We start from the raw sequence: 111949 nt of genomic DNA, 5'->3' as shown, positions 1-111949 counted from the left end.
ACACGCGGCTATAGTCCCACCAGGGCCACCCATCGCGGTGGCCTTGTCATTTTCCGGACATATCTGTGTATTAAAATCGCGCGACGATCAATTACACTGCGCGAGAAAGATTCACGATGGCGATGGAAACTGCCGGTTTTACCTACGGCTCGGATACCTCGGGCCTGGTCTGGGGCTTCCTGTTTGGCCGCGGGGCGCAGCCGCTGGCGCTCGACTCGACGGCCGCACTGGCCTGGCTGGCCGATGGCGCAGCCAGGCCGGCGCAGGAATTTGTCTGGCTGCATTTCAATTTATCGCATGCGGCCAGCGAAAAATGGCTGATGACGCATACGCAACTGGCCGGTGAATTCTATGAGACCCTGCACCAGGGTTCCCGTTCGACGCGCATCGAACAGGCGGAAAACACCCTGATCGCCGTGGTCAACGATGTGGTGCACAATTTCTCGTTCGAAGCATCCGACATTTCCACCATGTGGGCCAGCGTGGCGCAAAACCTCGTCATCACGGCGCGCCGCGCGCCGCTGCAATCGATCGAGCGCCTGCGCCAGGCCGTCATCAAGAACCACGAGCCGATCCGCTCGTCGGTGGAACTGCTGGTCCATTTGCTGCGCGACCAGGCCGACGTGCTGGTCAACATCGTGCGCGATGCCGTGGCGCGGGTCGACGATATCGAAGACCACTTGCTGGCGGGGCGCCTGGTGCCCAAGCGCGAAGACCTGGGCGCCATGCGGCGCGTGCTGGTGCGGCTGCAGCGCCTGCTGGCGCCGGAACCGGCAGCCCTGTTCCGCCTGCTGCAACGCCCGCCTGCGTGGGTATCGGAACTGGACAGCCTGGAATTGCGCCAATCAACGGAGGAATTTTCCGTGGTGCTCAGCGATATGTCGTCCTTGCAGGAACGTATCAAGCTGCTGCAGGAAGAGATTGCCGCCAGGGTCAACGAGGAAAACAGCCGCAGCCTGTTCGTGCTGACCATCGTCACCGTGCTGGCCTTGCCGATCAATATCATCGCCGGCATGCTGGGCATGAATGTAGGGGGGATTCCGCTGGCCCAGCACCCGCAGGGCTTCTGGATCATCGTTGCCATCATCGTCACGTTTACCGTCGTGGCAGGATGGCTGGTGGTGCGCGTGCAACGCAATAGTTGATTACTGGAAACACGGCCAGGCAGGCGAACGGCAGGCGCCGTCCGCCATCACAACTTAACGGTGGTATTCGCCGGCCCGTTCAGGCTGATAAACGATTTCCTCGATCTTCACCTTCACCACGCCGCCGGGCATGGGCCAGGCGATGCTGTCGCCGACGGACAGGCCCAGCAGTGCACTGCCGACGGGCGCCAGCACGGAAATGCGGTCGGCCTGGCCCTCCACATCCTTTGGATACACGAGCGTCAGGCAAAATTCCTCCTTGTTTTCCACCGTGAAGCGCACGGTGGAATTCATGGTCACGACGGTCGGGGGTATTTCTTGCGGCTCGAGCACCTCGGCACGGCCCAGCTCATCGAGCAAGGCGGCCTTGTCCGGCGACAAGTTATTTCCCAAGGCATACAACAACGCTTCCAGTCGTTCCAGGTCTTGTGACGACAAAATAATTTTTGGCTTTTTTTCCAAGATATCCTCACTATTGATCATTAGGGCGACGTCCGGTTTTGCTGGCGGCTGTTTACTTGGCCGCGGCAGACAAAACAAACAGCATCAGAACGTCCATCATCAGCGGATTATGGACGAACTCGCGGAGCAAGGCCATAGCGTTCTCGCATTCTTCATTAAAATTTATTAAAATCAATGACTTGCAATGGCCCATACAGACAAAAAGTTAATCCGTACCGGGATGGCTGGAGGCAATCAAGTTATTCTTCATGACATTTTGTTTACCGTCAGCATGTTTTCAGGGGAAAAAACCCGCCGGCAAAAAAAGGATTAAAATTCAGTTTACATTATTATTAGAAAGACACGCCCCGCCTTTTCCGCCTGACTTGTCGCCTTGCCTGCCGCCACCGGCCCGTGGCATGCACACAAAATTGCCGCGCGCCCTGTACTTTCACGCTGCGAAATGACAATATGTCGGCCTTAACAACACGTTGAGAGTTCCGGCTCACTTCGGTTTTCATCAGACTGGAACGTAAAGTATGGCAGGGCGAGGCGGGATCACAAGGGGCGGCGGCAAGCGGGGCCGGCAGGAGAATGCGTCATGATGGCGCCATTGATGCTGCCCTCGGTGCAGTTGCGCGGTGACCGGATAGCCAGGCTGAACCTGCTGGCCGCAGCGGCCATGCTGGCCACGGCCAGCCTGCTGCTGATCCTCTTCCAGTTGTTTTCCCTCCAGGCATCTTTCCAGCGCAACCTGCGCATCCAGGCCGACATGCTGGCGCCAGCCGCTGCCCAGGCCATGCGCCAGGACAATCGCCTTGCGGCGCAACAGGTCCTCGCTACCCTCGCCGCCGCGCCGCATGTCCAGCAAGCACTGCTCTACAGCCCCTATGGCACGCCGTTTGCCCGCTACGGGCGCAGCAGCGCCGATGTCGCGCCCACGGCACCGCGCAACGGCCAGCAAATCGTTTACCTGGACGGCAGCGCCGCCATCCTGAAGACCTTGCCCGGCGGCGGCGCGCTGTACCTGCGCGCCAGCCTGGCGCCGCTGTATGCCAGCCTGGCGCAATTTGCCGCCTTCACCCTGCTGGTCTGCCTGTGCGCGTTCGGCCTGACGGTCCTGATGGTGCGCCGCACGCGCACCGCCGCCCAGCATGCGGAAAGCCATTTGCACTACCTGGCCCACGTCGACCCCGTCACGCAACTGCCGAACCGCCATGAATTCAACGGTGCCCTGGCCTACGCGCTGGCGCGCGCCGACCGCCAGGACAGCAGCGTGGGACTGCTGCTGCTGGACCTGGACAACTTCAAGGTGGTCAACGATACGCTGGGCCACCACTGCGGCGACCAGTTGCTGAAACTTGTTGCCGAGCGCCTGGTGGCGATCCTGCGCGGCACCGACATCATCTGCCGCATCGGCGGCGACGAATTCGTCGTCATCGTCGAACCGGCCGACGACGCCTCGGAAATGGCCAGCGTGGCGCGCAAAATCCTTGCCGTGCTGGCCGCGCCGTTCGCGCTGGAAGGCCACCAGCTGTATGTCAGCGCCAGCATCGGCGTGAGCCTGTATCCGTTCGATGCGCAGGACGTGGCGACCCTGACGCGCAATGCCGATACGGCCATGTACCACGCCAAGCACCAGGGCAAGAACCGCTACGCCGTGTTCAAGGCCGAAATGGAATTGCGCGCCCAGCGCCGCCTGCGCATGGAAGCGAACCTGCGCAAGGCCCTGCAAAACGAGGAACTGTATCTGCACTACCAGCCGCAAATCGACTTGCGCAGCGGGCGTATCGTCGGCGTGGAAGCGCTGATACGCTGGCATTGCCGCGAGCTGGGGCAGCTCAGCCCCAGCGAATTCATTCCCGTGGCCGAGGAAAGCGGCATCATCGTCGACCTGGGACGCTGGGTGCTGCAAAGCGCCTGCCGCCAGGCGGCCCTCTGGTGCAAGGCCGGCCTGCTCGATTCGCTGGAACACGTGGCCGTCAACCTATCGGCCTGCCAGGCGCGCGACCCGGGATTGATGGACGATATCCGCGCCATCCTGCACGAGACGCAGCTGCCGCATGGCTTGCTGGAGCTGGAAATCACGGAAGGCGTATTGATGGACAACGTCCACGCCAACGTGGAACTGATGCGGCGCCTGCAGGAAACGGGCATCCACCTGTCGATCGACGATTTCGGCACCGGCTATTCCTCGATGTCCTACCTGAAGCGCCTGCCCATCGACCAGCTGAAAATCGACCGCAGCTTCGTGCACGACCTGCCCGGAGAAGGCGAAGCCATCGTCACGGCCATCATCGCCATGGCGCACAGCCTGCATCTGAAAGTCGTGGCCGAAGGCGTGGAAACAGTGCAGCAGGTGGAGTTTTTGAGAAAAGCCGGCTGCGACAACGTGCAGGGCTACTTCTTTGCGCGCCCGATGACGGCGGCGCAGCTGACGGCGCTGCTGCTGGAGCGGCGCGACTGGAGTACGCGCACCATCCTGCCGGCGTAAAAAAGGCAGAACCGCTGGCTCTGCCTCTAACACTTACTCCAGATGCATCAAGCCAGCTTGGCCGAATGCTCGCGCGTCGCGTGGAACGTCAGCTTCGGCCAGCGCTCTTCCGTCAAACGCAGGTTCACGCCCGACGTGGCCAGGTAAGCCATGTTGCCGGCCGCATCGTAGGCCACGTTGTGGCCCAGCGCGTTTTCGAAATCCTGCAGGACGCGCTTGTCGTCACAGCTGACCCAGCGCGCGCTGCTGATGCTGGTGCCCTCGAACACGGCGTCGACGCCATACTCGTTGAGCAGGCGGCTGGCGACCACTTCAAACTGCAGCACGCCGACGGCGCCCAGTACCAGTTCGCCACCCTGCACCGGCTTGAAGACCTGTACCGCGCCCTCTTCGCCCAGCTGTTGCAAGCCCTTGTGCAACTGCTTGATTTTCAAGGGATTACGGATGCGCACGGAGCGGAAGAAGTCTGGCGCGAAGTACGGAATACCCGTAAAGGTCAGCATCTCGCCTTCGGAAAAACTGTCGCCAATCTGCATGTTACCGTGGTTCGGCAAGCCGATGATGTCGCCCGCGTACGCCTCTTCCACCTGTTCGCGCGACGATGCCATGAAGGTCACCACGTTCGACACCTTGATTTCGCGCCCCAGGCGCAAGTGCTTGACCTTCATGCCGCGCTCGAAACGTCCCGAGCACACGCGCAAGAAGGCGATGCGGTCGCGGTGCGCCGGATCCATATTCGCCTGGATCTTGAAGACGAAGCCCGTGAACGGTTGCTCGGACGGCGCCACCGACCGCACGGTCGCGTCGCGCTCGCGCGGTGCTGGCGCCCAGTCGACCAGCGCGGAGAGAATCTCGCGCACGCCGAAGTTGTTGATGGCCGAACCGAAGAACACGGGCGTCTGCACGCCGGAGAGGAATTCCTCCAGGTTGAACGGGTTCGATGCGCCGTGCACCAGTTCCACTTCCATGCGCAACTGGTCCATCTCCAGCGGGAACATCTCTTGCAGGCGCGGGTTGTCGATGCCCTTGATGATTTCGAAGGCGCCGTCAGCTTTTTCTTCGCCGGCCTTGAACAGCATGATCTCGTCGTTCAGCAGGTGATACACGCCGCGGAAGTTCTTGCCCATGCCGATAGGCCAGGTGACGGGCGCGCACTGGATCTTCAGCACCGATTCGAGTTCGTCGAGCAGGTCCAGCGGATCGCGCGTCTCGCGGTCCATCTTGTTCATGAACGTGACGATGGGCGTATTGCGCATGCGGCAGACTGCCAGCAGCTTGATCGTCTGCGCTTCCACGCCCTTGGCCGCATCGATCACCATCAGCGCCGAGTCGACCGCCGTCAGCACGCGGTAGGTATCTTCCGAGAAGTCCTGGTGGCCCGGGGTGTCGAGCAGGTTGACGACGTGGCCGCGGAATTCGAACTGCATCACCGAGGACGCGACGGAAATACCGCGCTGCTTCTCGATCTCCATCCAGTCCGACGTCGCGTGGCGCCCCGATTTACGCGCCTTGACGGTACCGGCCATCTGGATCGCGCCCGAGAACAGCAGCAGTTTTTCCGTCAGCGTGGTTTTACCCGCATCCGGGTGGGAAATGATGCCGAAGGTGCGGCGGCGCTGCACTTCGCGCGCGATCACGGCAGGCGCCTTGCTGCTGGCTGACGCTGCGGCATTGTCCGCATTGTCGCTGGAATCGGGGGTGTTGATGTCGTTCTCGTTGGCCATATTGGTGACCATAATATGGCCCTCGCAAAAAACCCTCGATTTTACAGAAGGATCGGCCTTCCGTGTGAACTGCTTCACTCTGGCGAACGGCAAAATTGACGCCGCCGCCGCGCGCTTCATCAAGGGGTCACAATCCGCAGGCAACATTGCACTGCAGAAATGTTGTCACCCTACCCTGGAAACCCGATGAAAATGCTCCTCACCCCCGCCATCCGACTCATGCAGCGCTTGCGCCTGCTGCCCAAATTCATGCTTGTCTGCCTGGTCTTCCTGCTGCCGCTGGCGCTGGCGACCACCCTGCTGATCTCGGAGCTGGGCAAATCGCTGGCCCAGGCGCAGGATGCGCAGCGGGGCGTGGCGTATGTGCGCCAGCTGCACGAAGGCACGCGGCTGCTGCAGCAGCGGCGCGGCCTGGAGCACCTGCGCCTGAGCGGCAAGGCGGGCATGGACAACACGGCCCTGAATGCGCGCATCACGGCCACGCTGGCGGCCCTGGCGCGCTTACCGGCAGGCGCGGGCCTGCCCCAGGCGGCCGAGCTGGCGAAGCAGTGGCAAGCCCTGCTGGGCCGGCAGGCGGGCCTCGCGGCGCGCGACAGCTACGCGGCGCACACGGCGCTGCTGCGCCAGGCGGCCAAACTGGGCCAGCTGGTGGCCGACCGCTCGCACCTGAGCCTGGACCCGGACGCGGGCGCCAACCACCTGAGCGCCGTCTTCACGGCCACCCTGCCCGACCTGGCCGAGAGCCTGTCCGACATCGCCGGGCGCGGCGCCGCCTACATCGACACGGGCCTGTTCGAAGCAAACGAAGACCAACTCGTCAACGCCAACGCCCTGATCGCGCGCCACGAACTGGAACGCCTGCCGGCCCGCTTCGACGAAATCATCGCCGCCAAGCCGGCATTGCGCGCCAGCCTGCAAGCAGCCCTGAAAGCCGTGCCGGCCGCGCTGGCCTTCCTCGAACGCAGCAAAAATGAGGTGACGAATTCCTACGACCAGACCTCGGGCGCGCAATTCCACGCGGCCGGCATGCAAGCCATCGACACCTTGCACGCGCTCTCGATCGCCTCGGCCACCGCCCTGGACAGCCTGCTGGCGCAGCGCATTGCCCGCGACGAGGCGCGCCGTGGCCTGATCCTGGCCGCCATGCTGCTGGTGCTGCTGGCCGCCGCCTACCTGTGCGCTGGCTTCTATGCCGCCTTCGCGCGCGACGTGACGCAATTGCGCGTGGCCGTCGGCGCGGCGGCGGCGGGCGACCTGTCGCAGCGCATCACCTCGCAGGCGCACGACGAAATCGGCGACCTGGTACGCGACTTCGGTGCCATGACGCACGGCCTGGCCACCCTGGTGCAGGAAATCCGTGGCGGCGCAGCCGTCATCGCCGCCGCCGGCGCCGACATCGCCCAGGGCAACGCCGCCCTGTCCGGCCACACGGCCACGCAAGCGGGCGCGCTGGGCGCCACCGTCGACTCGATGCGCGAGCTGACGGCTACCGTGGGCCGCAATGAAGCCCATGTAGGACAGGGGCGCACCCTGGTGGCCACAGCGGCCGACGTGGCCCTGCGCGGCGGCCAGACGGTGGGCGCCGTGGTCGAGACCATGGCCTCGATCAAGGCCAGCTCGCACAAGATCGTCGACATCATCGGCGTCATCAACGGCATCGCCTTCCAGACGAATATCCTGGCCTTGAACGCGGCCGTGGAAGCGGCACGCGCGGGCGAGCAAGGACGGGGCTTTGCCGTCGTCGCGTCCGAAGTGCGCAGCCTGGCGCAGCGCTCGAACGAGGCGGCGCTGGAAATCAAGCGCCTGATCGGCGATTCCGTGGCCACCGTGGATGCGGGTGGCGACCTGGTCAATGCCGCCGGCAACACCATGCGGCAAGTCGTCGATGCGGTGCAGCAAGTGGCCGTGGTGATCGGACGCATCAGCAGCGCCGGCGCCGAGCAGAATGGCGAGATCGCCCGCATCAACCAGGCGCTGGCGCAAATCGACGACATGACACGCCAGAACGCGGGCCTGGTCGACGAGGCGCGCGCCGGTTCGCAGCGCCTGCACCAGGAAGGCGAGGCGCTGACGCAGGCCGTCAGCCGCTTCCGCCTGGGCGAGCACGATGCGCCTGGCGCGCGCCAGCCGAGCACCACGAGCGTGCGCGACGGCTTGCCCAGCGTGCGTCCGGCCGGCCTGTGGAGCGCCAATAAACCGCGCGTCATATCACAAAATCGCGCAGAACGGCGCAAGGCTAGCTAGTCAAAAGTGTGCACGTAGGACAAGGACTACAATTCCGCCTCAAAAGAGACTACAAAGTGGCGACTGCTAATCTTATGTTCGCCACTTACATAAGCTTTTAAAGTAGCTACATCGCGATCTGCACCGCGCGGTCGATAAAAATGCTGTTACCACGTGGCTATGGCAAATTTTTTGACCGGCAACGCGGCAGTCGCACTTCGATGTAAAAAGCCTGTGAGGAATACTATGAACCATACTCAACTTATCACCCCGGTCCAGAAGAACCAGTTGCTGCCGCGCGCCATGCCGGCAGCCGGACGGGAAATCAAGCTTGCGTCGCGGGTTAGCCTCAGCAGTGCCCAACAGAATGAATTGCTGGCCGCCCTGCCGCGCGCCGCGCTCGAATCGCTGTTCGAAGACCTGGAATTGGTGGAACTGCCGTTCGGCAAGGAACTGTATGCCTACGGCAATAACATGGAATACAGCTATTTCCCCACCACCGCCATCATTTCCCTGCTGTATGTGATGGAAGATGGCGCCACGACGGAAATCGCCGTGGTCGGCCATGAAGGCGTGGCCGGTGCTTCGCTGCTGGCAGGCGAGCGCGCCATGTGCACGGCCGTCGTGCAAAGCGCCGGTTACGGCTACCGCCTCAAAACCCAAAGCTTGCGCAATGCGTTCAACCAGGGCGGCGCCCTGCCCCAGTTGCTGATGCGCTATACCAACGCCCTGTTTGCGCAAATGGCGCAAAACGCCGTCGGCGGCCGCCACAGCTCGATCGAGCAAAAGCTGTGCCGCTGGCTGCTGGACCGCCTGGACCGTTCGCCATCGAACGAACTCAAAGTGACGCAAGAGCTCATTTCCATCATGCTGGGTGTGCGCCGCGAAAGCATCACGGCCGCCGCCGGCAAGCTGCAGGATGAAGGCTTGATCCACTATCGCCGCGGCAATATCACGGTGCTGGACCGCGCCGGCCTGGAATGCTATGCGGGCGAGTGCTACAAGGTGGCCAAGACGGAATACGACCGTTTGCTGCGCGACGTATCGCGCTGCTGATCCGCTGCTGATCGACGGTGAGCATGATCAAAAAAATGGCCGGGCTGCATGCCCGGCCATTTTTTCATCCCGGCACACTCAAACGCTGGCGTCTTCGTCGATCTCTTCCGGTTCCGGCGTCAGCGGCAACGGAATCACGGCTTCCACGCACGTGCCCTTGCCTTCCGGCCCCTGGCGCACGGTGAGGGTGCCGCCCAGCAGCAAGGCCCGCTCGCGCATGCCCAGCAAGCCGTGCGACATGGGTTTTTGCAGCGCATCTTCGCTAATGCCGATGCCGTCATCGATGACGCGCAGTACCAGACCGTGTTCATTGCGTTTCAAGGTCACGCTGACCATGCCGGCGCGCGCATATTTGAGAATATTCGTCAGCGATTCCTGCACGATGCGGAACAGGGCGATCGTCAGGGTGGCTTCGCGGTTGTCGATATTGATGGCCACATCCGTTTCGCAGCGAACCGAGCTCATGCGCGTAAAATCTTCGCAATAGCTTTCGATGGCGGCGCACAGGCCCAGGTTGTCCAGCAGGCTGGGGCGCAAATCCTCGACGATGCGGCGCTTCAGTTCCACCGTTTCCAGCAGGGTGGCCTTGGCACGCCGCAATTGTGCGGCCAGTGCCGGCTGCGTGTGCGCCAGTTGCTGCGTGACGGCGCCCAGGTCCATGCTGATCGACGTCAAATTGGCGCCCAGCTCATCGTGCAGCTCACGCGCCAGGCGCGCCTTCTCCACTTCATTGACACTGATCAAATGGCGCGACAGCACGGATAACTGCTCCGTGCGCTTGCTGACCGTCGATTCCAGGGTGTCGTTGGCATTTTGCAGCGCATACTCGACGGCCGCACGATTCTGGAAGCTGCGCCGCACCAGCTGGTAAAACATGATCAGCACGAGGATGGCCAGGGCATTGATGCCAATGCCGAGCAGCACGGCTTTTTGGTACTCATGATAAAAGGCGGCGCTGCCGGACGACAGCGCTTCATTCTGTTCGCGCGTCATGATCACCACCTGCAGGCGGATTTCATCCATGGTGGCTCGGTCGTCGGTCACGCGCGAGATATTGACGATTTCGGCCAGCCCGCCCTGCTTGTAGACTTCGATCGACTCTTGTAGCATCGACATCTTGCGACGGATCAAGCTTTTTAATTGACCCAGGTTTTTCAACTGCGTAGGACTGCCCGCGAGCAAGGTTTGCAGCTCGTTGAATTCGTTGTCGATCTCGGTGGAAGCCGTCTTCGACGGCCCCAGATACGTTTCCGAGCCGGAAATGAAATAGCCGCGCAAGCTGCTTTCCGCGTCCAGCACGAGCACGTTCAAATACTGCAGCCGGTCCGCCACGCGGGCGCTCTGGCTGAGCAAGGCGTTCGTGCCCTTCAACGATTGCAGATTATGAAAGAGACTGAAACCATTGAGTACAAGCAACAAGGCGCAAGCCACGCAAAGGATCGTCTTGTAGAGGGGCAGGCGGTGATGCGGGGCCGGTTCAACGGTGAAATACATCCTGATGTGCATCCTTAGCAAGGTTCGGCGCGGGAGAGAGCGCCGGCGCCGGCCAATTATAGCCCTCGCCACAGACTGCTGCACTGCACAAATCGTGCTGCGTAGCTGGCTGAGCGATCATGTTTCCATGATCGCACCGCTGCGCTAGTCAAGCAAATTGTTTTTCATTGCGTAATAGGTCAAGTCGCTGTTCGATTGCAAGCCCATTTTTTCCATGATGCGCGTACGGTAGGTACTCACCGTCTTGATGCTCAACGACAAGGCCACGCCGATATCGGACACGGTGGCGCCACGCGCCAGGCGCAGGAAGACCTGGAATTCGCGGTCCGACAATTCCGTATGCAGGGCGGCATTCGTATCGCGGTCGAACGACTGCGCCAGCAATTCGCCCACGGTGGAACTGACGTAGCGGCGTCCCTGGAACACGGTGCGCACGGCCGTCATCAACTCGTCGGCTTCGCATTCCTTGTTCAGATAGCCATTCGCGCCCATCTTGAACAGGTTCAGCGCATATTGCTGCGCCGGATAGCCGCTGAGGATCAACACGGGCAATTCCGGCTGGCCCTGGCGGATCGTGCGCAAGGTATCGATGCCGCTCTGGTCGGGCATGGCGATGTCGAGCAACAGCACATCGCAAATTTCGCGGCGGGCGATATCGAGCGCTTCACGCCCGGTACCGGCTTCCGCCACCACACTGAAATCGCTTGACGACGAAAAAATCTGTTTGAATCCAGCTCGTACTATTTGGTGATCATCACAAATGGCAACGCGTATCATTGTTTCCCCTTAAATTTTCCTGGCCTGGGAAAGACTACCGGAACCTGAACGCTGCTCCGGCTTAGCGTCACTAACAAAAACGCAACATTAACATTATATTCAAAATATGGCGTGCCGTACGATACCTGCAGCGCCAAGGCTTGTACCATGCAGTATAGTCAAGCGGTATCGGACAACCCCACCTATATTGGTACAAATCTTATTTTAGCAAGTTTAAAATCGCAATTAATTCATTGCGTATCCACACGCGGTCCAGCGGTGCTTCCTGCGGCACGACAGGCACGGCCGGCAGCACAGGCAGCTCATCGAGGACGGCATGCGATGCGCCACGGCTATCGAGCTTGTTGCGCGCGCCGCTGATGGTAAAGCCTTGCTCATACAACAATTCGCGGATGCGGCGTATCAGCAGCACCTCATGGTGCTGATAATAACGGCGGTTGCCACGTCGTTTGACCGGTTTGAGCTGGGAAAACTCCTGCTCCCAGTAGCGCAGTACGTGCGGTTTGACGCCGCACAATTCGCTCACCTCGCCGATCGTGAAATAGCGTTTCGCCGGAATGGGCGGCAAGGCGATCAACTCGGTTTTACTGATGCGCTCGTTCATCGCCACTCACTCAGGCAGCACGTGCCAGCGGACTGGTCTCTTCGACCATGCTTTTCAGCTTCTGGCTCGCATGAAAGGTCACGACACGGCGCGCCGTGATGGGGATCTCTTCGCCCGTCTTCGGATTGCGGCCCGGCCGCTGCGGCTTGTCGCGCAACTGGAAATTGCCGAAACCGGACAACTTGACGGCCTCGCCCCGCTCGAGCGCATTGCGGATCTCGTCGAAAAAGGTCTCGACCATATCCTTCGCCTCGCGCTTGTTCAGGCCCACTTGCTCGAACAACAGTTCAGCCAGCTCAGCCTTGGTCAAGGTGGGTAAATCTTTTTCCGCCTCCTGGCGCACTTTGGCAACCAGCATGGCCCGATGCAGATCGGCGGCCAGTGCGGATTGCAGTACGGCGGAATCAACGTCGCTGTTATTAATTTTCCTGCCCTGCCTTTTCTGTGCGCCAGAGCCTGCCACATGGCAAGCTCGTCTACGGTTGACGACGGAAAGGCCGTCACGCTAGGCGACGACCAGTCCGGTAATTACGAACGCAGTTTCGCGTCGTGTCCCTGCTTGGCTGCGTCGATCAGGACAGCCATCAGGCCATCGACGACATCGTCTTGCAGAGTGTTTTGAGTATCTTGCAAGCTAATCCGGAAAGCAAGGCTTTTTTCATCCGTTTCCAGCCCTTTTCCACGATATTCATCAAATAAAACAATGGCTTGCACGACACGCGCTGCAGGGCTTGCCTTGGCGGCAGCATCGAAACTGTCGAGCAGATCCTGCACCGCCACCGATTGCTTGACGACCACGGCCAGATCGCGGCTGGCGCCAGGGAATTTCGAGATTTCCTGGTACACGGGCACGACTCTTTGCGTCAGGGCAGCGGCGTCGACTTCGAACAGCACGGGCGCCAGCGGCAAGTCATACTTTTGCATCCAGCGCGGGTGCAATTCGCCGATGAAACCGATGACCTTGCCATCGAGTTCCACGTTGGCCGAGCGACCCGGATGCAGGGCTGGGTGTTCCGCCTTGCTAAAACGCAAGACCAGCGGCGCGAACAGCGCTTCCAGGTCCGCCTTCACGTCAAAGAAGTTGACCGTGCGTGTAACCTGGCCCCACTGCTCGTCCGCCACCGCGCCGTAGGCCATGGCCGCCACGCGTTTTGGCTGGGCGTAGCCGGCCACTGACAAGGGACCGTTTTCCACGCTGTCGTCGCGCTGGTAAATGGCGCCCACTTCGAAGATGCGCACGCGGTTCGTCTTGCGGTTCAGGTTATAGCGCACATTGGCGATCAGGCTGCCGATCAGCGAGGAACGCATCACGCTCATCTGGCTGGCGATCGGGTTCTGCAATTTGATCGGATGCGTGTTGCCCGAGAAATCGCGCTCCCATGCCGTATCGACAAAGCTCATATTAACCACTTCCTGGAAGCCCAGGTCGGCCAGCTCATGACGTACCGCAAACAGGGAGCGGGTATTTTCTGGTGCAATCTGCATCACGTTCGCAGCCACGGGCGGCAAGGTCGGGATGTTTTCAAAGCCGTACACGCGCGCCACTTCCTCGATCAAGTCTTCCTCGATCTCGATGTCGAAACGGTAGCTGGGCGAGGTCACGGAAAACACGCCGTCCGCCAGGGTGAATGGCAGGGCCAGACGCGTGAAGATATCGGCGATCAACGCATCATTGAGCGGCACGCCGATGACCTTTTGCGCGCGCGCCGTGCGCATCGTCACGGGCTGACGCTGCGGCAAGTTCACCACGTGGTCGTCGACGGGGCCGATGGTCGTCGTCGGCGTGCCGCAGATTTCCACGATCAGGGCCGTGATGCGCTCGATGTGCTCGACGGTGGTGGCGAAATCGACGCCGCGTTCGAAGCGGTGCGCCGCATCGGTGGAGAAATTCAAACGGCGCGCGCGGCCTTGGATGGCATTTGGCCACCAGAATGCCGCTTCCAGGTAGATGCTGTCCGTATCGTCCGATACCGAACTGGCGTCGCCGCCCATGATGCCGGCCAGCGATTCGATTTGCTGCTCATCGGCAATGACACCGATCCACTCGTCGACGGCAATGGTGTTGCCATTCAACAACTTGACGGATTCACCCGCCTTGCCCCAACGCACGTCGAGGCTGCCGTGGATCTTTGCCAGGTCAAACACGTGGCTAGGACGACCCAGTTCCAGCATGACATAGTTGGAAATGTCGACCAGGGCCGACAGCGGACGCTGGCCGCTGCGCTCGAGGCGCTGCTTCATCCAGTCCGGGGTGGCCGCACGGGCGTTCAAGCCGCGGATGACACGCCCCGTGAAACGGCCGCACAGGTCCGGCGCGCTGACTTTCACGGGCAAGACTTCGTCGCTGGAAACAGGCACGGTGCGGAACTGCGGCACATTCAGGGGCACGCCCGTGAGAGCCGACACTTCGCGCGCCACGCCCAGCACCGACAGACAGTCCGCCTTGTTTGGCGTCAACTTGATGGTGAATTTCAAGTCATTCAGCGCAAAGTAGTCGCGGAAATTCTGGCCGATCGGTGCGTCGTCCGGCAATTCCATCAAGCCGGCGTTTTCTTCCGACAATTTCAATTCGCGCGCGGAGCACAGCATGCCTTGCGACTCGACGCCGCGCAGCTGGCCCACCTTGATTTCAAACGGCTTGCCATCGGCGCCGGGAGGCAGCACGGCGCCCGCCATCGCGCAGACGACTTTCAAGCCCGGGCGCACGTTCGGTGCGCCGCAGACGATATTGAGCATGGTGCCCGTGCCGACGTCGACCTGGCACACATTCAGGCGGTCCGCGTTCGGATGTTTTTCCATCTCCAGGACCAGGCCTACCACCACGTTCGAGAACGGCGGGGCGACAGGATCGACGTCCTCGACTTCGAGACCGGACATGGTCAGCAGATGGGCCAGTTCGTCCGAAGTCATCTTCGGATCGACCATGGTACGGAGCCAGTTTTCGGAAAATTGCATAATCAAGCCTTCAAATGTTCAATACGCGAGCATGCAAGGGCACGCTCCAGCGCATCGAGTGACATGGAATAATGAAACGCCTTAGTTAAACTGCTTGAGGAAGCGCAAGTCGCCCTCGTAAAACAGACGCAGGTCGTTGATGCCGTAACGCAGCATCGTCAAGCGTTCCAGGCCGGAGCCGAAAGCAAAACCGATGAATTTCTCGGGATCGAGGCCGAAGTTCTTCACCACGGTCGGATGCACCTGGCCGGCGCCCGACACTTCCAGCCAGCGGCCCTTCAAAGGACCCGAACCGAAGGCGATATCGATCTCGGCCGACGGTTCCGTGAACGGGAAGTACGATGGGCGGAAGCGCACTTGCAAGTCGTCCGTCTCGAAAAAGGCCTTGACGAAGTTCAGGTACACGCCCTTCAAGTCGGCAAAGCTGATGTCTTCGGCGATCCACAGGCCTTCGACTTGGTGGAACATCGGCGAATGGGTGGCATCGCTGTCGACGCGGTAGGTGCGGCCCGGCGCGATGACCTTGATCGGCGGCGTATGCGTGCGCGCATAGCGCACCTGCATGGGGCTCGTATGCGTGCGCAGCAGCAAGGGCTTGCCATCGGTGTCGTTGCCATCGATGTAGAAAGTATCTTGCATGGAACGGGCTGGATGGTTTTCCGGGCTGTTGAGCGCCGTGAAGTTGGTCCAGTCATTCTCGATTTCGGGGCCGTCGGCCACGTCGAAGCCGATCGAGCGGAAGATTTCCTCGACCCGCTCCCACGTGCGCATCACGGGATGGATGCCGCCGGGCATGCGGCCACGGCCTGGCAGGGTCACGTCGATCGCTTCGGCGTTCAGACGGCCTTGCATTTGGGCATCGGCCAGCGCATCACGGCGCGCCGTCAGCGCGTCCTCAATCTGCACTTTGACGGCATTGATCAGGGCGCCTTGCGCTTTGCGCGCGTCCGGGTCCAGCTTGCCCAGGCCCTTCATCATTTCGGTAATCTGGCCAGTCTTGCCCAGGTAGCGGGCTTTGGCGTTTTCAAGTGCGGCAGCGTCTGCGGCGGCGATAAAGTCAGCCTGGGCCGAGACGACGAGTTCTTCTAGGGAGTTCATGCGGCATTTCCTGTTTTGGACATCAATTCTGGACTCGATTATCAAAAGTCCAACAATCAAAAACGGAAACGGGGCATAAGGTTCACACCCCTGCCCCGCTCTTTATGACGTCACCCTACGGATGACGTTGTGCAATGACCGATGCTTACGCAGCGATTTTTGCTTTAACTGCGTTGACAATCGCAGCGAATGCTGGTTTGTCCATCACAGCCATATCGGCCAGGACTTTACGGTCCAGTTCGATATTTGCTTTTTTCAAGCCGTTCATGAATACGCTGTACGTTACGCCATGCTCACGGGAAGCGGCGTTGATACGGGCGATCCACAGGCGGCGGAAAACGCGTTTCTTGTTGCGGCGATCGCGGTAAGCGTATTGGCCAGCGCGCATGACTGCTTGCTTGGCAACACGGTATACGCGGCTGCGGCGACCACGGTAGCCTTTAGCTTGAACAAGAATCTTTTTATGACGGGCACGAGCTGTAACCCCACGTTTTACTCTAGGCATAGTAACTCCTTATATTGAGTGTGAGATTAAGCAGTCGGCATCATGCGGTAGACGGATTTCACGTCAGACGCAGCGACATTGGTGGTACCGCGCAGAGCGCGTTTCAGCTTGGTGGTTTTCTTGGTCAAGATGTGGCGTTTGAACGCATGACCACATTTAACAGTACCACCCGGACGCACGCGAAAACGTTTTTTCGCAGAGCTTTTGGTCTTCATTTTAGGCATAGCAATCTGTCCTCTTACGGACAGCTCCATTTATCACAGGATTGCAGGTGGCAACACGACGCTGCGCTTAGATGCCTGCTTTCACATGCGGTGCAGCGGATGCAAGTCCGCTACAGTTCGCGCGGCCCGGACATTGCTGAACGGGCCGCGCAAATTCTGCCTGGAATCGTGTGTCGCACCAATGCTGGCACAAACCACGTCGATCCACAGTAAAACGCTATTGTAGCTTACTTCTTCTTCTTAGGCGAAAGAACCATGATCATTTGGCGGCCTTCCATCTTCGGGAACTGCTCGACCTGGCCGTACGGTTCCAGATCGGCCTTCAGACGTTCCAGCATACGGAAGCCAATATCCTGATGCGCCATCTCACGACCGCGGAAACGCAGCGTGATTTTGGTTTTATCGCCTTCATCGAGGAACTTGATGAGATTGCGCAACTTGATATTGTAGTCACCATCATCAGTTCCCGGACGGAATTTGACTTCCTTCACGAGGATGATCTTTTGCTTCAATTTGGCTTCGTGAGCTTTCTTTTGCTCCGAATACTTAAATTTGCCGTAGTCCATCAAACGGCACACCGGAGGCTGCGCGGTAGGCGCAATTTCCACCAGGTCGACGTTTGCCTCTTCCGCCAGGCGGAAGGCTTCAGCCAAACTTACGATACCGAGTGGCTCGTTATCGACCCCGCTTAAACGCATTTCAGGGGCAGTGATTTCGCCATTGATGCGATGTGACTTGTCAGTAGCTATTGTAATTTCCTTTAAAAATCTTGTAAGACGGTCGTGCAGCGAGTTTCCTCGTCAGGCCTTGGTGTCGACTTCATGTTTGAGTCGCTCAATCAGGGCATCGACGGACATGACACCCAGATCGATATTGCCCCGCGCCCGCACGGCCACTGTATTCGCATCCCGTTCTTTGTCACCAATTACTAAGATGTAAGGCAATTTTTGTACGGAATGTTCACGTATTTTATAGGTAATCTTCTCGTTACGCAAATCAGCCTGTACGCGCAGCCCCGCTTTGCGCAGTTTTGTTGTAACTTCCTGTACATATTCGGCTTGAGCGTCGGAAATATTCAACACCGACACTTGCACTGGCGCCAACCACAACGGCATGGCGCCCGCATAGTGTTCGATCAGGATGCCGATGAAACGTTCCAGCGAACCCACGATCGCGCGGTGCAGCATGATCGGTACCTGGCGCGTATTGTCTACTGCCACATATTCGGCGCCCAAACGGCCCGGCATCGACGGGTCGATTTGCACGGTGCCCACCTGCCATGCGCGGCCCAGACTGTCTTTCAAGTGGTATTCGATCTTCGGACCGTAGAATGCACCCTCGCCCGGCAATTCCGTCCACTCTACGCCGCAGGCGCGCAGGGCCGAACGCAGCGATTCCTCGGCAAAATCCCACGACTCTTCGGTGCCGATGCGGTTATCCGGGCGCAAGGCCAGTTTCACATCGATATTCGTAAAGCCGAAGGCCGTGTACACATCCATCGCCTGCTGGTGGAAAGCCGTCACTTCGCCGGCGATCTGCTCTTCCAGGCAGAAAATGTGACCATCATCCTGCGTAAAGCCGCGCACGCGCATCATGCCGTGCAAGGCACCCGATGGCTCATTGCGGTGGCATTGGCCAAATTCGCCGTAGCGCAATGGCAAGTCGCGGTAGCTGCGCATGCCGTTGTTGAAAATCTGGATATGGCCAGGGCAATTCATCGGTTTCAGCGCATAGGCGCGGTTTTCCGATTCCGTGATGAACATGTTTTCACGGTAATTGTCCCAGTGACCGGTTTTTTCCCACAGGCCACGGTCGAGAATTTGCGGCGCCTTGACTTCCTGGTAGCCGTTGACCTGGTACACATTGCGCATGTATTGCTCGACTTGCTGCCAGATCGACCAGCCCTTCGGATGCCAGAAGATCAGGCCTGGTGCTTCTTCCTGGAAATGGAAGAAATCGAGCTGCTTGCCCAACTTGCGGTGATCGCGCTTTTCCGCCTCTTCCAGGTTATGCAGGTACAGTTCCTGGTCTTCCTTCTTGGCCCAGGCCGTGCCATAGATACGCTGCAGCATCTCGTTTTTCGAGTCGCCGCGCCAGTAGGCGCCGGCCAGCTTCATCAGCTTGAATACTTTCAGCTTGCCCGTCGATGGCACGTGGGGGCCGCGGCACAAGTCCGTGAACTTGCCTTCAGAATACAGCGACACTTCCTGGTCGGCCGGAATCGAGCCGATCAGCTCAGCCTTGTAGGCTTCGCCGATACCCTTGAAGTAGGCTATGGCTTCGTCACGCGCCACCACCTTGCGCGTGACCTGCTCATCCTTCTTGGCCAGTTCCATCATTTTCTTTTCGATCGCCGTCAAATCTTCCGGCGTGAACGGGCGCTTGTAGGCGAAGTCATAGTAAAAGCCGTTGTCGATCACGGGACCGATGGTCACTTGCGCGTCCGGGAACAGTTCCTTGACGGCATATGCCAGCAAGTGGGCCGTCGAGTGGCGAATCACTTCCAGGCCATCGGCATCCTTGTCCGTGACAATCGCCAGTTCGGCATCTTGCTCGATCAGATAGGAGGTGTCGACCAGCTTGCCATCGACCTTGCCAGCCAGGGCAGCCTTGGCCAGGCCGGTACCAATATTGGCCGCAACCTGGGCCACGGTGACCGGGCCGTCAAATTGACGGGCGGAACCATCGGGAAGTCGGATTGTAAGCATATTGATCTCCATATCGGCGCTGGCGCCAGGTAAAACTGCGGTGTAATGGGTAAAATAACTGAAAGGAAAACGCAGACGCAAAAAAACGCGGACTAGCCGCGTTTTTCACTTTCTTGAGACAAAGGAAACCCGTTCGACTAGCGTCACTCCCAAAGCTTGGTAGTAGTTCGCGGTGTCATAACCGGTTTTACCTTTCTCTCTCACTGCATTCTGGTGGGCGGTGAGGAATTCGAATCCCCGACCCCTTGGATGTCGACCAAGTATTCTAACCAGCTGAACTAACCGCCCGTAAAACTTTTGTTGATCATTTTATTTCAAATGACCGCTTGCGGCTTGCGCCAGCTTAAAAAACCATCTACTGCCAAATTCTGGTGGGCGGTGAGGAATTCGAATCCCCGACCCCTTGGATGTCGACCAAGTATTCTAACCAGCTGAACTAACCGCCCCGAAGACCAGCATTATAGAGAGGCTTTCCCAGAATGACAAGGGCTGTTTTACAGGAAACTTTAATCTGTTTTTCATCCGCTTCCCGGGCGTCAGCCTCTTTATACAGAGTCGGCCCGGCACGCGCGGAATGCCGCTAGAATCGCGGCATGAACTCCACCATATTCAGCTGGCTGAAAACCCTGAGCCGCGTCTGCGGTTTCGAAACGGCCGATTCCTTCCCGCCCGGCCACCCGTATGCGCGCACGCGCTGGAATGCCGCGTACTTCGATATCGCTTCCGACGTGAAGCCGGACGAGATGGAGCGGCGCCTGTGCGCGGCCATCGCCAACACGCCGAGCGTCTTCGCCTACATCAGCAATCCCACGCCGCGCATGCAGCGCGCGCTACTGAACGTGATCCACGACCGGCTACGGCGCCAGCCCGGCGCGGGCGCCACGGACCTGGTCTTGTTATTGATCAATGCCTACGCCAGCCCCCACATCACGGAAGCCGTGCCCGGCCTGCGCACCGTGATCTTCAACACGGAACACGAAGACACGAATCTGCGCGTGCATGCCATCCTGGAATTGCTGGTAGGCACGCCGCGGGGGCTGGACGTCATCGATATGTAGTGAACGAGATGTAAATCAGGCGTGATTGGCGGGAACATAGCGCGCCCGCAAGCGCATGAACGGCGTTTCCACCAATCTATACAGGAGCCAGCCCGTGGCAATGCTGAGCAGTATCATCACCAGCATGGCCGGCAGGCTGTCCGGCCCATAACCCATATCCTGCAAGAGCGGGCGCAGCAAAATGCACAACTGCTTGTGCAGCAGGTAAATTGCATACGACCACAGGGCCAGGCTGGCCGCGCCCGGCACGCGCACCTTGTACAGGATGCTGGCGGGACTCAGCGCGGCAATCAGCAATAAAGTAAAACTGGCCGCCAGGGCCGGATAGCCGAACACCGTCACGCTATAGCCATAGTGATCGGTGAGAAACACATAAAACATCAGCGCCGTGCCAGCGATTCCTGCCAGCAAGGTACGGTTGCCGTACGAGGTCAGGCGCAGCCACGCGCCCGGATGGTAATTTCTCAGCAGCGCGAGCGCCACGCCCGCCACCAGCTCGTCGAAGCGGCACCACGACGCGTAATAAATGTATTTGTAATAGCCAAGGCCGCCGCGCGGCACTTGCACGTATTCATCCCACAGATACGCGCGCAGCAGCATGCCGACGATAAAGCTGGCGGCCACGGCCAGCCATGCCCACAGCAGCGACTTGCGGCAGGCGGCGATCAACAGCGCCACGGCCGGCAACAGCACGTAGAACTGCTCCTCCACGCACAGCGTCCACGCGTGCGAAAACGCCGTGCCCGGCGTCAAATTGATGTTCTGCGTAAACGTCAGGAATTTCCACAGCGGCAGCAGCGCGCTATCGCCGCGAAACGCGGGCCATAAATAATACAGGGCCAGCACGGCATAGAAACTGGGCAAGGTACGCAGGAAGCGCCGCGCATAGAAGCGGGACAAGGAAAAGCCGTGTTCGCTGCGCAAGGACGCAAAGATCTGGTTGCCGATCAGGTAGCCGCTGAGGGCAAAGAACAGGTCCACGCCCGTCCAGCCGATTTCTCCCCAGAAACCAAACGCCCCGCCGTCGCTGACGAACAGCAAATAATGGTTCATGAACACCAGCACGATGGCCAGCGCGCGCAAGGTATCGAGACCAGCCAGGCGGGAGGAAGACGAAGACGACATGGATATCAGCAATGGAAAACAACGGTGGCGCCGATCATGCCATGCCGCACACTGCCATGGCCAACTTTTTACAGGCGGCCACGGCGAATCCCGCTAAAATATGCCGACCCCGCTTTCCCTTCCCGCAACAGCATAGGATATGTCCAGCATGAGCAGCGCACTCCATTTCAAATCCATCAACTACACGGGCCAGGGCAGCGGCCCGCGCCTGATCGTCACGGGCGCCGTGCACGGCAATGAAACCTGCGGCACCAAGGGCATCCACCGCGTGATGGCTGAACTCGACAGCGGCGCCCTCTCCATCGTGGCCGGCAGCGTCACCTTCGTGCCCATCACCAATCCACTCGCTTACGCCAAGGGCGTGCGCAGCGGCGACCGCAACCTGAACCGCAACCTGTTCCCGAACGACAATCCGCAGGATTTCGAAGACCGCATCGCCAACTGGCTGTGCCCGCTGCTGGGCCAGCACGACGTGCTGCTGGACTTGCACTCGTTTAATGCCGACAGCCAGCCCTTCGTCATGGTAGGGCCGCGCAACAATGATGGCCCGCTGCAGCCGTTTCAACATGAAGACAAGGAACGCGCGCTGGCGCGCCGCCTGGGCGTGCGCCGCTTCGTCGATGGCTGGCTGCATGCGTATGGCCAGGGCGTGCAACGCCGCCTGGGCAATAGCGACCAGGTGGGCCTGGTCTTGCGCTACGGCGTGGGCACGACCGAATACATGCGCTCGACGGGCGGCTACGCGCTGACCCTGGAATGCGGCCAGCACGCAGACCCGGCCGCGCCGGATGTCGCCTACCGCGCCATCATGAACACGCTCGCCTTCCTCGGCTTCATCAATGCAGCGCAACCGCAGCCGATCGCAGACGCCGACATGGAAGCGCTGAACATGGTCGTCGTGCACGACAAACTGCACGCGAACGACCGCTTCATCAAGACCTGGTCCAGCTTTGACAAGGTCAAACAGGGCGAGCAAATCGGTGTGCGCGCGGACGGCACGCCCGTGACGGCCGAATTCGACGCCTACATCCTCTTCCCGGACGTCAATGCGGCGGCGAATGCGGAGTGGTATTACCTGGCGCGGGTGGCCAGCAGCTTTTGATTAATGTCCGACGGACTTCGAAAACAAATTGATCACCAGCACGCCGGCAATGATCAGCCCCAGGCCGATCAAGGCCGGCGTATCCAGGCTCTGCTTGAACCAGAACCAGCCGACGGCGGAAATGAGCACGATGCCCACGCCCGACCAGATCGCATACACGATGCCGGTAGGAATCACCTTCAAGGTCAGGGACAAGCACCAGAAGGCGATGCTGTAGCCGACCACGGTGATGACACTGGGCCACAAGCGGCTGAAACCGTCGGACGCCTTCAAGGCGCTGGTGGCGATGACTTCGGCGATGATGGCGATGGCCAGGTAGAAATACGTCATGGCGAGGCTCATGCGACAGTCCTTTCAAGGTAAATCAAAACAACAACGCCCTGCCCGCCCGCCGCCTGGTCGATCAGGGCGGCACGACGGCGCAGGGCGCGTCAGGGAAATTATTGTGGGCTAAGCAGCTTCAAGCCCAGGATACCCGATACGATCAAGGCGATGCAGGCAATGCGCGCGGCGCTCGCCGGTTCACCCAGCACCATGATGCCGAAGATGGCCGTCCCAACGGTGCCGATGCCGGTCCAGATGGCATACGCCGTGCCTAGCGGCAAGGTGCGTAGCGCCAGGCCCAGCATCACCACGCTGCCCAGCATGGAAATGGCCGTCAGTACGGATGGCACGAGGCGGGTAAAGCCGGCGCTATATTTGAGGCCGATGGCCCAGCCAATTTCCAGCAAGCCAGCCAATACCAGGATGATCCACGCCATCATTTCTCCCGAGGTGGCAGGGCCGTCCCCGCCATGCAGCCCCGTCATCGAGCGGGGTCGTCCCCACAGGAGCAAAAGGAAAAGTATACCATTGGGTGAAAACGCTTGCAGCAAGCACATTTTTTCCAGCGCGACCGCTCCAGTCAAATGGAGCCAAAACACATGCTGGTGGCAACATAATGACTGCATCTCAACCATTCAGGAGCGACGATGCACATTCTGGCCCAGGTTCTTACCGCCCTCATCCTGCTGCTGCACGTCTACATCGTGTTGCTGGAAACCGTGCTGTTCGATACGCGCGGACGCAAGGTATTTGGCCTGTCCAAGGAAAAAGCGAAGCTCGTGCGTCCTGCCATGTCGAATCAGGGCTGCTATAACGGCTTTCTCGTCGCGGCGCTGGCGCTGGGCTTTTTTCACCCGGACGCGGCCATCGCCCATGCATTCACCGTCTTCGGCCTGGCGTGCATCGCCGTGGCCGGCGTGTGGGGCGCGGCGACCATCATGACACGCATCCTCTACCTGCAAACGGCGCCCGCCGTCATCGCCCTGCTGCTGTTCCACTTCGACTGATGCCTGCCGGGCGGCCTGCCATGCGGCCGCCCAACGCCTGCCCTCCTTGAAAAATCCACGCCGCCAGCAGGTTTTTTATTTATATCGCAATATACCGATATTGAAATTTACAAAAGACGATACATATATCGCCCACAGACGAACATCGACCAGGAGAAACAGCATGGACATCGACGCCATCCACAAGGCGCTGGCCAACCCCGTGCGGCGACAGATCCTGCAATGGCTGAAGGAGCCGGAGCAGCATTTCGCCCAGCAAGACCATCCGCTCGACTTCGGCGTCTGTGCCGGACTGATCGACCGCAACCTGGGCCTGTCGCAATCGACGGTCTCGGCCCACCTGGCCACCTTGCAAAAGGCCGGTTTGATTTCCGCCAGAAAAGTCGGGCAGTGGAGTTTCTTCAAGCGCAATGAAGCCACCATCCAGGCTTTTCTGGAACATATGCAGCAAGGTTTGTAAGCGTAGCCCCAACCATATCGCCGTCCGCGGCACTCTCGACAGGAAAGATAGCAATCATGGCAACCTTATTCAACCCCATCACCATGGGCAGTCTGCAACTGAAAAACCGCATCATCATGGCGCCGCTGACGCGTTCGCGCGCTGGCAATCCGGGCCGCGTGCCCAACGCCTTGATGGCCGAGTACTATGCGCAGCGCGCTTCGGCCGGCATGATCATCTCGGAAGCGACGGCCGTCACGCCGCAGGGTGTGGGCTATGCCGACACGCCGGGCATCTGGTCCGAAGAACAGGTGGAAGGCTGGAAACACATCACCCGGGCCGTGCATGAGGCAGGCGGCCTGATCGTGCTGCAACTGTGGCATGTGGGCCGCATTTCTGCGCCCGTCTTCCTCGATGGCGACTTGCCCGTGGCGCCCAGCGCCGTCAAGCCGGCCGGCCATGTCAGCCTGCTGCGCCCGAAACAGGAATTCGTCACGCCGCGCGCGCTCGATACGGAAGAGATTCCCGGCATCGTGGCGGCTTACCGCCTGGGCGCCGAGAATGCGAAAAAAGCCGGTTTCGACGGCGTGGAAATCCACGGCGCGAATGGTTATTTGCTCGACCAGTTCCTGCAAGACAGCACCAACTTGCGCACCGACAACTACGGCGGCTCGATTGAAAACCGCGCCCGCCTGATGCTGGAAGTGACGGATGCGTGCATCGAGGTATGGGGCGCTGACAAGGTGGGCATGCATTTGGCGCCGCGCCGCGACGCGCACGACATGGGCGACTCGAACCCGCGCGCCACCTTCGGCTATGTGGCGCGCGAGCTGGGCAAGCGCGGCATCGCCTTCATCTGCGCGCGCGAAGCGCTCGGTGAAGACCGCCTGGGCCCGTACCTGAAACAGGAATTTGGCGGCGTGTATATTGCCAACGAGAAAATGGACAAGGCGGCGGCCGAAGCCTTGCTGGCCAAGGGCGAAGCCGATGCCGTGGCCTTCGGCCTGTGGTTCATCGCCAATCCCGACCTGCCCATCCGGCTGCACAGCGACGCGCCATTGAATCCGCTGAATGCGGACACCCTGTACGCACCGGACGCTGCCGGCTACACGGATTACCCGGCACTGGCGGCACTGGCTTAAACAGCGCCCTCAGCGCAACACCCTCAGCGGCCCTTCGCCGCTCCGCCGCCTTACTTTCGCCGCAGTTCCCCCCACCTTCAGCGCCATCGGCGCCGTGCCGGCCGGGCCGGGCGGCGCGCATGCACGCTGCTGAACACACGGCGTATCACCTCGGCCGGCACCGCGTGCTCGCGCAAATAGGCTGTCGCCACCGTCCGGCCCAGGGTGTGATGAAACGCCACGCCACGCTCAACGAGCTCGGCCATCACTTTGTCCGTTCGGACATGCTCCCCAGGTACATCATCGATACTGTTTTTCATGCCATGGCTCCCTGTCGGGTGGATCAACGCTACATCAAGTTTTGACCACATTGTGCGCATTTAGTGCCCGCCAGAGTCGCAAAGCATCGTTAAAATAGCAGCGACAACGGCCCCGGCGCCGCATGAATTGCGGCCTCGGCTGCTTGTCGCCACCGCCAGCCCCGTATAGAATGCCTGCGCAGAATTTTTGCTTCAAGGAAAATGGCCAGCAGCGCCATCCCATTAAGAATAGTGTCACTGAAGGGTATCAATGGACGATTTATTTGTACAAGCGGGCGACTTGCCGACTTGGCACCAGCGCTGCGCGTTGCGCGTGCTGCAGCTGTTTGGCTGGCGCATGCGCTTCCGTCCCCTGCCGGGGCCGCGCGGCATCGTCGTCGTCTACCCGCACACGTCGAACTGGGATTTCATGGTGGGCCTGTTCGGCAAATGGGCGCTGTCCCTGCCGTTCCGCTGGCTGGCCAAGGATTCCCTGTTCCGCGGCCCGATGGGCAAGGTGCTGCGCTACCTAGGCGGCGAACCCGTCGACCGCAGCACCACCAGCGGCACCATCGGCCGCCAGGCCGAGCGCATGCTGGCCGCCGACTGGTACTGGCTGGCCATCACGCCGGAAGCGACGCGCAGCTACCGTCCGAACTGGAAAAGCGGCTTTTATCACCTGGCCCTGGCCGCCAAGGTGCCGCTGTTGCTGGTGTATATCGACTACCCGAACAAGGTGCTGGGCGTCGTCGACCATATCTATCTGACGGGCGACAAGGAAGCCGACATGGCCGCCATCGCCGCCGTGTATGCGGGCCACCAGGGCTTGCACCCGGAAAAGGCGGCGCCCATCGTGCTGTCCGAGAAGCGCCCCGGCGCCTAATTCATTCCCATCAGCACCACGCCGGCGGCCGTCAAGGCCACGCCGGCCACGCGCAGCACGCGCTCGGCCATCACCTGGCCGGCGAAACGTCCCGCACACAGCAGAATGGCCGAAGCCAGCATGAAGCCGCACGCGGCCGAGGCAGCCGGCAATTCCTGGCCATGCGCATTACCATGCGCCAGCGCAAACATGCCCACCAATCCCATACCGAGCCAGTTCGGCAGAGCCAGCGCCAGCGCGATGACCAGCCCGACCAGCGCCACCGTGGCGGCGATGCCCGTTTCCAGACCGGGCACCGTCAAGCCCGCCATGCCGGCCAGCGCACCGAGCAGCATCATGCCCAGGAAAGCGGCCGGCTGGGCCAGGCCGCGGCGCTGCTGGCCGCCCCAGAGGCCCACGCCCAGCATGGCCAGCAAATGGTCGATGCCCGTGAACGGATGGGCGAAACCGGCCAGGAAGCCCACGCTCTCGCCATGACCGGGGTGGGCCACGGCGGGCAGCGCCAGCAGGCACAGGGCCGCCACCGCGGCTGTTTTCTTCATCAGTCTTGCGCTCATTGCAGCTCCTTGCCTGGTTGGTCGAGCAAACCTTGCTCGCGGATAAAATCGATGACGACCTGCACACCGTCGCCGCTGCGCAGATTGGTAAACACGAAGGGGCGTTCGCCGCGCATGCGCTTGGCATCCTGCGCCATCACGTCCAGATTGGCGCCCACATACGGTGCCAGGTCCGTCTTGTTGATAATGAGCAAATCGGAGCGCGTGATGCCGGGCCCGCCCTTGCGCGGGATTTTTTCGCCGCCGGCCACGTCGATCACGTAAATCGTCAGGTCCGACAGTTCCGGGCTGAAGGTGGCGGCCAGGTTATCGCCGCCCGATTCGACCAGGATCAAGTCCAGCTTGGGAAAATCTGCTTGCATGCGCGCGATGGCTTCCAGGTTGATGGAGGCGTCTTCGCGGATGGCCGTGTGCGGGCAGCCGCCCGTCTCCACGCCCATCAAACGCTCGGCCGGCAAGGCATCCGCGCGCAGCAGGATTTCCATGTCTTCTTTGGTATAGATGTCATTCGTGATGACGGCCATGTCGTAGCGCTCGCGCATGCCCTTGCACAGCATTTCGCACAGGGCCGTCTTGCCCGATCCGACTGGCCCGCCGATGCCCACGCGCAGCGGATTGGAGGTAATCGATGTCATGTTTGCTCTCTCATTGAATAGTTCAGGAACGGTACAGGCGGCTGTACTGCACTTCGTGCCGCATCGACAGCAGCGACAGGCCGGGTGTCCAGTTGCCCATTTCGTCGTCTTGTAACGTTTGCGCCGTCAGCGCCGCCGCTTCCAGTTCCGGCCGCAGCGACAGCAGCAGACGCTGGCCCGCCACCTGCCCCAGCGGCACGGATTTCACGCAGACGAGCACCTGGTTTTCCGCCCAGGCGAACAGCATGGCCAGCAGCGCCTCTTCACGCGGAATGGCCAGCGCCGCCACGGCGCAGGCATAGGCCGTGGGCAGTGCCACTTCCGGCAGCCCCTGCAGCATGTCGATCAGCACGCCGTCGGCCACGCCCAGCTCGGCCAGCAGCTTGGTCAATGAGTATCCCATCTGGATGGTTTCGGCGCGAAACTCCGCCGTGTCGCGCGAAGCGATGAAACGCTCGCTCCAGCACTGCACGGCGCCCACGTCCTGCGCCTCGAACGCCTGCATCAAACGCCAGCACAGCGGCGCTTCCCAGCGCGCCACCACCAGCGCCAGATGCTGCGCGATCCACTCGCGCGCCGTGGCCGCGTCGTGCACCAGGCCCGATTCGAGCGCCGCTTCCAGTCCCTGCGAATAGCTGTAGGCGCCAATCGGCAAGGCCGGGCTGGCGAACTGCAGCAAATGCAGCAGGGCCGAGGCCTGCATCATGCAGTGTCACCGGGACGGTGGATTTTCTGCCGCAGCGGCACGGGCGCCAGCAAATGCTGGCCGTGGCCGTCATGGTGGCCATGGCCGCCGCCATACGCGCCCGCCTCCGGTTCGAACGGCGCGCTTTCTTCCGTCACAGTCGCCTGCAAGCCTTGCAGCATCTCCTTCAACACCACGTCCTTGCGGATGCGCAAAAAGCCGTCGCCCACCTGCGCCTGCGTGTGGCGATTCCCCAAATGAAAAGCACAGCGCAGCAGGGTATGCGCATCCGCGCAGCGCACCAGGTAGGTCGGTTCGCGCGCGGCGACGATTTGCACCACCTGGCCATCCGGTCCCGTCATGCGCTCGCCGTCGCGCAGCACCGTGCCGCGCACGGTGAACACGGCCACCTCGTCGCCATTCGACAGCACGGCGCGCAGCCGGCATTTTTCGCGCTGGTCGTAGGGCAGCACAAGTTGGGCAACGGCGGCACGATGATCGTCAACCGCCAGTTTGGTATGCAAAGTGAGCATGATTGTCTCCTGCTTAAAATAGAAAATAGCGCTGCGCCATCGGCAGTACGGCGGCCGCCTCGCACACGAGCAACTGGCCGTCGGCGCGCACGGCATAGGTTTCCGGGTCCACTTCCATGTGCGGCGTGGCGCTGTTGTGTAGCATGTCGTGCTTGCGCAAGCCGCGCATGTTTTTCACGGCGATGACGGATTTATTCAGTTTCAACTGGTGGCCGATATCGAGGTCGTAGGCCGCCTGCGAGACAAAGGTGAACGACTTTTTCAGGCCGCCGCCAAAGGCGCCGAACATCATGCGGTAGTGCACGGGTTGCGGCGTGGGGATCGAGGCGTTCGGGTCGCCCATCTGCGCGGCGGCGATCATGCCACCCTTTAGTATCATCGACGGCTTGACGCCGAAGAAGGCCGGCTTCCACAGCACGAGGTCGGCGATCTTGCCCGCCTCGATGGAGCCGACCACGTGGGATATCCCATGCGTGATGGCCGGGTTGATCGTGTACTTGGCGATGTAGCGCTTGGCGCGAAAATTGTCGCTGCGCGCCGTGTCGGGCGCCAGCGGCCCCCGCTGCACCTTCATCTTGTGCGCCGTCTGCCAGGTGCGCATGATCACCTCGCCCACCCGGCCCATGGCTTGCGAGTCGGACGACATCATCGAGATGGCGCCGATATCGTGCAAAATATCTTCGGCGGCGATGGTTTCGCGGCGGATGCGCGACTCGGCAAACGCCACGTCTTCGGCAATCGCCGGATCCAGGTGGTGGCACACCATCAGCATGTCCAGGTGCTCGTCGAGCGTGTTGACGGTAAACGGGCGCGTCGGATTGGTCGACGAGGGCAGCACGTTGGATTGCCCTACGGCGGCGATGATGTCGGGTGCATGACCGCCGCCCGCCCCTTCCGTGTGAAAGGTGTGGATGGTGCGGTCCTTAAAGGCGGCCAGCGTGTGCTCGAGAAATCCGCCCTCGTTGAGGGTATCGCTGTGCAGCGCCACCTGCACGTCCATGCGGTCGGCGACAGACAGGCAATTGTCGATGGCGGCCGGGGTGCTGCCCCAGTCTTCATGCAATTTGAGGCCGATGGCGCCCGCGCGCACCTGCTCCTCCAGCGGCAGCGGCAAACTCACATTGCCCTTGCCCATGAAGCCCAGGTTCATCGGGAAGGCGTCGGCGGCCGCCAGCATGGCGTGCAAATGCCATGGCCCCGGCGTGCAGGTGGTGGCGGCCGTGCCCACGGCTGGTCCCGTGCCGCCGCCCAGCATGGTGGTCACGCCGCTCATCAGGGCTTCCTCGATCTGCTGCGGGCAGATGAAGTGAATATGCGTGTCGACGCCGCCGGCCGTGACGATCAGGCCTTCGCCGGCGATGATTTCCGTGGCGCCGCCGATGGGCAAGGTCACACCGGGCTGGATGTCCGGGTTGCCCGCCTTGCCGATGCCGAAGATCAAGCCATTTTTCAAGCCGATATCGGCTTTCACGATGCCCCAGTGGTCGAGGATGACGGCATTCGTGATGACGGTATCCATCACCTCGGCCGCGCAGCGCTGCGACTGGCCCATGCCGTCGCGGATCACCTTGCCGCCGCCGAATTTCACTTCTTCGCCGTAGATGGCGTAGTCATGCTCGATCTCGATGAACAGTTCCGTGTCGGCCAGGCGGATGCGGTCGCCCTTGGTGGGACCGAACATCTCGGCATACGCGCTGCGGGGAATGCTGGCCATCTCAATCCTTTCCTGGTGGAGTGTCTTGCAGTGCGCCCATCACTTCGCCATTGAAGCCGTAAACCTTGCGTTCGCCCGCCAGCGCCACCAGCTCCACCGTGCGCTGCTGGCCCGGCTCGAAGCGCACGGCGGTGCCGGCCGTGATATTCAAACGCATGCCGTAGGCGCGCCAGCGCTCGAAAGCCAGCGCCGGATTGACTTCAAAAAAGTGGAAGTGCGAGCCGACCTGTATCGGCCGGTCGCCCCGGTTGGCCACCACCACGGTGGCCGTGGCGCGTCCCGCATTGAGGCTGATTTCGCCTTCTTCCAATTTGTATTCGCCTGGGGTCATGAGGAGCTCCTGTAAATGTCGCTTACATGGTTACGGTATCGGGTGGTGCACGGTCACCAGCTTGCTGCCATCAGGGAAAGTCGCTTCCACCTGGATGTCGGGGATCATCTCGGCGATGCCGTCCATGACGTCGGCACGCGCGAGTATTTTCGTCCCGTCCGACATCAGCTGCGCCACCGACTTGCCATCGCGCGCGCCTTCCATGATGGCGGCGCTGATCAAGGCCACCGCTTCCGGATAATTCAATTTCAAGCCGCGCGCCAGGCGCCGTTCGGCCAGCAGCGCGGCCGTAAAAATGAGCAGCTTGTCTTTTTCGCGGGGAGTCAGGTCCATGTCTTTCCTTGTTCAAGTGTTCCAGCTGCGGGGCACGACGGCGTCGCGCCCCAGCATGGCGGGGCGCAGCAGCTGCCAGGCGGCCAGCATGATCGTGCGCGCCGCCTCGCTATCGCCGCACAGCAGGCGCACCACCATCAGCGATTTCATCTGCGTGGCGCCAAACACGGCACCGGCAGGCACAGTGATCTCGCGCAAGGCGGCCAGCACGGCGGGAGAAATAGGCGTGCCGACGGCGATCAGGGTGGCGCATACCGTGTGGCCGGCCAGGCCCAGGGGACTGGCCATCAGCGCGCCGCCGGCGGCCAGCACGCCCTGCTCCCACCACAGCAGCTTGCCGCCGCGGCGGATCTGCACCTGCTGGGCGATGCTGCCCTTATTAAAAATTTCGCCAGAGGCGCTGCGGCCCAGGCAGACGATGTCGCAGCCGATGTAGCTGGCGTCCGCCGCCAGTTCCACTTCATGGCGCAGGCGCACGCAAGCCTGATTGAAAAAGATACTCTCCTGTGGCAGCCACTCGATGGCAGCGCCGCTGCCCGCTCGCAGCACGATATGCTGGCCCGAGACGTGGCCATTCGCGCGGTACCACTTGGCCGCGCCCGGCGACGTGAGAAACGCATGCGCGCCTTCGCCCACCGTGACATCGACGGCCAGCTGATCGCCGCCCACCACGCCGCCGGGCGGATGGATGATGATGGCGTGGCAGACGGTATCGCCTTCCGGATACAGGGGCTTTTGCACGCGCAAAGGGCCGCTATGCATGCGCTCGACGAGGCGGCTGACGCCATCGTGCCAGGCAAAGCCCAGGCGCAAATGCGCCTGCCAGGCGCTGTGCGCGCTGGCGTCATTCGATGTAGCTGGACGGGTGCTGTCTGGCATGCGGGGCAATCGCGTAAATAAGCGACTACCTAAGCAGGATATGTGCCAGCGTCAGGGGAAGGAATAGTGAGCATTGCGCACCACGCTGCAGCGAACGCACCGGCATGGTGCATCGGCCGCACCGCAGCGCTTAGAACCAGCCCCTTAAAGGGCTGGCTCTTACGCCACGACCAAGGTGCGCCGTTCGCGCAGCAAGGCCGTGAATGGTGCGGCGGCCAGGGGTCGGCTGAAATAATAGCCCTGCATTTCATCGCAGCCGTGCTCCGTCAGGAAGTCGACCTGTTCACGCGTTTCCACGCCTTCGGCGATGACGCGCATGTCGAGGTTGTGCGCCAGCGAGATGACGGAACGGGCGATGGCCGCGTCGCTGCTGCTGGTGGTGACGTCGTCGACAAAGGATTTGTCAATTTTCAGCACGTCGATGGGAAAGCGCTTCAGGTAACCCAGGCTGGAATAGCCGGTGCCAAAGTCGTCGAGGGAAATGCCAACGCCGATATCCTTCAGGCGCGTCAGGGCCGCCACCGCCTTGTCCGGGTCGCCCATCACCGTGCTTTCCGTGATCTCGATACCCAGGCAGGCGGGCGCGATGCCGTATTTGCGCAAGGTCGCCTCGACGAAAGGCACCGTGCGGTCCTGCGCGAACTGTTTACCGGACAGGTTGACGGCCACCTTGATGCTGCCCAGGCCCGCGTCGTGCCAGGCGCGGATCTGCGCGCAGACGCTTTCGAGCACCCATTCGCCGATGGCCGTGATCGAGCCGTATTCCTCGGCCAGCGCGATGAAGAGGCCGGGCGGCACCTTGCCCAGCACCGGGTTATCCCAGCGCAGCAAGGCTTCCGCGCCCAGCAAGGCGCCCGTGCGCAAACACATCTGCGGCTGGTAATGCACGGCGAATTCATCGCGGCCGATGGCGCCGCGCAACTGCTGCTGCATGGCCAGGCGGGCGCGGATATCGCTGCCCATGCGCTCCGTGAAGAAGGCGTAATGGTCGCGCCCCATTTCCTTGGCGCGCACCAGGGCCGTGTCGGCGTGGCGCAGCACGTCGTCGAGGCTATCGCCGTCGGCCGGGCACATGGCGATGCCGATGCTGGTGGTCAGCGCCAGGCGCTCGCCATCGACGCTGAGCTCTTCGCGCAAGCCGGCAAGGATGGTTTGCGCCAGCGCAAGCGTGCGCCCCAACAGGGCATCGTCCTGCAGCAGGATCTGGAATTCGTCGCCGCCCTGGCGCACCACGGTGTCGCCCTCGCGCACGCAGCCGGAGAGGAAACGCGCCACCACTTGCAGCGCCTTGTCGCCCACGGCCTGGCCGTGCGAATCGTTGATATTCTTGAAGCGGTCCAGGTCCAGGCACATCAGCACCACTTGCTGGCTGTCGCGCAGGGCGTTCGCGCGCGCCTGTTCAAAGCGCTCGCGCAGCAGCACACGGTTCGGCAAACCCGTCAGCGCGTCGTGGTAGGAGAGGAAGTCGATCAGATGCTGCTCGGCCTTGCGCTCGCTGATATCGAGGAAGACGCCCACGTAGTTGACGACGGCGCCGTCCGGACCATGCACGGTGGAGACACTGAGCAAACAGGGATAGGTGTCGCCGCTCTTGCGCCGCGTTTGCACCTCGCCCGACCAGCAGCCGCTGCTGCGCAAGCCCTGGCGCATGGCCAGCAGCACCGCTTCGCCCGTGTATTCGGCGTGCAGGCGCATGATATCGGTGCCCACCACTTCCTGCGCCGCATAGCCTGTGATGCGTGTAAAAGCGGGATTGGCGGTGACGATGACGCCGGCCGGATCCGTGATCAAAATGGCGTCCTGGGTGGCTTCGAAGACCTGGCCGGACAGGCGCAGCAATTCTTCATTGGCGCGGCGGATCTGCACTTCGCGCGCCAGGGTGCTGGCCACCTGCTCCAGTTCGGCCGTGCGTTCGGCCACGCGCCGTTCCAGGTTGGCGCGCTCCTGCGCCAGCTGCAGCTGTGCCCGCGCCAGGCGCACGTGCGCATCGGTGCGGGCCAGGATTTCCTCGGCCTGGAAGGGCTTGGCGATGAAATCGACGGCGCCCAGCGCAAAGCCGCGCACCTTGTCGTCCGTATCGTACTGGGCCGACAGGAAGATCACCGGCACCTGGCGCAAGGACGGTATCTCCTTCAGGCGGCGGCAGACTTCAAAGCCGTCGAGGCCCGGCATGCGCACGTCGAGCAGGATCAGCTCCGGCGGGCGCGCCTGGGCCGTCCACAAGGCAAGCTCACCGTTCGGCGCCTGGCGCACCGCATAGCCGGCGCCGCTCAGCAAATCGCTCAACAACTTCAGCGAAGCCGGCGTATCTTCAACGATCAGTACTTCGCCCTTCGAATTTACTTCCGAAAAATCGCGGTGCATGTAGCAGTTCTCTCAGCTTTGGATGAGGCGCGGCGGTCCGTTGCCGCGCTGGACAAGACATTTCTTTGCGATGAACTACGTACTATCATCATAATCTTTATTGCAATTTAGCACCATCCATGCGCGGCACTTAGTCCGTCTTTTCAGCGAATTCGATGTTGTCAGCCCACACTTTCAAGTATGCGCCAGCGCACCCTCGCTCTCCAGCAAGACGCACAGCTGACGGTACTGGTGCTGGTCGAGCATGGCCTGCAGCGGCGCCAGCAACGGTGCCGCCGCCGCCGGCAGGGTTGCCAGCAGCTGTGCCACCCTGGCCAGATTCAATTCACGCAGCGCCACCAGCAAGGCGGCGCGCTCTTCCCCGGCCAGCAGCAGCAAGTCTTGCGCCTGCAGTGCCGGCAGCACTGTCGCCTGCGCCGGCACGGCCGGCGGCGCGGGAGCCTGCACTGGCGCCTGCGCCGCCTGCGCGGGTATGCTGAAACGGAAGGTGGCACCCTGCCCCGGCATGGACTCCAGCGTCAGTTCGCCTTTCATCAACTGCACGAATTCGCGCGAGATGGCCAGCCCCAGGCCCGTGCCATCCTTCGGTCCCGCGCTGTCGGCCTGCACGAAGGGCTCAAAAATGCGCTGCTGGTCCTCCGGAGCGATGCCGATGCCCGTGTCGCTGACGGCGAACGACAGGCGCCACGTGGCGTCATCGCGCCGCTCGCCGCGCACGCGCAAGGTGACCTCGCCGCTGCCGGCGAACTTGACGGCGTTCGACATCAGGTTCAACAGCACCTGGCGCAAGCGCGTCGCGTCGAGCAGCACGGCCGCCGGCAAGTCCGCGCAATCGAGGCGCAACGCCAGTCCCTGCTGCTCGGCGCGCATGCCCAGCATGTCCATCACCTCCTGCAACAGGGGCGCCAGCGCCACTACGGCCGTCTGCGCCTGCAAGCGTCCCGCTTCGCCCTTCGACAGTTCGAGGATTTCATTGATCAGGGTGAGCAAATGGTTGCCGGAGCGGTGGATGATGGCCAGGTTGCGCTTTTCATCGTCCTGCATGTTGGGCGAGGCGGCCATCAGGCGCGAAAAGCCGATCACGGAATTCAAGGGCGTGCGCAGTTCATGGCTCATGTTCGCCAGAAAGGTGCTCTTGGCGCGGTTCGCCGCCTGCGCCTGGCTGACGGCCACCGACAAGGCGCTCGTGCGCTCGGCCACCAGTTCTTCCAGGTGATGGCGGTGGCGCAGCAGTTCCAGTTCGGCCTCGCGGTGCGCCGTGATGTCGTAGTTGGAGCCCACCAGGCGCATGGGCTGGCCCCGCCCGTCGCGGAAGATCACGGCATCGGCCTTGATGTAGCGGATGGCGCCATCGGGCCACAAGATGCGGTACTCGTGCGTGAATGCCAGGCCGGCCCCCAGCGCGGCGCGCAGGGCCGCCTTGGCGGCCGGCACGTCGGCCGGCACCAGCGCCGCGCGCCAGATGGCCGCCGGCGCCATGCTGCTGGCCGCATCGGCCTTGAACTGCGCGTACATCTGCTCATCCCACTGCAATGCGTCGCTGCTGACGTTCCAGTCCCAGATGCCGATGCTGGCCGCGCCGGTCGCCATCTGCACGCGCTCCTCGCTGCGCTGCAGGGCGCGGTAGCGGCTGTCGAGCAGCGCCACCATGTCGCGAATGGAACGGTACAGGGTGCGCAGCTCGCCCAGGAACCACGCTTTCGGCGGCGTACCGAACGCTTCGCCCTGCCCCGCCTTGACGCCTGCGGCGTACTGGCCAATCGCCTTCAGGGGCTTGAGCATCAGACACCACATGAGCAGCCAGATGCTGGCCACCAGGATCACGTCGAGCGCCACGATCATGGCACCGATGCCCAGCGCGCGCTGCCGCAGCTGCGCGTGCAGCAGGGCCGGCGTCGCATACACGGCAACGCTGCCGATGACTTGTCCACCCATCGTCACGGGACGCCGCTGCACCAGCCAGCCCGGTTCGGCCGACAGCGCGGAGAGGCTGTCGATGGCGCCGTCCGCATTGCGGCGCAGGACCAGCGCCTCCTTGCCGATGCCCGGCGTGAGGGAACTGGCCACCAGATCGCGCTTGCCCAGCATGCTGCGCATGATGGCCTGCATCTGCTTTTCATCGAGATTCCACAAGGGCAGTTCGATGGCCACGGCCAGCTGGTCCGCGCTGACGGCCAGGCTGCGATGCAACTGCTGCAAGCGCTGCTCGCGTTCGGACTGGTAAAACAGCACGGCAAACACCAGCAGCAGCGCAGTGACGACACAGGTCAGCGCCACGCTGACGGCCAGCACGATGGATACGCTGCCCAGACGGGCGCCTTTGGGTGCGTGAAAAGTCATGCGCCTTCACCCTGCGGTTCGCTGACCAGCTGCGCCAGCAAGGCGCACAGCGCCTGGTACTGGTGCTGTTCCAGCATGGCGGCGATGTGCGCGGACAACTGCGGCAGGCTGGTGGAGACCCCGGCCAGCACGATGGCGCTGCGCCGCAAATCGAGGGCTTGCACGGATTCGAGCAGCGCCTGCCGTTCGGCTGCGCTCAGCTGGCCCAGCGCCTGCTGCAAGTCAAAGGCCGCCGCCGGCACACGCGGCGGCGCGGCGACGGTGCGTTGGAAACGCACGCCCAGTTGCTGCTCCAGCATGGCGAACAGATGTTCCTGCTCGATCGGTTTGCGCAGGAAGCCGTCGGCGCCGGCCGCCAGCGCCTCCTGCTTTTCTTCCTCGAAGGCGGAGGCGGTCATGATCACCAGGCGCGGCTGCACCAGCGCCGTTTGCGCGCGCAGCCAGCGCGTCAGCGCCAGGCCATCCATGTCCGGCATGCGCCAGTCGCTCAGCACCATATCATAGCGCTGCGCCGCCAGCATGGCTTGCGCCTGCGCGCCGCCCGCCGCTTCCTGCAGCTGGAAACCCAGCGGCTCCAGCAAGCCCGCCAGCAGCTTGCGGCAGTTGTCGTCATCATCGACCAGCAGCACCATGCGCCCGCGCTGGCCCGGCGGCAGGCGCGCCACGCGGCCCGGCGCCAGGGCCGCGATGACCGGCTGCTGCAGCACTGGCGCGCGCAGGTCGAAACGGAATACGGAGCCTGCTCCCAGCGTGGAATCGACGCGCAGCTCGCCGCCCATCAGGCGCACGAATTCGCGCGAAATGGTCAACCCCAGTCCCGTGCCGGCCTGCGCCACCGCGCTGTCGGCCTGCACGAACGGTTCAAAGATGCGCTCCAGGTCCGCTTCCGCGATGCCGCTGCCCGTATCGCGCACGGCAAACGCCAGCGCCATTTGCCCATCTTCGTCCGCCTGGCATGCCAGCGACAAGGTCACGCTGCCCTGCTCGATGAACTTGAGCGCGTTCGACAGCAGATTCAGGAGCACCTGGCGCAGCTTGGCGCCATCAAGGCGCACCAGCGGCGGCACGCCGGAACGTTCGAGCTGCAGCGCGATGCCCTGGTCGCTTGAGCGCATGCGCACCATCTCGAGCACCTCGTCGAGCAAGCCATTCAAGTCGACGGGTCCCGTTTGCAACTGCATGCGGCCCGCCTCGATTTTCGACAATTCGAGGATGTCGTTGATCAAGGTCAGCAAATGATGACCGGCGCGGTTGATGATGGCCAGGTTATGCTTTTCTTCCTCGAACATGCTGCTCGAATCGGCCATCATCTGCGAAAAACCGATCACGGAATTGAGGGGCGTGCGCAATTCGTGGCTCATGTTGGCCAGGAAGACGCTTTTCGCGCGATTCGCCGATTCGGCCTCGGTGACGGCCACCGACAGGGCGGCCGTGCGCTGCTGCACCAGTTCTTCCAGGTGGTCGCGGTAGCCGAGCAATTCCTGCTCGCTGTGCTTGCGCTCGGAAATGTCGACGATGCCGCTACGCACCAGGCGCCGCCCTTCCATGGGCAATTTGACCAACCGTACTTCGCAGGGGAAAATGCTGCCGTCGGCACGCCGTACATTGCGCTCCACCAGGACAGGCTCGCCCAGCATGGCGCGGCGCAGATGCTCTTCCATCATCAGCCCCAGCGGCAAGCCATCGGGCTGCTTGCCGGTATACAGGTCGAACGGCCCGCGTGCCAGCAGCGCTTCGCGCGACAGGCCCAGCATGCGCTGCGCGCTGCTGTTGGCGTCGACGAAGCGGTCCAGGTCCAGGTCGTACACCAGGATGGCTTCCGGCGCATGCTCGACCAGGATGCGGAAGCGCTGCTCGCTCTCGCGCGCCTCGCTCTCGGCGCGGCGCAAGCGCCGCCGCTGCAGCAGCAAGGCGCTCAGCAAGCCAGCCATCACGATGAAGACGCCGCCCACCAGCAGCACGGCGACGCGGTGTTCATGCCACAGTTGCGGCGGCCGGTTGAAAAACAGCGTGTGCGGCGGCAGCCGGCTGATGTCGGCATCCCAGCGCTGCAGCTGTTCCCAGTCATACATGGGCACCGGGCGGGCCGGCGGCAGCAAGGCGCCCGGCGCGGCAGGCGCCTTGCCCGCCAGCACGGCCAGCGACATCTGCGCCACCTGCTGCGCGGCCTGTTCGATGTGCAGGATGGAGCCGCCCAGGATACCCTTGCCGACCGTCGCGTTGTACATGCCAAAGGTGGGCACATTGGCCAGCCGCGCCAGCTGCACGGAAAACTGCACGGGCGTGGCGATGTTGCCGTCCACGTCGCGGTTGACATTGCCCGCCACCAGCACGCTATCAGGGGGCAAGTGCGCCACCGCAGAGCGCATCTGCTCCAGGGTCAGGTTATCGAGGTAGCGCATGGCCACCTTGCCCTGCCACGCCAGCGCTGCCTGCTGCATGCTGCGCTTCAAGACCTGGTCGGCCTCGCTGACGCCGACAGCCAGGACGATGGTTTTGGTCTCCGGAAACAGCGCCATGGCTTGCGCCAGGGTACCGGGAAAATCGACATTCGCCTTTTGCTGCCAGATGGCAGCCGGGCTGCCGGCCGGCAAGGCCATGCCCGAGGTGTTAATCGCCAGCACGGGCACGCCGCGCGCCAGCGGCGCCAGGTCCGACAGCAAAAAATCGAGCGCCGGCTGCTGCATGGCGATGATCAGGTCGGCCTTGCGTCCCATCATCTGAGTGTATCTTAAAAGCAACAAATCACGCATTTCGTTGCGCAGCGCCGGGTCGCCCTGGGTATTCAGGTTGAGGTGCTCAACCATGATGTCTTCGCTGGCCAGACCCGCGGCGGCCATGGCGGCCACATAGGTGCGCGTGTACGATTCCACGCCGGCGCGGCCATAATCGTAGGCGTTAAGGAACAGCACGCGCTGGCTCTGGTGCGGCGGCGCAGCGGCGGGCGCCGAAGCCGGCAAAGCGGCAGGGGCCGCGGCGACACAGAACGCCAGCAGCAATGCGCGGCAGCAGCGGCGCACCGCTGCCCTGCCCATCCAGCCGCCAGGCCGCAAGCCGCCCGGCACATCACGCATCATTCGCCATGCCCATGCTCACTCCCGCCTGTCACCATGTTTCAACTATGCACTGACGGATCAGCCACCGACACTTACAAAAACATGATAACGTCAACTGCAGGGGCAAGTCTATTCCTTAGGACAATCTTTTCACAATGCACCCGCTCGCAAGGCCAAGCAGCGTTACGCGGCGGTGCCGCTGATACCGAACAATTCCAGCTTCAGCCCTTTTATGCCAGACGGCACATAAATCGCAATCGCCTGGGCCTTGATCATGCTGTCATAAATACTGCCCTTGTTATCGATCGAAAAGTAATACGTATTGGGCCGCACCGGCACTTCAGCAGGAACCTGGGCCATATGGCGCAACTCGGCACCCGGAAGTGCCCGGCCCAGTAATAGTTCGATATTGTCCGGCGATGAAATCTTGAACTGCAACGGCACCGTGGCGACCAGTTCCAGCGCCGGCATATCGGCGTTTACCGCAAGACAGAGTTCGGTCTGACGGTCAATCCGCTTGGCATCGAGCAAGCCGTGGTAGTGGGTGTTTTGTTGCGTGTCGTTGGACAGCGCAATCGGGAAGTAACGCGACAGGAGAACAGTATCGATCAAGTCGCGAATGATGCCATCGAGCTTGCCGAAACCGGGAGCCGCGTCATCGTGACAATAAGCCGGCAAGTCGCTCAGTGTGTATTTTTTCGAAAACGTCATCAAGCCACCGGCCAATGTCATCAATTTTTCAAACAAATACACGGGATGGTGGCGCCGGTAACTGGCGCAATGACTGAGCGTGGCGCTGGCCGTGCTCAATGTATTGAGCATCCAGAACGAGGAAACATCGCCGCCATGAAATTCCACCGTGTTATTACCGGGCTGACGGTGGCGGCTGTACAGCGCCTCAATTTTCGCGCCCATGCGGTCGATCAGCGAATCGAGCATTTTCTGCAGCGAGGACTCGGCGCTGATGGTCAGGCCAGGCGCAATGAAGGAGGCATCGATCTCAAAGCTGCCATTGCCAGCCCGGTACAAACGGATCACCGGGATGGCAAGGTAATCATTCAAGGGGTCCAGTTGCGACAGCAGATATACGCGTTTCTTCAGATAAGCCACGTCTATGCTGACTGCCTCGCTGTACAAATCCGGGGTTTCGATATCCGCCTGGACATAGCGCGCGCCTGCAGAGCTCAAATTGCCGCCATGTGCCTGCAACATGGGCAGCGCGGCATAAAAAGTAAAACTATGTTCGCTGGAAGGCAGCTTGGACAGGTCAACCGCACTGGGCAACACATCGCCAAGCGGCGCTTCAAACAGTTCTCCATCCTGAAAGACGAGCGACATGGCGTCCGCCCGCAGGCTATTGTTGGCCAGTGCATCCGCATTCCAGCTGACACCGTGCACGCCCCATAAATGGGGATTAATCAACGAGGCCAGACGTTGCAAACGCGCTTCATGGTAGCGGTCCAGCTGCTGGAATTGCTGGGGACCGATGGCCAGGCCCTCGGACCACAGTAATTTGGATGGCAATGTCATTGCGTTCTCCATGTTGACTGTTGGAATCTTGCTGCCTTGCCAGTCTGATGTTGTCAGCGAGGAAGTCCTTGATGTTGCGCAGCAACCCTGGCCAATTATTTGCGCAAACGCAACTTACCTTTGAGCAAACGCTCGGATACTGGCCATTCCGCCGCAAAGAAACCAGGGAGAGAAAATAGAGATGGAGGACTTGCTGCCGTATTTCGAACGCGAATTGGTGATGCTGCGGCGACATTGCCGTGAGTTTGCCGAACGCTATCCGAGAATCGCCGGCAAATTACATATGTCCGGCGAGTCTTGCGAAGATCCGCACGTCGAACACTTGATCGAATCGGTGGCCATGCTGGCGGCACGCATCTCAAAACGGCTCGATGACGACTATCCGCAATTTACCGAAGCCTTGTTCGAAGCCCTGTTCCCACATTATCTGCGCCCCTTTCCATCGTGCACGATCGTGCACCAGTTCGCCCCGGCGGCTGGAGCGGGCGTATTGCACCTGCCGGCCTGCAGTGAAATGGATGCAACGCCTGTGCGCGGCGTGCGCTGCCGTTTCAAGACGATCTACGCTATGTCGACAGGAGCAACGGTGCTGGAAAGTGCGGTTTTCGATGCCATGATCAAGGCGCCGCCAGGCGTGCGCCTGCCTGCATCAGCCACTTCCTCGCTGAACATCGGCATCCGGCATCTCGATGCGGCGCCCGCATCGCTGCGCGTTTTCATCGATGGCGAAGCTTCTTTTTCCGCCGCATTGCGCGATGCCTTGTTCATGCATACAGTCTGCGCTTTTGTGTCTATCGACGCGGTGCAATGGACGGCATTGCCCGCCGTGCCCTTGACACCTGTCGGCTTCGCCGACACGGATGCCTTGATACCTTTCGGTGCTCGTTCGCAGCCGGCCTACCGCATCCTGAGCGAGTATTTTGCATATCCGGAAAAATTCAATTTCTTTGACCTCGATATCGCGGCGCTGAGTGCGGCCCTGCCGCCCGGTAGCCAGCACTTTGCCCTGCATCTGTGCATGGCCGGTTTGCGGCCCGATTCCGCTGCGGCGCACATGTTGTCCAGCATTTCCAGCGAAAACTTAAGGCTGGGCTGCAGTCCGGCGGTCAATCTCTTCCGCCAGGAAGGCGTACCGATCGCCATCACCCGGCAGAAAACCGACTATTCCGTGCTGGCCCATGCTACCCACGCGCATGGTTACGAAGTCGTCTCCGTCGACGCGGTGCGTTTGCTGCGCCAACGCGGCAGCGAAAGCACGCTGACCGAATTTCGCCCGCTGTACAGCCTGCGCCATGGCGAAGGTGCGGCGCAACAAGGCCATTACTGGATCGTACGCCACGATACGAATTTGGCCATTAAAAGTCCCGGTCACGAAAAGAAAATCACGCTGGTCGATAGCGACTTCCATCCCTTGATCCATGAAAAGGCCAGCTTATCGCTGTCGCTGACATGCAGTAACCGCGATCTTCCCCTTGCGCTCAAATACGGCCAGCCGCAAGGAGACTTGCAACCGTGCGGCGGCGGACCTGCACTGCACATGCTGCGACGCCCCAGCCAGCCGCGACGCTTTTCACCGGGCGCGGGCCTGCACTGGCGCCTGATTTCGCATCTGGCGCTGAATCATCACGCGCTGGTGCAGGAAGGCCTGCCGGCGCTGCGCGAAATGCTGACGCTCTACGACTTGTCCCAATCGGCCACCTCGCAACGCCAGATCAGCGGCATCGTCGCGCTGGCGCACTCGCCGACCACGACATGGCTGCGACACAAGCGCGGCACCTCGCTGGCGCATGGCGTGGAGGTGCGCATCACGCTGGACGAGGAAGCGTTCGTCGGCAGCGGCATGCACCTGTTTGTGCAGGTGATCGATCACTTCCTTGGGCTGTATGTACAAATCAACAGTTTCATCGAACTGGTGGTGCTGTCACTGCAAAGCGGAGAGGAGCTGATCCGATGCAACCCAAGAAGCGGACTGCAGAATCTGGTGTAATGCTACACTTGCTGGCCGAGCCGTACCGCTACCAGTTCGTGCAGGCGGTGCGTATTCTGCTGTGCTGGCTACGTAGCCAGAATGTGTCCCATGCGCAAGCCTTCAGCCAGGTGTTGCGCTTCAAGAACAGCCTGTCGTTGAGTTTCCCCGCCAGTGAAATTGAACAGATCTCGCTCGACGACAATGAACAACTGATTTTGATACCGACGTTCATGCGTTTTCTGGGCGTCGGCGGCACCTTGCCCCTGCACCACTCGGAACGCATTGCCGCCTACCGCTTGTCGAGCAAAGACGCTGGCGTCTCGGCCTTCCTCGATATCTTTTCACACCGCATGGTCGTGCTGTATTACCAGGCGTGGGAAAAGTATCGACTGGAATCGACGCTCCAGACCCAGGCAAAAGAAGCACAATCGCCTTTGCTGCTGGCACTGGCCGGCGTGCAGCGCACTGCGCTGCCGTCGAGCGCCGAACCTGATGCCGTGACGCAGGACGTGGCGGCCTGGTACGCGGGTCAGCTGCGCTGCCGTCCCGTCTCCGCGCAAGCGATTGGCCCCGTGCTGGCCGAGTACTGCGGCGTACCAGTCGCCCTGCAACAATTTGTCGGTGGCTGGGACTATCTGGAAAAAAATCGGCGCAGCCTGCTAGGCAGTGTCAACTTTACCCTGGCGCGCGGCGCAACCGTTGGCCTGCGGCTTTGGCGCCAGGACATGCGCGTCTGCCTGCATATCGGGCCGCTGGATCCCGCCGGACTGCAACGCTTTCTGCCGCGCAGCACAGGCGCGGCGGCACTGGCAAAAATGCTGACGCTGTTTGGCGTACCAGACTTGCAGTATGAAGTGCGGCTGATATTGAGTCCGCCATGCATTACCCCCCTGCTTCTGAGTTCCAATCCGTCAGAAAGACGGCGCCTTGGCTGGACGACGTTTCTGCAGACAGCACAAGGCAAGGCAGGCGGCGCCGAAGTGCGCTATCTACTGCAGCTGGCTTGAGCAATGCATACCTGGAAAGCGAGGCAAGCATGAAACATGCGGGACGCGGCGTCATCCGGCTCGGAGACGCAACCGATCACGGCGGCAAGGTCACCAGCGCATCGTCCGGCAGCACCGTGATGGGGAAAACGGCGGCGCTGGCCGATGACACAACCTTCTGCCCCAAGTGCAAGGGCAGCTTTCCGATCACGCCCGATGGTGCCGGCGCAAAACACATGGGCAAGCCGTACGCCTATGACGGCGATGCCACCGCCTGTGGCGCGCACCTGATCACATCGCTATAGCGGAGGCAGGCCATGCATGCAAGCATCCAGGCGGCACTTTCGGCCTTCGATCTCGCCGCGCAAGAACGGCGCCTGCTGAAGATCGATTTCCCCCATGAAGATGGACCGGCCGGCGCCATCCTGCTGGTCAATTCGCTGAGCGCCAGGGAAGAAGTGTCGCGCGACTTCCGTTTCGAGGCCGAACTGCTGTCCGATGACGCACATATTGCGCTGAAGGCCATGATGGGCCGCATGGTGACCATTTCAATGGTGCGCGACGATGGCACGCTGCGCCACTTTAACGGCTATGTGGGCGAATTTTGCCTGCTGCGCGCCGATGGCGGCTTTGCCTGGTACCGCATGGTGCTGCAACCATGGCTGGCCTTCGCCCGGCTGCGTCAGGACAATGTGTCCTTTCATGGCCAAAGCGTGATGCAGCTGACCGTAACGACGTTTGCGCACTACGGGCAGCGCGACTGGAAAACCAGCATCCATGGCGAAGATCCTCAGGTCACTTGCGCCAACCAGCACAATGAAACCGACTACAACCACCTGCACCGGCGCTGGGAGGCGCTGGGCTGGCATTACTGGTACGAGCACCGCGCCGATGGCCATACCTTATGGCTGGCAGACAACAGCACCTTGGCTGACATGATAGCCACAGCATCTGGCGACGGCGCCATGCGTTTCCAATCCGAATCGGGCTCCATGGAAGACGATGGCCTGCAACAGTGGCAAGCCGTGCGCCGGCTCGGCTCCGGGCAGCTGACCTTGGCCAGTTTCGACTATAAAAATCCACAGCCACGCCTCGCCAGCGGCTACTCCCTGAATCGTCAGGGTGATGTATTTGCCCACGAACTGTATGAAAACACAGGGGCCTACGGTTATAAGAATGTCGATGATGGGGAGTCTCTGGCACAGCGCCGCATGGAAGAAAGCGACCATCTGCGCCAGTACTTCGAAGCGGCCGGCAATCACCGTGGCGCACAGCCTGGCCTTTGTTTCCGGCTCGATGGACATTTCAGCGCCGAAGAGAAACGCTACCAGCCCGGCCAGGAGCGCCCCGACAGTATCGCCGAACGCGAATACCTGATCGTGTCAGTGGTGCATAGCGCCAGCAACAATTATCAAGCAGGTCCCAGCGCCCCTTCCCACTATGTCAACAATATGGTGTGCGTGCGCCGGGAGATCCGTTGGCGGCCGGGCCGTGGCTACAACAGCACGCCATGCATCGTTGCCGGCGTGCAGACGGCGCTGGTGGTCGGGCCGGCCGGGGAGGAAATCCATACCGATGCACTGGGACGCATCCGCCTCCAATTTCACTGGGACCGCCTGGGTGAATTCGATGAGCGCAGCTCGCCTTGGATACGGGTCATGATGCCGATGGCGGGCCCGCAAATGGGGCAAATCGCCTTGCCGCGCGTAGGTCAGGAAGTCGTTGTGCAATTCCAGGATGGGAATATCGACTATCCCATCGTCATTGGTGTGGTCTACAACAGTGCCAATCCGCCGCCGTGGCAATTACCGCAGCAGCGTGCCCTGTCCGGCTTGCGCAGCCGCGAACTGGGTGCCCGCAGCGCCAACCATCTCGTGCTCGACGATACCAAGGGGGCGATCCAGGCACAGCTGCGCAGCGAGCACCAGGATAGCCGGCTTTCATTGGGCAACATCACCCGCATCGACGACAATGCCGGCCGCAAGGAGGCGCGCGGCGTGGGCTTTGAATTGACCAGCAACGCCTGGGGCGCCCTGCGTGCAGCCAAAGGCATGCTGATCACCACAGAAACATCAACAGGAACGGGATCAGTCAAACAGCTCGACGAAACACAGGCCCGCCTGGGGCAGGCACGCCAGCTGCAGCAAGGCTTGGCCGGCATGGCCGTCGACGCGGGAGCACAAGACAGCGCCGCACAACAAGGCGCCGTCGCCGAATCTATCCAGCAACAAAACGCCGCTATCAAAGGCGCCGGCGGCGATTTTCCGGAGCTGTCCGAAGCGCATCTGCTGCTGGCCAGTCCGGCCGGCATCGAACTGAGCACGGCCCAGTCCATCCACCTGGCCGCCGGCGAGCATGTGGCGCTCACCAGCAGCAAGCATATTTCACTCGCCAGCGGCGACAGCATGTTTGCCAGCATCGCCAAGACCTTCAGCCTGTTCGTGCACAAGGCCGGCATGAAACTGATCGCCGCCAGCGGCAAGGTGTCCATCCAGGCGCACAGCGACGAGGTCGAAATCCTCGCCCAGAAAGTGCTGTCGCTGATCAGCGAAGCTGACTGGGTCAACATCAAAGGCAGGAAAGGCGTCCGCCTGCACGGCGCCAACCACATGCTGGAAATCAGCGACAAGGTGCAGTTCTTCACCTCATCCCCTGTGCTCTTCAACGGCAACCTGGAAACCCTGGCGCCGAAGAGCGTGTCGCAGGAATTCAACGAGCGGCCCGTAACCCGTTTTGACCAGGCCGTCCGGCTGTTGGAAGTCGATGGCACACCCGCCCCCGATATAGCCTTTGAGTTAATACGCGAAGATGGCCACAGAATCAGTGAAAAGAGTAGCCGTGACGGGCTCACCCCAGTACAGAAAGGAGACGGCATGGATAGCTACACGATACGTTACAAAGGCGAACTGCCATGAGTAACGATACGGATTCGAATGAGCATGGCAATCATCAAGGCGAGTTTCGGCAGAGTGTTGGCGGATGGGCTGAATACACCGTCAATATGACTGAAATTATAGATACAATTCGTCATGACGTTACTATTCCACCTAAGAAAATTATTCCTATCATATTTTTACCTGGGGTTATGGGTAGCAATTTAAGAATGACAAAAAAACGTCAAGATTATCTGAAACGAACGGATAACAGATCGTGGAGGCCTGATGATATGGTAGACAAATCTGGAAATTTGGCAGTTGCAACCGGTAGCGGTTTAGGTGGTTGGTTCAGGAGTGCGTCGCCCAGAGATCGACAATTAGCTTTTGATCCGAATGAAACTGAAGTTGAGTACTATCAATATTCAATTGCAAATGAACGTTTCTTTCCGGGTGGAGACGTCACTAAAGGATCCGATGTACGTCACAACAACGTTCCCGATGATTTCCTTGGAGTTCCCCCATTGATTTCTGTTAGTGCTAAAAAAAATGCACAGGTAGATGCGATTAAAAAACATAGAGTGACGGAAAGATTTATCCCCCGTGAGATACGTGAAACGCCAGCACATATTGCACGGTGGCGTGGATGGAGTGAAGTTCTTTTCGCCGGCGCGTATGGCGAAATGCTTCAAAAAACAGAATTTTTCATGAATAATATAACAAAAAAAGGGCAAGTTTTACCTCACTGGAAAATTGACCCGTCCGATCAAGCCAGCGGCAAATATTCATATGGTCAACAAGCCTATCCGTCTGTTGCCAAGCTTTTGATAAAAGATCCAAAAGAATTTGGCGGTCCTCCCGGAACACCAATTGAAAATTCTGACATGCTAAAGCTTACTCCATGTTGGTATCCGGTTCATGCGTTGGGATACAACTTCCTACAGAGCAATGCCATTTCTGCCGCTGTTATTGCCGAACGCATACGCGGCATAGTAATAGGCTATCAGAAATGCGGCTTCAAATGCAGTGAGGTCATTCTCGTCACACATAGTATGGGAGGTTTGCTCGCCAGAGCCTTAATGCATCCTAGATATGGAAATATGCTTAATGACAAGAATGTAAAAGTACTTGGAATATATCATAACGTGATGCCTACCTTAGGGGCCGCCAGTGCATACAAACGCATGCGTTTCGGTTTTCAGGAAAAAAGTGGCCCATTAAATACTCTCGCAGCCCAAGTTCTTGGCATTGACGGCGAACACGCCACCGCGATTCTCGCAAATACACAAGCACCTCTAGAGATGATGCCCGGCATAGCATATGGTCAAGAGTGGCTCAAAGTTGTTGACACAAGTGATAGATTACTATGGAGTTGGCCACGAGATAAGGATAGTGCACTGGAGAGTATTTACCTGCAACCTGCGAATGCTTGGTGGAGGCTAATAAATCCTTCGTGGGTGAACCCGGCAAATATTCCGCTTAACAAAGGAGGAGGCATCGACAATGTCATGCAACGATTGAAAGATGCCTCTTCCTTACTAAATGAAATAGAGAATATATTTCATCCAAATACATACGCAAGCTATTGCGCATCCAAAGATTTTCTAAGCTATGGAGAAATAATATTCAAAGTCATTGAAGGTTTTGAAATCAAAAAATCAGCCACCCAAGAAAATACAATACCCCCACCAAACAAATGGAAACTACTGACTGATGACGCAAAAGGTAACCTCACCATACAAGCGGGAACACGTGTTTTGAAGTTAACATTACAACCGGCAAATTCGGCTGGCGATGAAACCGTCCCATCGGATCGCTCAGCAAAACACATACCTGGAAAAAAATTTGTCCATGGAGAGAAAGTTGGGACTGGATATGAACATCAAAATAGCTATACTCATCCACATGTCCTAGCATCTATGCTTTATTCAATTGTGCAAATTACAAAAACAGCAAAATGGGAATGAGTATGCCAAATTATAAAAAAATCCTCATGCTCATCATTTCTATTCTATCAATCCAAACAGAGGCAAATGAGATTGACCCACGAAAAATACATAAGGCAAAAAAAATGAACGAAACCACCATAGAAATAAGGAAAATAGAAAACTTATTCCAAAAGACAAAAAAAATATGCTTTGGTAGATACCTTTTAAATCTGCCAAGCGAAGCAGAATTAATAGTCGGGAATTCGGCAGTGGATTTATTTAAAGGAGGCCAGGACAATTTAAAATATCAAGCAGAAATTGATTTAAAAAAAATATAATCCTTGAACATCTCCCCTGAAATTATTTACAATGGTAATGGTCCAATAGAAAACAGTTGGCAACTTCGATACTACAATAGCAACTCAGCCAAAGAAGTTAATTTTATAATTTACCGAACCTTAATAAATAAAGGAGATTTCATATTTGCAATAGGCGATGCTGTAGGTGATGGCGACACCGAAAGAGCAACAGCGGAAAGACAATTCCTTCAAGCAAAAAGTCTGCGTTTGCGTGCTACGGAAGAAATTCCGGCCACGCCAGGCCTTTGCGTAGAGCATGGATTCATGAGTGAAAATCAGTATAGATATCAAGAAATAGACGACGTGGGTATTTATTTACCCAGCTTGCCAGATGTTACTTTCTCCATCAGTTCAAATAAGGATGCATACGGTGACTACCCGCCGACAGAATTTGAATCAAGGTTGCGTGGAGAACTATCACTACTCAGTCGCATACAAGACGCAAAAAAAACGCAAGGCAATAACTATCCCAAGCGCACCTTGCTACGCGAAGGCAAGCGCACTGTTCAACACTGGAAAGGCGAAGAGTCGCTGATACGTCGTACCGATGGCGTCCATGATTTTGAATGGGCATTGGTAGGCAAGCCGAAAGACATCGCAAATCCGTCAGTATTGGAAGTCAAGATGTACACCAAGGTTGCCCACAACATGGTCGGCGCTGCCGAAGCCGCGTCGCTGACCGACGAGGAGGCGATCGCCCTATGGGACAAGCTGCTGTCCGGCCTGAAGTTCCGGGTGAAAGTGCCCGGTGCGCCGCCGGGTTCGTACTACTTCGATCCGGACAAGCCAGCGCAGTGATGAGTGGACAAACACGGCAGGCACTCTTGCTGGCGTGATGCAAGCCATTGCGCTAGCATGCTCCTTTTGCCTGGAAAGCTTCCATGACCGTCACCCTGCGCCCCGCCCTGCCCTTTGACATCGACGCCCTGTGGGCCTTGCGCACGGTGGCCGTGCGCGTCAGTTGCGCCACGCATTATGCGCCGGAGCAAATTGCCGTTTGGACGGCCACGCCCGTGCCGCCTGCGTATGCCGCCATGCTGGCCGCGGGTGGCGGCATCGTGGCGATGCAGGACGAGGCCATTGTCGGCTACGCCATGCTGGATGCGGATAAACACGAAGTCGATGCCGTGTTTGTCGATCCGGCGCGCGCGGGTATGGGCATTGGCAAGCGCCTGCTGGCGGCGCTGGAGCAACTGGCGCGTGAGCGCGGCATGGCACGCTTGCAGCTGTCCGCATCGCTGAACGCCGTGCCGTTTTACCGGGCCGCGGGCTTTGCCTCCTTGCGCGAGGAAGCGTATGCGCATCCGAGCGGTATCAGCTTGGCCAGCGTGGCGATGGAAAAGGCGCTGGCGGCCGCCTGAGGCGTCAGTCTTCCGTGGCAGCAGCTTCGGACTCGGCCAGGCAGTGCTGCAGTTTCGCGATCAGCGCGCGCACTTCGTCGTCGGCCAGATCCAGCGGGTCGCCCTGCGCACCCACAGCGATCAGGCAGATGGCCGAGCCGTCGTACCAGGCGTCGAGGCGTTCCTTGCCCTCATTCATATTGCTCTGATTCATCTTGCAAATCCCTCAGCAAATCGGCAGGCGCCGCGATGCTGGCGCTGCCTTGCGGCACGGGAAACACGGAAGCCAGCTGGTGATTGCTCGCCATGCCAGGCAGCCACTTGTTCAAGAAATCGTCGAGCGCGATGGCGCGTGGCTGGAAATGTTCCCAGTCATCGCTGGCGCACGCTTGCGCGAATGCCGCTTCCGGCCAGAACGGGATGGCGACCTTGCCGTCGACTTGCGCCGTGGCCCAGCCGTCGTGGTACAAGCCCCACACTTCTTGCGTATCGGCCACCTTGCGCACGCAATAAGCGTAGCGTTGCTGCGCCGGCAACTGTGTCACTTGCCTGATTTTTTCAGGATGCATGGTCGTCCCATACCCGCAGCTGCGGCCCGCACCAGCCTGTCACCATATCGAGGGCGTCCAGTATCACGTCTTCCAGCGGCCCCTCCTGCGTGGCGGGACGCAGTTCGTGCAGCAAGGCGGCCACTTGCGCCGCCGTCACGCCGCTGGCCTTGTAGCGCAGCAGGATGGTGCGCAGCGTGAGCAAACCTGCCCTGGCGTCCAGCGCGGCCAGCAAGTCCCGGCCGATGTCGGCGATGATGGTTTGCGGCATCTCAATCCGCCTCCCACGCGATGCCGGCCGGCCGCGCGCCGCCTGTCCTGAAAAACGCGACGAAAGCCCGCTGGCATTGTTCCACCTCCACGCACCATGCTTCGGGATACTCGTCCACCTGGCCATTCGACAGCAGGTAGCTGCATTCCCCCGTCTCCTCCTCGTCACCCAGTGTATGAAAACTCAGGTCGTCCTGCCCCGACAGATACATCAGCCAGGCGTTGCCGCCGTTGCGCAGCATGCACAGGGCCGGGCCCTGTTCCGCGTCCGTGGCCAGGGTCAGCCACAGCTCGCACTGTGCCAGCGCACGCGCTTCCTGCAATGCCTGTTCCAGCGCAAGGATGCTATCGATCACACGCGGCTCGCCGTGCAGATTCAGTTCCATGCTCATGTGTTTCCTCCACTTAAGTCGGCTGTCGCCAACGCCGTGCTCAGGTACAGCTTGCCGCTCAAGTCTTGCAGCAGGCTGCTCTGGCGCAAGCGGTCCATCACGGGCCCTTTCACTTCGGCCAGGTTCAGGCTGATGCCGCGCTTGGCCAGCGCGCTGTTGAGTTCGATCAAGCCCAGCAAGGCCGTACTGTCGATCTGGTTGACGGCCGACAGCACCAACACCAGGTGGCGCGCCGTCGGATGGCCGCGCAATTCGTCTTCCACGCGCTCGGTGACGGCTTCGACGTTGCCGAAGAACAGGCCCGCATCGATGCGCAGCAGCAAGACGTCGGGCAGGGTTTGCGCCTCGTAGCGCCCCACGTTGCGGAAGTGCTCGCTGTTAGGGATACGCCCCAGCACGGCGATGTGCGGGCGGCTGGCGCGCCAGATCAGGGTACCCATCGACAGCAGCACACCGATCACCACGCCCGCCTCCACGCCCAGCACCAGCACGCCGGCCGTGGTCGCCAGCAGGGCCAGCGCATCGCTGCGGTCGTAGCGCCACGACAGTTTCAAGGTATCCCAGTCCAGCAGGCTGCTGACGGCAAAGATAATGGTGGCTGCCAGCACGGGCAGCGGCAGCAGCGCCAGCCAGCCCGTGGGCGCCACCAGCGCCAGCGCCAGCAAACCGGCCGTGATGATGCTGGCCAAGGGGGTGTTGGCGCCCGCCTGGAAATTGACGGCCGAGCGCGAGATCGAACCCGTGACGGGAAAGCCGCCCGACAGCGCGCTGGCCACGTTGGCCGCACCCAGGCCCAGCAGTTCGCGGTTCGTATGCAGTTTTTCACCGCGTTTTTGCGCCAGGGTCTGGGCGGCGGACATGCTCATCAGGAAGATGATGAAGGCGATCAGCAGCGCCGGCGACAGCAGGGTGCGCCAATGGGCGCCGGACGTGGCCAGGTTCAGGCCGGGCAAGCCGCTGGGCACATGGCCCGTCGTCTGCACGCCCATCGCTTCCAGGCCGCCATAGGCGACGAGCGCGATGCCGGCCAGCACCAGCGCCATGGGCGCCAGGCGCGCGCCCACGTCGGCCGCCACCTTGTTCAAGCCGCAGCGCTGCAGCAGACGCGACGCGTACCGTTTGGCCAGCCACAGGAACAGCAGGCCGGACAGGCCGAGGACCAGGCTGGGCGCATGCCAGTGGGGCCAGGTGGCGCCCAGCAAGGGCGTGATTTGCCCCCAGATGATCAGGATCGCGGCGCCATTGCTGAAACCGCTGATCACGGGGCGCGACAGGAAACTGGCCATGAAGCCCAGGCGCAGCACGCCGCACAGCAGCAGGACCAGGCCACTGATGAAGGCCAGCTGAGCGGCCAGGACGATATATAAAGAAGAACCGGGGTCGGCCAGCGGCGCCAGCGCGGCGGCCGTCATCAGCGAGACGATGGCCATGGGGCCCACCGATTGCGTCATGCTGCTGCCGAACAAGGCGTACAGCACGGGAGGCAAGATGCTGGCGTAGATGCCCACCACGGGCGGCAAGCCGGCCACCAGCGCGTAGGCCATGCCTTGCGGCACCATCATCATGGCGACAACGATACCGGCAGTGATGTCCCCGGCCAACAGAGGACGCCGGTATTGCCTGAGCCAAAACAGCATGATGTAATCCCAAAATCTGAAAACCGAAGCCTATCATGCGACGAGGCCGGCTGACAGGGGGTACTTGGCTGCCGTGCTCAGTCTGACAACAATTGCGCCTTCACGGCATCGAGGATTTCTGCCGACAGGGCCTCCTCATCGACGGAACGGGCCAGCACCATGGCGCCGACCATGGCGGCAAACGTGGCGATTGCCTGCCGGCGTCGCTGCTCTGGCGCGCCGTCGGACAGCAAATCCTGCAGCAGCGCGAACTGCTGCTGCGTGGCCTTGGTAAAAGCGGGACGCGCGCCGGGCGACATGCGCGCCGCATCGACGCCCATGGCCGCCGCCGGGCAGCCGCCGCCGGGCTGGTCGCGGTGCCTGGTGGTCAGATAATTGTCGATGATGGCCGGCAGCGCGTGCTGCGGGTCGCTGGCGATCTTCGCCCGCCAGCCTTCCAGCGACTGATTCAAGGCATGCTGGCACGCCTCGATCATCAAGTCTTCCTTGGACGCGAAATGGCCATAGAAGCCGCCATGCGTAAGGCCTGCATTCTTCATCAGGTCGGCCACGCCGATGCCGTCGTAACCCTTTTCGCGGAACAACCTGGCCGCCACGTCGACGATGCGCTCGCGGTTCAGCGCCGCCTGTTCCCTGCTCACTTTCATGCTGCCCTCCCGTAATTATGTCAATCATCATATAACTTTACGCCTGTTTTCGCCACTCTGTTAGCAAGCGCACCGTTGGATGCGGGTGCCGCGCCGATACTGGATCTTCGTTTCCACGGAGGCCAGCATGAACGAGAACAAGGACCAGTCCGCCGGTAACTTGCAGCGCAGCATCCAGCAGGAGCAGGATCAGGAAGATAAGCAGCACGATGCCGCCAAGCCAGGCAAGGAAAGCAAGCAGCCTGTGCAGACGGGTAGCCGCAACCAGCCTGCCCCTCCCCTGCCCGCCCAGCACCTGGCCAAACCCGGCATCGAAGCGCAGATGCAATTGAAACCCCGCTTCCTGGCGCCCGACTACTGCGGCAGCGGCAAGCTGGCCGGCATGGTGGCCATCATCACGGGTGGCGATTCGGGCATTGGCCGCGCCGTGGCCGTGCTGTACGCGCGCGAAGGGGCGGATGTCGCCATCATTTACTTGAACGAACATGCAGACGCCAACGAAACCAAGCGCTACGTGGAAGCGGAAGGGCAAAGCTGCCTCCTGATCCCCGGCGACGTGCGCGAGCAGGGATTTTGCCAGCAAGCCGTCAGCCAGGTGCTGGACAAGTTCACGCATATCGACATACTGGTGAATAACGCCGCCTTCCAGGAACATGCCGAATCGCTGCTCGACCTGAGCGAGGAACGCTTCGACCTCACCATGAAAACCAATGTCTACGGCTATTTTCACATGGCCAAGGCCGTGCTGCCCCATTTGCAGCGCGGCGCCTCCATCATCAACACGGGGTCCGTGACGGGCTTGCAAGGGTCCAAACACTTGCTCGACTATTCCACCACCAAGGGCGCCATCCATGCCTTCACCATGGCGCTGGCCGGCAACCTGCTCGACAAGGGCATCCGCGTCAACGCCATTGCACCGGGTCCCGTCTGGACGCCCCTCAACCCGGCCGACAAAACGCCCGAGGACATCCAGACATTCGGCGCGGACACGGACATGCGCCGCCCGGCCCAGCCCGAGGAATTGTCGCCCGCCTACGTCTTTTTGGCCTCGCCCGCCTGTTCCAGCTACATCACGGGCATCATCCTGCCCGTCACCGGCAGCGTGGGGAACTAGGCCATGGCGCGGGCATTGTGGAAAGGCGCCATCAGCTTCGGCCTCGTGCATATCCCCGTCGAGCTGATTTCAGCCAGTCTCGACCATGAACTGGATTTATCCATGCTGGACCGGCGCGACTTCGCGCCCATCGGCTACAAGCGCTACAACAAGAAGACGGGCAAGGAAGTCGAGTGGGACGACATCATCAAGGGCTATGAATACAAAACGGATGCGTACGTGGTGCTGTCCGAAGAAGACTTGAAACAGGCGAATGTGAAGGCCACGCAAACCATCGACATATTGACCTTTGTCGATGCGGTCGAGGTAGCGCTGACCTTTTACGAACATCCGTATTATTTGCTGCCCGCCAAGGGCGGCGAGAAAGTCTATGCATTGCTGCGCGAAACCTTGCGCAGGGCCAATAAAGTGGGTATCGCCAGCGTAGTCATGCGCACCAAGCAGCATTTGTGCGCGCTCGTGTGCGTGGACGACGCCATCGTGCTCAACACCCTGCGCTACGCCGATGAACTGCGACCCACGACGGACCTGGACTTGCCCGGCAACACCCTGAAGGCGGCGGGCATTACCGACAAGGAACTCAAGATGGCCCTGTCGCTGGTGGAAGGCATGAGCGAAACGTGGGAACCGGCGCAATACCACGACAGTTACCGCGAAGACGTGCTGGCGCTGGTCAAGAAGAAAATCAAGGCCAGGCAGACCAAGACCATCACGCCGCCCGCGCCCGAGGCGGCAGAAGTTCACGGCAGCAATGTGATCGACCTGGTCGCCCTGCTGCAGCAAAGCCTGGGCAAGAAAATGCCCGCCGCACCAGTCCGCAAGCGCGCGGCCTCGTCCGCCTCCCGCAAAACGCCGCCAGCCAGGCGCAAAGCGGCCTGAACCACACCACCCGGTACGTCGATGTGCGCTACCGCGTGCTGTTCGAATCGACACCAGACAGCGTCGTCATGGTCAATGCCACGGGCGCCATCGTGCTGGAAAGCCAGCAGGCGTAGCACCTGTTCGGCTACGCGGACGGCGAATTGAGCGGCAGACAAATCGATAGCCTGCAACTGGCGCGCCAGCCTGCCGTTCAAGCCGGCGCCGTGAATCCCAGCTTCTGCATGGCCCCATCGATGCCCCTGGCGCTGCGCGCATAGCCCGCCCACGGCGCATTGCCCACGTCGAGGCGGCTGTGGACGTTGCTCACGGTCCATTGATCGCCCGCCGTCAGCTTGTCGAGTTCCTCCCAGGCCAGCGGCACGGAAATGCCCAGCCCCGAGCGCGTGCGGGCCGACCACGCGCACACTGTGGTGGCCCCACGTCCGTTGCGCAAATAATCGATGAAAATCTTGCCAACACGGTTGGCGGGACCGCTCTTGACGACAAAACGCGCCGGTATGTGCTGCGCCATGTGCGCCACGATGGCTTGCGAGAACGCTTTCACCGTGTCCCAGTCGTATTTCGGGCGTATCGGCACGACCACATGCAAACCCTTGCCGCCACTGGTTTTCAGCCAGGCGGGCAGCCCCAGCTCCGTCAGGAAGGCGCGCAGCAGCACGGCCGCTTCGCGGATCGCGGCCCAGGCCACGCCCTTGCCCGGGTCCAGGTCGAACACCAGGCGGTTCGGCGTGTCGTAGGCGCTGGCCAGCGCGTTTTGCGTATGAAATTCCACCACATTCCATTGTGCGGCCGACAACAAGCCCTGTACGCTGGCCACTTCCAGCATGGCGGCATGCTCGGAATCGAGGCCGGGATCGAGCTGTTTGACACCGGGCATGGTCGAGGTATCGGCATGTTTCTGGAAAAACAGCTCGCCGCCCACGCCGGCCGGCGCGCGCACCAGCGACACAGGCCGGCCCCGTAAATGCATGAGCATCAGCTTGCCCACCAGCGCGTAGTAGCGCACCAGGTCGATCTTCCTGGCGCCGCTGTCCTTGTCGATCACCCTGTCCGCATGGCTGACCTTGAAACTGGCCGGCAAGACGCTCTCCGGCGTGGATTTATTTTGCATCGTCGTCTCCCTGTCGATCCGCTGCGCCCGCTCGCGCACGATAGCGGCCGGTTTTTTGTCCTGGCGCAAGCCATGAAACACGGCATGGCGAACGGCACCGCCACTGGTCCATTGCGCAAAACTCACTTCAGCCACCAGCTGCGGCTTGACCCAGATGGCCTGGCGCACGCCGCCCGCCTTGCCCGCAAACGGACTCGTCCCGACGGCCAGCGCGTCCAGGCGCCGCCGCAAGTCGCGCAAGGCGGCATCGTCAAAGCCGCTGCCCACATTGCCCGCGTAGCGCAGCTTGCCCTGCTCATCATGCACGCCCAGCAGCAGCGAACCGATGCCTTCGCGCGCGCCCTGCGGCGCCGTATAGCCGCCGATGACGAATTCCTGGCGCAACCCGCACTTGAGCTTGATCCAGTCGTCCGAGCGCCGCGTGACGTAGGGCGAGCCGCGCCGCTTGCCGATCACCCCTTCCAGCCCCAGGCGGCAAGCGTGGGCCAGCAGCTGCTGCGGCGCAGCATCGAGCGCAGCGCTGAAGCGCACCAGCGGCGAGGCGGGCAAACTCTGCAGCAACTGTTTCAACAACATCCTGCGCGCCTCGACCGGCTGTCCCCGCACATCGTGGCCATCGAAATACGCCACGTCGAACAGGTAATACACGATCTCGCTGGTCCTTTCCGCATCGAAAGCGCGCTGCAATGTGCCAAAATCGGGGTAGCCGTCGGCATCGTTGACGACGATTTCACCGTCATACCAGCCTGGCGGCAAGCCCAGCTTTTCCAACGCCTGCCGCAGCTTCGGCAGTTTGGCCGTCCAGTCATTGCCATTGCGCGTCATCAATCTGACCTGTTCGCCATCGCAACGCGCGAGCAGGCGGTAACCGTCGAATTTCACCTCGAAAATCCAGTCTTGCGGGTCTGGCGGCGGCGCGTCAGCCAGGGTGGCGAGCTGGGGTGCCAAGCTGGCGGGCAGCCTGGCGGCTGGCGCTGCCGCCTGGTCCGCACTCTTGCGCCTGGGCAGGGCCTTGCTCTTGACGCTGTCGGGGAACTCGTCCACGACGGAAAATTCCAGTGCCGGCCGGGCATATTCGTCTTTTTCCTTGATCAGCAGCCAGGCTGGCTGCTTTTCGCTGCGCTTATCTCCCTTGGCCTTCATGCGCACCAACACCCAATTGCCATGCATCTTGTGGCCATGCAGGGTGAATTTCAGCTCGCCGGCCGCCAACGCCTTGCCCGCATCGGGCATGGCCGGCTGGGGCTGCCACGTCCCCTGGTCCCAGATGATGACCTTGCCCGCGCCATACTGTTTTTCTGGGATCGTGCCTTCAAAGCTGGCGTAGGTTATGGGATGGTCTTCCACCTGCACGGCCATGCGCTTGTCGCGCGGGTCGTAGCTGGGGCCTTTCGGCACGGCCCAGCTTTTCATCGTGCCGTCCAATTCCAGGCGAAAATCATAGTGCAAACGGCTGGCCCAGTGCTTCTGGATGACGAAGGTGAGCACGTCGCTCACGTCCTCGTCACCACCCGCAGGCTCGGGTGTGATGGCGAAATTGCGCTTGGCTTGATAGGTTTTCAGGGCGGCTTTCATGGCGGACCCATGCGGTGACGATGGCATCGAGTCTAGGCCGCTGCGGGCCGTAGCGCAGTACGCCAGCTAACAGAGTGCCTGCCCCAACAAATGTAAGTGTTTGTAATTAGCCCGAATCGCTGTCAACGCTATTCCCGCACAGCGCGTTTTTGCCTCAGTGACAGGGGAAATGCATCTCCTGAACTACAACCCCACTTCTCGAGGAACTGCACCATGAAAAAACGCATTGTCAACTTGACCGCTACTCTGATCGCCGGCTTGTTCGCTACCGCAGCCTTTGCTCAAACGCCAGCCGTTCCTGCCAAGGCCGAAGCCAAGCACACCAAGGAAGTGGTAAAAGCAGAAGCCAAGGAAACCAAGGCCGTCGTGAAAGCCGATGCGAAAGAAGCGGTCGTCGCAGCCGATGCGAAAGCCGATGTTGCCAGCGCCAAGGCCGATGCCAGCGCCACCAAGGCCAAAGCCCATCACAAAGCGAAAAAAGCCAAGGCCAAGGCTGATGAAGCCAAAACTGAAGCGACCGCAGCAGCCAAATAATCGGCCGCCGCGTTTTTTTTCGCCACATAAAAAGACAGCTTCGGCTGTCTTTTTTCGTTTTCAACACCACATCAAGTCGCAACATCTTTTAAAACGCCTGATTGTAAGAAAGTGTAAACAAGGTCAACCGTAACCTTGCGGGCCGCGTTTTCTGCTCAGTGACACGGGAATCATCCCGACACCAACAGACATACCAGACAAACCACCACCGAGGACTGCACCATGAAAAAAGCAATTGTTACCCTGATCGCCGGCCTGTTCGCTACCGCTGCCTTTGCTCAAACGCCAGCAGCTCCTGCAGCCACCCCGGCAGTGCCCGCCAAAGTGGAAGCGGCCCACACCAAGGCCGTCGTGAAAGCGGACGCCAAGGAAGCGCAAGCCGTCGTGAAAGCGGATGCCAAAGAAGCCAAAGCCGTCGTCGCCGCCAAAACGGAAGTAGCCAGCGCAAAAACGGAAGCAACGGCAACCAAAACCAAGGCCCATCACAAGGCCAAGCACACGAAAGCCAAGGCCGATGCAAAACTGGCTTCGGCCACCGCTGAAGCCGCGCCAGCAGCTGCCAAGTAATCCCCCACACAATCGCTTACCACTCGCCAGGAAAATAAAATGAAAAAATTTATCGCCACCCTCGTCGCCAGCCTGTTCGCTACCGCAGCCTTCGCCCAAACCCCAGCCGCCCCGGCAGCCCCGGCTCCCGCCAAGGCGGAAGCGGCCCACACGAAAGCCGTGGTCAAGGCAGAAGCCAAGGAAACCAAGGCCGTCGTGAAAGCCGATGCCAAGGAAGCGGTCGTCGCCGCCGATGCGAAAGCCGACGTGGCCAGCGCCAAGGCCGATGCGAAAGCCACCAAGGCCAAGGCCCATCACAAGGCAAACAAGGCCAAGGTGAAAGCGGACGCCGCTAAAGCAGACGCAGCAGTTGCTGCCACACCGGCAAAGTAAGCCTGAACGTCGTCACGGGAGCGCGTCCGGCCGGGTCTGCGCTTGCGTGTCCACTACACCCGCAGTACCAGGGACAGCTTCGGCTGTCCTTTTTGCATGGCGAGCCTTCATGCAAACTTCATCGAACAGGCCAGCTTGTGCGCGACAAAACGGCGCGCATGAGGGACACTGGCACTCCCACTATCGCCACGAAGCCCATCCCATGCGCCACCTGCCCTTGCTCATGATTGCCACCCTGTGCCTGCCTTGCGCTGCCAGCGCGCAAGACACCCCCGCCCCCCTGGAGCAAGTCCTGCAAGCCCAGGACCGCGACAGCCATGGCGACTTGCGCGCCGTCGTCGTGCTGCGCGATGGCGCCGTCGTGGCCGAACGCTATTACAACGGCGAGACGGCCGAGACCCTGCACGACATCCGCTCGACCGGCAAGAGCATCACCGCCCTGCTGGTGGGCGCGGCCGTGGCGCGCGGCCAACTGGTGACAACAAAAACGGTGGGCGACTACTGGCCCGAAGTCGCTGGCAGCCCGGCGGGCAAGGTGGCGCTGGACGACTTGCTGACGATGCGTTCTGGCCTGGCCGCCTTCGATGAAGACGAACACTCGCCGGGCAATGAAGACAAGCTCGATGCAGCGCCCGACCCGGCCGCCTTCGTGCGCGCCATACCGGCTGCCACAACGCCGGGCAGCGCCTACCGCTACAACTCGCTAGGGTCGTACATCGCGGGCAGAGTGGTGGAAAACGCCAGCGGCGCCGACCTGGAAGACTACGCCGCCAAGGTGCTGTTCGCGCCGCTGGGCATCACCCGCTGGAGCTGGGGCCGCGACGTGGCACACCACCCGAAAGGCCAGGGCAATCTGTCGCTGCGCGCGCGCGACACGGCGAAGATCGGCCAGATGGTGCTCGACGACGGCCTATTTGACGGCAAGAGAGTGATCGACGCCAACTGGCTGCAAGCCGTGCTGGCGCCGCGCGTGGCCATCGGCGCCGTGGACCGCTACGCCGACAGCTACGGCTATTTCTGGTACGCGAAGACGCAGGACATCGGCGGACAGAAGATTGCCGTGCATTTCGCCTCGGGCAATGGCGGCAACAAGATCTATGTGATCCCCGCGCGCCGCATGGTCGTGAGCGTGGCTTCCAGCGCGTATGGCAAGGGCTATGGACAGCGCCGCTCGGAAGACATCCTGAAGGCCATCCTGAAGGCCGATGCCACGCAGATGTAAGCGTTTGTAATGACCGTCAACGCAAGCGTCCGGGGGCGCGTTTTATGCTCAGTGACACGGGAATCATCCCGACACCAAGAGACATACCAGACAAACCACCACCGAGGACTGCACCATGAAAAACGTAATTGCTACCCTGATCGCCGGCCTGTTCGCAACCGCTGCCTTTGCTCAAACGCCAGCAGCTCCGGCAGCGCATGCCACCGCGGCAGCCTCGGTTCCAGCCAAAGTAGAAGCGACCCACACCAAGGCCGTCGTGAAAGCGGACGCCAAGGAAGCGCAAGCCGTCGTGAAAGCAGATGCAAAAGAAGCGAAAGCCGTCGTCGCCGCCAAAACGGACGTAGCCAGCGCCAAAGCGGAAGCGGCCACCACGAAAGCCAAGGCGCACCACAAGGCCAAGAAAACCAAGGCCAAGGCTGACGAAAAACTGGCATCGGCTACCGCTGAAGCGGCTCCAGCCAAGTAATTCCGACACACTTTACTGACCATACACTAAGGATATTAAAATGAAAAAAGTCATCGCCACCCTAATCGCCAGCCTGTTCGCCACCGCCGCTTTCGCCCAGACGCCAGCCGTCGCGCCAGTCGCTCCAGTGGCACCGGTTCCTGTCGTCGCCCCTGTCGCCAAGGCCGAAGCTCCTGCCGCAGCAGTCAAGCCAGCGGCGCACAAGAAAGCCAAGCATCACAAGGCGAAGAAAGCAGCACCGGCAACGCCAGCAGCTCCGGCCGCAGCGGCAGCTTCCGCACCGGCAGCAGCGCCAGCCAAGTAATCGAGGCGGCACAAACGAAAAAGACAGGGTTTTCCCTGTCTTTTTTTCGTCCCCCTATTTTGGCATCAGCACCGTGTCAATCACATTGATCACGCCATTCGATTGATACACATCATAGGTGCTGATGTTGGCGCTATTGCCGCCCTCATCCATCACCACGATGTTGTGCATGCCATTCATGGCGAACATCAGCTTGCCCCCGCTGGCCGTGGGCAAGGTGGCTTTACCATCGTGCATCTTGATTTCACGGGTCAGCGCCTTGAAGTCGTATTTGCCGGGCACCACGTGATAAGTGAGAATTTTCGTCAGGGTCGCCTTGCTTTCCGGCTTGACCAGGGTCTCGACGGTACCGGCCGGCAGCTTGCCAAACGCCGCATTCGTCGGCGCGAACACGGTAAATGGCCCCTTGCTTTTCAAGGTATCGACCAGGCCGGCCGCCTTGACGGCAGCCACCAGGGTCGTGTGGTCGGCCGAATTGACGGCGTTATCGACGATGTCCTTGGACGGAAACATGCTCTGGCCACCCACCATGGTCGTCATGTCGGCGGCAAACGGGGTGCTGGCGACCAGCATGGAAGTGATGGAGGTGACAAGTAGTGCTGCGGGAAGAAAGGTGCGCATGATGCTATCTCCTGGATGACTGCGTTTGCGTGATTGCAGGAGTACTTACGCGGCCTTTCCGCAAACGGATTCAACTTGCAGAAAAAAACGGCGCCGTGCAAGCGCACGACGCCGTTCCCGATATGCATCCCTTGCCGCGGGCCGGACACTCCAGCCCGCGGTGCCGGGAAACTAGTTGGCCGCCACTTGCGGCTCCGTCTCGCCCCAGCCGCCGCCCAGGGCGCGGATCAGCGCCACGGTGGTGACGGCGCGGTTGCCGCGCAGCTGCACGGCGTTGCGCTCGATGGCCGCCAGGTTGCGCTGCGCGTCGAGCAGGTCCAGATAGCTGGAACGACCCGCGTCGTACAGCTTTTGCGCCAGGTCGGCCGAACGGCGCGCCGAGACGACGGCTTCGTCGATCTGCTGCGTCTGGCCAGACAGGATGCGCAGGCCGGCCAGGTTGTCTTCCACCTCGGCGAAGGCCACCAGCACGCTCTGGCGATACGTCGCCACCGACTCTTCCAGCTGCGCTTCGCTGCGCGTCACGGCAGCTTTATTACGTCCGCCGTCGATGATGGGCATCGACATCAGCGCGCCCAGCAGCCAGGAGCGGCTGCTCCACTTGAAGATATCCGAGAAGGTATCGGACGCGCCGCCACCGGAGGCGTTCAGGGTCAAGGCCGGGAACATGGCCGATTTCGCCACGCCGATGCGCGCATTCGACGCTTCCATGGTGCGCTGCGCCGACGCGATGTCAGGACGGCGTTCCAGCAGGGACGACGGCATGCCGGCCGGGATCACGGGCAGGAAGCCGCTGTCCTGCAGCGGGTTGACGCTCGCCGTGAAACTGGCGGCCGGCTTGCCCAGCAGGACGGCCAGCGCATGCTCGCCGGTGGCGCGCTGGCGCTGCAGGCCGATGGCTTCGGCGCGCGTCGTCGACAGCTCCGTGCGGGCACGCGACAGGTCGAATTCGCCGATGTCGCCCAGGTCATAGCGACGCTGGTTCACATGCACGCTTTCCTCGCGCAGGCGCACCGTCTGGGCCAATGTCGCCAGTTCGGCATCCGTGGCGCGCAGTTGGAAGTAGGTCTGCGCCACGTCGGCCTGCAGCGACAGCAGCACCGAGCGGTAAGTCGCTTCCACGGCCAGCGCATCGCTGCGCGAGGCGCTGACGTTCGATGCCACGCGGCCGAACAGGTCGACTTCGTAGCTGGCCGTCAGGTTGGCCTGGTAGACGTTGGTGGCCGCCACCGGCGCGCCGTTCGGCAAGCCGAGCGACACGGCGGAAGCGCGGTTGCGCTGGCCGCCCACGTTCACGCCCACTTGCGGGATGCGGTCCGCTTCGGCGATGCCGGCAATCGCCCTCGCCTGCTTGACGCGGGCGGCGGCGACAGCCAGGTTGGCATTCGCTTGCGTGGCTTCGCCGATCAGACTGGTCAGGGCCGGATCATTGAAAGCCAGCCACCATTCGCCGCGCGCCTGGCGCTCGGCTGGCACGCCCTGTTTCCAGCGCGTGCCGTCGGCCGCCGTCTGCACGGCCGGCAAGGTTTGCGCTTCCTTGAACGCCGTCGGCGTCTCGATCTGCGGCTGCTTGAACTCCGGCGCCGCGCAGGCGGCCAGCAGCACCGCCGCTGCCATGGCGGTCAGCACAGGCTTGACACGCCAGATGATTTCCTTGGTTTTCAATATATATCTCCTTCCAGGTCCAGCGCTGGCGCGGCGACAGGCTTGGCAGCAGCGGCGGCTGGTTTTTTCTCAAAACGCTGCGCCAGGGTGCGCAGCAGTACGTAGAACACGGGCGTCAGGAACAGGCCGAAGAAGGTCACGCCCAGCATGCCGGCGAACACCGCCACGCCCATGGCATGGCGCATTTCCGAACCGGCGCCGTGCGAGAACACGAGAGGCACCACGCCCATGATGAAGGCGATCGACGTCATCAGGATCGGACGCAAACGCAGACGGCATGCTTCCAGCGCCGCTTGCACGACGGTGCGGCCATGCTCTTCCAGCTCGCGGGCGAATTCCACGATCAGGATCGCATTCTTCGACGCCAGCCCCACCAGCACGAACAGCGCGATCTGTGTGAACACATTGTTGTCGCCACCGGTCAGCTTCACGCCCAACAGCGCGCAGAGGATCGACATCGGCACGATCAGGATCACGGCCAGCGGCAGGGTCCAGCTTTCGTACTGGGCGGCCAGCACCAGGAACACCAGCAGCACGCACAGCGGGAAGACATAAATCATCGTATTGCCGGACAAGATGTCCTGGTAGGTCAGCTCCGTCCATTCATACGCGATCCCCTGCGGCAGCACTTCCTTGGCGATGCGTTCCAGTGCGGCTTGCGCCTGGCCGCTCGACACGCCAGGCGCGGCGCCGCCGTTGAAATCGGCTGCGGCGTAGGCGTTATAGCGCTGCACGCGGTCAGGACCATAGCTATCCTTGACGCGCATCAACGACGACAGCGGGATCATTTCGCCCTTGTTATTGCGCACCTTCAGCTGCGCGATATCCTGGGCATGCGAACGGAACGCGGCATCGGCTTGCACGCGCACCTGGTAGGTGCGGCCAAACTGGTTGAAGTCATTCACGTACAGCGAACCGAGGTTGATCTGCAAGGTCTGATAAATCGTTTGCAGCTGCACGCCCATCTGCTTGGCTTTGACGCGGTCGACGTCGGCAAACAGCTGCGGCACGTTGATCTGGTAGCCCGAGAACACGCCCGCCAGCTCCGGCGTCTGGTACGCCTTGGCGGCCAGTGCTTGGGTGGCGTTGTACAGCGCATCGTAGCCGAGGTTGCCGCGGTCTTCGATCATCATCTTGAAGCCGCCGATGGTGCCCAGGCCGTTGACCGGCGGTGGCGGGAAGACCATGATGAAGGCGTCCTGGATGCCGCCCAGGCGCTTGTTGATCTCGGCCGCGATGGCGCCGCCCGACAATTCCTTGGTAGTACGTTCGTCGAACGGTTTCAGCGTGGCGAAGACGATGCCGGCGTTCGGCGCATTGGTGAAGTCGTTGATCGACAGGCCGGGGAAGGCGATGGTCGACTCGACGCCAGGCACCGACTTGATGACGTCGGACATGCGGCGCACGACATCTTCCGTGCGGTCCAGCGAGGCAGCGTCAGGCAATTGCGCAAAGCCTACCAGGTACTGTTTGTCTTGCGCTGGCACAAAGCCGGCCGGCACGGACTTGAAGGTGAAGATGGCAGCAACGACCAGCAGCACATACACGCCCAGCGAGGCGCTCTTGCGACCCAACACGCCCTTCACGCCCGCTTCATAACGGTGCGAGGCGCGGCCGAAGAAGCGGTTGAACCAGGCGAAGAAACGGCCGAAGACCATGTCCATGCCGCGCGTCAGCGCGTCTTTCGGCGCATCGTGCGGTTTCAGCAGCGCGGCCGACAGAGCTGGTGCCAGGGTCAGCGAGCTGAAAGCGGAGATCACGGTCGAAATGGCGATGGTCAGCGCGAACTGGCGGTAGAACTCGCCCGACAGGCCGGGCACGAAGGCGATCGGCACGAACACGGCACACAGCACCAGGGCGATGGCGACGATAGGACCGCTGACCTCTTTCATGGCCTGGATGGTGGCGTCGCGCGGCGACAAGCCTTCCTCGATGTTGCGCTCGACGTTTTCCACCACTACGATGGCGTCATCGACGACGATACCGATGGCCAGCACGAGGCCGAACAGCGACAGGGTGTTGATCGAGAAGCCAAAGCCCAGCATCACGGCAAAGGTACCGACAATCGACACGGGGACGGCCAGCAGCGGAATGATGGAGGCGCGCCAGGTTTGCAGGAAGATGATCACCACCAGCACCACCAGGGCGATGGCTTCGAGCAGGGTATGGATCACGGCTTCGATGGACGAGCGCACGAACTGCGTGGGATCGTACTCGATGCGATATTCCACGCCTTGCGGGAAGTCTTTTTTCAGTTCGTCCATCTTGGCGCGCACGTCGGACGACAATTGCAGCGCGTTGGCATTCGGCGCCTCGAAAATACCCATGCCGACGGCCGGATTATTGTTCAGCAGCGAACGCAGCGAGTAGCTGTTGGCGCCCATTTCCACGCGTGCCACGTCCTTCAGGTGCGTCACAGCGCCGTCGGCATTGGTGCGCACGATGATGGCGCCAAATTCCTCGGGCGTCTGCAAACGGCCCTGGGTATTGACGGTCAACTGGAAGTCCGAATTCTTCGCTGGCGAGGCGCCGATCACGCCAGCGGCCACCTGCACATTCTGCTCGCGGATGGCATCGACGACGTCATTGGCCGTCATGCCGCGCGCCGCCACTTTTTGCGGGTCGAGCCAGATGCGCATGGCATAGTCGCCGGCGCCGAAGATCTGGATGTCGCCCATGCCGGATAAACGGGCCAGCTGGTCCTTGACGTTCAGCACCGCGTAGTTACGCAGATACATGTCGTCATAGCGCTTGTTCGGCGAAACCAGGTGCACCACCATGGTCAGATTGGGCGAGGACTTGACGGTCGTCACGCCGATCTGGCGCACTTCCTCGGGCAGGCGCGGCAAGGCGCGCTGCACGCGGTTCTGCACCTGCGTCTCGGCCTGCTCGACGTTGGTGCCGATCTTGAAGGTCACGGTCAGCATCATCGAACCATCGGACGTGTTTTGCGAGGACATGTAGAGCATGTTCTCGACGCCGTTGATCTGCTCTTCGAGCGGCGCGGCGACGGTTTCGGCGATCACTTTCGGGTTGGCGCCCGGGTACTGCGCGCGCACCACCACGGATGGCGGCACGACGTCGGGATATTCGGAGATGGGCAGGCCGAATATCGACAACAGCCCGGCCACGAATATGACTATCGACAGCACCGCCGCGAAAATCGGCTTGTCGATGAAAAAGCGGGAAAAATTCATGTTTATTCCTTGGAAGTCGATGCTGCTTTAGCAGCGATCTTGGCTGCTTCAGGTTTTGCAGGGGCGACTGGCGCGGTCGGGTCGAAATCCATGGCCACCATCTGCGGCGTCACCGGCGCGCCGGGACGCACGCGCTGCAAGCCGTTGACGACGATCTTTTCGCCCGCTTTCAAGCCTTCGCGCACCACGCGCAAGCCGTCCGAGTTCGGGCCCAGCTTGACGGCGCGGTATTCAGCCTTGTTATCCAAGCCCACCACGTAGACGTATTTGCGGCTTTGATCCGTACCGACGGCGCGGTCGCTGATCAACAGCGCCGTGCTTTGCGCCTTAGGGCCATTGCCGCCATCGAGCTGGATGCGCGCGAACAGGCCCGGCACCAGCTGGCGCTCGGCATTGGCGAAGGTGGCGCGCATGCGCACGCTGCCCGTGGCCGGATCGAGCTGGTTATCGACGAATTCCAGCTTGCCTTCATGCGGGAAGCCCGTTTCGTTGGCCAGGCCCACCTTGACGGTGACGGGCGTGCCCTTTTGCGCCGTGCCGGCCACGCGCAGATATGTATCTTCATCGCCATCGAAGCTGGCGTAGATGCGGTCCGTCGACACCACCGAAGTAAGGATAGCCGAAGCATCGATCAAGTTGCCGACGGTGATTTCGGCCTTGCTGGCACGTCCGCTGATCGGTGCCTGCACCTGCGTGTAGGACAGGTTCAGCTTGGCCGCTTCATACGCGGCTTGCGCCGAGCGGGCGTTGGCGTCCAGCTCTTTCAGACCCGAGGCCTTTTCATCGAATTCGCGCTGGGCGATGGCTTTTTCGGCCAGCAGCTTTTCAGCGCGCGACAATTCCAGCTTGGCCAGTTCCGCCTTGGCGCGGGCCGAAGCGGCCGTGCCTTCGGCGCGCGACACTTCGGCCTGGAATGGGCGCGGATCGATGACGAACAGCACCTCGCCCTTTTTCACTTCGCTGCCCGGTTTGAAGTTGACGGCGGTGATGAAGCCACCGACTCTCGAACGGATTTCCACGCGCTCGATCGCTTCCAGGCGGCCCGAGAATTCCTGCGTTTCCGTGATCTGTTTTTCCACCACGGTGGCGGCCGAGATGGGCGGGCCACCGGCCGCTGGCGCGTCAGGCACCTTGCTATTGGCCGAATCGCAGCCGGCCAGGCTCACGGCCACCAGTCCTGCCAGCGCGAGCGAGGCAGCCAGGGGCTTGAGTAAGGTACCCAAGGTGGAAAATTGTTGAACGTTTTTCATTTTATTTCCCTGTTTTATGAAAATTTCTAATGGTATGGGCGGCAGGAAGCAACCCAGCTAAAAGTGGAAACTGCAGCATATGGTGGTGCCATGGCGCCCGACGGCGCTCGATCAAAGGTAAACAGGCCGCCAGCTGCTTAAAAGCGGACGGGGACGACAAAGCTGGCTGTGCGAACGCACAACTCAGGCAAGATGGGAACTACACTGCGCAGTGTAGCAACCGAAACTCAATAAGTAAACTGCTTAGTGTAATTTTTTTGCGGTGCCGTAGATGGCGGCGTCATGACTCGGGCTCCTGCCCCAACCCAGCAACAAAGCTGGCGATTTCACTCAATACCTGCACCTTGCAGGCGCACTCATTGCGGGCGCCTGCATCCTGCAACGGCGCGGCGGCCATGCGCCGCACGGTGGTCTTGATGCCGCAGGCGATCAATTTGCTGCCGTATTGTTCAGCCTCATCGCGCAATGGATCGTCCTCGCTGGACAATATCAAGGCTGGCGGCAGGTTCTTCAGGCGGCTCGACTGCAATGGCGACGCGTACGGATGGGTACGGTCAGCGGCATTCGGCAGGTAGCCGCGATAGGCGGCGGCGCATTGGTCGGCCACTTCCGCCAGGTCAGGACAACTGGGCAAACTGCGCATCGAGCAAGTCGACAGGCCGGGGTCGAGCATGGGCATGATCAGCACCTGGCCCGCGAGAGGCGGTCCGCCCCGGTCGCGCGACATCATGGCGCACACGGCAGCGAGGTTGGCGCCCGCTTCGATGCCCGACACCACCATCTGCTTGCCCGTCCAGCCCAACTTGGACTTGTTCTTTTTCGCCCACAGCAGCACGGCATGCGCGTCTTCCACGGCGGCAGGGAATGGCCGCACCTTCGCCAGCGTGTAGTTCGCGGCCAGCACCACGTGGTCCGGGTTGCTCAGCACGAGGCAGCGCAGGAAGTCATCCGCGTCGTCCAGGTCGCCGTCGACAAAGCCGCCGCCATGGAAGAAGACGATCAGGCTGGACTGCTTGGCACCCGGCACGCCGGCCGTGTAGACGCGCGCGGCGAGCGCATCCTGCGCGCCCTGCACCTGGATGTCGCGTATCTTCAGCGCCTGGCCAGGTGCCAGCTCGGCCGCGGTCTCGGCAAAGCTCATTGCGCCACCACCGGCTGCACGGCGGCATCGAGCACCGTGTCGTTCAGGCACAACAGGGCGACGCCGCCCATCTCATGGGTCAGGGCGCTATAAGCACTGGCTTCGCTTTGCGCCGCCAGCGAGTATGCATCCGTCGACACCATCGCGGCCAGAGCAAGCGAGCTCATAGCGAGAGCAAGCAGTGCAACGATTCCATTCCGATGACCCATGATTTTTCTCCTGTTGTACTTCCTGCGGCATCACATTTATGCTGCAGTACAACAACTATAGACTTGATCTACAATCTGATAAAGAGTGCAATGACGAATTGATTGTTCAGGATTACGAACAATCGCACATAAAGTGATAAGGAATCAAGTGAACAAGCTGCAAGCCATGGAAGTTTTCATCCAAGTCGTCGATGCGGGCGGCTTTACGCGCGCGGCGGAAAACATGCAGCTGCCGAAAGCCACCGTGTCGACCCTGATCCAGTCGCTGGAAGCGAGCCTGTCGGTTAAGTTGCTCAACCGCACCACGCGCCACGTCAGCATCACCTCCGACGGCGCCGCGTATTACGAGCGCTGCGTGCGCATCCTGTCGGACGTGCGCGAGGCCGAGGAATCGCTGTCGCGCACGCGATTGAGCCCCAGCGGACGGCTGCGCGTGGACGCGCCCACGGCCCTGGCCAGCGAACTGATCATCCCCGCCCTGCCCGACTTTTTCGCCCGCTACCCGGACATCTCGCTGGAACTCGGTTGCAGCGACCGTCCCGTCGACCTGATCGAGGAAGGCGTCGATTGCGCCGTGCGCGGAGGAGAATTGGGCGACCTGAACCTGATCGCGCGCCGGGTCGGCGTGCTGCACTTCATGACGTGCGCCGCGCCCGGCTACCTGGCGCGGCACGGTACGCCGCTGCACCCGAACGACCTGGCGCAGCACCGGGGCGTGAATTTTTTCTCCGCCAAGACAGGTAAAACATTTGATTGGGATTTCACGCGCGCCGGCGAACGCATCCAGATGTCCATGCCCAGCCATATCGCCCTGAACGACTCGAACGCCTACGCGGCCGCCGGCCTGGCGGGCCTGGGTATCGTGCAAATGACGCATTTCATGCTTGCGCCGCTGATAGAACAGGGCAAAATGGTGGAATTGCTCGGTGAATGGGAATCCGACCCGTTGCCCATCCACGTGATCTATCCGCCCAACCGCCACCTGTCCGCCAAGGTGCGCGTGTTTGTCGAATGGGTCGCCGACATGTTTATCAACCACCCGGCCACGCAACTGAAGGGCAAGAGCAGCCTTCCCAGCACGCGCGCCACCCAGACCGAGGCCCAGCCATGACCGCAACAACGCCCCACCGCATCGTCTTTCTCGACCGCGACAGCCTGATCGCCACCGTGCGCCCGCCCGCCTTCGCGCACAGCTGGGAAGAGTATCCGCACACCAAGGGCAGCGATCAGACAGTTTCCCGTCTGCAAGGCGCCAGCATCGCCATCACGAATAAAGTACCGCTGCGCGCAGCCGAGCTGGCGCAACTGCCGGACTTGAAAATGATCGCCGTGGCCGCCACCGGCACAGATATCCTCGACCTGGCCGCCTGCCGCGAACGGGGCATCGTGGTGGCGAATATCCGCGACTACGCGCGCGCCACCGTGCCCGAGCATACCTTGGCCCTGATGCTGGCCCTGCGCCGCCAGCTGGTCGCTTATCGCGCGGACGTGGAAGCGGGCCTGTGGCAGGCATCCGAACGCTTCTGCCTGTTCGGCCACCCGATCCGCGACCTGGCCGGCAGCCGTCTGGGCTTGCTCGGTTACGGCGCGCTGGGCAAGTCCGTGGCGCAGCTGGGACGCGCCTTCGGCATGCACGTCATCGTGCACAACCGTTCGTCCATCGATGAAGAAGGCGTGACGCAAGTGACCTTCGACGAATTGCTGGCCACTTCCGACGTGCTCAGCCTGCACCTGCCCTTGACGGACAAGACGCGCAATATCCTTGGCGCCAAGGAGCTGGCGCGCATGCAGCCGACGTCCCTCCTGATCAACACGGCGCGGGGCGGCCTCGTCGACGAGGCGGCGCTGGCCGAGGCGCTGAGCCGTGGCGTGATCGCCGGCGCCGGTTTCGACGTGCTATCCAAGGAACCACCGCTGCCCGACAACCCGCTGTTAAATTTGCGCCTGCCCAACTTCATCCTCACGCCCCACACGGCCTGGGCCAGCTTTGAAGCCATGCAAAAGCTGGCCGACATCTTGATCGGCAACGTGGAAGCATTTGAACGGGGTGCGCCCACGAACGTGGTGGCATGAGCGTATTGCACGAGCTGGATGAACTGCTGTGCAGCGACGACGATGAATACGACCGCCTCGACCTGTTTCTCGAGGCGGTCGAGCTGATCGGGCAACTGCGGACGGCCGACGTGTCCCCGCTGCTGGCACTGTGGCAGGCGCGCGATCTATCTTGGCAGCAGCGCTACACGCAAGCGAGCGGTTCCATCGACGGCGCCGTGCTGCGCGCACTGCTGGCGGGCTTGCTGCAGATCAAGGAAACACCGCACGGCGTGTTTGAGCTGATGACCCGCTTGCCTGCGACAGCCGACGCCTCCCCGCTCAGTGAGGCCCTGCTCGCTTACGCCCAGCAAGCCTGGCATGCGGCAGCACCGGCGCGGCAGCGGCAAATCCAGATGAGTTGCTGGAGTTGCGGGCTGTCGGGCCGGCTGTTGAAGCGGCTGGGGTTTTCTGCCTGGAAGGATGCGGGACTGTAGGAACTATGGCGCAGCTGGCGTCTCGAACGAAAACCCCGGTGCATAAGCATGATGGCCATCGAAATCGCCCTTGCCGATAACTGCGCCTGCACTGCGCGCGATCGCATACGCCATGCTGAAGTGAAAGTAGAAATTCGGCACAATATACAAATTCAAATAGGCATCGGCCGGCAGCGCGATGTCGGCAAAGCCGGCGCGGTCGCGGCAGATGCGCCCGGGAGGCCCGTCAAAGCGCTCCGGGGGGATGGATTTGAGGTAGCGCATGGTCTGCGCGATCTGTTCCTGCAAGCTGGCGGCAGCGCTGAAATCGGCCACTTCCAGCCCCGCCAGCGGGCAACAGCCGCGCAGGGAAAAGCTCACGGCCGCACGCACTTGCTGGGCAAACGGCAGCATGTCCGGGTGCAAACGCGCCGCCAGCAGTTGCGGCGCGGTACCGGTCTTGTCGAGCATGGCGGAAAGCTGCGCCAGCGAGCGGCAAAAGATGGTGGTGGGGTTGATCTGCATCGCGTCCATCATGACTGGCCCTTGCCGCCGGACAGGTGCAGATACACGCGGATGACGCCCCAGCCTTTGCACACGTAACGGTAAGTGAGGCCACAGCACTTGGCCGGGTCGAGCGCGATACGGCGCGGGGAAAAGTGCCCGCCCGTGTCCGGGTAATGCACGGCCAGGAGCACATGACTGGCCCCTTGGGCCTCCAGCCTGGCCGCATACGCGCACAGTTCCGTGGCCGAATGAAAATGCAGCGTCTCACGCTCCGGCGCCGAATACGCTTCTGCCACGGCCGCACCAGGCTTGGCGAAAATCGCCTCGGCCATGGCCGCGATACCAGCTTCCGAGATTGCCACCATGCTCCCCTCATTTGCCGCATAGCACTGCAGCGATGGCCGCCATCCTAGCATGGCGTCAACGCCGATGGCGGCTGAAAAACGCCCAGATGACCTCATTCGCATCGATGGCGCGCGTGGTCTTGCCGATGGGCAGTCCGATATTGAAGGCATCGGCGCCGGGCCACGTGTGGCCGCCGTGCTTGACAGTGATCAAGGCCACGCTGGCGCCGCCAGCACCACTCCCCTGTTCCAGCCAGCTCACTTGCGTGGCGTCGCCAGCAGGTCCAGGCATCGGACGCGGCTGCGGCGTGGCGCCGTCGATGCCGTTGTGCCTGCGCCAGTAGCCGAACGTATCTTCAGCCGACAGGTAGCTGGCAGCCTTGCCCTCAAACAACACCACCTTGTCGGCCGTACCCTGTATCAACAGCATGCCGACCTTGTCCGTCTTCTGGTGATGCTGCTGCACCGGTTCCGGCATGGGCGCCCCAACCGAGGCGACGGCAGCAAAGTATTGGGGCAGCTCGGCCGCCAGGCGCAGGGCAAAGAAGCCGCCGCGCGACAGGCCCGTGGCATACACGCGTTTTTCATCGATGCGGTAATCCTGCTTGAGTTTACTCAACATGGCTTGCGTAAAACCGACGTCATCCGTGCCCGTCAGGTAATCCATGCCGAAGCCCACGTTCCAGTCTTGCTTGATGCCTTGCGGATACACAACGATGAACTGGTGCCGCTCGGCCGCCCGGTTCATCTGCGTGTACAGCATTTGTTCCGCCATGCTCATGCCCCCGCCATGGAAATTGACGACGACGGGAAACGCCTGCTGCGGCGCGCTGTCGTAGGCGGCGGGTGTGTAGACGATGTAGCGACGCTTGTCCTCCTTGTGCTGCAGCGATTGCACCTGGGCCAGCACTGGCGTGCACAGGCTGCACAGGATCAACAGGCTGATGGCGATTTTCATGGGCTTCCCTTCATGTAAAAGAGCAGCCAGCATAAGCAGGGCCAGGTGAAATCGCGGTGAAATCCGGCGTCTTTATGCCTGTTGCGCCACCATGATGGCGACGCGGTACTCCATTGCGCCGGGGTGGAAAACTATGTCCCAACGCATGGCCTGTGCCAGGCGCAGCAGCAGGTTCTGGCCATGCGCGAAACCCTGGACGCGTTGCGCTTGTCCAGGCTGCAGCGTATTGACGATGCTCAGGCAACCTTGCGCAAACGCAATGCTGATGCGGCACGCGGGGCCGCCATGAAACAAGGCATTCGCCAGGCAATTGTTGATCAGCAACGTCGTCAATTGCCCGTTGCCGGCCACCTCCAGCCGCTCGGGCAGCTCCAGGGTCAGCAGGCTGGCATCCCAAGGATGCTCGTCGAGCAGGCGCAGCAGGCATTGCTCGATGCAGCCGCGTAACTCCACCACTTCACCGGGCAGCTGCTCGGCCCGCGCCAGTGCGAACAGCACCTCGATGGTGGCGCGCATGTCGTCGACACCCTCCTCCAGCTGCGCCCGCTCTTGCATGCCCAAGGGCTGCGCATCGGCCAGCGCCAGGGTGTTGTGCATCAAGGTCAGCGGCGTGCGCAATTCGTGGCTGACGTCGCGCGCGAAGGCCTGTTCGCGCTGCAAGGCCGTCTGCAGCTCGGCAAAGGTGGTTTCCAGGCGGCGCGCCAGGAAACCGATCTCGTCGGGGCGATCGCGCTCGCTGAAATGGACGGCGCTGCCGGGCGCCAGCTGGCGCGCTTCCTGGGCCAGGCGCTGCAAGGGCAGCACGAGGCGCCGCGCCAGCCAGTACGCCAGCAGCAAGGCCAAGGCGATCAGCGCCAGCGCCACGCCCAGCACGACACCGCCCACTTCCGGCACCAGGCGGGGCACCACCAGTATGGGCGCCACGTCGGCCAGCAAATACGAGCGCCGCGACTGGCCCGCGGCAACGAGGTCCAGCGCCAGCACGTGATAGTGCTGGCCCGTTGTGGTAAACACCTCCCCGCGCCGGGCAGACGACGGCACTTGCGCAAGCACCCCTTGAGGCAAGTCAAGGTAGCTGCCGTAAACCGTGATGAGGTCGCTACCAGAGGGCATAAGTTTGCCGTGCTGCTGCCAGCGCATGCTGACGGCCGCCGCTTCGCGCTCGAGCAGACGCTGCACCAGCATATCTTCCGTCACGTAGGCGATCACCAGCGCCAGGCCCGTGTAACACAGGCACAGCAGGACAGTGAAACCGGCCAGGGCGGCGAACAGGCGTTGCCGGATCGACTTGCTCATGGAGACGCCGCAGAGTCGAAGGCAAGGCGGTAACCCAGCTGCGGTATGGTCACCAGCACACCCGCCGCGCCAGCCCCGCCAACCAACTCCAGCTGCTTGCGCAGCGCGTAGATGTGCGATTTCAGGGCGTCGCTGTCGGGCGGCTGGCTGCCCCACAGCTGTTGCAACAGGGCCGAGCGCGACACGGCGTGCGGGTATTCACGGCACAGCAGCAGCAAAATTTTAAAACCCGTCTGCGTCAATGGCAGCGCCGCATCGCCATACAGGGCGCGCCCTGCACGCGTCTGCAAGGTAAAGGGGCCCACGCGCATTTCCTGGTGCACGTGCAGTTGCTGCCGGCGCGCCAGCGCTTCGCAGCGCAAGGCCAGTTCGCGCAAGTCGAACGGCTTGGTCAAATAATCGTCGGCGCCATCGCGAAAGCCCCGCGCCTTGTCTTCATAGGCGTCGCGCGCCGTCAGCATCAGGATAGGCACATTGCTGGGCGCCCCCGCCTTGATGGCGCGGCACACTTGCAAGCCATCCATGTCGGGCAAGTTCAGGTCCAGCAACACCACGTCATAGCTATTGCGCGTGGCCAATTGCACGGCCAGCGCGCCCGTGCCCGCATGGTCGGTCTGCCAGCGCAAGCCATCGAGGAAGTCGAGCACCTGGCGCGCGATGGCCAGGTGGTCTTCCACCAGCAGGATACTCAAGGGTAGCTTGCTCATCGCACGCCGGCAATGCGCGCATACAGCCAGAAGTTGCCGGACTTTCCACGAATTTGCCGGTAGCAGCGCAGATAGCCTTCCCGCTCGAAAGCGCAGCGTTCGAGCACGCGGATCGAACGTTCATTGCTTTCCAGCACAGTGGCCTGGATGCGCAGGAAGCCAAGGTGCTGGAAGCCCCAGTCCACGACCGACGCGGCGAGGGACGTGGCCACGCCCTGCCCCCATACAGCTGGGGCCAGGTCGTAGGCGATTTCCGCCGTGCGGTGCTGCGGGGAAATGGCATTGAAGCCGATCGTGCCGACCAGCTGGCCGCCCTCGCGCAGCACCACGGCCAGCCGTAGCGGCGAAGACGGCTCTACCGATGCGTAGTCATCGAAATTGGCCTGCAGATCATCGACGCAACGCAAGTCCCAGCTCGTGTGTTCCACGACAACAGGGTCGGCCAAGTACGCATACCAGGCGGGCGCATCAGCGCGCGCCAGGTGGCGCAAGGTCACCAGCGGATGGGTGGAACAGGGCAAGTCAGCCGATTTCATCGTTTTACATCCTTTTCAGCCTCAGTCCAGCGGCTCAACTCACGCGGGGCCCTTGCGGCGCGCTTCCCACTCGCGCCGCAGCAAACCGTACAGGGCCGAATCGCTGACCTGGCCGCCCACGATCCAGCGTTCGGGCAAAAAGCCTTCCTTGTTGAAACCCTGGCGTTCCAGGGCGCTGGCCGAACCGGCGTTGAGCGGGTCGATATCGGCTTCCAGGCGGTTCAGGTCGCGCTCGATGAAGGCGAATTCCAGCAGCGCCGACAGCGCTTCGTGCATATAACCCTTGCCCCAGTACGGACGACCCAGCGCGTAGCCGATCTCGGCGCGGCGGTTCTGGCGGTGCTCGGAAAACAGGCTGCAGCTGCCCAGGTATTCACCCGTCGCCTTCAGCTCGACGGCGAAGCGGAAAAATTCCTCTTTCTCGAAAGCGGCGCTGTCCTCGGCAATCTGGCGCGTCGCACGGCTGGCATCGGTCCACGGTGGTTCGCTGAAATAGCGCATCACTTCGGGGTCGGAATGCATGGCGAATTGCGCCGCTTCATCGGATGGCTGCGGCTTGCGCAGGATCAGGCGTTCGGTGGTGATGGTCTTGCTATAGCTCATGGCGCTCCAGTCTGACGGCAAACGGACGAATGCTCATTATTCCATGCAACTATAATGATGTGGCAACTTTGTGGCCGTGTTTTTTAATGTAATATGGCAATGTTTTGACCATATCATTGATGCAACTTCAGGATCCGTTTATGCCCGCAGTAAAAGACGCAGCACACACCGAAGCCGACCATGTCCATCCCTAAAATCCACCTCTCCATGCCGCTCGCCATCGTCGCACTGGCCGTCTGGCTGGCCTTGACAATGGGCGGCCGCTGGCTGGAATCCGCCGGCCCCGGCGGCATCGGCCTGTCGTGGGCGCTGGCTGCACTGTTCGCGCTGGCGCTGCTGCTGGCGTCCGACCGGCGCCGCGCGGCGGGCCTGTGCGCGCCGCCGCTGAAAACACTGTGGCTGGTCTGGCCGCCCCTGCTGTATGCGCTGCTGATGCTGTTACTGGCCTGGGCGGGCGGCTGGCCGCAGCCTCGCGTGCTGCTGATCGTGGCTTGCAATGCGGCGCTGGTGGCCATTTCGGAAGAATTGATGTTCCGCGCCATCTTGCTACAGGGCATGCTGGACCGGTATGCCGTCTGGCCCGCCGTCCTGATGTCCTCGGCGCTATTCGGCCTGGCCCATACGGCCAACGGCTTGGCCACGGGCGACGTCAGCGGCGCCCTGTGGCAAGCCGTCGCCGCCACCTTGCAGGGCGTCGGCTATGCGGCCATCCGCCTGCGCACCCGTTCGGTATGGCCCATGGTGCTCGTGCATGGACTGTGGGACTACGCGCTGGTGACAGCCACCTTGCCGAACCCTGCCGAGGATGGCGTGTCCATCCTGCCGTATATCGCCCTGCTGGCCGTGCTGCCCTTGTGCCTGTACGGCGTCTACCTGCTGCGCCCCAGCCAGCGCGCCGCCATGTCACAACTGCAACTATAATGTTGCGACAAGATTTTCCATCCATTGAATGAGGAAGGTGCATGGCGCTTTTTTCACGTGATTACGAAGTGTTCCTGCTGCTGGCCGTGCCCGATGCGGCGCCGCTGTGGGAGGCGGCGCAATGGACGCCGTTTGCCGCCAGCCTCGATGCTATCGTGGCGCAAGCACGGGGCAAAGCCGGCGTGCGCAGTCATCAATACAATCCCAAGGGCAAGCCGATTGCCTTTGGTCGCCTGGGCTGGGACGCCAAATCACACGCGAAATGGACGCACACGCCGGAAACAAGCGAAGCCCGCTTCATGAGCCTGGAGACGTGGGCGCCCACCTGGACCCTCTGCGAAAAAGACGAGCAGGCGCCCGATTTGTTCCTCGCCCTGGCCAATGAATCGCTGCTGGGACGGGCAGGCAAGCCCCTGCAATTTGGCCAGCGCCTGGTGTGCGCCATCGCCACGGACATGGGGCCCGCTGCGGCCGCCACCTTGCGGCAATCCCTGGCGCAACTGGCCGCGCAGCAAGACGCCGTCGTCTTCGCCCACACGCGGCGCCAGTGGGGCCGCGCCGCGTATGGCGGTTTCACGGGCGCCATCCAGGATATGCTGATCGGCGGCCTGTTCCAACCCGACGACCCGCATGCGCGGCCGCTCGATGCGGCCACATTCCGTGAAACGTGGACTTTGCTCGACATCCCCCATTCCTGAACGGATTCCCATGCCACGCCTGACCTTCGCCATCCTGCTGTGCTGGAGCATCCATGCGGGCGCCTTCGAACTGAGCGGCACCATCCACAGCAACGGCGCGCCGCTGCCGCCCGCCATCACCATCGTTGCCGAACTCAGCCCTGGCCAAACATACAGCGTCGGCCAGGTCGAAAACGGCCGCTACCGCATCGACGTGCCGGAAGGCACCTTGCTGGCGCTGGTCCTGCGGGCGCCGCAATGGGAAGCGGAACCGAGGATCATCCACGACGCCGCCACGGCCGGCGCGCCGGACATCCTGCTGTATCGGGCTGCGGTGCCGGAAGCCGCACTGGCGCAGGAACTGCTGGCCATGGAAAAGGAAGATGTGGCCGCGCGCACGGATTGGCCGGCGACAGGGTCCGACATGCAGGCACGGCAGCGCATGCGCGAGACGGACACGAGGAACGAAGCGCGCTTGCGACAGATCATCGCCAGCAAAGGCTGGCCCACGCAAACGATGGTCGGCTACAAGGCGGCAGGCAGCGCCTGGCTGATCGCCCAGCATGGATCAAGTGCATTCCTCAAAAGCAGCCTGGCCCTGATGCGCGTGGCGGCCGCACAATGGGAAATTACGCCGTCCAGGCTGGCCCTGACGATCGACCGCGACTTGACCAATGACAAGCTGCCACAGCTGTACGGCAGCCAGTTTCAGACGGGCAGCGACGGCAAGAGCGTCGCCTTCCCCATTGCAGATCCGCAGCATCTGGAGCAGCGCCGCGCCAGCATGGGGCTGGAATCGTATGCGCAGTACAAACAGTTCTTCCAATAAGGCGCCGGCATTGACAGCGCCATCCATCGCATGGCATTGTTGCTCCATGCAATCGACATACCGCCCCCTGCCCTCCATTATTACCGCCATTCCAACGAGGGTGGCTGGGCAGAAATGAGATTGCCAAAGCCGCCTGCAAGGCGGCTTTGATATGCAACAACTGGTCAAGACGTCTCGCAGGCTTTATTTCTTTTTAGCGAGCGACCATGTCCCCGACTTCCACCTCCAACGCTTCCCCCACCCTGCACCTCGTGTGCGGCAAGATTGCTTCCGGTAAATCCACCTTGACCAGCCAGCTTGCGCAAGCACCACATACCGTGCGCATCAGCGAAGACAGCTTGCTGGCGCAGCTGTATCCGGGCCAGATCGCCAGCCTGGCCGACTACGTGGCTTGCGCGGCGCGGCTGCGCGCGGCCATCGCCCCCTTGTGCCTGCAGATGCTGCAGGCGGGCGTGTCCGTCGTCCTCGATTTTCCCGCGAATACGCCGGCCAGCCGCGCCTGGATGCGCGAACTGTTCCAGCAGGCGGGCACGCCGCACGTGCTGCATTACCTCGACGTGCCAGATGACGAATGCAAGGCGCGCTTGCGCCAGCGCAATGCCAGCGGGCTGCACCCCTTCTCCACCAGCGACGCTGATTTTGACGCCATCACGCGCCAATTCGTGCCGCCCCAGGCGTCGGAAGGTTTTGATATTGTGCGGATAAAAGCTTAAAACGTTCCCGGCAGCAGGATTTTTTTATCCACATGCTGCAAGTCGCGCAAGCCGCAAAAGGCCATCGTCAAGTCGAGTTCGTTGCGGATGATGTCCAGGCATTTGGTAACACCCGGGCCGCCCATGGCGCCCAGGCCGTACAGGAAAGGGCGGCCGATGTACACACCTTTCGCGCCCAAGGCCACGGCCTTGAGCACGTCCTGGCCCGAGCGGATGCCGCCATCCATGTGCACTTCGATCTGGCTGCCGACGGCGTCGACGATGGCGGGCAAGGCTTCGATCGACGATTGCGCGCCATCGAGCTGGCGCCCGCCGTGGTTCGAGACGATCAGCGCGTCCGCGCCGCTGTTGACGGCCAGGCGCGCGTCTTCCGGGTCCATGATGCCCTTGATGATCAGCTTGCCGCCCCAGCGCTGCTTGATCCATTCCACGTCCGCCCACGACAGGCTCAGGTCGAACTGCTGCTGCGTCCAGGCCGACAAGGACGACATGTCCGACACGGATGTGGCGTGGCCGACGATATTGCCGAAACCGCGACGTTTCGTGCCCAGCATGCCCGCCACCCAGCGCGGCTTGGTGGCCATGTTGATGATGTTGGGAATCGTCAATTTCGGTGGCGCCGACAGGCCGTTACGCAAATCCTTGTGGCGCTGGCCCAGCACTTGTAAATCCAGGGTCAGCACCAGCGCGCCGCATTTGGCCGCCTTGGCGCGATCGATCAGGCGGTTGATGAATTCGCGGTCCTTCATCACATACAACTGGAACCAGAACGGCTTGGTCGTGTTTGCCGCCACGTCCTCGATCGAGCAAATGCTCATGGTCGACAGGGTGAACGGCACGCCGAAGCGCTCGGCCGCCTGGGCCGCGAGGATTTCGCCATCCGCATGCTGCATGCCCGTCAAGCCCGTGGGCGACAGGGCCACCGGCATGGAAACCACCTGTCCGACCATGGTCGAAGCCAGGCTGCGGTTTTCCAGGTTGACGGCCACGCGCTGGCGGAACTTGATCCTGGCGAAATCGCTGTTGTTGGCGCGGTACGTCGATTCCGTCCAGGAACCGGAATCGGCGTAGTCGTAAAACATGCGCGGCACCCGTTTCTGGGCCAGCACGCGCAAGTCTTCGATGCAGGTGATGATACTCATGCGTTTCCTCGGTCGATGGCAAGTCGGACCATGATCGTGCATTTGCCCGCAATTGTCTATCCGGCAGGCAAGACTGCCGGACAGGGCGTGGCTTACCAGGCGCGCGCGCCGAGGATTTTCTCGCCCAGTTCGCTCAAACGCGCTTGCGGATAGCGCAGCTTTTCCTTTTCCTCGGGGTCGCCGGGAAAGGCATAGCCTTGCGGCGCGCTGCGCTCGCGCCAGCTTTGCACGCGCCAGTCGCGCAAGGCTAGCTTGTCTTCCTGCGCGGGCGTGAAGGATATGTATTGTGCCAGGCGCACCTGGTCAGTGGAGGTGTTCGGGCGGATGCCGTGCGCCAGCAGGCTGTTGAAGATCAACAACTCACCTTTCTTCATGGCGATGAATTCCATCGGGTACGGCACCGTCGCCAGGTCCGGCTGCCACGGGTTGCGGTCCTTGGGCGCTTGTGCGCGCCATGCCAGCAAGTTGTTGAACAGTTCTGGATAGCACTGGAAACCGCCGCTCTCGGGCGAGGTATCGGACAGGGCCAGCACGCCTTGCACGTTGACGGGCAGCGGGTCGAGCGCGGTATCGGCATCCCAGTGGATGAAGCCGCCAAACTTGCGCTTGCCATTGTTCGGCGTGTTCAGGTTGGCGCGGTCGATGGTCACCCACAGGTCTACACGGTCCCATATATCGACAAAGGCGTCAACCACGCGCTGCGTCTGGCGGTTATCCCACAGCGTCTGGTGGTGATAGGCCTCGACCATGCCGGAACCGTTGAGTTCCTGCATGGCGTGGTCGCGCAGCTGGTCCCGGTTCCAGGTGGCGGGGTCGTGCTGGTCGAGTCCCTGGAATTCCCACAGGAAATCCCTCGTGCGGCGCACCTGCTCGGGCGACACCGCATCCTTGACGATCACGTAGCCGTAGGTTTGCCAGTGCAAGAAGTCGCTGGCGGACAGCACGCGCAGGGGCAGCTGTTTCTGGATGTCGCGCAACTGGGTTTGTTCCGTGTAGGCCACGGATGGGTTGCCGGGACGGTCTTCGCCGTATTGGGGGTTGACATGCTGAACCTGGTTTTGCATCGCTGTCTCCTGTGTTGGTGTGAGACAGATTGTGCGATGGCACGGCGCCATGAAATGCGCGCTGAGCGGCCAATACTGATACTATCCTGACTATTTGCTCCATCAAAACGTCAGAATGACGCCTTTATTCGAACAAGTCACGATACCCGCCGGCCACTCCTGGGGCTTGCTGTGGCGCGAACTCGACACCATTCCCTTCATCTGGCACTACCACCCGCAGTTCGAGTTGACCCTGACGGTGAATGCCCGGGGACAACGCTACATCGGCGACCACCTGGGCGATTTCGAACCGGGCGACCTGGTGCTGCTGGGGCCGAATTTGCCGCATACCTGGTCGGCCAGCGAGCGCATCGACAGCGCGCAGCCCATGCTGGCCGTCGTCGTGTGGTTTTCCCGCGAGTGGCTGGAACAGTTGGCGGCCTGTTTTCCCGAGTTGCACAGCTTGCGGCAACTGGCGGCCCGCGCCGGGCCTGCCCTGCACTTCTCGCCGGCAACGAGCGCGCGCAGTGCGGCCAAACTGCTGCAATTGCAGGCCCTGCCCGTGCCACAGCGCCTGCCGCTGCTGCTCGACGTACTGCTGGAACTGGCGGGCGATGGGCGCGCGCGGGCGCTGGCCTCAACAGCGCAGGCGCCGATGCCCGATGGCCAGCAAAAGCGCATGGCCAGCGTGTTTGATTTCATGCACGCGCATTTCCGGGACGATATCGCACTGGAGAGCCTGGCGCAGCGGGCGGCCCTGTCGCTGGGCGCCTTCCACCGCTGTTTCAAGCGCCACGCGCATTGCACACCGGGCGAGTACCTGGCGCGGCTGCGCATCGGCCGCGCCTGCCAACAACTGATCGAGAGCAATCTGGCCATCGCCGTCGTCGCGCAAGAGGCGGGTTACCGCAACCTGGCGCATTTCAACCGCCAGTTCCGCGCCGCCAGGCAAGTCACGCCGCGCACGTTTCGTCTGCAGTACCGCCTCGCTGGCAAGCGCATTGGATAAAGCGGCCGGTATCGCAAGAGTACGCCCATGCCGGGCACACCAACGAAAAAGGGGATCAGATTTTACAATCTGACCCCCAATATTCTGGTGCGGCTGGCAGGAATTGAACCCACGACCCCTTGGTTCGTAGCCAAGTACTCTATCCAACTGAGCTACAGCCGCCTAAGACAAGATTATAGCAGGGCTTTGCAGAATGGCAAAGGGCGCAGTGCGGATATTTCACAATTACCCAGGCCGTTTGGCATGGCCCCTGCCTGCCTGCCGTCAGGACGAAAAAAACCCGGAAAGCTACCTTTCCGGGTTTTTCTTTACTGCTGATACTGGTGCGGCTGGCAGGAATTGAACCCACGACCCCTTGGTTCGTAGCCAAGTACTCTATCCAGCTGAGCTACAGCCGCAAACTCTGACACACTTCGCCGGACGGCGCGAAGCTTGAAACTTTCATCAAAACCAGGCAAACCTGATGTTGGTAATACTGGTGCGGCTGGCAGGAATTGAACCCACGACCCCTTGGTTCGTAGCCAAGTACTCTATCCAGCTGAGCTACAGCCGCAAAACTTCTACAACATTCCATTAACAACATGGAGGTCAAACTTTTTACAACAAAACCAGGCAAAACCTGATTTTCAGTATTCTGGTGCGGCTGGCAGGAATTGAACCCACGACCCCTTGGTTCGTAGCCAAGTACTCTATCCAACTGAGCTACAGCCGCGCAGGCAAACATTATAGCGTATTCATTTCGCTTTGAAAAGTTCGATTTTTCAATCGCTTAGCTGATTTTGCAGAATACCGCCCCGCACCACCAAGCCTCTTTTCACTGCCGAAAAGCCTACGCCTTTCATCGATGGACACACTTGCTTTCACAGTGGCATCCAGCGCATCGAGAAGTTGCTGTCTCGAAAGAAGCGGGATTATAGGGACTGCCTTCCCGCCTGTCCAGTGCTATCTGCAGGCGGCACGCAAGCGTGCGGTGGCGACGCGCCGCTTGGGGCTACAATACCGGCCAGACAGGGGCGCTTGTGATTCCCCTCATGCATGACGGCAGGCAGTTTCATCATGCCCCACTCACTGAGCTTAGCGATGGCGGCCCGGCGGGGCAACAGCCTGTGCGGCAGACTCACCGTTGCAGGATTTCCGATGGCTAAGCATGACCGCAAGCAAGATCTGCTACCTCCATCAGCGCCGCTGAGCCTGTCAGACGAGCGCCTGACCAACTTGCTGGAGAGCATTACCGACGGCTTCTGCCTGCTCGACCACGACTGGACCATCCGCTACATCAATACGCGCGGCGCCGACATGCTCGCGCCGCAGCGTCCGCCCGGCAGCCAGCTGGCAGGCAGCAGCCTGTGGCAAGCCTGCCCCGACTTGCAGGGCACGCAACTGGAAGAGGCGTACCGGCGCGCCATGGCGCAGCAGCACAGCTGCAGTTTCGAGCTGCTGTATCGGCCACTGGGGCGCTGGCTGGAAGTGCGCATCTTCCCGTCCAGCGAAGGCTTGACCACGTATATCCAGGACATCAGCCAGCGCAAGGCGGCCGAGGAAAGCTTGCGCCACAGCGAAGAAGACTTGCGCGCGCTGGCCAATTCCATCCCGCAACTGGCCTGGATCGCCAGCTTCGACGGCACCATTACCTGGTACAACCAGCGCTGGCACGACTACACGGGCACCAGCGCGGAACAGATGGTGGGCGAGGGCTGGAGCATTGCCTATGACGCGCAGTATTTGCCACCCATGCTGCAAGGCTGGAAGGCCGCCTTGCGCGACGGCACCCCCTTTGAAATGGAATTTCCCATCCGTGGCGCCGACGGCCAGTACCGCTGGTTCCTGACGCGCGCCAACCCCGTGCGCGACCGGGGCGGCCAGCTGCTGCGCTGGTTTGGCACGAGCACCGACGTCGACCAGGTCAAGCGTGTGCAGGAAGCCTTGCGCGACGAGACGCGCGTGCTGGAATTGCTCAATAACACGGGCGCGGCCCTGGCCGGCACGCTCGACTTGCCTGCCCTGCTGCAGGAAACCGTCGATGCGGCCACGCGCATCAGCGGCGCGCGCTTCGGCGCCTTTTATTATGACGATGCGGGCGAGGCCCACCCGGCGGCGCGCGCCGTGAACGGCACCAGCCTGCACCAGGCCGATGCCATTGCGGTGGAATTGCGCCAGGGACCGGCCATGCGCCAGAACGACTTGCAGACCGCGCCCGACGCCAGCGCCGACGGCGCGCCGCCGCTGCGCAGCTGCCTGAGCCTGCCCGTCAGCTCGCGCTCGGGCCTGTTGCTGGGGCGCTTGCTGCTGGGCCATCCGCAGACGGGCATGTTCAGCGCGCGCAGCGAACGCATCGTCTCTGCCATCGCAGCCCAGGCCGCCGTCGCACTCGACAATACACGCCTGTACGCAGCCGCCACGCGCGCCGCCGACGAGCGCAAGGTGCTGCTCGACAGCGAACGCGAGGCGCGCGCCGAGGCTGAGCGCACGAATCAGCTGAAAGATGATTTTCTCGCCACCCTGTCGCACGAACTGCGCACGCCGCTGTCGGCCATCCTGGGCTGGGCCCAGGTGCTGCGGCGCGGCACGCGGGACCAGGCCGACCTGCACCGTGGCCTGCAAAGCATCGAACGCAATGCGCGCGCGCAGGCGCAACTGATCGAAGACTTGCTCGACATGAGCCGCATCACCTCCGACAAGGTGCTGCTCGACCTGCAAACCCTCACGCCCGCCAGCGTCATTGCCTCGGCCATCGAAACCCTGCGCCCGGCGGCCGACGCCAAACACATCGCCATCCACAGCAACATCGCCAGCGATGCGGGCAGCATCACGGCCGACCCCGGCCGTATCCAGCAAGTGATCTGGAACCTGCTGTCGAATGCCCTGAAGTTCACGCCACAAGGGGGACGGGTCGATATCGGCATGCGCCGCGAGACCACCCGCCTGGCCATCACGGTGGCCGACAACGGCGTAGGCATCAAGAAAGACTTCCTGCCCCACGTATTCGACCGCTTCCGTCAGGCCGACGCCTCCACCACGCGCCGGCATGGCGGCCTGGGGCTGGGACTGGCGATCGTCAAGCACCTGGTGGAGCAGCATGGCGGCACGGTCACGGCCAGCAGCGCCGGCGACATGCAGGGCGCCAGTTTCACCGTGCACCTGCCCCTGGACACGCCGGCCGCTGCCGCGCGCCAGGCGGGCAGCATCTCATCCGCCAGCCCTGACTTGCGCGGCGTCAGGGTGCTGCTGGTCGATGACGAGGCCGATGCGCGCGAACTGACGCAACGCATCCTGTGCGACAACCACGCCGAAGTGCATGGCGCCGCCAGCGTGGCGCAAGCGCTGCAACTGCTGGAGCAGGTGCATCCCCATGTGCTGGTCAGCGACATCGGCATGCCCGATGCCGACGGTTTCGACTTGCTGGCGCACATCCGCGCGCACGCTTCCCCGGATGCCGCCCGGCTGCCCGCGCTGGCGCTGACGGCGTTTGCGCAACCGCAGGATCGCCAGCGGGCGCTGGCCAGCGGCTTCCAGGCCTGGGTCTCGAAGCCGCTGGATCCGGCCGAATTGGTGGCGGCCGTGGCGCAACTGGCCGCGACGCGCGTCACCGCCCCGCCCTTAAAAAGATGATATAAAGAAATACATAGTGCAGAATAAAATGACTATTTTTGTGGGTTGGCCTTCCTACTTTCAGACGCGGCACTGTCCTACAAGCAACTAAGCTGAAGTTTGCTACACTGAAATGCAGACACCTGCGCGGCAGGCAGGAGACAGGCAGCCTTGGCTGCCATCAGTGGCAGAAGCGAGGTCAAGCTCTGTTGTGCGCCCTATCTTGTTGCAAGGCGCTACTATATTTCCCGCCGCCGTCAGCCGCGCCGTTTGCCCATTCGCTGCGGTAGAAGCCAGCGTTGCATAGACCGTATTAACCGAGACCCTACATGCCCAGCCAAGATGAAATTTTGAAAGCCAAAATTTTGGTCGTCGACGATTCGCCCGACAATGTCGACCTGATGCTGGAAATCCTGCGCGATGCCGGCTATACCAATGTCACGGCCACCATGCGTCCGGCCCAGGTCTGTCCCCTGCACCGGGAACATTGTTACGACTTGATCTTGCTGGATCTGCAAATGCCGGAGCTGAATGGCTTCCAGGTCATGAAAGGCTTGAAGGAAATCGAGCATGGCGGCTACCTGCCCGTGCTGGCCCTGACGGCACAACCGAGTTTCAAGATCGCCGCCCTGGAAGCGGGTGCGCGCGACTTCATCAGCAAACCCTTCGACCTGATGGAAGTGCACAAGCGTATCCACAACATGCTGGAAGTGCGCCTGCTGTACAAGGAACTGGCGCAATACAGCAAGCAGCAGCAGGAGCTGGCGCTGCACGACCCCCTGACGGGCTTGCCGAACCGGCGCCTGCTGGAAGACCGCATCGAGCACACCCTGTTGCAATCGGCCCGCAGCCGCGGCAAGTCGGCCATCCTGTACCTGGACCTGGACGGCTTCAAGGCCATTAACGACAGTTACGGCCATGGCTATGGCGATGACATCCTGAAAATGGTGGCGGCCCGCCTGGTGGGCGCGTCGCGCAAGGAAGATACGGTGGCGCGCATCGGCGGCGACGAATTCGTCATCGTGCTGGGCAACCTGGCCGGCAAGGGCGACGCGCGCGAACCGGCCGCCAAGCTGATCGAAGTCATTTCCGAACCGTATTTCATCAATGACCTGACCTTGCGCCTGTCGACCAGCATCGGTATCGCCATCTACCCGGACGACGCCAGTACCGTCGAGTCCCTGCTGGGCGCAGCCGACACGGCACTGTATGAAGCCAAGCGCGCCGGCAAGAACCGCTTTTGCTGCTCACCCCACGAGGTGATCGTGCCGCAAATAAACATGCAAAAGAGTAGCATCCCCTCGATCGCCTGAGCGCCCTTACCGCGCACCACGTAAAAAAACCGGCAAGCCGGTTTTTTTATGGGCAAGACACTTTATTTCTTGCCAGCCGTCACTTCATGCTGGCCCGCATGCTGGTGGTCCGTTTGCGCATTCACGGTGTCCGGCGCCACTTCGATGCGCGTGATGCCGGCATCGACGGAAATCGGGTCGCTGGCGGGGAAGGTCATTTCCACGGCGTCGTCGAGCAGCTCTTCCTTGGCCCGCTCTTCGCCGCTCATGCCCTCTTCATCGGCCAGGATGGCCAGCGCACTGGCCCATTTGACGAAATTGAGGTTGGACAGCTCGCGCACTGTGTTCACGCCAAACGCTTGCTGCAAGGCCTTGGCATCCTTGGCGCTGACGCCGCGCAGGGCGCTGATGGGGGCATTGACGATGTCGCGGAAGCTTTTGTCGGCATATTCCTGGTCGACGATGGTATCGATATTCATGGCATGTCCTTTCGTTTCGGTAAGCGGGCCGGTGCTGCACCCTGCGCCGCATGGCGGCTATGCTGCATGGGGAGAATGCATGACCCCACTATGGCAGCGCGCGGCGCCCCGGTATGTGCGCAGCCGTACGTAACGACGGGAACAGTGTTCCCTGGCGCAAACGATAATATTGCCTATGATATAAAAGTGATGGAAGGAGATTAAAATTGCCGAAAAGACAGAAATTTTCCATCCATGCGCCCCGCGATGAAATCCTCATGTATGATCCACCACTTGAATTTGGTCCTCACCTTTCACCATTCACGGGGCGCTATGTCCGCACAAACAGATCCGAACAAGGAAACGGCCCAGGCCGATGCGGAACGCGCCGCCGATCTCAGCGAGTTGCTGGGTCATGTCAACACCAGCTGGGACAATGAACGGCGCGCCCTGTCGCGCCAGTTGCACGACAGTCTCGGTTCCTCGCTGACGGCGCTGACCATGCACCTGTCGCTGCTGACGCAAAAAATGCCGCAGGAAGCGGCCTTGCTCGACCGTGCGGCGACCATGAAGCAATTGCTGCTGAATGTGATTGAAACCAATCGGCAAATGCAGATGAAGCTGTGGAACGACAAGCTGGAGTTTCTCGGCGTGAATGTGGCGCTGGGCGAGCTGGCCGCGCAATTTGCCGAACAGCACAAGATCACCGTGCGCTGCAGCCTGCCCGAAGATGAACTGATTTGCCCTCGCAACGTGGGCGTGGCCCTGCTGCGCACCCTGGAAGAAGCGCTCAGCAACATCGCCACGCACGCCCATGCCACGCAGGTGGACATCATCATCGACGACAACGACGAAGCGCTGATGATGACTGTCAAGGATAACGGCACTGGCTTGCCGGCCAGCGAGCCCGTCGAAATGAGCAAGCACGGCCTGCGCTCGGTGCGCGAGCGCGTGCATTACCTGGGCGGCAGCCTGAGCCTGACGGCCAACCCGCCAGGCGGCACCGCCCTGGCCGTCGTCTTGCCGCGCATTAGTCCGAAAGAATAGTCCTTACCAACAGCACCAAGCAAGAACACCGCCGGAGCGCCCTGCCCCGCAGAGCGATTCGACGACAGGAGACCTCATGCAACGACTCATCCCCACCCTGCTGGCAGCGCTGCTGACCATGGGCGCCGCCCAGGCGGCCGACAAAACCGTGCCGCCGCCGGAAACCGTGGACAGGCTGGCCTGGCTGGCCGGCTGCTGGAATGTCGATGGCGCCGAGCCCGGTTCCGGAGAGCAATGGAGCACGGCCGCCGGCGGCACCCTCCTCGGCACCAGCCGCACCGTCAAGGGCGGCAAGACGACGGCCTTTGAATTCGTGCAGATCCGCCTCACCGAGCCGGGCCAGCTGGCCTACATCGTGCAGCCGTCGGGCCAGCCGCCCGTGGTGTTCAATCTGTTGCGCCAGGACAAGCCGAATGAATTCATCTTCGCCAACCTGGACAATGACTTCCCCAGCCGCATCATCTACCGCCACGACAGCGAGCGCATCTTGCATGCCAGTATCACCGGTACCTTGAAGGGTAAACTCACCACCATCGATTTCCCCATGACGCGGGGCCGCTGCGAAGCGGCGCCCCTCGCGCGCAGCAAATAAAAAGGTTCACATGCTGGCGTCGATCAATCTACCAGCTTGCGCACCTCGATGCCATTCAACCATTTCACGTGGCGCGGACCCGTGCGAATGTCTTTTGCCGAGATGAGGGCGATTTCACCATCGTTGTCGTCGAGCGCCTTGCCGTTTTTTTCGTAGTAGACGATCACGCCCTCGCCTGCCGGCGCGTTATACAGCTCGCCCCAGGAAAACACCACCGCATAGCCATCCGTCGCCGTGGCGATGATGGCGAGCTTCTTGACGTCGTTATGGCCCGGCGCATCGAGCACCGCCTTGTCGAGAATGTCGCGCAGGCGCACGCCCTTGTAGCTGGTGATGGTCTCGGCCTTGTCGCCGTTATGACGCGTGACGGCGATTTCCCCGCCATTCGCGGGCGGCAGCTGGCGCAGGTCGGCCACCTTCAGGGTCAGCGGCGTTTCCACCATGCCCGTCACGGCGAGCGCGTGGCTCATGTTGTCGCGCGCGGCAGCGGGTGCCGCCCACGCCGCCGGTGCCACCGCCAGCAACGAAGCCGCTGTACAAGCAGCAAATATTTTCTTGAACATGCTATGTCCTTTCATTGAACAGTCAAAAAATCAGAACTGGTACTGTGCATTGGCCAGCCAGGTGCGCCCGGCGCTGGGGAAACCGTCGGACAGCGCGTAATTGCGGTCACCCAGGTTCGCCACGCCCGCTTCCAGCGTCAATGCCGGCAAGGGGCGGTACACGGCCTTCAGGTTCAGCGTCGTAAAACCACCGAGTGCCAAAGTGTTCGAGACCCAGCGCCCACTGTTCGATTCCGCGATGGCCACCACGTCGACCTGGCGCGCCGCGTGCAGCACGGCGTGCGCCGTCAGCTTGTGGCGCGGCACGTCCGTCAGGCGGATGGCGCGGTCGCTGACGTTCTTCATCTCCGTGTAGGTGTAATTGCCGCCGAAGTCCAGCCAGGCGCCGGCGCTGCCGCGCAAGCCCAGTTCCACGCCGCTGATATGCGCCCGGCCCGCGTTCTGCATCTGCGCGCGCACGCCCGACACGTTCGCCACGCTCTGGATCTTGTCCTTCACGTCGCTGTAGAACAGCGCCGCTTCCACCTTGGTGCCCTGCGAGTTTCCTTGATACCCCAGTTCATAATTCATCGCCTCTTCCGCGCGCAAGGCCGGATTTTCGATATAGGTGCCCAGGCGTTGCGAATAGCGGTCCTTCAGGGTCGGCAGGCGCGACTTGCGCGCCACGGTGGCGTACACGCGCGCATCAAGACCGATCTTGTGGAACAGGCCCGCCTGCAGGTCCGTGGCCGATTGATTACTCGGCAAGGTATACGCATTGCCGGCGCTGTAGACGGTGTCCGGGCGCAGCGCATTGCGCGAGGCGCCCAGCGACAGTTCGGTCGCCGCATTGAGGGCGATGCTGTCTTCCGCGCCCAAGGTCCACAGGGCATCCTTGTACCAGGTGGTGCGCACGCCCTTGGCGTCGCGTTCCTGGTGTTCGTCGGCTTTGTAGCTGGCGACGACGCGCAGGCTGTGCGCGGCCAGGCGGAACGATTCAAGCTCCACCGCGCCGCCATTCGTGCGGTCGTCATAGATGCTGCGCCCGCCGCTGACGCTGCCCTGGCCACTGGTCTTCAGGGTCGCGTAGCTGCCGTTCGTGAACGAGGTAATTTCATTGTCGTAGCTGTCGTGGTACAGGCGCAGTTTCAGGCGCTCGGCCTCGCCCAGGCGCGTCTGCGAGACGAAATACACGCTTTCCTTGTTCCAGTATGGCCATTGCCAGTAGCGCGCGCCGACGGGATTGGCTGATGGCGGCTGGCCCTTTTCGCCATGCTGCTTGTAGTAGCTCAGTGCATATTCGTCACCGCCCACAGGCGTGTAGCCCACCTTGAACGACAGTTTATGGTCCTTGCGGTAAGCGTTGTTGCGCATGCCGCCGTCTTCCGTGGCCGTGGGACGGAAGTCGGATGACAGGGGGAAGCCGTCGCTGTCGATATACGACACGCCCGCCTGCAGATACCACAGGCCCTGGTTGGTGCCCACGTTTGCAGATACCTGGCGCTCGCTGCCCGAGCCGAAACCGATGGAGGTATCTCCCTCCAGGCGCGCTGCGGGTTTGCGCGAGATCAGGTTGATGGCGCCGCCCAGGGTATTGGCGCCATACGCCACGGAGCTGTAACCCTTGGCCACCTGGATGGCGGCCAGGTCGGCCGTCGTGAAGCGGTTGAAATCGACATAGCCGTCATATGGCACGTAGACGGGGATGCCGTCGATGTACAGCGGCACCTGGCGCGCATCGAAGCCGCGGATGGCGACGGTTTTTTCGTTGCGCGAGTTGGTCGACAGCGACACGCCCGACAGCAAATTGAGGGCGTCGCCCACATTGTCGCGGTTAAAGCGGCGCATCTCGGCGCGGCTCACTTGCGAGCCCACTGGCTGCTCGCCTACTTGCCCCAGCTGGTCGCGCTGGCCGATCACCGTCACCGTGCCCAGCACGAACGGCGCCGCCTCATCCTTGCCGGCCGTTTGCTGCGCCTGCGCCGTCAGTGCCATCTGCGCCAGCGCCAGCATCACAGCGCCTGCCATTACCTGTTTCAACATCGTCTTGTTCTTTCCACTCTCGTTATATACGTTATATACCGTCTTATATAGCGATATTCAAAAAAGCGGCCACGTCTGCAGCGGCCGTCACCCAACAGCGCAATATACAGAGGTATATAGCGATGCTCAAGCAACAAGACCGGAAACACCTGCGCTAGTCAAATTTCACACCTTTTTCATGCACCGCAGCATTTCGCTGTGCGAACGAATGTTTCACAAAACGGTTGACACGTCGAATTTGGCTAGGCAAACTGATTTCCAGGGAGCCAGCAAATGGATGTAAATATGACAAATATTCAAGCCGCAGCCGATCCGGAAATCATCGTTTTCAGCGATGACGAGGAAGGCAAGGACCGCCAGTTCGTCAACGCGCTGGCACGCGGCCTGGAAGTGCTCCGGTGCTTCCGCCCCGGCGAAGTCTTCCTGTCGAACGCGGACATGGCCAAGCGCACGGGCATCCCGAAACCGACGATTTCGCGCCTCACCTACACCCTCACCAAACTGGGCTACCTGAATTACTCGGACAGCTTGGGCAAGTACCAGCTGGGCGCCGGTGTGCTGGCCCTCGGCTACCGCATGCTGTCGAACCTCGACGTGCGCAAGATGGCGCGCCCGCTGATGGAAGAACTGGCCGAACATGCGCAAGCCTCCGTTTCGCTGGGCACGCGCGATCGTCTCAGCATGGTGTACGTGGAAACCTGTCGCAGCAGCGCCAACGTCACCCTGCGCCTTGATGTCGGCTCGCGCATTCCCTTGATGACGACGGCCATGGGCAAGGCCCTGCTGTGCATCCTGCCGCAGGCCGAACGCGACTACCTGATGGACCATGCGCGCGTGCACGAGACGGAACGCTGGCCGCGCATCAAGGCCGGCATCGAGCAAGGCTTCAAGGATTACCAGGACCGGGGCTTTTGCATCTCGGCTGGCGAATGGCAGAACGACGTGCATGCAGTGGGTGTGCCCATGCTGGGCTTTGACGGCGAGCAGGTGATGGCCTTCAATTGCGGCGGCCCCGCCTTCCTGCTGTCGCGTGAAAAACTCGAAGGTGACCTGGGACCGCGCCTGGTCGCCCTGGTCAAGACAGTGGAAAAAAACCTGGGCCGCGGTTAGACTGCGCGCCCCCTCTCAACATCGCCTCCGAGGATCCCGATGATACGCGACGAAGAAACCCTGAACATCCTGCTCGACAGCATCGCCCGTTTCGTGCGCGAAGTGCTGGTGCCGAACGAGGCGCTGGTGGCCGAAACGGATACGATACCGCCCGTCATCGTGGCGCAGATGCGTGAACTGGGCCTGTTCGGCCTGTCCATCCCGGAAGCCTATGGCGGCCTGGAACTGAGCATGGAAGAGGAAGTCAGGGTCGCTTTTGAAATCGCCCGCACTTCGCCCGCCTTCCGCTCGCTGATCGGCACGAACAACGGCATCGGCTCGCAAGGCATCGTCATCGATGGCACGGAGGCGCAGAAACAGCACTACTTGCCGAAACTGGCGGCCGGCGATATCATCGGTTCATTCGCCCTGACGGAAGCCGGTTCCGGGTCCGATGCGGCATCGCTGCGCACGAGCGCCGTGCGCGATGGCGATTTTTACATCCTCAACGGCAGCAAGCGCTATATCACCAACGCGCCCGAAGCGAGCATTTTTACCGTCATGGCGCGCACGGACCCCGTCAAGCGGGGCGCCTCGGCCATCTCCGCCTTCATCGTGGAAAAGGATACGCCAGGCCTCTCGCTGGGGAAAATCGATAAAAAGATGGGCCAGCAAGGCGCGCATACCTGCGACGTCATCTTTGAAAATTGCCGCGTGCCAGCCGCGAACATCATCGGCGGCAAGGAAGGCGTGGGTTTCAAGACAGCCATGAAAGTGCTCGACAAGGGCCGTTTGCACATCGCCGCCGTCTGCGTGGGCGCGGCCGAGCGCATGCTGGCCGACGCCCTGGCCTACGCCATGGAGCGCCAGCAGTTCGGCCAACCGATCGCCGAATTCCAGCTGATCCAGGCCATGCTGGCCGACAGCAAGGCCGAGATCTACGCCGCGCGCAGCATGGTGCTCGACGCCGCGCGCCGGCGCGACAACAAGGAAGACATCTCGACGGAAGCGTCGTGCTGCAAGCTGTTCGCCTCCGAAATGTGCGGCCGCGTGGCCGACCGCTCCGTGCAGATCCACGGCGGCGCCGGCTACATCAGCGAATACGCGGCCGAGCGCTTCTACCGCGACGTGCGCCTGTTCCGCATCTACGAAGGCACGACGCAGATCCAGCAGATCGTCATTGCCCGCAACATGATCAAGGCAGCGCAAAAGTGATGGAAGCCGCGATGGATATTCCAATCCTGCTGGCCGGCTTGCCGGCGCGCCTGTCAGCCATTCCCGCTTACTGGGCGGCGCGCGCGCCGGACGCGCCCGCGCTGCATGAAGCTGGCCGCAGCTGGACCTACGCCCAACTGCAGCACAGTGTAGAAAATGCAATGCAGTTGTTGATCAACCTCGACGTGCGCCCCGGCGACCGCCTGATGGTGGTGGGCGAAAACGGCGCGCTGCAGGTGGCGCTGATCTTCGCTTGCGCCGGCATCGATGCGTGGATCGTCAATGTCAATGCGCGCCTGTCGGCGCGCGAGATCGACACCATCGCCGAGCATGCCAGCGCGCGGCGGCTGCTGTTCCTTGCCGGCGCCTCGCCGGAGGCGGCCGCGCATGCGGCGCGGCGCGGCGCAACGCCATGCCAGGTCGACGGCATGGGCGAGCTGCTGGCGGGCAGCTTGAACGAGGCCACCGTCGCGGAAGCCTGCGTGCCCGGCAACGAACAGGTGGCCGCGCTGATCTACACGACGGGCACCACGGGGCAGTCAAAAGGCGTGATGCTGACGCACCGAAACCTGCTGTTCATCGCCGCCGTGTCCAGCACCTTGCGGGGCCTGACCAGCACCGACCGCGCCTACGGCGTGCTGCCGATTTCGCACGTGTACGGCCTGGCCTCGGTTGCCCTGGGCACCCTGTATGCGGGCGCCGCCCTGTACCTGGTGCCGCGCTTTTCCGTCGATGGCCTGCTGGCCGCGCTGAAGGACGATGAATTGACCATCGTGCAGGGCGTGCCTGCCATGTACGCCAAGCTGCTGCAAACCCTGGGCGGCGCAAGCACTCCCCTGCCCACGCGGCTGCGCTTTGCTTACGCAGGCGGCTCGCCGCTGGCGCCGTCGCTCAAGCACGACGTGGAAAAGCTGCTTGGCACCGCGCTGCATAATGGCTACGGCATGACGGAAAGCGCGCCCACCATCAGCCAGACGCGGATCGATGCGCCGCGCCATGACAGTTCCGTCGGCACGCCGATCCCCGGCGTGGCAGTGCGCGTGGTGAACGTGGCCGGCGCGGACGTGGCGCCGGGCGAAGCGGGCGAATTGTGGATACGCGGGCCGAACGTCATGGCCGGCTATTACCGCGAGCCGGCCATGACGGCGGCCACCATGCGCGACGGCGGCTGGCTCAACACGGGCGACATGGCGCGCCAGGAACCGGACGGCGCGCTGTTCATCGTCGGCCGCACCAAGGAGCTGATCATCCGCTCCGGCTTCAATGTGTATCCGCTGGAAGTGGAAACGGCCCTCAACGCCCATGCTTCCGTGGTGCAGTCGGCCGTGGTGGGACGCACCCTGGACGATGGCAATGAGGACGTCATCGCCTATGTGGAACTGGACCCGCAGCACCCCGTGACGGTGCAGGCCTTGCAGGACTATCTGGCGCAGACCCTGTCGCCCTACAAGTGCCCGTCGGCCATTATCGTCATGGAAGCGCTGCCGGCGGCTGCCACGGGCAAGATTTTAAAGGGGCAGCTGCGGCAAATGGCGCAGAATGCACGATAAGTTGAGCATGTTGTATCAGACACGACAATAAAACCACGCCACATCACCGGAGGAGACACGATGAAACGCACCTACACACGCATCGCCATGGCAGCGCTGGTTGCCAGCGCCTGGATAACGCAGGCCAGCGCCGACGAATTCCTGGTCGGCGCGGAAATCCCCCTGACGGGCAACCTGGCGCGGGTCGGCGCCGGCATGCAGGAAGGGATCATGGTGGCGGCCGAGGTCTTCAACAAGACCAACGGCAAGCACACCATCAAGATCATCACCGTCGACGACGAATCGGCGCCCGCCAAGGCGATTGCCGCCGTGGAAAAGCTGGCCAGCCAGGGCGTGGTGGCCATCACGGGCGGCTATGGTTCGAACAATATCTCGCCCGCCTCGGACACGGCGAACAAACTGGGCCTGGTCTACATCACTTCGGGCGGCGTGGACGACAGCCTGGTGGCCAGCGGACGCAAGAATTTTTTCCGCATCAATAACACGGCCGGCTACGAAAAAGCCATGCTGGGACTGCTGCAGGATGTGGGCGCCAAGTCCGTCTCCATCGTGTATTCGACCAAGGATGCCACCACGGGCCTGGCGAAAGACGTGGAAAAGGCCCTGGCCGCCAGGGGCGTGAAAGTGACGACGCACTCGTTCGACCCGGCCATTACCGACTTCAAGCCCATCATCAACAAGATCAAGCTGCAGGATAAGTCCGAAGTCGTGGCCATGGTCGGCTACGAAAACGACTACGTGGGCATCATCCGCGCCGCCCGCGTCTTGAAGCCGAAGATCAAGGCCATGGTGGGCGTATGGTCGCTGGCCACGCCGAAAATGGCGGCCGACTTCCCCGACCTGATGCCGAACGTGTTCGGCACGGCCCTGCTGCCCTTCCCCACCGAATTCAAGACAGCCGACGGCAAAGCCTTCAGCGACGCCTACAAGCAGCTGTACAAGAAGGAACCGGATTACCTGGGCCAGTTCGGCTACGTACAGTCGATGCTGCTGTTCGAAGCCATCGCGCGCGCGGCCGACAAGGGCACGCTCAAGAAAGGCGGCGTGACCGAGGAGATGCGCAAGACGGACCGCGAAACCCTGATCGGCCGGGTGCAGTTCGCCGCCAATGGCGACAACCTGAACTTCGTGCACCGCATGGCGCAGCACCAGGACAAGAAGGTGGTGATCGTCTGGCCGAAGGAACACGCCACGGGCAAGCTGGCCTATCCAGCCCTGCCCTGGTAAACGGCAGCCGCCCCCTGCACACGCGCACGCCCGCCGGGCGTGCACCGATGAACGGCAAGCTGGCGCAGCATCCACGATGCGCCAGCTTGCCTGACGGGATGACGACATGACAGAATTAATCTTGCAAGCCCTGTATTCGGGCTTGCTGCAGGGCGGCTCCTACGCCCTGATCGCACTGGGACTGGCGCTGGTCTTCGGCACCATGAAAGTGATCAACCTGGCGCACGGCGAACTGGTACTGCTGGCCGCTTACATCGCCTACAGCGTCGAATCGGGCCTGGGACTCGGTCCCATGTTCGCCATTCCCATCGCGCTGGTGATCGTCAGCCTGACGTCCGTGGGCGTGTACCTGATCGTCAGCCGCATCAAGAAGGACCGCGAAATCAATTCGCTGATCCTCACCTACGGCATCGGCGTCATCCTCACCAATTTCATCCTGCTGGTATGGAAGGCAGACATCCGCTCGACCTCGTCGAGCTGGCTGCAGGAAGGCATCGAGATCGGCCCCTTCTTCAGCATGCGCAGCGAAGTGATTTTCTTCGGCGTCAGCCTGGTGCTGATGGCGGCCCTGTGGCGCTGGCTGGCCACCAGCTGGTATGGCCGCGCCGTGCGCGCGGTCTCCAGCAACCGCGATGCGGCCAAGCTGATGGGCATCGACCCGGGCCGCACGGAACTGGTCTCCTTTTTGGTCGCCGGCATCCTGGCCGCCTTCGCCGGCGTCGCCCTGTTCAGCTATGGCGTGATCCAGCCTGCCTACGGCGGCGCGCTGACGGTGAAAGCCTTCATCATCACGGTCCTCGCCGGCATCGGCTCGATCCCCGGCGTGCTGATCGCCGCCGTGCTGCTGGGCGTGGCCGAGGCGCTGACCGTCACCCTGGCCAGCTCCGCGCTGCAGGAATTGTCCGGCATGGTGCTGTTCCTGCTGGTGCTGTTCATCATGCCGAACGGCCTGTTCGGCGCACAACGGAGGCGCGGATGAAGCGCTCAACACTGATTTCAACGACTGGTTTGCTGCTGGCCGCGTATATCGCCGTGCCGCTGGCCCTGGGCGGCAACCAGTATGTGATGAGCATGGTGGTGGCAGCCCTGGTCATTGGCGGCGTGGCCATGTCCTGGGCCCTGCTGGGCAACTTGGGCGGCATGGTCAGCTTCGGCCATGCGGCCTTCTTTGGCGTGGGCGCGTATGTGTCTGCGCTGACCACCGTGAAACTGGGCTTGCCCGTGTTTGCCGCCATGCTGCTGGGCGGCGCGGGGGCGGCCATCGCCGCCATCATCATGCTGCCCGTGCTGCGCCTGCGCGGGCCGTATTTTGCGCTGGCCATCCTCGCCTACGCCCACATCTTCCGCATCCTGGCCACGGAATGGAGTGCCGTCACGGGCGGCGCCGGTGGCGTGAACAATATCCCCACCTTGCCCACCGTCTTCGGCTTTGATTTGGCCAGCAAGACGGGCGCCTACCTGGTGGTGCTGACCCTGGTGGTGGCATGCGCCTTCGCCTACAGCCGCATCCGCGCCAGCCATTACGGCATCGCCCTGCGCGCCATGCACGACAGCGAAGACGCCACGCGCGTCGTCGGCGTCAACAGCACCTTGCTGAAAGGCGCGATGCTGCTCGTGTCGGCCTTCATGGCGGGCCTGTTCGGCGCCTTCAACGCCCACTACATCAACTTCCTGGAACCGGACTACGCCTTCAACAGCCTGTGGGTGACCTTGCCCATCGTGGCGGCCATCTTCGGCGGCTACCGCACGATACTCGGTCCCGTGCTGGGCGCCGTGGTGGTCTACCTGGTGGACCAGCTGATCTTCAAGTCGCTGATCCCCACGGGCCACCAACTGGTGCTGGGCGTACTGCTGGTGGCGATGATCGTCTTCAGTCCGAATGGCCTGCTGCCGCTGCTGCAAAAATGGTTGAAAAAAGCGCTGGGCAAGGAGAAACAACATGCTTGAACTCGATAATGTCTGCGTGCGCTTCGGCGGCCTGACGGCCGTCGATTCCGTCTCCCTGAACGTGGGTAGCCACGACGTGATCGGCCTGGTGGGCGCGAATGGCGCCGGCAAGACCACGCTGTTCAATGCGATTTCCGGCCTGGTGCGCCCCACCAGCGGCGGCATCCGCTTCGAGGGGCGCGACATCATGGCCACGCCCATGTACCAGCGCGCGCGCCTGGGATTGGGCCGCACCTTCCAGATTCCGCAGCCCATGCATGAATTGACGGTGCGAGAAAACCTGATCGTGGCGCAGCGCTTCGGCACCGGCAAGGTGGACATGCGCAAGATCGATGAAATCCTCGATTTCACCAGCCTGGCGGACAAGGCCGCGCGCGACGCGGCCAGCGAACTGGCGCTGACGGAACTGAAAGCGCTGGAAGTGGCCAAGGCGCTGGCTACCAATCCGAAACTGCTGCTGCTCGATGAAGTGCTGGCCGGCCTGGAAACGAACGGCAAGCGCCGTTTCATGGGTATGCTCAAGGATTTGCACGCCGCCTTTGGCGTGGGCATCGTCATGATCGAGCACGACATCGAGACCATCAGCAATCTGTGCCAGCGCGTGGCCGTGCTCAATTTTGGCCAGCTGATCGCCGACGGCACGCCGGACGCCGTCTTCCGCGATCCGGCCGTCATCGAAAGCTACACGGGAGCCGTCCATGCTTGAAATAAGTAAACTGCGCGCCGGCTATGGCGCCATCAATGTGCTGTGGGATGTGTCGCTGTCCATCCAGAAGGGCAAGCTGACCACCATCATCGGCCCGAACGGGGCCGGCAAGACCACCCTGCTGCGCGCCATCATGGGTCTGCTGCCCGTGGGCGCGGGCAGCATCGCGCTCGATGGCGTGGGCATCAATGGCACGCCCACCTGGAAGATGAGCGACGCGAGGGTCACCATGATCCCCGAGGGCCGCATGACCTTCCGTGACATGAGCGTGGAAGAAAACCTGATCATGGGCGCCTTCCCGAAAGAGCACCGCAGCCACATGCCGAAGCGCCTGGCCGAAGCCTACGCCATGTTCCCGCGCCTGCTGGAGCGTCGCCGCCAGCTGGCCGGTTCCCTGTCCGGTGGCGAGGCGCAGATGCTGGCCATGGCGCGGGGCTTGATGTCCGACCCGTCACTCTTGATCATCGACGAGCCTTCGCTGGGCCTGGCGCCGCTGGTGGTCAACGAGCTGTTCGAGATCCTCGCGCGCCTGAACGACGGCCGTCGCACCATCATCCTGGTCGAGCAAAACACGGCGCGCGCCGTGGGCGTGGCCGATCACGTCTACCTGATGCAGAGCGGCAAAGTGGCACTGTCGCAGGCAGCTTCCGAGGTCGAGCTCGATCACCTGCACGAACTCTATTTTGCGCGCTGAGTGATATCCGCTGCATGCAGCTGGCATCACTCCTCGTCGTCCTCGTCGTCTGCCAGCTTGTCAAACACCAGCAGCTCACTCTTGCCGAGTCCGGCCATCACGAAGGGATCGTCGGCAGGAAAACGGCCAGTATCGACCAGCATGCGCAGCTTGCTCAAGCGATCGCCCAGCGCCAGCGCTTGCGCCTGCGGATCGGTATCGGCATCGACGCCGGCATGCTCGATCGCATTGGTCACGGACGCGGGAAACTCCCATAATTCGGCGATCCGTACCGACAGGATGCGCGCTTGCGCAAACACCTGGGCAATGAAGGCGTCCGATTGCGGAAACGCATCGGGCGCATGCATCTGGTCGATCAGGCGGAACGCCACCACCAGACCGACATTGGCCATCAGTCCCGCCAGATAGGCGTCGAAGGCGTTTGCCTGCATTGCCGGCGCGACCAGGTTGGCCGCCAGCGCGCATTTCTCGGACTGGCGCCAGATCAGCGGCGCCGTGCGTATGGTCAACCCGCCGCTTTGCATGCTGACGATGGGGCGGAAGGCGACGCGGGCGAGCAGCATGCGCATGCCGTTTTGCCCAAGCAGCATAATGGCGCCTTCCATGTTGTTGATCGACGGGCTGGCGTTGTAGCGCGAATGGTAGCGGGGCCGGTTCGCTTCGCGGTAGACCTCGGCGACCAGCAAGACGTCCTGGGCCAGCTGGCGCGACAGCTCGGCCGCGCTCATGTTTTCATTTTGCAAGGTACGCATCAACTGCGGAATGATGGCCGGAATGCGCGGCACCAGCGCGGCGCCAGCGATCGGTTCACGGGCCAGGCGCGTCAATTCGTCCAGAATCTGCTGTTCGGCCTGCGCGGAAGCCTGCGCCGAACCGGCGGCCGCCAGCCAGCGGTAATAGATGGCATCGATTTCGGTGATGCTGGCTGGCTGCCGTATCATCTCGGGCGCCGCCGCTGCCGTGACTGGCGCAGCCTTGTTTTTTTCGTCGCCGCCGTTCAGTAATTTTCCTATCCAACCCATTTTGCTTTTCCAAACCTTTATGCATCACTATCGCGACATCCGCTGCGCGATTTTACTTGATGACAGCAGTACCGGTGCGGCCGGCGTGACCGGCTTGGTCCACTTTCCGCAAAGTGCTACAGTGGCGCTCTCGCAGCTTCCCCTGCCTTGCAAGGTACATCATGAACAATCTGCTGGCCCGTTATGTCACCGGCCAGGCGTACAACAACGCCTGGGCCAACCACCGCTTGCTGAAAGCTTGCGGGCAGCTGACCCAGGCCGAGTTCCAGGCCACGCGCGTCAGTTTTTTCCCCACCATCCAGTTCACGCTGAATCACATCCTCACATGCGACTGGTTTTATCTCGACGCGCTCGAACGCGAACTGCGCGGCGAAGCGCCCCATCCCGACTGCTATGTCTTTTTTGGACAGGATGAACCATTTACCGACTGCGCCGCGCTGCACGCGGCGCAGCGCGCATCGGACCTGCGCCTGATCGCCCATTGCCGCAGCCTGTGCGATGCGGACCTGGCGCGGCCCGTGACGATCCTGCGCGACACGCCGCAAGTCGACACGCGCCAGCGTCTGCTGGCGCATTTGTTCCAGCACCAGATCCACCACCGTGGGCAAGTGCACGCCATGCTGGCCGGCACGCGCATCGCGCCGCCCCAGCTGGACGAATTCTATTGCGCAGGCGAAGCTGGCGAGCGGGCGCAGGATTTCCTGGAACTGGGCTGGACGGAAGACGACATCTGGGGACCGCGCTAAGGCATTCTCCGATTCATTCTTCTGCGTGGCAGCAGACGCACAGCTTGTTGCCATCGAGGTCGCGGAAATACGCGCCATAGTAATGGGCGTGGTAATGAGGTCGCAAGCCGGGCGGCCCCTCGCACTCGGCGCCCAGCGCCAGCACGGCCTGGTGGCAGCGGTCCACCTGCGCGCGGCTGGCCGCCAGCCAGGCCGTCATCTGGCCATTGCCGGGAGTCGCCGGCAAGCCGTCATGCGGCGTCGTCAGCACGAACAGGGGGCGCGGCGCCTCCCGCGCCATCCAGCCCGCCCAGGGTTGGGCCGGATCATGAAATTTCTCGATCAAATCGAGTTCTCCCAGCAGGGCCGTGTAGAAGGCATAGGCGCGGGCAAAGTCGTTGGTGCCAAGGCAAATATGGGACAGCATGCTGTTCCTTCATAAATTCAAGCATGTGCGGCGAAATGCGCCAGTTCATTATAATGGCGCATCGCTTTCCGACACCATTCCATATCGGCGAACAGTTCGGCGGACGCGGCTACGCCACGCGCGTGGTCGCCCTGCTGCTGGAAGTAGCGTGCGGCGCACTGCAACTGTGGCGCCTGGAAGCGACGGCGCGGCCGCAAAACCTGGCCGGATTTGCTGTACTTTGAACGGCGCAAGGAACAGGCTGGCGCCCGATAAAACAGAGCAATTGCTCTATTGAGCAGGCAATTCTCCCCTGATATTGTAAAATAGGCAAATATGCTACGGCATCGGCCGTGCCGCTTGCCGGCCTTTCGCGCACGCGGATGCACTCACACTCGGGGAAAAACATGCGCAATACAGACAAAAAAGCCTATCTGGTCGGCGGCGGCATCGGCTCGCTGGCCGCGGCCGCCTTCATGATACGCGACGGCGGCATGCAAGGCAGCAACATCACCATCTTCGAAGCATCGCCCGTGACCGGGGGCAGCCTCGATGGCGGCGGCAATGCCGAGGATGGCTACACCTTGCGCGGCGGGCGCATGCTGACCACCGATAACTACGAGTGCACCTGGGACTTGTTCAAGAGCATCCCTTCGCTCGAGCATGCGGGCCAGAGCGTCTACGATGAAACCATCGCCTTCAATGCACAGCACATTCCCCACTCGCGCGCGCGCCTGGTCGACCGCAACCGCTTCAAGGTCGATGTCAGCAGCATGGGCTTTTCCATGCAGGACAGGCTGGAACTGCTGAAGCTGACGGAAGCGGACGAAGACACGCTGGGCAGCAGCGCCATCACGGACTGGCTCTCGCCCGACTTCTTCGACACCAAGTTCTGGTATATGTGGGCCACCACGTTTGCCTTCCAGCCCTGGCATAGCGCCGTCGAATTCAAGCGCTACCTGCACCGTTTCATGATGGAGTTTTCGCGCATCGAAACCCTGGCCGGCGTCAAGCGCACCGTCTACAACCAGTACGATTCGCTGGTGCGTCCGCTGGTCGCGTGGCTGCAAGGGCAAGGCGTGAACATCATCATGGATTGCACGGTGACCGATATCGAGGTGCAAGAATCCGAAGGCCGCCTGACTGCCACCGCCCTGCACTGCGAGCGGCGCGGCCTGGCCGACGTGATCCCCGTCGTCGCCGGCGACCTGGTTTTTTTCCAGAATGCCTCGATGACGGATGCCTCCAGCTATGGCAACATGCACTGCGCGCCGGCCAAGCGCACGAAACACGACAGCCAGGGCTGGCGCCTGTGGGAAAAGCTGGCCGAGGGCCGCCCGCAACTGGGCCGTCCAGCCGCCTTCAACAGCAGCATCCCCGAATCGTACTGGGCCTCGTACACGGTCACCTTGAAGGACAGCGCCTTCTTTGACAGGATGGAACAATTCACGGGCAACAGCGCGGGCACGGGCGGTCTCGTCACCTTCAAGGACAGCAACTGGTTCATGTCCGTCGTGCTGGCGCACCAGCCCCATTTCGCCGGCCAGCCCGAGGGCGTGCAAATATTCTGGGGCTATGCGCTGCACCCCGACCGCATCGGCAACTTCGTCGCCAAGCCCATGTCCGAATGCAGCGGCGAGGAAATCCTGCGCGAGCTGTGCGGCCATCTGAACTTCGATCTCGACATCATGGCCACGGCCAATTGCATTCCCTGCCGCATGCCCTACATCACCAGCATGTTCATGCCCCGCGCGAAGAGCGACCGCCCGCTGCCCGTGCCGGCCAACTCCGTCAACCTGGCCTTCGTCAGCCAGTTCGTGGAAATCGCCGATGATGTTGTGTTTACGGTGGAATACTCGGTGCGCGCAGCGCAGACGGCCGTCTACCAGCTGCTCGGCGTGCAGCGTGAAGTACCGGCCATCCACGCGCACGACAAGTCGCTCAAGGTCAAGCTCGATGCCGTCATCAAGGCGTTCAAATAGCCTCGTTGCTGACGCTTGCACGCAACAAGGACCGCGCCGCCGGTCGTGCGTATACCTGATTTAAGACTGGCTTCAGCCTCGCCGTGCATCGTGACAGGGCGCCAGCAGCAATGGCGCCTCCCTCACACACACGGGCACGGCCCAGCGAAAGAGCCAACATGAAAACATGGATGCGCGCCAACAAAGGTTTTTTGATGTTTCTCTTGCTGTTCGGCGTGTTCCGCACGGCCGTGGCGGACTGGAATCCGATACCCTCGGCGTCCATGCGCCCCAACCTGCTCGAAGGCGACGTGGTCTTCGTCAACCGCCTCGCCTTCAACCTGAAAGTGCCGCTCACCGATATCGTGCTGCAGCGCCTGCGCGAACCGCAGCGGGGCGACATCGTCACCTTTTCCTCGCCGAAAGATGGCACGCGCCTGATCAAGCGCATCATCGCCCTGCCCGGCGACACGGTGGAAATGCGCAATGAAGAGCTGGTCATCAATGGCCAGCCCGCCCGGTACACGACGCTCGATACGGCGCCTGAAACCATCGCCCACGTGGGCCAGCTGACGGCGCAGCGCATCAGCGAGCGCAATGCGACCGAGCAGCATCGCATCCAGGTCTTGCCGCAAATCACGGGCGCGGCGCGCAGCTTTGCCCCCGTGACGGTGCCGGCAGACCACTTCATGATGCTGGGCGATAACCGCGACAACAGCGCCGACTCCCGCTATTTCGGCTTCGTGCCACGCGCATTGCTGATCGGCAAGGCCGAGCGCATCCTCGTCTCGGCCAATATCGACGAGCATTGGCAGCCGCGGCTACAGCGTTTCGGCATGAAGCTGGAGTAAACACTGCCCTTGCAACGGCGCCGTGCTTTTCAGTTAGCATGGCGCATCATGCAAAACTTTCCCTCAGCCAGCCTGCAGAGCGCCAGCGACGATCCCGCCCTGGAACAGCTGGCGCAGTTCCTGCAGCGCCATCCCGACGCGCTGCTGCTGACGGGCGCCGGCATCAGCACGGCGTCCGGCATTCCCGCTTACCGCGACACGGAAGGCGTGCGGCACGGCAGCGCGCCCGTGCAAGGCCCCGATTTTCGCCGCCAGGAAGCCGTGCGCCGCCGCTACTGGGCGCGCAGCATGGTGGGCTGGCCCACCCTGGCGCGCGCCACGCCGAATCCGGGTCACCTGGCCATCGCGCAACTGGCGCAGCGCCAGCACATCGGCGCCCTGGTCACGCAAAACGTCGATGGCCTGCACCAGCTGGCGGGCAGCGATGCCGTCACGGAGTTGCACGGCAGCATACATGGCGTGGTGTGCCTCGATTGCCAGGCCCGCCATACGCGCCGCCTGATCCAGGAGCAGCTCGAACGCGACAATCCGCAATTGCTGGGAGCCACGGCCACGCCGGCGCCCGATGGCGACGCCTTGCTGGAGCCTTCGCAGCTGGCCACCTTCCACCTGCCCGTGTGTCCCCGCTGCGGCGGCACCCTGCAGCCCGACGTGGTGTTTTTCGGCGATGGCGTGCCCGCCGCCTGCGCGGCCGAGGCCGAAAGCAAGATGCACGCCGCCAGTGCCCTGCTGGTGGTGGGCTCCTCCGTCATGGTGTATTCCAGCTTTCGCCTGTGCCGCATGGCGGCCGAGACGGGCAAGCCCGTGGCCGCCATCAACCTGGGCAAGACGCGCGCCGACCATTTGCTGGCATTCAAGACCGATGCGCCGGCACAGGACATCTTGCCAGCACTAGCGGCCATGCTGGGCTGATCCCGTGTCAGCGGTGCGCCGCTCTGGCTATACTGTGGGATTGACGAGGAGAATTCATGCTGGAACTGTTGAGTGAACACGCCTGTTTTGGCGGCGTACAACGCTTTTATCGCCACGACGCGCACGCCATCGGCTTGCCCATGCGTTTTTCGGCCTTCATTCCGGACACGGCGCCAGGCAGCGTGGTCAACACCAAACGCCCTGCCCTGTTTTACCTGGCGGGCCTGACGTGCACGGAAGAAACCTTCATGATCAAGGGTGGCGCGCAGCGCGTGGCGGCCGAAGAAGGCCTGATCCTGATCGCGCCCGATACCAGCCCCCGTGGCGCCAACATCGCGGGCGAGACGGATGCCTGGGATTTCGGCGCGGGCGCTGGCTTTTACGTGGATGCTACCGAGGCGCCGTGGAGCAGCCACTACCGCATGTACAGCTACCTGCTGGAATTGCGCGCCCTGCTGGAACAGGAACTGGCTATCGATGCGCAACGCACGGGCATTTTCGGCCACTCGATGGGCGGCCATGGCGCGCTGGTGCTGGCCTTGCGCAATCCTGAACTGTTCCGCTCCGTGTCCGCCTTCGCCCCCATCGCCGCACCGAGCCAATGTCCGTGGGGCAAGAAAGCGTTTTCGGGCTACCTGGGCAGCGACGAGGCCAGCTGGCAGCAGTATGACGCCAGCGCGCTGATGCGCGGCCTGCAGGGTCAGCCGGCACTATTTTCCGAAGGCATCTTGATCGACCAGGGCCTGGCCGACAAGTTCTTGCCCGAACAACTGCACCCCGACGTCTTCGAGGCGGCATGCCGCGACGCCGGCCAGCCTGTGCGGCTGCGCCGCCATGCCGGCTATGACCACGGCTATTACTTCATCGCCAGCTTCATGGAAGAGCATGTACGCTTCCATGCGAAGAACTTGCGCGCCGTGGCCTGACGCCCTTGCCTGATTGCGCTATTGCGCCGTGCTGGTATGCCCGTTGAAATGGCGCGTGTACCAGTCCGTGGCCAGCAGGGCCGCCTGGTGCCGCGTGTCGGGGCCGCCAGGCGCGGCGATCTGTTCCAATTGTTTGTCGCAGCGCAAGGTGGCAAAAGCCATGCGGTTCAGGCCAGCCACATCGGGGTCGCGCCCGCCCACGATCAACAGCGATGGCACGCGCACGTTTTCCAGCGCCGCCTTGCCCGCCATTTCCACCTGGCCATCGCAGACGGCCAGCGCGGCGATTTCCGCGCTGCGCCAGGCCGCCAGCTGCATCACCACAGCCGCACTGGTGCCATAACCATACAAGCCGCAGGGCAAGCGCCGCGTGGAAGCGTCCATTTGCAGCCAGCCCAGGGCTTTTTCCAGTTGACGCGCCAGCAGCACGATATCGCTGCGCACGAAATAAGCGTGGCCATTGCTGCCGCCGCCGGGCCCGACACCGCCCTGGTCGAAGCGCAGGGTGGCGATGCCCGCCCGCAAAAAATCCTGGGAAGTGGCGTGGCTGGAGGCGCCCAAATAGTCGCTGTCGGCGCCCGCGCCGTGGGCAAACAGGACGATACCCACCGGGCGCTCTGGCATTTCAAGCACGCCGTCCATTTGAAGTTCATCGGCCGTGATGCTGACAAATTGTTCTTGCATGGCTGCCTCCGCTATCGAGCTGAAATCGGGCTGAAAATCACGCTGCTATTGCGCTGATTTTGCCGGACCGGGCGCCGCCTGCGCGCCCTGAGCGGCAATCCTCAGTGTAGCAGCCTGCGGCCATTCCTGCGCAGCCGTTCGCGCATCGCCACCAGCAAGGCAAGACTACACGGCGCCGTGCCGGTCCAGTCCCTTCAGCACGGCTTCCGGGCGGATCGGCAAATGCCGCACGCGCGAGGCCACGGCGGCAAAGATGGCGTTGCCAATGGCCGGCGCCACGGCCGTCGTGGGCGGTTCGCCCATACCCGTCGAAGTTGCCGTGCTGACAACGAATTCAATGTCGAGCTCGGGCACGTCGGCCATGCGCAGGGGCGTGTAGGTGTTCAGGTTGGTATCCTTCACTTCGCCATTCAGGAAAGCCGTGCCCTCATGCAAGGCCATGCTCACGCCCCACAACGCGCCCCCTTCCGCCTGCGCCAGCGCGCCGTCCGGGTCGACGATGCTGCCCGCGTCGATCACCATGAACAGTTTTTCGACTTTCACCATGCAAGTGCTGCGGTCCACTTTCACCCGGGCGACGCACGCCGTCCAGGTGGGCATGTCGCGCTCCTGGCCGAACGTGGCGGCGATGCCCAGGCCCGTGTCGGGCGGCATGACCGTGCCCCAGCCCGCCTTGTCCGCCACCCGCTGCAGCACGTGGGCCAGGCGCGCGGCGCGGCCGACGGCATTCGGCGCGCTGCCCGCGTTGCGCCCCGTCGCCAGCAGCAGCGACAAACGGAACGCCAGCGGATCGACCTTGGCCGCCTGCGCTGCTTCATCCATGAAACTTTCCACAGCCCAATTCGTCCAGCCGGGTCCCACGGAACGCAGCCAGCCGGGGCGGAAACTGCTGTTGGCCAGGTCGTTCGACACGGCCCGCACGCGCTGCGCGCCCACCGTGTACCAGTGGTCGGCGCCGGCGATGGCGAACGGGTCGTACGGATGACCCTGCTTATCCTTGGCCAGGAAGGCGGGAATCATGGCTTGCGTGGGCCAGCCCGCACTGGCTTCGTGCACCATCGCCGAGACCTTGCCTTCGTCGTCGAAGGCCATGCGCACATGCTGCACGGACGGTGAACGGGGCGAATCGAAACGGGCATCGTCGGCCCGCGTGCAAATCATCTTGACGGGACGTCCCACGGCTTGCGCCGCCAGCGCGGCCGGCACGCAATAATCGCCATTCAGGCGCCGCCCGAAGCCGCCACCGAGCAGATAGGTATGCAGCATCACCTTGCTCTCCGGCACCTTCAACGCCTGTGCCAGCACGGGCAGGATCAACGATTGCCATTGATTGCCCGCATGAATGTGCCAGACGCCGTCGATTTCCTGCGCCAGCGCATTCACCGGTTCCAGCTGGAAATGCAGCACGGTGCTGGTCGTGTAATGGCGTTCCAGTTGCAGGCTGGCATCCTTGAACGCTTGCTCCACGCCATCATCATCGACCACGCGGGCACCCAGGCTGGCGTCGGCCAGCTGCTTGGTGGCATAGTTGACGATATCCTGTTCCGACACATGGGCGGCCGCGCCGGCCCGCCATTTCACCTGCACCAGGTCGGCAGCGCGCATGGCGGCGGCATACGTCTCGGCCACCACCATGACCCAGCCGGGCACCGTGCCGCTGGGGTCCTGCAAGACCACCGAGCGCAAGTACCCCTGCACCTTTTTTGCCGCCGAGTCGTCGATGGAGACCACTTTCGAA

Annotated in this window: 110 protein-coding genes and 6 tRNA genes (2 of these 116 running past the window's edge); 53 read left to right on the top strand and 63 right to left on the bottom strand. The window is 61.9% G+C overall.

Translation table 11 applies throughout. The features are described 5' to 3' along the window. Window position 1, top strand: a 1-nt sliver of a protein-coding gene (locus ACQ4WP_RS07215) for a YXWGXW repeat-containing protein (RefSeq protein ID WP_436519333.1). It extends 698 nt beyond the left edge of the window; only 1 of the gene's 699 nt is visible here; its start codon lies off the left edge, out of view; the stop codon is cut by the window's left edge — 1 of its three bases falls inside, at window position 1. Window positions 2-116: 115 nt separating this feature from the next. Continuing rightward, complete coding sequence (locus tag ACQ4WP_RS07210) at window positions 117-1145, top strand: transporter (protein WP_436519332.1); 1029 nt, start codon at window positions 117-119, stop codon at window positions 1143-1145. Between the two features lie 54 nt (window positions 1146-1199). Here ACQ4WP_RS07210 and rnk read toward each other — a convergent pair whose 3' ends face one another. After that, the gene (gene rnk / locus ACQ4WP_RS07205) at window positions 1200-1607 is read right to left on the bottom strand and encodes a nucleoside diphosphate kinase regulator (RefSeq protein ID WP_162835757.1); all 408 of its coding nucleotides are present in this window, start codon (window positions 1605-1607) and stop codon (window positions 1200-1202) included. A gap of 580 nt (window positions 1608-2187) precedes the next feature. Here rnk and ACQ4WP_RS07200 point away from each other — a divergent pair. Beyond that, on the top strand, window positions 2188-4080 hold the full coding sequence (locus tag ACQ4WP_RS07200) for a putative bifunctional diguanylate cyclase/phosphodiesterase (protein ID WP_436519331.1): 1893 nt from the start codon (window positions 2188-2190) through the stop codon (window positions 4078-4080). A gap of 47 nt (window positions 4081-4127) precedes the next feature. Here the strand turns inward: ACQ4WP_RS07200 and ACQ4WP_RS07195 are convergent, their stop codons facing one another. Next, on the bottom strand, window positions 4128-5804 hold the full coding sequence (locus ACQ4WP_RS07195) for a peptide chain release factor 3 (RefSeq protein WP_436519388.1): 1677 nt from the start codon (window positions 5802-5804) through the stop codon (window positions 4128-4130). A 186-nt stretch (window positions 5805-5990) separates the two neighbouring features. Between ACQ4WP_RS07195 and ACQ4WP_RS07190 the strand changes: the two genes are divergently transcribed. After that, window positions 5991-8048, top strand: coding sequence for a methyl-accepting chemotaxis protein (locus tag ACQ4WP_RS07190; RefSeq protein WP_436519330.1), 2058 nt, complete (start codon window positions 5991-5993; stop codon window positions 8046-8048). 225 nt (window positions 8049-8273) lie between these two features. Then, window positions 8274-9083, top strand: a complete 810-nt coding sequence (locus tag ACQ4WP_RS07185) for a Crp/Fnr family transcriptional regulator (protein WP_436519329.1) — start codon at window positions 8274-8276, stop codon at window positions 9081-9083. Window positions 9084-9161: 78 nt separating this feature from the next. Here the strand turns inward: ACQ4WP_RS07185 and ACQ4WP_RS07180 are convergent, their stop codons facing one another. The 12 genes from ACQ4WP_RS07180 to ACQ4WP_RS07125 all read right to left on the bottom strand — a co-directional run bounded on the left by ACQ4WP_RS07180 (window position 9162) and on the right by ACQ4WP_RS07125 (window position 19894). Beyond that, window positions 9162-10577 (bottom strand): sensor histidine kinase, encoded by a 1416-nt coding sequence (locus ACQ4WP_RS07180; RefSeq protein ID WP_436519328.1) that lies wholly within the window; start codon window positions 10575-10577, stop codon window positions 9162-9164. Window positions 10578-10721: 144 nt separating this feature from the next. Next, the gene (locus tag ACQ4WP_RS07175; protein ID WP_034783185.1) at window positions 10722-11354 is read right to left on the bottom strand and encodes a response regulator; all 633 of its coding nucleotides are present in this window, start codon (window positions 11352-11354) and stop codon (window positions 10722-10724) included. A gap of 199 nt (window positions 11355-11553) precedes the next feature. Beyond that, window positions 11554-11958 carry a MerR family transcriptional regulator gene (locus tag ACQ4WP_RS07170; protein ID WP_436519327.1) on the bottom strand — a complete coding sequence of 135 codons (405 nt, stop codon included), beginning with the start codon at window positions 11956-11958 and terminating at the stop codon, window positions 11554-11556. Between the two features lie 10 nt (window positions 11959-11968). After that, entirely contained in the window at window positions 11969-12316 is a 348-nt protein-coding gene (locus tag ACQ4WP_RS07165; protein WP_010399205.1) for an integration host factor subunit alpha, read from the bottom strand. 170 nt (window positions 12317-12486) lie between these two features. Continuing rightward, on the bottom strand, window positions 12487-14913 hold the full coding sequence (pheT, locus tag ACQ4WP_RS07160; RefSeq protein WP_436519326.1) for a phenylalanine--tRNA ligase subunit beta: 2427 nt from the start codon (window positions 14911-14913) through the stop codon (window positions 12487-12489). A gap of 81 nt (window positions 14914-14994) precedes the next feature. Continuing rightward, window positions 14995-16011 carry a phenylalanine--tRNA ligase subunit alpha gene (gene pheS, locus ACQ4WP_RS07155; protein WP_034751917.1) on the bottom strand — a complete coding sequence of 339 codons (1017 nt, stop codon included), beginning with the start codon at window positions 16009-16011 and terminating at the stop codon, window positions 14995-14997. 145 nt (window positions 16012-16156) lie between these two features. Continuing rightward, window positions 16157-16516 carry a 50S ribosomal protein L20 gene (gene rplT, locus ACQ4WP_RS07150; RefSeq protein ID WP_010399214.1) on the bottom strand — a complete coding sequence of 120 codons (360 nt, stop codon included), beginning with the start codon at window positions 16514-16516 and terminating at the stop codon, window positions 16157-16159. 26 nt (window positions 16517-16542) lie between these two features. After that, window positions 16543-16740, bottom strand: coding sequence for a 50S ribosomal protein L35 (gene rpmI / locus ACQ4WP_RS07145; protein ID WP_010399216.1), 198 nt, complete (start codon window positions 16738-16740; stop codon window positions 16543-16545). Window positions 16741-16967: 227 nt separating this feature from the next. Beyond that, a complete protein-coding gene (gene infC, locus ACQ4WP_RS07140) occupies window positions 16968-17528 on the bottom strand; it encodes a translation initiation factor IF-3 (protein ID WP_373629882.1) in 561 nt (186 codons plus the stop codon). A gap of 12 nt (window positions 17529-17540) precedes the next feature. After that, window positions 17541-19448, bottom strand: coding sequence for a threonine--tRNA ligase (thrS, locus tag ACQ4WP_RS07135; RefSeq protein ID WP_436519325.1), 1908 nt, complete (start codon window positions 19446-19448; stop codon window positions 17541-17543). A gap of 211 nt (window positions 19449-19659) precedes the next feature. Further along, window positions 19660-19736, bottom strand: a tRNA-Val gene (locus tag ACQ4WP_RS07130). A gap of 81 nt (window positions 19737-19817) precedes the next feature. Further along, a tRNA-Val gene (locus ACQ4WP_RS07125) sits at window positions 19818-19894 on the bottom strand. Window positions 19895-20041: 147 nt separating this feature from the next. Here ACQ4WP_RS07125 and ACQ4WP_RS07120 point away from each other — a divergent pair. Further along, a complete protein-coding gene (locus ACQ4WP_RS07120; protein ID WP_436519324.1) occupies window positions 20042-20506 on the top strand; it encodes a hypothetical protein in 465 nt (154 codons plus the stop codon). A 15-nt stretch (window positions 20507-20521) separates the two neighbouring features. Here the strand turns inward: ACQ4WP_RS07120 and ACQ4WP_RS07115 are convergent, their stop codons facing one another. After that, window positions 20522-21631 (bottom strand): acyltransferase family protein, encoded by a 1110-nt coding sequence (locus ACQ4WP_RS07115; protein WP_436519323.1) that lies wholly within the window; start codon window positions 21629-21631, stop codon window positions 20522-20524. Window positions 21632-21770: 139 nt separating this feature from the next. Here ACQ4WP_RS07115 and ACQ4WP_RS07110 point away from each other — a divergent pair, with 139 nt between their 5' ends. Then, window positions 21771-22733, top strand: a complete 963-nt coding sequence (locus ACQ4WP_RS07110; protein WP_436519322.1) for a M14 family metallopeptidase — start codon at window positions 21771-21773, stop codon at window positions 22731-22733. Here ACQ4WP_RS07110 and ACQ4WP_RS07105 read toward each other — a convergent pair whose 3' ends face one another. Further along, window positions 22734-23063 (bottom strand): SMR family transporter, encoded by a 330-nt coding sequence (locus ACQ4WP_RS07105; RefSeq protein ID WP_150131135.1) that lies wholly within the window; start codon window positions 23061-23063, stop codon window positions 22734-22736. Between the two features lie 110 nt (window positions 23064-23173). Beyond that, window positions 23174-23494 (bottom strand): quaternary ammonium compound efflux SMR transporter SugE, encoded by a 321-nt coding sequence (gene sugE, locus ACQ4WP_RS07100; protein WP_034783172.1) that lies wholly within the window; start codon window positions 23492-23494, stop codon window positions 23174-23176. A 210-nt stretch (window positions 23495-23704) separates the two neighbouring features. Here sugE and ACQ4WP_RS07095 point away from each other — a divergent pair, with 210 nt between their 5' ends. From ACQ4WP_RS07095 to ACQ4WP_RS07085, 3 genes are all read left to right on the top strand, one after another. Then, complete coding sequence (locus ACQ4WP_RS07095) at window positions 23705-24064, top strand: DUF1304 domain-containing protein (RefSeq protein ID WP_436519321.1); 360 nt, start codon at window positions 23705-23707, stop codon at window positions 24062-24064. A 163-nt stretch (window positions 24065-24227) separates the two neighbouring features. Next, the gene (locus tag ACQ4WP_RS07090) at window positions 24228-24524 is read left to right on the top strand and encodes an ArsR/SmtB family transcription factor (protein ID WP_436519320.1); all 297 of its coding nucleotides are present in this window, start codon (window positions 24228-24230) and stop codon (window positions 24522-24524) included. A 56-nt stretch (window positions 24525-24580) separates the two neighbouring features. Next, on the top strand, window positions 24581-25645 hold the full coding sequence (locus tag ACQ4WP_RS07085) for an alkene reductase (protein WP_436519319.1): 1065 nt from the start codon (window positions 24581-24583) through the stop codon (window positions 25643-25645). Between the two features lie 77 nt (window positions 25646-25722). On the opposite strand, the gene ACQ4WP_RS07080 is transcribed toward ACQ4WP_RS07085, so the two are convergent. After that, a complete protein-coding gene (locus ACQ4WP_RS07080; RefSeq protein WP_436519318.1) occupies window positions 25723-25944 on the bottom strand; it encodes a hypothetical protein in 222 nt (73 codons plus the stop codon). Between the two features lie 250 nt (window positions 25945-26194). Here ACQ4WP_RS07080 and ACQ4WP_RS07075 point away from each other — a divergent pair, with 250 nt between their 5' ends. Beyond that, the gene (locus tag ACQ4WP_RS07075; protein WP_436519317.1) at window positions 26195-26806 is read left to right on the top strand and encodes a 1-acyl-sn-glycerol-3-phosphate acyltransferase; all 612 of its coding nucleotides are present in this window, start codon (window positions 26195-26197) and stop codon (window positions 26804-26806) included. Here the strand turns inward: ACQ4WP_RS07075 and ACQ4WP_RS07070 are convergent. From ACQ4WP_RS07070 to tssK, 12 genes are all read right to left on the bottom strand, one after another. Further along, window positions 26803-27363: a HupE/UreJ family protein gene (locus ACQ4WP_RS07070; protein ID WP_436519316.1), complete on the bottom strand. Its 561-nt coding sequence runs from the start codon at window positions 27361-27363 to the stop codon at window positions 26803-26805. The two genes, ACQ4WP_RS07075 and ACQ4WP_RS07070, sit on opposite strands and share 4 nt — an antisense overlap. Further along, window positions 27360-27998 carry an urease accessory protein UreG gene (ureG, locus tag ACQ4WP_RS07065; RefSeq protein WP_436519315.1) on the bottom strand — a complete coding sequence of 213 codons (639 nt, stop codon included), beginning with the start codon at window positions 27996-27998 and terminating at the stop codon, window positions 27360-27362. Before ureG ends, ACQ4WP_RS07070 begins: the two co-directional genes overlap by 4 nt. A gap of 22 nt (window positions 27999-28020) precedes the next feature. After that, window positions 28021-28701 (bottom strand): urease accessory protein UreF, encoded by a 681-nt coding sequence (locus ACQ4WP_RS07060; RefSeq protein WP_436519387.1) that lies wholly within the window; start codon window positions 28699-28701, stop codon window positions 28021-28023. After that, a complete protein-coding gene (gene ureE / locus ACQ4WP_RS07055; RefSeq protein ID WP_436519314.1) occupies window positions 28701-29216 on the bottom strand; it encodes an urease accessory protein UreE in 516 nt (171 codons plus the stop codon). Before ureE ends, ACQ4WP_RS07060 begins: the two co-directional genes overlap by 1 nt. A 13-nt stretch (window positions 29217-29229) precedes the next feature. Beyond that, a complete protein-coding gene (gene ureC, locus ACQ4WP_RS07050; RefSeq protein ID WP_436519313.1) occupies window positions 29230-30930 on the bottom strand; it encodes an urease subunit alpha in 1701 nt (566 codons plus the stop codon). Between the two features lies 1 nt (window position 30931). Continuing rightward, on the bottom strand, window positions 30932-31261 hold the full coding sequence (locus tag ACQ4WP_RS07045; RefSeq protein WP_436507898.1) for an urease subunit beta: 330 nt from the start codon (window positions 31259-31261) through the stop codon (window positions 30932-30934). Between the two features lie 30 nt (window positions 31262-31291). Continuing rightward, entirely contained in the window at window positions 31292-31594 is a 303-nt protein-coding gene (locus tag ACQ4WP_RS07040) for an urease subunit gamma (protein ID WP_436473543.1), read from the bottom strand. Window positions 31595-31606: 12 nt separating this feature from the next. Then, the gene (locus ACQ4WP_RS07035; RefSeq protein ID WP_436519312.1) at window positions 31607-32473 is read right to left on the bottom strand and encodes an urease accessory protein UreD; all 867 of its coding nucleotides are present in this window, start codon (window positions 32471-32473) and stop codon (window positions 31607-31609) included. 159 nt (window positions 32474-32632) lie between these two features. After that, window positions 32633-34837: an EAL domain-containing response regulator gene (locus ACQ4WP_RS07030; protein WP_436519311.1), complete on the bottom strand. Its 2205-nt coding sequence runs from the start codon at window positions 34835-34837 to the stop codon at window positions 32633-32635. Window positions 34838-35011: 174 nt separating this feature from the next. Beyond that, a complete protein-coding gene (locus ACQ4WP_RS07025; RefSeq protein ID WP_436519310.1) occupies window positions 35012-37177 on the bottom strand; it encodes a sensor histidine kinase in 2166 nt (721 codons plus the stop codon). Beyond that, window positions 37174-40254: a sensor histidine kinase gene (locus ACQ4WP_RS07020; protein ID WP_436519309.1), complete on the bottom strand. Its 3081-nt coding sequence runs from the start codon at window positions 40252-40254 to the stop codon at window positions 37174-37176. The genes ACQ4WP_RS07025 and ACQ4WP_RS07020 overlap by 4 nt, the downstream gene beginning before the upstream one ends. A 162-nt stretch (window positions 40255-40416) precedes the next feature. Further along, window positions 40417-41763, bottom strand: a complete 1347-nt coding sequence (tssK, locus tag ACQ4WP_RS07015; protein WP_436519308.1) for a type VI secretion system baseplate subunit TssK — start codon at window positions 41761-41763, stop codon at window positions 40417-40419. Between the two features lie 181 nt (window positions 41764-41944). Between tssK and tssF the strand changes: the two genes are divergently transcribed. The 8 genes from tssF to ACQ4WP_RS06975 all read left to right on the top strand — a co-directional run bounded on the left by tssF (window position 41945) and on the right by ACQ4WP_RS06975 (window position 51239). After that, entirely contained in the window at window positions 41945-43750 is a 1806-nt protein-coding gene (gene tssF / locus ACQ4WP_RS07010; protein WP_436519307.1) for a type VI secretion system baseplate subunit TssF, read from the top strand. Continuing rightward, the gene (tssG, locus tag ACQ4WP_RS07005; protein ID WP_436519306.1) at window positions 43750-44739 is read left to right on the top strand and encodes a type VI secretion system baseplate subunit TssG; all 990 of its coding nucleotides are present in this window, start codon (window positions 43750-43752) and stop codon (window positions 44737-44739) included. Before tssF ends, tssG begins: the two co-directional genes overlap by 1 nt. Then, window positions 44736-45023: a PAAR domain-containing protein gene (locus ACQ4WP_RS07000; protein WP_436519305.1), complete on the top strand. Its 288-nt coding sequence runs from the start codon at window positions 44736-44738 to the stop codon at window positions 45021-45023. Before tssG ends, ACQ4WP_RS07000 begins: the two co-directional genes overlap by 4 nt. Window positions 45024-45035: 12 nt before the next feature. Continuing rightward, window positions 45036-47633 (top strand): type VI secretion system Vgr family protein, encoded by a 2598-nt coding sequence (locus tag ACQ4WP_RS06995; RefSeq protein ID WP_436519304.1) that lies wholly within the window; start codon window positions 45036-45038, stop codon window positions 47631-47633. Next, entirely contained in the window at window positions 47630-49558 is a 1929-nt protein-coding gene (locus tag ACQ4WP_RS06990) for an esterase/lipase family protein (protein ID WP_436519303.1), read from the top strand. Before ACQ4WP_RS06995 ends, ACQ4WP_RS06990 begins: the two co-directional genes overlap by 4 nt. After that, window positions 49555-49857 carry a hypothetical protein gene (locus ACQ4WP_RS06985; RefSeq protein WP_436519302.1) on the top strand — a complete coding sequence of 101 codons (303 nt, stop codon included), beginning with the start codon at window positions 49555-49557 and terminating at the stop codon, window positions 49855-49857. The genes ACQ4WP_RS06990 and ACQ4WP_RS06985 overlap by 4 nt, the downstream gene beginning before the upstream one ends. Before the next feature lie 3 nt (window positions 49858-49860). After that, entirely contained in the window at window positions 49861-50676 is an 816-nt protein-coding gene (locus ACQ4WP_RS06980; protein WP_436519301.1) for a T6SS immunity protein Tli4 family protein, read from the top strand. 83 nt (window positions 50677-50759) lie between these two features. Beyond that, complete coding sequence (locus ACQ4WP_RS06975) at window positions 50760-51239, top strand: GNAT family N-acetyltransferase (protein WP_436519300.1); 480 nt, start codon at window positions 50760-50762, stop codon at window positions 51237-51239. A 4-nt stretch (window positions 51240-51243) separates the two neighbouring features. Here the strand turns inward: ACQ4WP_RS06975 and ACQ4WP_RS06970 are convergent, their stop codons facing one another. The 6 genes from ACQ4WP_RS06970 to ACQ4WP_RS06945 form a co-directional block, all read right to left on the bottom strand. Next, window positions 51244-51432 (bottom strand): hypothetical protein, encoded by a 189-nt coding sequence (locus tag ACQ4WP_RS06970; protein ID WP_436519299.1) that lies wholly within the window; start codon window positions 51430-51432, stop codon window positions 51244-51246. Then, window positions 51410-51787: a DUF2750 domain-containing protein gene (locus ACQ4WP_RS06965; protein ID WP_436519298.1), complete on the bottom strand. Its 378-nt coding sequence runs from the start codon at window positions 51785-51787 to the stop codon at window positions 51410-51412. Before ACQ4WP_RS06965 ends, ACQ4WP_RS06970 begins: the two co-directional genes overlap by 23 nt. Beyond that, window positions 51777-52037: a hypothetical protein gene (locus tag ACQ4WP_RS06960; protein ID WP_436519297.1), complete on the bottom strand. Its 261-nt coding sequence runs from the start codon at window positions 52035-52037 to the stop codon at window positions 51777-51779. The genes ACQ4WP_RS06965 and ACQ4WP_RS06960 overlap by 11 nt, the downstream gene beginning before the upstream one ends. Window position 52038: 1 nt before the next feature. Further along, entirely contained in the window at window positions 52039-52428 is a 390-nt protein-coding gene (locus ACQ4WP_RS06955; protein ID WP_436519296.1) for an Imm1 family immunity protein, read from the bottom strand. Beyond that, the gene (locus ACQ4WP_RS06950) at window positions 52425-54065 is read right to left on the bottom strand and encodes a SulP family inorganic anion transporter (protein ID WP_436519295.1); all 1641 of its coding nucleotides are present in this window, start codon (window positions 54063-54065) and stop codon (window positions 52425-52427) included. The genes ACQ4WP_RS06955 and ACQ4WP_RS06950 overlap by 4 nt, the downstream gene beginning before the upstream one ends. A gap of 77 nt (window positions 54066-54142) precedes the next feature. Beyond that, the gene (locus tag ACQ4WP_RS06945) at window positions 54143-54712 is read right to left on the bottom strand and encodes a TetR/AcrR family transcriptional regulator (RefSeq protein WP_436519294.1); all 570 of its coding nucleotides are present in this window, start codon (window positions 54710-54712) and stop codon (window positions 54143-54145) included. Window positions 54713-54839: 127 nt separating this feature from the next. Here ACQ4WP_RS06945 and ACQ4WP_RS06940 point away from each other — a divergent pair, with 127 nt between their 5' ends. Together ACQ4WP_RS06940 and ku are read left to right on the top strand one after the other, a co-directional pair. Beyond that, window positions 54840-55826 carry an SDR family oxidoreductase gene (locus ACQ4WP_RS06940; protein WP_436519293.1) on the top strand — a complete coding sequence of 329 codons (987 nt, stop codon included), beginning with the start codon at window positions 54840-54842 and terminating at the stop codon, window positions 55824-55826. A gap of 3 nt (window positions 55827-55829) precedes the next feature. After that, on the top strand, window positions 55830-56705 hold the full coding sequence (gene ku, locus ACQ4WP_RS06935; protein WP_436519292.1) for a non-homologous end joining protein Ku: 876 nt from the start codon (window positions 55830-55832) through the stop codon (window positions 56703-56705). Window positions 56706-56898: 193 nt separating this feature from the next. Here ku and ligD read toward each other — a convergent pair whose 3' ends face one another. Next, on the bottom strand, window positions 56899-59394 hold the full coding sequence (ligD, locus tag ACQ4WP_RS06930; RefSeq protein ID WP_436519291.1) for a DNA ligase D: 2496 nt from the start codon (window positions 59392-59394) through the stop codon (window positions 56899-56901). A 213-nt stretch (window positions 59395-59607) separates the two neighbouring features. Here ligD and ACQ4WP_RS06925 point away from each other — a divergent pair, with 213 nt between their 5' ends. From ACQ4WP_RS06925 to ACQ4WP_RS06900, 6 genes are all read left to right on the top strand, one after another. Continuing rightward, window positions 59608-59928 (top strand): hypothetical protein, encoded by a 321-nt coding sequence (locus ACQ4WP_RS06925; protein ID WP_436519290.1) that lies wholly within the window; start codon window positions 59608-59610, stop codon window positions 59926-59928. A gap of 222 nt (window positions 59929-60150) precedes the next feature. Continuing rightward, window positions 60151-60495, top strand: coding sequence for a hypothetical protein (locus ACQ4WP_RS06920; RefSeq protein ID WP_436519289.1), 345 nt, complete (start codon window positions 60151-60153; stop codon window positions 60493-60495). 39 nt (window positions 60496-60534) lie between these two features. Continuing rightward, the gene (locus ACQ4WP_RS06915) at window positions 60535-60867 is read left to right on the top strand and encodes a hypothetical protein (protein WP_436519288.1); all 333 of its coding nucleotides are present in this window, start codon (window positions 60535-60537) and stop codon (window positions 60865-60867) included. A gap of 202 nt (window positions 60868-61069) precedes the next feature. Further along, the gene (locus ACQ4WP_RS06910) at window positions 61070-62089 is read left to right on the top strand and encodes a serine hydrolase domain-containing protein (protein ID WP_436519287.1); all 1020 of its coding nucleotides are present in this window, start codon (window positions 61070-61072) and stop codon (window positions 62087-62089) included. Window positions 62090-62204: 115 nt separating this feature from the next. Next, a complete protein-coding gene (locus ACQ4WP_RS06905; RefSeq protein ID WP_436519286.1) occupies window positions 62205-62555 on the top strand; it encodes a hypothetical protein in 351 nt (116 codons plus the stop codon). 40 nt (window positions 62556-62595) lie between these two features. Next, window positions 62596-62859, top strand: a complete 264-nt coding sequence (locus tag ACQ4WP_RS06900) for a hypothetical protein (RefSeq protein ID WP_436519285.1) — start codon at window positions 62596-62598, stop codon at window positions 62857-62859. 54 nt (window positions 62860-62913) lie between these two features. On the opposite strand, the gene ACQ4WP_RS06895 is transcribed toward ACQ4WP_RS06900, so the two are convergent. The 6 genes from ACQ4WP_RS06895 to ACQ4WP_RS06870 all read right to left on the bottom strand — a co-directional run bounded on the left by ACQ4WP_RS06895 (window position 62914) and on the right by ACQ4WP_RS06870 (window position 70900). Continuing rightward, a complete protein-coding gene (locus tag ACQ4WP_RS06895; RefSeq protein ID WP_436519284.1) occupies window positions 62914-63480 on the bottom strand; it encodes a fasciclin domain-containing protein in 567 nt (188 codons plus the stop codon). 171 nt (window positions 63481-63651) lie between these two features. Continuing rightward, window positions 63652-65097, bottom strand: a complete 1446-nt coding sequence (locus ACQ4WP_RS06890; RefSeq protein ID WP_436519386.1) for an efflux transporter outer membrane subunit — start codon at window positions 65095-65097, stop codon at window positions 63652-63654. A gap of 44 nt (window positions 65098-65141) precedes the next feature. Continuing rightward, the gene (locus ACQ4WP_RS06885; RefSeq protein WP_436519283.1) at window positions 65142-68342 is read right to left on the bottom strand and encodes an efflux RND transporter permease subunit; all 3201 of its coding nucleotides are present in this window, start codon (window positions 68340-68342) and stop codon (window positions 65142-65144) included. A 2-nt stretch (window positions 68343-68344) separates the two neighbouring features. Further along, a complete protein-coding gene (locus ACQ4WP_RS06880) occupies window positions 68345-69592 on the bottom strand; it encodes an efflux RND transporter periplasmic adaptor subunit (RefSeq protein WP_436519282.1) in 1248 nt (415 codons plus the stop codon). A 280-nt stretch (window positions 69593-69872) separates the two neighbouring features. Next, window positions 69873-70733 carry an alpha/beta hydrolase gene (locus ACQ4WP_RS06875; RefSeq protein ID WP_436519281.1) on the bottom strand — a complete coding sequence of 287 codons (861 nt, stop codon included), beginning with the start codon at window positions 70731-70733 and terminating at the stop codon, window positions 69873-69875. Continuing rightward, the gene (locus tag ACQ4WP_RS06870) at window positions 70730-70900 is read right to left on the bottom strand and encodes a hypothetical protein (RefSeq protein ID WP_436519280.1); all 171 of its coding nucleotides are present in this window, start codon (window positions 70898-70900) and stop codon (window positions 70730-70732) included. Before ACQ4WP_RS06870 ends, ACQ4WP_RS06875 begins: the two co-directional genes overlap by 4 nt. Before the next feature lie 190 nt (window positions 70901-71090). Here ACQ4WP_RS06870 and ACQ4WP_RS06865 point away from each other — a divergent pair, with 190 nt between their 5' ends. Genes ACQ4WP_RS06865 through ACQ4WP_RS06855 form a run of 3 tightly spaced genes read left to right on the top strand, consistent with a single transcriptional unit; the run spans window position 71091 to window position 73470 of the window. Next, a complete protein-coding gene (locus ACQ4WP_RS06865; RefSeq protein WP_436519279.1) occupies window positions 71091-72053 on the top strand; it encodes a LysR family transcriptional regulator in 963 nt (320 codons plus the stop codon). After that, window positions 72050-73015, top strand: a complete 966-nt coding sequence (locus ACQ4WP_RS06860) for a D-2-hydroxyacid dehydrogenase (RefSeq protein WP_436519278.1) — start codon at window positions 72050-72052, stop codon at window positions 73013-73015. Before ACQ4WP_RS06865 ends, ACQ4WP_RS06860 begins: the two co-directional genes overlap by 4 nt. Beyond that, window positions 73012-73470, top strand: coding sequence for a hypothetical protein (locus ACQ4WP_RS06855; RefSeq protein WP_436519277.1), 459 nt, complete (start codon window positions 73012-73014; stop codon window positions 73468-73470). Before ACQ4WP_RS06860 ends, ACQ4WP_RS06855 begins: the two co-directional genes overlap by 4 nt. A 3-nt stretch (window positions 73471-73473) precedes the next feature. Here ACQ4WP_RS06855 and ACQ4WP_RS06850 read toward each other — a convergent pair whose 3' ends face one another. The 7 genes from ACQ4WP_RS06850 to ACQ4WP_RS06820 all read right to left on the bottom strand — a co-directional run bounded on the left by ACQ4WP_RS06850 (window position 73474) and on the right by ACQ4WP_RS06820 (window position 78400). Next, window positions 73474-73986, bottom strand: coding sequence for a DUF1993 family protein (locus ACQ4WP_RS06850; RefSeq protein ID WP_436519276.1), 513 nt, complete (start codon window positions 73984-73986; stop codon window positions 73474-73476). Continuing rightward, window positions 73983-74321, bottom strand: a complete 339-nt coding sequence (locus tag ACQ4WP_RS06845) for a hypothetical protein (RefSeq protein WP_436519275.1) — start codon at window positions 74319-74321, stop codon at window positions 73983-73985. The genes ACQ4WP_RS06850 and ACQ4WP_RS06845 overlap by 4 nt, the downstream gene beginning before the upstream one ends. 55 nt (window positions 74322-74376) lie before the next feature. After that, window positions 74377-75258 (bottom strand): extracellular catalytic domain type 1 short-chain-length polyhydroxyalkanoate depolymerase, encoded by an 882-nt coding sequence (locus tag ACQ4WP_RS06840; RefSeq protein ID WP_436519274.1) that lies wholly within the window; start codon window positions 75256-75258, stop codon window positions 74377-74379. A gap of 72 nt (window positions 75259-75330) precedes the next feature. Then, window positions 75331-76554, bottom strand: a complete 1224-nt coding sequence (locus ACQ4WP_RS06835) for a sensor histidine kinase (protein ID WP_436519273.1) — start codon at window positions 76552-76554, stop codon at window positions 75331-75333. Then, the gene (locus ACQ4WP_RS06830; protein WP_436519272.1) at window positions 76551-77261 is read right to left on the bottom strand and encodes a response regulator transcription factor; all 711 of its coding nucleotides are present in this window, start codon (window positions 77259-77261) and stop codon (window positions 76551-76553) included. The genes ACQ4WP_RS06835 and ACQ4WP_RS06830 overlap by 4 nt, the downstream gene beginning before the upstream one ends. After that, window positions 77258-77797, bottom strand: a complete 540-nt coding sequence (locus ACQ4WP_RS06825) for a GNAT family N-acetyltransferase (protein WP_436519271.1) — start codon at window positions 77795-77797, stop codon at window positions 77258-77260. Before ACQ4WP_RS06825 ends, ACQ4WP_RS06830 begins: the two co-directional genes overlap by 4 nt. Before the next feature lie 39 nt (window positions 77798-77836). Then, entirely contained in the window at window positions 77837-78400 is a 564-nt protein-coding gene (locus tag ACQ4WP_RS06820; RefSeq protein ID WP_436519270.1) for a GNAT family N-acetyltransferase, read from the bottom strand. 180 nt (window positions 78401-78580) lie between these two features. Here ACQ4WP_RS06820 and ACQ4WP_RS06815 point away from each other — a divergent pair, with 180 nt between their 5' ends. From ACQ4WP_RS06815 to ACQ4WP_RS06800, 4 genes are all read left to right on the top strand, one after another. Next, window positions 78581-79321 carry a CPBP family intramembrane glutamic endopeptidase gene (locus ACQ4WP_RS06815; protein WP_436519269.1) on the top strand — a complete coding sequence of 247 codons (741 nt, stop codon included), beginning with the start codon at window positions 78581-78583 and terminating at the stop codon, window positions 79319-79321. A gap of 41 nt (window positions 79322-79362) precedes the next feature. Next, complete coding sequence (locus ACQ4WP_RS06810) at window positions 79363-80019, top strand: hypothetical protein (RefSeq protein WP_436519268.1); 657 nt, start codon at window positions 79363-79365, stop codon at window positions 80017-80019. Between the two features lie 10 nt (window positions 80020-80029). Further along, complete coding sequence (locus ACQ4WP_RS06805) at window positions 80030-80827, top strand: DUF6624 domain-containing protein (protein ID WP_436519267.1); 798 nt, start codon at window positions 80030-80032, stop codon at window positions 80825-80827. A 206-nt stretch (window positions 80828-81033) separates the two neighbouring features. Further along, window positions 81034-81540 (top strand): P-loop nucleotide/nucleoside kinase family protein, encoded by a 507-nt coding sequence (locus ACQ4WP_RS06800; protein ID WP_436519266.1) that lies wholly within the window; start codon window positions 81034-81036, stop codon window positions 81538-81540. Here ACQ4WP_RS06800 and ACQ4WP_RS06795 read toward each other — a convergent pair. Together ACQ4WP_RS06795 and ACQ4WP_RS06790 are read right to left on the bottom strand one after the other, a co-directional pair. After that, complete coding sequence (locus ACQ4WP_RS06795; protein WP_436519265.1) at window positions 81537-82682, bottom strand: alpha-hydroxy acid oxidase; 1146 nt, start codon at window positions 82680-82682, stop codon at window positions 81537-81539. The two genes, ACQ4WP_RS06800 and ACQ4WP_RS06795, sit on opposite strands and share 4 nt — an antisense overlap. A gap of 92 nt (window positions 82683-82774) precedes the next feature. After that, window positions 82775-83746 carry a phytanoyl-CoA dioxygenase family protein gene (locus ACQ4WP_RS06790; RefSeq protein WP_436519264.1) on the bottom strand — a complete coding sequence of 324 codons (972 nt, stop codon included), beginning with the start codon at window positions 83744-83746 and terminating at the stop codon, window positions 82775-82777. A gap of 115 nt (window positions 83747-83861) precedes the next feature. Between ACQ4WP_RS06790 and ACQ4WP_RS06785 the strand changes: the two genes are divergently transcribed. Then, on the top strand, window positions 83862-84734 hold the full coding sequence (locus tag ACQ4WP_RS06785) for a helix-turn-helix domain-containing protein (RefSeq protein WP_436519263.1): 873 nt from the start codon (window positions 83862-83864) through the stop codon (window positions 84732-84734). Between the two features lie 85 nt (window positions 84735-84819). Here ACQ4WP_RS06785 and ACQ4WP_RS06780 read toward each other — a convergent pair. The 4 genes from ACQ4WP_RS06780 to ACQ4WP_RS06765 form a co-directional block, all read right to left on the bottom strand. Continuing rightward, window positions 84820-84896: transfer RNA gene (locus ACQ4WP_RS06780), tRNA-Arg, on the bottom strand. A 159-nt stretch (window positions 84897-85055) separates the two neighbouring features. Next, window positions 85056-85132, bottom strand: a tRNA-Arg gene (locus tag ACQ4WP_RS06775). Between the two features lie 78 nt (window positions 85133-85210). Next, a tRNA-Arg gene (locus ACQ4WP_RS06770) sits at window positions 85211-85287 on the bottom strand. An 82-nt stretch (window positions 85288-85369) separates the two neighbouring features. Continuing rightward, window positions 85370-85446, bottom strand: a tRNA-Arg gene (locus tag ACQ4WP_RS06765). 425 nt (window positions 85447-85871) lie between these two features. On the opposite strand from ACQ4WP_RS06765, the gene ACQ4WP_RS06760 reads away from it, so the two are divergent. Both ACQ4WP_RS06760 and ACQ4WP_RS06755 read left to right on the top strand, forming a co-directional pair. Next, window positions 85872-88343, top strand: a complete 2472-nt coding sequence (locus tag ACQ4WP_RS06760; RefSeq protein ID WP_436519262.1) for a hybrid sensor histidine kinase/response regulator — start codon at window positions 85872-85874, stop codon at window positions 88341-88343. A gap of 308 nt (window positions 88344-88651) precedes the next feature. Further along, window positions 88652-89635 carry a response regulator gene (locus ACQ4WP_RS06755; RefSeq protein WP_436519261.1) on the top strand — a complete coding sequence of 328 codons (984 nt, stop codon included), beginning with the start codon at window positions 88652-88654 and terminating at the stop codon, window positions 89633-89635. A 62-nt stretch (window positions 89636-89697) separates the two neighbouring features. Here the strand turns inward: ACQ4WP_RS06755 and ACQ4WP_RS06750 are convergent, their stop codons facing one another. Further along, the gene (locus ACQ4WP_RS06750; RefSeq protein ID WP_426070355.1) at window positions 89698-90093 is read right to left on the bottom strand and encodes a hypothetical protein; all 396 of its coding nucleotides are present in this window, start codon (window positions 90091-90093) and stop codon (window positions 89698-89700) included. A 312-nt stretch (window positions 90094-90405) separates the two neighbouring features. On the opposite strand from ACQ4WP_RS06750, the gene ACQ4WP_RS06745 reads away from it, so the two are divergent. Then, entirely contained in the window at window positions 90406-91119 is a 714-nt protein-coding gene (locus tag ACQ4WP_RS06745) for a sensor histidine kinase (protein WP_436519260.1), read from the top strand. Window positions 91120-91195: 76 nt separating this feature from the next. Then, the gene (locus tag ACQ4WP_RS06740) at window positions 91196-91711 is read left to right on the top strand and encodes a DUF6265 family protein (protein ID WP_436519259.1); all 516 of its coding nucleotides are present in this window, start codon (window positions 91196-91198) and stop codon (window positions 91709-91711) included. 23 nt (window positions 91712-91734) lie between these two features. On the opposite strand, the gene ACQ4WP_RS06735 is transcribed toward ACQ4WP_RS06740, so the two are convergent. Together ACQ4WP_RS06735 and ACQ4WP_RS06730 are read right to left on the bottom strand one after the other, a co-directional pair. Next, the gene (locus tag ACQ4WP_RS06735) at window positions 91735-92274 is read right to left on the bottom strand and encodes a molybdopterin-dependent oxidoreductase (protein ID WP_436519258.1); all 540 of its coding nucleotides are present in this window, start codon (window positions 92272-92274) and stop codon (window positions 91735-91737) included. A gap of 30 nt (window positions 92275-92304) precedes the next feature. After that, window positions 92305-94296 (bottom strand): TonB-dependent receptor plug domain-containing protein, encoded by a 1992-nt coding sequence (locus ACQ4WP_RS06730; RefSeq protein ID WP_436519257.1) that lies wholly within the window; start codon window positions 94294-94296, stop codon window positions 92305-92307. A 285-nt stretch (window positions 94297-94581) separates the two neighbouring features. On the opposite strand from ACQ4WP_RS06730, the gene ACQ4WP_RS06725 reads away from it, so the two are divergent. From ACQ4WP_RS06725 to ACQ4WP_RS06690, 8 genes are all read left to right on the top strand, one after another. After that, entirely contained in the window at window positions 94582-95406 is an 825-nt protein-coding gene (locus tag ACQ4WP_RS06725) for an IclR family transcriptional regulator (protein WP_436519256.1), read from the top strand. A 39-nt stretch (window positions 95407-95445) separates the two neighbouring features. Further along, complete coding sequence (locus ACQ4WP_RS06720; protein WP_436519255.1) at window positions 95446-96600, top strand: acyl-CoA dehydrogenase family protein; 1155 nt, start codon at window positions 95446-95448, stop codon at window positions 96598-96600. 11 nt (window positions 96601-96611) lie between these two features. Continuing rightward, window positions 96612-98150, top strand: coding sequence for a class I adenylate-forming enzyme family protein (locus ACQ4WP_RS06715; protein ID WP_436519254.1), 1539 nt, complete (start codon window positions 96612-96614; stop codon window positions 98148-98150). Between the two features lie 60 nt (window positions 98151-98210). Next, on the top strand, window positions 98211-99377 hold the full coding sequence (locus tag ACQ4WP_RS06710) for an ABC transporter substrate-binding protein (protein WP_436519253.1): 1167 nt from the start codon (window positions 98211-98213) through the stop codon (window positions 99375-99377). Between the two features lie 106 nt (window positions 99378-99483). Continuing rightward, complete coding sequence (locus ACQ4WP_RS06705; protein ID WP_071324250.1) at window positions 99484-100356, top strand: branched-chain amino acid ABC transporter permease; 873 nt, start codon at window positions 99484-99486, stop codon at window positions 100354-100356. Then, complete coding sequence (locus tag ACQ4WP_RS06700) at window positions 100353-101324, top strand: branched-chain amino acid ABC transporter permease (RefSeq protein ID WP_436519252.1); 972 nt, start codon at window positions 100353-100355, stop codon at window positions 101322-101324. The genes ACQ4WP_RS06705 and ACQ4WP_RS06700 overlap by 4 nt, the downstream gene beginning before the upstream one ends. Further along, window positions 101317-102030: an ABC transporter ATP-binding protein gene (locus ACQ4WP_RS06695; RefSeq protein WP_436519251.1), complete on the top strand. Its 714-nt coding sequence runs from the start codon at window positions 101317-101319 to the stop codon at window positions 102028-102030. Before ACQ4WP_RS06700 ends, ACQ4WP_RS06695 begins: the two co-directional genes overlap by 8 nt. After that, window positions 102023-102724, top strand: a complete 702-nt coding sequence (locus tag ACQ4WP_RS06690) for an ABC transporter ATP-binding protein (protein ID WP_436519250.1) — start codon at window positions 102023-102025, stop codon at window positions 102722-102724. Before ACQ4WP_RS06695 ends, ACQ4WP_RS06690 begins: the two co-directional genes overlap by 8 nt. A gap of 26 nt (window positions 102725-102750) precedes the next feature. Here ACQ4WP_RS06690 and ACQ4WP_RS06685 read toward each other — a convergent pair whose 3' ends face one another. After that, on the bottom strand, window positions 102751-103746 hold the full coding sequence (locus tag ACQ4WP_RS06685; RefSeq protein ID WP_436519249.1) for an HDOD domain-containing protein: 996 nt from the start codon (window positions 103744-103746) through the stop codon (window positions 102751-102753). A gap of 161 nt (window positions 103747-103907) precedes the next feature. Here ACQ4WP_RS06685 and ACQ4WP_RS06680 point away from each other — a divergent pair, with 161 nt between their 5' ends. Continuing rightward, window positions 103908-104492, top strand: coding sequence for a DinB family protein (locus ACQ4WP_RS06680; RefSeq protein ID WP_436519248.1), 585 nt, complete (start codon window positions 103908-103910; stop codon window positions 104490-104492). Between the two features lie 13 nt (window positions 104493-104505). On the opposite strand, the gene ACQ4WP_RS06675 is transcribed toward ACQ4WP_RS06680, so the two are convergent. Beyond that, complete coding sequence (locus tag ACQ4WP_RS06675) at window positions 104506-104898, bottom strand: VOC family protein (RefSeq protein WP_436519247.1); 393 nt, start codon at window positions 104896-104898, stop codon at window positions 104506-104508. Window positions 104899-104951: 53 nt separating this feature from the next. On the opposite strand from ACQ4WP_RS06675, the gene ACQ4WP_RS06670 reads away from it, so the two are divergent. From ACQ4WP_RS06670 to fghA, 5 genes are all read left to right on the top strand, one after another. After that, window positions 104952-105122: a GNAT family N-acetyltransferase gene (locus tag ACQ4WP_RS06670; protein ID WP_436519246.1), complete on the top strand. Its 171-nt coding sequence runs from the start codon at window positions 104952-104954 to the stop codon at window positions 105120-105122. Window positions 105123-105284: 162 nt separating this feature from the next. Further along, window positions 105285-106859, top strand: a complete 1575-nt coding sequence (locus tag ACQ4WP_RS06665; RefSeq protein WP_436519245.1) for an oleate hydratase — start codon at window positions 105285-105287, stop codon at window positions 106857-106859. Window positions 106860-107017: 158 nt separating this feature from the next. After that, window positions 107018-107689: a signal peptidase I gene (gene lepB, locus ACQ4WP_RS06660; protein WP_436519244.1), complete on the top strand. Its 672-nt coding sequence runs from the start codon at window positions 107018-107020 to the stop codon at window positions 107687-107689. Window positions 107690-107737: 48 nt separating this feature from the next. Then, the gene (locus ACQ4WP_RS06655) at window positions 107738-108601 is read left to right on the top strand and encodes an NAD-dependent protein deacetylase (RefSeq protein ID WP_436519243.1); all 864 of its coding nucleotides are present in this window, start codon (window positions 107738-107740) and stop codon (window positions 108599-108601) included. Window positions 108602-108657: 56 nt separating this feature from the next. Beyond that, window positions 108658-109527: an S-formylglutathione hydrolase gene (gene fghA / locus ACQ4WP_RS06650; protein WP_436519242.1), complete on the top strand. Its 870-nt coding sequence runs from the start codon at window positions 108658-108660 to the stop codon at window positions 109525-109527. 18 nt (window positions 109528-109545) lie between these two features. Here fghA and ACQ4WP_RS06645 read toward each other — a convergent pair whose 3' ends face one another. After that, window positions 109546-110211: a dienelactone hydrolase family protein gene (locus ACQ4WP_RS06645; RefSeq protein ID WP_353657787.1), complete on the bottom strand. Its 666-nt coding sequence runs from the start codon at window positions 110209-110211 to the stop codon at window positions 109546-109548. A gap of 165 nt (window positions 110212-110376) precedes the next feature. After that, on the bottom strand, window positions 110377-111949 hold the 3' portion of the coding sequence (locus ACQ4WP_RS06640; protein WP_436519241.1) for a xanthine dehydrogenase family protein molybdopterin-binding subunit. The gene runs 746 nt beyond the window's last position; only the last 1573 of its 2319 coding nucleotides appear in the window; its start codon lies beyond the right edge, outside the window; it ends in the stop codon at window positions 110377-110379.

The sequence above is a fragment of the Janthinobacterium lyxosi genome (genome assembly GCF_051380665.1).
Taxonomy (GTDB): domain Bacteria; phylum Pseudomonadota; class Gammaproteobacteria; order Burkholderiales; family Burkholderiaceae_D; genus Janthinobacterium.
This window is presented reverse-complemented; position numbering and strand designations above follow the sequence as displayed.

Coding starts and splice junctions, on each gene's coding strand:
- ACQ4WP_RS07210 (WP_436519332.1), top strand. CDS start 117: ATGGCGATGGAAACTGCCGGTTTTACCTACGGCTCGGATACCTCGGGC.
- ACQ4WP_RS07200 (WP_436519331.1), top strand. CDS start 2,188: ATGATGGCGCCATTGATGCTGCCCTCGGTGCAGTTGCGCGGTGACCGG.
- ACQ4WP_RS07195 (WP_436519388.1), bottom strand. CDS start 5,804: ATGGCCAACGAGAACGACATCAACACCCCCGATTCCAGCGACAATGCG.
- ACQ4WP_RS07190 (WP_436519330.1), top strand. CDS start 5,991: ATGAAAATGCTCCTCACCCCCGCCATCCGACTCATGCAGCGCTTGCGC.
- ACQ4WP_RS07185 (WP_436519329.1), top strand. CDS start 8,274: ATGAACCATACTCAACTTATCACCCCGGTCCAGAAGAACCAGTTGCTG.
- ACQ4WP_RS07180 (WP_436519328.1), bottom strand. CDS start 10,577: ATGTATTTCACCGTTGAACCGGCCCCGCATCACCGCCTGCCCCTCTAC.
- ACQ4WP_RS07175 (WP_034783185.1), bottom strand. CDS start 11,354: ATGATACGCGTTGCCATTTGTGATGATCACCAAATAGTACGAGCTGGA.
- ACQ4WP_RS07170 (WP_436519327.1), bottom strand. CDS start 11,958: ATGAACGAGCGCATCAGTAAAACCGAGTTGATCGCCTTGCCGCCCATT.
- ACQ4WP_RS07165 (WP_010399205.1), bottom strand. CDS start 12,316: ATGCTGGTTGCCAAAGTGCGCCAGGAGGCGGAAAAAGATTTACCCACC.
- pheT (WP_436519326.1), bottom strand. CDS start 14,913: ATGCAATTTTCCGAAAACTGGCTCCGTACCATGGTCGATCCGAAGATG.
- pheS (WP_034751917.1), bottom strand. CDS start 16,011: ATGAACTCCCTAGAAGAACTCGTCGTCTCGGCCCAGGCTGACTTTATC.
- rplT (WP_010399214.1), bottom strand. CDS start 16,516: ATGCCTAGAGTAAAACGTGGGGTTACAGCTCGTGCCCGTCATAAAAAG.
- rpmI (WP_010399216.1), bottom strand. CDS start 16,740: ATGCCTAAAATGAAGACCAAAAGCTCTGCGAAAAAACGTTTTCGCGTG.
- thrS (WP_436519325.1), bottom strand. CDS start 19,448: ATGCTTACAATCCGACTTCCCGATGGTTCCGCCCGTCAATTTGACGGC.
- ACQ4WP_RS07120 (WP_436519324.1), top strand. CDS start 20,042: ATGAACTCCACCATATTCAGCTGGCTGAAAACCCTGAGCCGCGTCTGC.
- ACQ4WP_RS07115 (WP_436519323.1), bottom strand. CDS start 21,631: ATGTCGTCTTCGTCTTCCTCCCGCCTGGCTGGTCTCGATACCTTGCGC.
- ACQ4WP_RS07110 (WP_436519322.1), top strand. CDS start 21,771: ATGTCCAGCATGAGCAGCGCACTCCATTTCAAATCCATCAACTACACG.
- ACQ4WP_RS07105 (WP_150131135.1), bottom strand. CDS start 23,063: ATGACGTATTTCTACCTGGCCATCGCCATCATCGCCGAAGTCATCGCC.
- sugE (WP_034783172.1), bottom strand. CDS start 23,494: ATGGCGTGGATCATCCTGGTATTGGCTGGCTTGCTGGAAATTGGCTGG.
- ACQ4WP_RS07095 (WP_436519321.1), top strand. CDS start 23,705: ATGCACATTCTGGCCCAGGTTCTTACCGCCCTCATCCTGCTGCTGCAC.
- ACQ4WP_RS07090 (WP_436519320.1), top strand. CDS start 24,228: ATGGACATCGACGCCATCCACAAGGCGCTGGCCAACCCCGTGCGGCGA.
- ACQ4WP_RS07085 (WP_436519319.1), top strand. CDS start 24,581: ATGGCAACCTTATTCAACCCCATCACCATGGGCAGTCTGCAACTGAAA.
- ACQ4WP_RS07080 (WP_436519318.1), bottom strand. CDS start 25,944: ATGAAAAACAGTATCGATGATGTACCTGGGGAGCATGTCCGAACGGAC.
- ACQ4WP_RS07075 (WP_436519317.1), top strand. CDS start 26,195: ATGGACGATTTATTTGTACAAGCGGGCGACTTGCCGACTTGGCACCAG.
- ACQ4WP_RS07070 (WP_436519316.1), bottom strand. CDS start 27,363: ATGAGCGCAAGACTGATGAAGAAAACAGCCGCGGTGGCGGCCCTGTGC.
- ureG (WP_436519315.1), bottom strand. CDS start 27,998: ATGACATCGATTACCTCCAATCCGCTGCGCGTGGGCATCGGCGGGCCA.
- ACQ4WP_RS07060 (WP_436519387.1), bottom strand. CDS start 28,701: ATGCAGGCCTCGGCCCTGCTGCATTTGCTGCAGTTCGCCAGCCCGGCC.
- ureE (WP_436519314.1), bottom strand. CDS start 29,216: ATGCTCACTTTGCATACCAAACTGGCGGTTGACGATCATCGTGCCGCC.
- ureC (WP_436519313.1), bottom strand. CDS start 30,930: ATGGCCAGCATTCCCCGCAGCGCGTATGCCGAGATGTTCGGTCCCACC.
- ACQ4WP_RS07045 (WP_436507898.1), bottom strand. CDS start 31,261: ATGACCCCAGGCGAATACAAATTGGAAGAAGGCGAAATCAGCCTCAAT.
- ACQ4WP_RS07040 (WP_436473543.1), bottom strand. CDS start 31,594: ATGGACCTGACTCCCCGCGAAAAAGACAAGCTGCTCATTTTTACGGCC.
- ACQ4WP_RS07035 (WP_436519312.1), bottom strand. CDS start 32,473: ATGCCAGACAGCACCCGTCCAGCTACATCGAATGACGCCAGCGCGCAC.
- ACQ4WP_RS07030 (WP_436519311.1), bottom strand. CDS start 34,837: ATGCACCGCGATTTTTCGGAAGTAAATTCGAAGGGCGAAGTACTGATC.
- ACQ4WP_RS07025 (WP_436519310.1), bottom strand. CDS start 37,177: ATGACTTTTCACGCACCCAAAGGCGCCCGTCTGGGCAGCGTATCCATC.
- ACQ4WP_RS07020 (WP_436519309.1), bottom strand. CDS start 40,254: ATGATGCGTGATGTGCCGGGCGGCTTGCGGCCTGGCGGCTGGATGGGC.
- tssK (WP_436519308.1), bottom strand. CDS start 41,763: ATGACATTGCCATCCAAATTACTGTGGTCCGAGGGCCTGGCCATCGGT.
- tssF (WP_436519307.1), top strand. CDS start 41,945: ATGGAGGACTTGCTGCCGTATTTCGAACGCGAATTGGTGATGCTGCGG.
- tssG (WP_436519306.1), top strand. CDS start 43,750: ATGCTACACTTGCTGGCCGAGCCGTACCGCTACCAGTTCGTGCAGGCG.
- ACQ4WP_RS06995 (WP_436519304.1), top strand. CDS start 45,036: ATGCATGCAAGCATCCAGGCGGCACTTTCGGCCTTCGATCTCGCCGCG.
- ACQ4WP_RS06990 (WP_436519303.1), top strand. CDS start 47,630: ATGAGTAACGATACGGATTCGAATGAGCATGGCAATCATCAAGGCGAG.
- ACQ4WP_RS06985 (WP_436519302.1), top strand. CDS start 49,555: ATGAGTATGCCAAATTATAAAAAAATCCTCATGCTCATCATTTCTATT.
- ACQ4WP_RS06975 (WP_436519300.1), top strand. CDS start 50,760: ATGACCGTCACCCTGCGCCCCGCCCTGCCCTTTGACATCGACGCCCTG.
- ACQ4WP_RS06970 (WP_436519299.1), bottom strand. CDS start 51,432: ATGAATCAGAGCAATATGAATGAGGGCAAGGAACGCCTCGACGCCTGG.
- ACQ4WP_RS06965 (WP_436519298.1), bottom strand. CDS start 51,787: ATGCATCCTGAAAAAATCAGGCAAGTGACACAGTTGCCGGCGCAGCAA.
- ACQ4WP_RS06960 (WP_436519297.1), bottom strand. CDS start 52,037: ATGCCGCAAACCATCATCGCCGACATCGGCCGGGACTTGCTGGCCGCG.
- ACQ4WP_RS06955 (WP_436519296.1), bottom strand. CDS start 52,428: ATGAGCATGGAACTGAATCTGCACGGCGAGCCGCGTGTGATCGATAGC.
- ACQ4WP_RS06950 (WP_436519295.1), bottom strand. CDS start 54,065: ATGCTGTTTTGGCTCAGGCAATACCGGCGTCCTCTGTTGGCCGGGGAC.
- ACQ4WP_RS06945 (WP_436519294.1), bottom strand. CDS start 54,712: ATGAAAGTGAGCAGGGAACAGGCGGCGCTGAACCGCGAGCGCATCGTC.
- ACQ4WP_RS06940 (WP_436519293.1), top strand. CDS start 54,840: ATGAACGAGAACAAGGACCAGTCCGCCGGTAACTTGCAGCGCAGCATC.
- ku (WP_436519292.1), top strand. CDS start 55,830: ATGGCGCGGGCATTGTGGAAAGGCGCCATCAGCTTCGGCCTCGTGCAT.
- ligD (WP_436519291.1), bottom strand. CDS start 59,394: ATGAAAGCCGCCCTGAAAACCTATCAAGCCAAGCGCAATTTCGCCATC.
- ACQ4WP_RS06925 (WP_436519290.1), top strand. CDS start 59,608: ATGAAAAAACGCATTGTCAACTTGACCGCTACTCTGATCGCCGGCTTG.
- ACQ4WP_RS06920 (WP_436519289.1), top strand. CDS start 60,151: ATGAAAAAAGCAATTGTTACCCTGATCGCCGGCCTGTTCGCTACCGCT.
- ACQ4WP_RS06915 (WP_436519288.1), top strand. CDS start 60,535: ATGAAAAAATTTATCGCCACCCTCGTCGCCAGCCTGTTCGCTACCGCA.
- ACQ4WP_RS06910 (WP_436519287.1), top strand. CDS start 61,070: ATGCGCCACCTGCCCTTGCTCATGATTGCCACCCTGTGCCTGCCTTGC.
- ACQ4WP_RS06905 (WP_436519286.1), top strand. CDS start 62,205: ATGAAAAACGTAATTGCTACCCTGATCGCCGGCCTGTTCGCAACCGCT.
- ACQ4WP_RS06900 (WP_436519285.1), top strand. CDS start 62,596: ATGAAAAAAGTCATCGCCACCCTAATCGCCAGCCTGTTCGCCACCGCC.
- ACQ4WP_RS06895 (WP_436519284.1), bottom strand. CDS start 63,480: ATGCGCACCTTTCTTCCCGCAGCACTACTTGTCACCTCCATCACTTCC.
- ACQ4WP_RS06890 (WP_436519386.1), bottom strand. CDS start 65,097: ATGGCAGCGGCGGTGCTGCTGGCCGCCTGCGCGGCGCCGGAGTTCAAG.
- ACQ4WP_RS06885 (WP_436519283.1), bottom strand. CDS start 68,342: ATGAATTTTTCCCGCTTTTTCATCGACAAGCCGATTTTCGCGGCGGTG.
- ACQ4WP_RS06880 (WP_436519282.1), bottom strand. CDS start 69,592: ATGAAAAACGTTCAACAATTTTCCACCTTGGGTACCTTACTCAAGCCC.
- ACQ4WP_RS06875 (WP_436519281.1), bottom strand. CDS start 70,733: ATGAGCTTTGCCGAGACCGCGGCCGAGCTGGCACCTGGCCAGGCGCTG.
- ACQ4WP_RS06870 (WP_436519280.1), bottom strand. CDS start 70,900: ATGAGCTCGCTTGCTCTGGCCGCGATGGTGTCGACGGATGCATACTCG.
- ACQ4WP_RS06860 (WP_436519278.1), top strand. CDS start 72,050: ATGACCGCAACAACGCCCCACCGCATCGTCTTTCTCGACCGCGACAGC.
- ACQ4WP_RS06855 (WP_436519277.1), top strand. CDS start 73,012: ATGAGCGTATTGCACGAGCTGGATGAACTGCTGTGCAGCGACGACGAT.
- ACQ4WP_RS06850 (WP_436519276.1), bottom strand. CDS start 73,986: ATGATGGACGCGATGCAGATCAACCCCACCACCATCTTTTGCCGCTCG.
- ACQ4WP_RS06845 (WP_436519275.1), bottom strand. CDS start 74,321: ATGGTGGCAATCTCGGAAGCTGGTATCGCGGCCATGGCCGAGGCGATT.
- ACQ4WP_RS06840 (WP_436519274.1), bottom strand. CDS start 75,258: ATGAAAATCGCCATCAGCCTGTTGATCCTGTGCAGCCTGTGCACGCCA.
- ACQ4WP_RS06835 (WP_436519273.1), bottom strand. CDS start 76,554: ATGAGCAAGTCGATCCGGCAACGCCTGTTCGCCGCCCTGGCCGGTTTC.
- ACQ4WP_RS06830 (WP_436519272.1), bottom strand. CDS start 77,261: ATGAGCAAGCTACCCTTGAGTATCCTGCTGGTGGAAGACCACCTGGCC.
- ACQ4WP_RS06825 (WP_436519271.1), bottom strand. CDS start 77,797: ATGAAATCGGCTGACTTGCCCTGTTCCACCCATCCGCTGGTGACCTTG.
- ACQ4WP_RS06820 (WP_436519270.1), bottom strand. CDS start 78,400: ATGAGCTATAGCAAGACCATCACCACCGAACGCCTGATCCTGCGCAAG.
- ACQ4WP_RS06815 (WP_436519269.1), top strand. CDS start 78,581: ATGTCCATCCCTAAAATCCACCTCTCCATGCCGCTCGCCATCGTCGCA.
- ACQ4WP_RS06810 (WP_436519268.1), top strand. CDS start 79,363: ATGGCGCTTTTTTCACGTGATTACGAAGTGTTCCTGCTGCTGGCCGTG.
- ACQ4WP_RS06805 (WP_436519267.1), top strand. CDS start 80,030: ATGCCACGCCTGACCTTCGCCATCCTGCTGTGCTGGAGCATCCATGCG.
- ACQ4WP_RS06800 (WP_436519266.1), top strand. CDS start 81,034: ATGTCCCCGACTTCCACCTCCAACGCTTCCCCCACCCTGCACCTCGTG.
- ACQ4WP_RS06795 (WP_436519265.1), bottom strand. CDS start 82,682: ATGAGTATCATCACCTGCATCGAAGACTTGCGCGTGCTGGCCCAGAAA.
- ACQ4WP_RS06790 (WP_436519264.1), bottom strand. CDS start 83,746: ATGCAAAACCAGGTTCAGCATGTCAACCCCCAATACGGCGAAGACCGT.
- ACQ4WP_RS06785 (WP_436519263.1), top strand. CDS start 83,862: ATGACGCCTTTATTCGAACAAGTCACGATACCCGCCGGCCACTCCTGG.
- ACQ4WP_RS06760 (WP_436519262.1), top strand. CDS start 85,872: ATGGCTAAGCATGACCGCAAGCAAGATCTGCTACCTCCATCAGCGCCG.
- ACQ4WP_RS06755 (WP_436519261.1), top strand. CDS start 88,652: ATGCCCAGCCAAGATGAAATTTTGAAAGCCAAAATTTTGGTCGTCGAC.
- ACQ4WP_RS06750 (WP_426070355.1), bottom strand. CDS start 90,093: ATGAATATCGATACCATCGTCGACCAGGAATATGCCGACAAAAGCTTC.
- ACQ4WP_RS06745 (WP_436519260.1), top strand. CDS start 90,406: ATGTCCGCACAAACAGATCCGAACAAGGAAACGGCCCAGGCCGATGCG.
- ACQ4WP_RS06740 (WP_436519259.1), top strand. CDS start 91,196: ATGCAACGACTCATCCCCACCCTGCTGGCAGCGCTGCTGACCATGGGC.
- ACQ4WP_RS06735 (WP_436519258.1), bottom strand. CDS start 92,274: ATGTTCAAGAAAATATTTGCTGCTTGTACAGCGGCTTCGTTGCTGGCG.
- ACQ4WP_RS06730 (WP_436519257.1), bottom strand. CDS start 94,296: ATGTTGAAACAGGTAATGGCAGGCGCTGTGATGCTGGCGCTGGCGCAG.
- ACQ4WP_RS06725 (WP_436519256.1), top strand. CDS start 94,582: ATGACAAATATTCAAGCCGCAGCCGATCCGGAAATCATCGTTTTCAGC.
- ACQ4WP_RS06720 (WP_436519255.1), top strand. CDS start 95,446: ATGATACGCGACGAAGAAACCCTGAACATCCTGCTCGACAGCATCGCC.
- ACQ4WP_RS06715 (WP_436519254.1), top strand. CDS start 96,612: ATGGATATTCCAATCCTGCTGGCCGGCTTGCCGGCGCGCCTGTCAGCC.
- ACQ4WP_RS06710 (WP_436519253.1), top strand. CDS start 98,211: ATGAAACGCACCTACACACGCATCGCCATGGCAGCGCTGGTTGCCAGC.
- ACQ4WP_RS06705 (WP_071324250.1), top strand. CDS start 99,484: ATGACAGAATTAATCTTGCAAGCCCTGTATTCGGGCTTGCTGCAGGGC.
- ACQ4WP_RS06700 (WP_436519252.1), top strand. CDS start 100,353: ATGAAGCGCTCAACACTGATTTCAACGACTGGTTTGCTGCTGGCCGCG.
- ACQ4WP_RS06695 (WP_436519251.1), top strand. CDS start 101,317: ATGCTTGAACTCGATAATGTCTGCGTGCGCTTCGGCGGCCTGACGGCC.
- ACQ4WP_RS06690 (WP_436519250.1), top strand. CDS start 102,023: ATGCTTGAAATAAGTAAACTGCGCGCCGGCTATGGCGCCATCAATGTG.
- ACQ4WP_RS06685 (WP_436519249.1), bottom strand. CDS start 103,746: ATGGGTTGGATAGGAAAATTACTGAACGGCGGCGACGAAAAAAACAAG.
- ACQ4WP_RS06680 (WP_436519248.1), top strand. CDS start 103,908: ATGAACAATCTGCTGGCCCGTTATGTCACCGGCCAGGCGTACAACAAC.
- ACQ4WP_RS06675 (WP_436519247.1), bottom strand. CDS start 104,898: ATGCTGTCCCATATTTGCCTTGGCACCAACGACTTTGCCCGCGCCTAT.
- ACQ4WP_RS06670 (WP_436519246.1), top strand. CDS start 104,952: ATGGCGCATCGCTTTCCGACACCATTCCATATCGGCGAACAGTTCGGC.
- ACQ4WP_RS06665 (WP_436519245.1), top strand. CDS start 105,285: ATGCGCAATACAGACAAAAAAGCCTATCTGGTCGGCGGCGGCATCGGC.
- lepB (WP_436519244.1), top strand. CDS start 107,018: ATGAAAACATGGATGCGCGCCAACAAAGGTTTTTTGATGTTTCTCTTG.
- ACQ4WP_RS06655 (WP_436519243.1), top strand. CDS start 107,738: ATGCAAAACTTTCCCTCAGCCAGCCTGCAGAGCGCCAGCGACGATCCC.
- fghA (WP_436519242.1), top strand. CDS start 108,658: ATGCTGGAACTGTTGAGTGAACACGCCTGTTTTGGCGGCGTACAACGC.
- ACQ4WP_RS06645 (WP_353657787.1), bottom strand. CDS start 110,211: ATGCAAGAACAATTTGTCAGCATCACGGCCGATGAACTTCAAATGGAC.